At 41.7% G+C, this 115343-nt stretch carries 110 protein-coding genes and 2 pseudogenes (1 of these 112 only partly in view); 65 read left to right on the top strand and 47 right to left on the bottom strand.

Features of this window, described 5'->3' with window-relative positions:
* Together mraY and FTT76_RS08470 are read left to right on the top strand one after the other, a co-directional pair.
* A protein-coding gene (gene mraY, locus FTT76_RS08475) for a phospho-N-acetylmuramoyl-pentapeptide-transferase (RefSeq protein ID WP_078189386.1) crosses the window boundary here: on the top strand, nt 1–123 show its 3' end. Its footprint begins 996 nt before the window's first position; the window shows 123 of its 1119 coding nt (coding positions 997–1119); its start codon lies beyond the left edge, outside the window; it ends in the stop codon at nt 121–123.
* A gap of 76 nt (nt 124–199) precedes the next feature.
* Entirely contained in the window at nt 200–1003 is an 804-nt protein-coding gene (locus tag FTT76_RS08470) for a putative RNA methyltransferase (protein WP_180190398.1), read from the top strand.
* A 53-nt stretch (nt 1004–1056) separates the two neighbouring features.
* Here FTT76_RS08470 and ponA read toward each other — a convergent pair whose 3' ends face one another.
* Nucleotides 1057–3597, bottom strand: a complete 2541-nt coding sequence (gene ponA, locus FTT76_RS08465; protein ID WP_180190397.1) for a penicillin-binding protein PBP1a — start codon at nt 3595–3597, stop codon at nt 1057–1059.
* Nucleotides 3598–3762: 165 nt separating this feature from the next.
* On the opposite strand from ponA, the gene FTT76_RS08460 reads away from it, so the two are divergent.
* From FTT76_RS08460 to FTT76_RS08410, 11 genes are all read left to right on the top strand, one after another.
* A complete protein-coding gene (locus FTT76_RS08460; protein ID WP_078192532.1) occupies nt 3763–4821 on the top strand; it encodes a pilus assembly protein PilM in 1059 nt (352 codons plus the stop codon).
* Entirely contained in the window at nt 4821–5507 is a 687-nt protein-coding gene (locus FTT76_RS08455; RefSeq protein WP_078189382.1) for a PilN domain-containing protein, read from the top strand. Before FTT76_RS08460 ends, FTT76_RS08455 begins: the two co-directional genes overlap by 1 nt.
* Nucleotides 5504–6226: a type 4a pilus biogenesis protein PilO gene (locus FTT76_RS08450; protein ID WP_078189381.1), complete on the top strand. Its 723-nt coding sequence runs from the start codon at nt 5504–5506 to the stop codon at nt 6224–6226. Before FTT76_RS08455 ends, FTT76_RS08450 begins: the two co-directional genes overlap by 4 nt.
* Nucleotides 6223–6750 carry a pilus assembly protein PilP gene (locus FTT76_RS08445; RefSeq protein ID WP_078192530.1) on the top strand — a complete coding sequence of 176 codons (528 nt, stop codon included), beginning with the start codon at nt 6223–6225 and terminating at the stop codon, nt 6748–6750. The genes FTT76_RS08450 and FTT76_RS08445 overlap by 4 nt, the downstream gene beginning before the upstream one ends.
* 16 nt (nt 6751–6766) lie before the next feature.
* Nucleotides 6767–8869: a type IV pilus secretin PilQ gene (pilQ, locus tag FTT76_RS08440; protein ID WP_180077112.1), complete on the top strand. Its 2103-nt coding sequence runs from the start codon at nt 6767–6769 to the stop codon at nt 8867–8869.
* Between the two features lie 36 nt (nt 8870–8905).
* Entirely contained in the window at nt 8906–9451 is a 546-nt protein-coding gene (aroK, locus tag FTT76_RS08435) for a shikimate kinase AroK (RefSeq protein ID WP_078189378.1), read from the top strand.
* 14 nt (nt 9452–9465) lie between these two features.
* Entirely contained in the window at nt 9466–10548 is a 1083-nt protein-coding gene (aroB, locus tag FTT76_RS08430) for a 3-dehydroquinate synthase (RefSeq protein WP_180077111.1), read from the top strand.
* 7 nt (nt 10549–10555) lie between these two features.
* On the top strand, nt 10556–11395 hold the full coding sequence (locus tag FTT76_RS08425) for a hypothetical protein (protein WP_180190396.1): 840 nt from the start codon (nt 10556–10558) through the stop codon (nt 11393–11395).
* Between the two features lie 446 nt (nt 11396–11841).
* Entirely contained in the window at nt 11842–16317 is a 4476-nt protein-coding gene (gltB, locus tag FTT76_RS08420) for a glutamate synthase large subunit (protein ID WP_180190404.1), read from the top strand.
* A 69-nt stretch (nt 16318–16386) separates the two neighbouring features.
* The gene (locus FTT76_RS08415) at nt 16387–17808 is read left to right on the top strand and encodes an FAD-dependent oxidoreductase (protein WP_078189374.1); all 1422 of its coding nucleotides are present in this window, start codon (nt 16387–16389) and stop codon (nt 17806–17808) included.
* A gap of 240 nt (nt 17809–18048) precedes the next feature.
* On the top strand, nt 18049–18933 hold the full coding sequence (locus FTT76_RS08410; protein WP_180008692.1) for a metal-dependent hydrolase: 885 nt from the start codon (nt 18049–18051) through the stop codon (nt 18931–18933).
* Nucleotides 18934–18960: 27 nt separating this feature from the next.
* Here FTT76_RS08410 and FTT76_RS08405 read toward each other — a convergent pair.
* Nucleotides 18961–20051, bottom strand: a protein-coding gene (locus FTT76_RS08405; protein ID WP_180190395.1) for an IS4-like element ISAba33 family transposase whose coding sequence is annotated in 2 segments (ribosomal slippage) — nt 18961–19511 and nt 19511–20051 — 1092 coding nt in all. Because the reading frame shifts where the segments join, the coding sequence is not laid out codon by codon here.
* Between the two features lie 232 nt (nt 20052–20283).
* On the opposite strand from FTT76_RS08405, the gene FTT76_RS08400 reads away from it, so the two are divergent.
* From FTT76_RS08400 to tfpZ, 7 genes are all read left to right on the top strand, one after another.
* Nucleotides 20284–20874: a LemA family protein gene (locus FTT76_RS08400; RefSeq protein ID WP_078189372.1), complete on the top strand. Its 591-nt coding sequence runs from the start codon at nt 20284–20286 to the stop codon at nt 20872–20874.
* A gap of 29 nt (nt 20875–20903) precedes the next feature.
* The gene (locus FTT76_RS08395; RefSeq protein WP_180190394.1) at nt 20904–21971 is read left to right on the top strand and encodes a TPM domain-containing protein; all 1068 of its coding nucleotides are present in this window, start codon (nt 20904–20906) and stop codon (nt 21969–21971) included.
* Nucleotides 21965–22525 (top strand): TPM domain-containing protein, encoded by a 561-nt coding sequence (locus FTT76_RS08390; protein WP_180190393.1) that lies wholly within the window; start codon nt 21965–21967, stop codon nt 22523–22525. Before FTT76_RS08395 ends, FTT76_RS08390 begins: the two co-directional genes overlap by 7 nt.
* A gap of 214 nt (nt 22526–22739) precedes the next feature.
* A complete protein-coding gene (locus FTT76_RS08385; protein WP_373686540.1) occupies nt 22740–23273 on the top strand; it encodes a pilin in 534 nt (177 codons plus the stop codon).
* Between the two features lie 43 nt (nt 23274–23316).
* Nucleotides 23317–24666, top strand: a complete 1350-nt coding sequence (locus FTT76_RS08380) for a sulfatase-like hydrolase/transferase (protein ID WP_180190391.1) — start codon at nt 23317–23319, stop codon at nt 24664–24666.
* Nucleotides 24667–24861: 195 nt separating this feature from the next.
* Nucleotides 24862–25254, top strand: coding sequence for a pilin (locus tag FTT76_RS08375; RefSeq protein WP_218948500.1), 393 nt, complete (start codon nt 24862–24864; stop codon nt 25252–25254).
* A 26-nt stretch (nt 25255–25280) separates the two neighbouring features.
* On the top strand, nt 25281–26003 hold the full coding sequence (tfpZ, locus tag FTT76_RS08370; RefSeq protein ID WP_180008704.1) for a TfpX/TfpZ family type IV pilin accessory protein: 723 nt from the start codon (nt 25281–25283) through the stop codon (nt 26001–26003).
* Between the two features lie 45 nt (nt 26004–26048).
* Here tfpZ and bfr read toward each other — a convergent pair whose 3' ends face one another.
* The 6 genes from bfr to gmk all read right to left on the bottom strand — a co-directional run bounded on the left by bfr (nt 26049) and on the right by gmk (nt 30926).
* The gene (gene bfr, locus FTT76_RS08365; RefSeq protein WP_180190390.1) at nt 26049–26513 is read right to left on the bottom strand and encodes a bacterioferritin; all 465 of its coding nucleotides are present in this window, start codon (nt 26511–26513) and stop codon (nt 26049–26051) included.
* A gap of 256 nt (nt 26514–26769) precedes the next feature.
* On the bottom strand, nt 26770–26964 hold the full coding sequence (locus FTT76_RS08360; protein WP_078192519.1) for a bacterioferritin-associated ferredoxin: 195 nt from the start codon (nt 26962–26964) through the stop codon (nt 26770–26772).
* A 218-nt stretch (nt 26965–27182) separates the two neighbouring features.
* Complete coding sequence (locus FTT76_RS08355) at nt 27183–27566, bottom strand: RidA family protein (RefSeq protein WP_078189365.1); 384 nt, start codon at nt 27564–27566, stop codon at nt 27183–27185.
* A 54-nt stretch (nt 27567–27620) separates the two neighbouring features.
* Nucleotides 27621–29726: a bifunctional (p)ppGpp synthetase/guanosine-3',5'-bis(diphosphate) 3'-pyrophosphohydrolase gene (locus FTT76_RS08350; RefSeq protein ID WP_180190389.1), complete on the bottom strand. Its 2106-nt coding sequence runs from the start codon at nt 29724–29726 to the stop codon at nt 27621–27623.
* Nucleotides 29727–29944: 218 nt separating this feature from the next.
* Complete coding sequence (gene rpoZ / locus FTT76_RS08345) at nt 29945–30226, bottom strand: DNA-directed RNA polymerase subunit omega (RefSeq protein ID WP_067762989.1); 282 nt, start codon at nt 30224–30226, stop codon at nt 29945–29947.
* A 76-nt stretch (nt 30227–30302) separates the two neighbouring features.
* Nucleotides 30303–30926, bottom strand: a complete 624-nt coding sequence (gmk, locus tag FTT76_RS08340) for a guanylate kinase (protein ID WP_078189363.1) — start codon at nt 30924–30926, stop codon at nt 30303–30305.
* A 133-nt stretch (nt 30927–31059) separates the two neighbouring features.
* Here gmk and ispH point away from each other — a divergent pair, with 133 nt between their 5' ends.
* The 12 genes from ispH to rplS all read left to right on the top strand — a co-directional run bounded on the left by ispH (nt 31060) and on the right by rplS (nt 41922).
* Nucleotides 31060–32010: a 4-hydroxy-3-methylbut-2-enyl diphosphate reductase gene (ispH, locus tag FTT76_RS08335; RefSeq protein WP_078189362.1), complete on the top strand. Its 951-nt coding sequence runs from the start codon at nt 31060–31062 to the stop codon at nt 32008–32010.
* Between the two features lie 164 nt (nt 32011–32174).
* The gene (locus tag FTT76_RS08330; RefSeq protein WP_180190388.1) at nt 32175–32633 is read left to right on the top strand and encodes a GspH/FimT family pseudopilin; all 459 of its coding nucleotides are present in this window, start codon (nt 32175–32177) and stop codon (nt 32631–32633) included.
* Nucleotides 32630–33181 (top strand): type IV pilus modification protein PilV, encoded by a 552-nt coding sequence (gene pilV, locus FTT76_RS08325; RefSeq protein WP_180008713.1) that lies wholly within the window; start codon nt 32630–32632, stop codon nt 33179–33181. The genes FTT76_RS08330 and pilV overlap by 4 nt, the downstream gene beginning before the upstream one ends.
* Nucleotides 33181–34083, top strand: a complete 903-nt coding sequence (locus FTT76_RS08320; protein WP_180190387.1) for a PilW family protein — start codon at nt 33181–33183, stop codon at nt 34081–34083. The genes pilV and FTT76_RS08320 overlap by 1 nt, the downstream gene beginning before the upstream one ends.
* Before the next feature lie 26 nt (nt 34084–34109).
* Nucleotides 34110–34805, top strand: a complete 696-nt coding sequence (locus FTT76_RS08315) for a pilus assembly protein PilX (RefSeq protein WP_306670482.1) — start codon at nt 34110–34112, stop codon at nt 34803–34805.
* A gap of 513 nt (nt 34806–35318) precedes the next feature.
* The gene (locus tag FTT76_RS08310; protein ID WP_180190386.1) at nt 35319–38717 is read left to right on the top strand and encodes a pilus assembly protein PilY; all 3399 of its coding nucleotides are present in this window, start codon (nt 35319–35321) and stop codon (nt 38715–38717) included.
* A gap of 58 nt (nt 38718–38775) precedes the next feature.
* Nucleotides 38776–39204, top strand: coding sequence for a type IV pilin protein (locus tag FTT76_RS08305; RefSeq protein WP_373686539.1), 429 nt, complete (start codon nt 38776–38778; stop codon nt 39202–39204).
* Complete coding sequence (locus FTT76_RS08300) at nt 39205–39660, top strand: type IV pilin protein (RefSeq protein ID WP_180190384.1); 456 nt, start codon at nt 39205–39207, stop codon at nt 39658–39660.
* A gap of 144 nt (nt 39661–39804) precedes the next feature.
* Nucleotides 39805–40062: a 30S ribosomal protein S16 gene (gene rpsP / locus FTT76_RS08295; protein WP_078189354.1), complete on the top strand. Its 258-nt coding sequence runs from the start codon at nt 39805–39807 to the stop codon at nt 40060–40062.
* A 17-nt stretch (nt 40063–40079) separates the two neighbouring features.
* The gene (gene rimM, locus FTT76_RS08290; RefSeq protein WP_180049205.1) at nt 40080–40628 is read left to right on the top strand and encodes a ribosome maturation factor RimM; all 549 of its coding nucleotides are present in this window, start codon (nt 40080–40082) and stop codon (nt 40626–40628) included.
* Nucleotides 40629–40670: 42 nt separating this feature from the next.
* Complete coding sequence (gene trmD, locus FTT76_RS08285; protein WP_078189352.1) at nt 40671–41411, top strand: tRNA (guanosine(37)-N1)-methyltransferase TrmD; 741 nt, start codon at nt 40671–40673, stop codon at nt 41409–41411.
* A gap of 139 nt (nt 41412–41550) precedes the next feature.
* Entirely contained in the window at nt 41551–41922 is a 372-nt protein-coding gene (gene rplS, locus FTT76_RS08280) for a 50S ribosomal protein L19 (RefSeq protein WP_078189351.1), read from the top strand.
* 63 nt (nt 41923–41985) lie between these two features.
* Here the strand turns inward: rplS and FTT76_RS08275 are convergent, their stop codons facing one another.
* The 5 genes from FTT76_RS08275 to FTT76_RS08255 all read right to left on the bottom strand — a co-directional run bounded on the left by FTT76_RS08275 (nt 41986) and on the right by FTT76_RS08255 (nt 47754).
* Nucleotides 41986–42906 carry a triacylglycerol lipase gene (locus FTT76_RS08275; RefSeq protein ID WP_180055487.1) on the bottom strand — a complete coding sequence of 307 codons (921 nt, stop codon included), beginning with the start codon at nt 42904–42906 and terminating at the stop codon, nt 41986–41988.
* Between the two features lie 251 nt (nt 42907–43157).
* Nucleotides 43158–44123 carry a triacylglycerol lipase gene (locus FTT76_RS08270; RefSeq protein WP_180190383.1) on the bottom strand — a complete coding sequence of 322 codons (966 nt, stop codon included), beginning with the start codon at nt 44121–44123 and terminating at the stop codon, nt 43158–43160.
* A gap of 201 nt (nt 44124–44324) precedes the next feature.
* Nucleotides 44325–45335: a triacylglycerol lipase gene (locus tag FTT76_RS08265; protein WP_180055419.1), complete on the bottom strand. Its 1011-nt coding sequence runs from the start codon at nt 45333–45335 to the stop codon at nt 44325–44327.
* A 367-nt stretch (nt 45336–45702) separates the two neighbouring features.
* Complete coding sequence (locus FTT76_RS08260; RefSeq protein WP_257222177.1) at nt 45703–46647, bottom strand: triacylglycerol lipase; 945 nt, start codon at nt 46645–46647, stop codon at nt 45703–45705.
* Nucleotides 46648–46725: 78 nt separating this feature from the next.
* Nucleotides 46726–47754, bottom strand: coding sequence for a lipase secretion chaperone (locus FTT76_RS08255; protein ID WP_180190382.1), 1029 nt, complete (start codon nt 47752–47754; stop codon nt 46726–46728).
* A 153-nt stretch (nt 47755–47907) separates the two neighbouring features.
* Between FTT76_RS08255 and truB the strand changes: the two genes are divergently transcribed.
* From truB to FTT76_RS08240, 3 genes are all read left to right on the top strand, one after another.
* The gene (truB, locus tag FTT76_RS08250) at nt 47908–48816 is read left to right on the top strand and encodes a tRNA pseudouridine(55) synthase TruB (RefSeq protein WP_180049217.1); all 909 of its coding nucleotides are present in this window, start codon (nt 47908–47910) and stop codon (nt 48814–48816) included.
* A 24-nt stretch (nt 48817–48840) separates the two neighbouring features.
* Nucleotides 48841–49614: a TSUP family transporter gene (locus tag FTT76_RS08245; RefSeq protein WP_180008735.1), complete on the top strand. Its 774-nt coding sequence runs from the start codon at nt 48841–48843 to the stop codon at nt 49612–49614.
* Nucleotides 49615–49739: 125 nt separating this feature from the next.
* Nucleotides 49740–50201, top strand: coding sequence for a hemerythrin domain-containing protein (locus FTT76_RS08240; protein ID WP_168378156.1), 462 nt, complete (start codon nt 49740–49742; stop codon nt 50199–50201).
* A gap of 143 nt (nt 50202–50344) precedes the next feature.
* On the opposite strand, the gene FTT76_RS08235 is transcribed toward FTT76_RS08240, so the two are convergent.
* The 3 genes from FTT76_RS08235 to serA form a co-directional block, all read right to left on the bottom strand.
* Entirely contained in the window at nt 50345–51214 is an 870-nt protein-coding gene (locus tag FTT76_RS08235; protein ID WP_180008737.1) for a DMT family transporter, read from the bottom strand.
* Nucleotides 51215–51455: 241 nt separating this feature from the next.
* Nucleotides 51456–52325: an EamA family transporter gene (locus FTT76_RS08230; RefSeq protein ID WP_180004763.1), complete on the bottom strand. Its 870-nt coding sequence runs from the start codon at nt 52323–52325 to the stop codon at nt 51456–51458.
* A gap of 117 nt (nt 52326–52442) precedes the next feature.
* Nucleotides 52443–53675 (bottom strand): phosphoglycerate dehydrogenase, encoded by a 1233-nt coding sequence (serA, locus tag FTT76_RS08225; RefSeq protein ID WP_078192852.1) that lies wholly within the window; start codon nt 53673–53675, stop codon nt 52443–52445.
* Nucleotides 53676–54045: 370 nt separating this feature from the next.
* Here serA and FTT76_RS08220 point away from each other — a divergent pair, with 370 nt between their 5' ends.
* The 4 genes from FTT76_RS08220 (at nt 54046) to FTT76_RS08205 (ending at nt 58724) form a co-directional block, all read left to right on the top strand.
* A complete protein-coding gene (locus FTT76_RS08220; protein WP_078189543.1) occupies nt 54046–55455 on the top strand; it encodes an FAD-binding oxidoreductase in 1410 nt (469 codons plus the stop codon).
* A 191-nt stretch (nt 55456–55646) separates the two neighbouring features.
* The gene (locus FTT76_RS08215; protein ID WP_180160126.1) at nt 55647–56018 is read left to right on the top strand and encodes a hypothetical protein; all 372 of its coding nucleotides are present in this window, start codon (nt 55647–55649) and stop codon (nt 56016–56018) included.
* 344 nt (nt 56019–56362) lie between these two features.
* Nucleotides 56363–57244 carry a pirin family protein gene (locus FTT76_RS08210; protein WP_180026125.1) on the top strand — a complete coding sequence of 294 codons (882 nt, stop codon included), beginning with the start codon at nt 56363–56365 and terminating at the stop codon, nt 57242–57244.
* 250 nt (nt 57245–57494) lie between these two features.
* Complete coding sequence (locus FTT76_RS08205; protein WP_180049225.1) at nt 57495–58724, top strand: MFS transporter; 1230 nt, start codon at nt 57495–57497, stop codon at nt 58722–58724.
* A 79-nt stretch (nt 58725–58803) separates the two neighbouring features.
* Here the strand turns inward: FTT76_RS08205 and FTT76_RS08200 are convergent, their stop codons facing one another.
* The 6 genes from FTT76_RS08200 to FTT76_RS08175 all read right to left on the bottom strand — a co-directional run bounded on the left by FTT76_RS08200 (nt 58804) and on the right by FTT76_RS08175 (nt 64687).
* The gene (locus FTT76_RS08200; RefSeq protein ID WP_078189335.1) at nt 58804–59103 is read right to left on the bottom strand and encodes a DUF3817 domain-containing protein; all 300 of its coding nucleotides are present in this window, start codon (nt 59101–59103) and stop codon (nt 58804–58806) included.
* 142 nt (nt 59104–59245) lie between these two features.
* On the bottom strand, nt 59246–59812 hold the full coding sequence (locus FTT76_RS08195) for a hypothetical protein (RefSeq protein ID WP_180049227.1): 567 nt from the start codon (nt 59810–59812) through the stop codon (nt 59246–59248).
* Between the two features lie 18 nt (nt 59813–59830).
* Nucleotides 59831–61981, bottom strand: coding sequence for a YccS family putative transporter (gene yccS / locus FTT76_RS08190; RefSeq protein ID WP_373686538.1), 2151 nt, complete (start codon nt 61979–61981; stop codon nt 59831–59833).
* Nucleotides 61982–62105: 124 nt separating this feature from the next.
* Nucleotides 62106–62654 carry a superoxide dismutase family protein gene (gene sodC / locus FTT76_RS08185; RefSeq protein WP_180026077.1) on the bottom strand — a complete coding sequence of 183 codons (549 nt, stop codon included), beginning with the start codon at nt 62652–62654 and terminating at the stop codon, nt 62106–62108.
* 116 nt (nt 62655–62770) lie between these two features.
* Nucleotides 62771–63892: an AI-2E family transporter gene (locus FTT76_RS08180; RefSeq protein WP_180049315.1), complete on the bottom strand. Its 1122-nt coding sequence runs from the start codon at nt 63890–63892 to the stop codon at nt 62771–62773.
* 150 nt (nt 63893–64042) lie between these two features.
* Nucleotides 64043–64687 carry a ParA family protein gene (locus FTT76_RS08175; RefSeq protein ID WP_180021560.1) on the bottom strand — a complete coding sequence of 215 codons (645 nt, stop codon included), beginning with the start codon at nt 64685–64687 and terminating at the stop codon, nt 64043–64045.
* A gap of 132 nt (nt 64688–64819) precedes the next feature.
* Here FTT76_RS08175 and FTT76_RS08170 point away from each other — a divergent pair, with 132 nt between their 5' ends.
* Both FTT76_RS08170 and FTT76_RS08165 read left to right on the top strand, forming a co-directional pair.
* On the top strand, nt 64820–65290 hold the full coding sequence (locus FTT76_RS08170; RefSeq protein WP_078192492.1) for a Holliday junction resolvase-like protein: 471 nt from the start codon (nt 64820–64822) through the stop codon (nt 65288–65290).
* A 55-nt stretch (nt 65291–65345) separates the two neighbouring features.
* Complete coding sequence (locus tag FTT76_RS08165; RefSeq protein WP_180190381.1) at nt 65346–65939, top strand: hypothetical protein; 594 nt, start codon at nt 65346–65348, stop codon at nt 65937–65939.
* Between the two features lie 47 nt (nt 65940–65986).
* Here the strand turns inward: FTT76_RS08165 and FTT76_RS08160 are convergent, their stop codons facing one another.
* Nucleotides 65987–66613, bottom strand: a complete 627-nt coding sequence (locus tag FTT76_RS08160; RefSeq protein WP_180190380.1) for a class I SAM-dependent methyltransferase — start codon at nt 66611–66613, stop codon at nt 65987–65989.
* A gap of 304 nt (nt 66614–66917) precedes the next feature.
* Between FTT76_RS08160 and FTT76_RS08155 the strand changes: the two genes are divergently transcribed.
* Nucleotides 66918–67478 (top strand): hypothetical protein, encoded by a 561-nt coding sequence (locus FTT76_RS08155; protein ID WP_078189325.1) that lies wholly within the window; start codon nt 66918–66920, stop codon nt 67476–67478.
* A gap of 73 nt (nt 67479–67551) precedes the next feature.
* Nucleotides 67552–67977, top strand: a complete 426-nt coding sequence (locus FTT76_RS08150; protein WP_257225656.1) for a protease inhibitor I42 family protein — start codon at nt 67552–67554, stop codon at nt 67975–67977.
* A gap of 89 nt (nt 67978–68066) precedes the next feature.
* Here FTT76_RS08150 and FTT76_RS08145 read toward each other — a convergent pair whose 3' ends face one another.
* Complete coding sequence (locus FTT76_RS08145) at nt 68067–68399, bottom strand: HopJ type III effector protein (RefSeq protein WP_078189323.1); 333 nt, start codon at nt 68397–68399, stop codon at nt 68067–68069.
* A gap of 168 nt (nt 68400–68567) precedes the next feature.
* Here FTT76_RS08145 and crcB point away from each other — a divergent pair, with 168 nt between their 5' ends.
* Nucleotides 68568–68951, top strand: a complete 384-nt coding sequence (gene crcB, locus FTT76_RS08140; RefSeq protein WP_180190379.1) for a fluoride efflux transporter CrcB — start codon at nt 68568–68570, stop codon at nt 68949–68951.
* A gap of 121 nt (nt 68952–69072) precedes the next feature.
* Here the strand turns inward: crcB and FTT76_RS08135 are convergent, their stop codons facing one another.
* Both FTT76_RS08135 and FTT76_RS08130 read right to left on the bottom strand, forming a co-directional pair.
* Nucleotides 69073–69327 carry a type B 50S ribosomal protein L31 gene (locus FTT76_RS08135; protein WP_078189321.1) on the bottom strand — a complete coding sequence of 85 codons (255 nt, stop codon included), beginning with the start codon at nt 69325–69327 and terminating at the stop codon, nt 69073–69075.
* A 104-nt stretch (nt 69328–69431) separates the two neighbouring features.
* Entirely contained in the window at nt 69432–70730 is a 1299-nt protein-coding gene (locus FTT76_RS08130; RefSeq protein ID WP_111884186.1) for an AarF/ABC1/UbiB kinase family protein, read from the bottom strand.
* Between the two features lie 201 nt (nt 70731–70931).
* Between FTT76_RS08130 and FTT76_RS08125 the strand changes: the two genes are divergently transcribed.
* The gene (locus tag FTT76_RS08125) at nt 70932–71144 is read left to right on the top strand and encodes a DUF1737 domain-containing protein (protein WP_180021568.1); all 213 of its coding nucleotides are present in this window, start codon (nt 70932–70934) and stop codon (nt 71142–71144) included.
* Here the strand turns inward: FTT76_RS08125 and FTT76_RS08120 are convergent.
* The 3 genes from FTT76_RS08120 to FTT76_RS08110 form a co-directional block, all read right to left on the bottom strand.
* Complete coding sequence (locus FTT76_RS08120) at nt 71141–71572, bottom strand: hypothetical protein (protein ID WP_180190378.1); 432 nt, start codon at nt 71570–71572, stop codon at nt 71141–71143. The two genes, FTT76_RS08125 and FTT76_RS08120, sit on opposite strands and share 4 nt — an antisense overlap.
* Nucleotides 71573–71696: 124 nt before the next feature.
* Nucleotides 71697–73055 (bottom strand): MATE family efflux transporter, encoded by a 1359-nt coding sequence (locus FTT76_RS08115; protein ID WP_373686537.1) that lies wholly within the window; start codon nt 73053–73055, stop codon nt 71697–71699.
* 41 nt (nt 73056–73096) lie between these two features.
* Nucleotides 73097–73555 carry a DMT family transporter gene (locus FTT76_RS08110; RefSeq protein ID WP_180059162.1) on the bottom strand — a complete coding sequence of 153 codons (459 nt, stop codon included), beginning with the start codon at nt 73553–73555 and terminating at the stop codon, nt 73097–73099.
* Between the two features lie 125 nt (nt 73556–73680).
* Here FTT76_RS08110 and hemW point away from each other — a divergent pair, with 125 nt between their 5' ends.
* Both hemW and FTT76_RS08100 read left to right on the top strand, forming a co-directional pair.
* Entirely contained in the window at nt 73681–74835 is a 1155-nt protein-coding gene (gene hemW / locus FTT76_RS08105; protein WP_180190377.1) for a radical SAM family heme chaperone HemW, read from the top strand.
* A gap of 135 nt (nt 74836–74970) precedes the next feature.
* A complete protein-coding gene (locus FTT76_RS08100) occupies nt 74971–75378 on the top strand; it encodes a hypothetical protein (RefSeq protein ID WP_180190376.1) in 408 nt (135 codons plus the stop codon).
* A 43-nt stretch (nt 75379–75421) separates the two neighbouring features.
* Here FTT76_RS08100 and FTT76_RS08095 read toward each other — a convergent pair whose 3' ends face one another.
* Nucleotides 75422–75724 (bottom strand): hypothetical protein, encoded by a 303-nt coding sequence (locus FTT76_RS08095; RefSeq protein WP_180039449.1) that lies wholly within the window; start codon nt 75722–75724, stop codon nt 75422–75424.
* A gap of 342 nt (nt 75725–76066) precedes the next feature.
* Nucleotides 76067–77890: an acyl-CoA dehydrogenase C-terminal domain-containing protein gene (locus FTT76_RS08090; protein ID WP_168379095.1), complete on the bottom strand. Its 1824-nt coding sequence runs from the start codon at nt 77888–77890 to the stop codon at nt 76067–76069.
* A 229-nt stretch (nt 77891–78119) separates the two neighbouring features.
* On the opposite strand from FTT76_RS08090, the gene FTT76_RS08085 reads away from it, so the two are divergent.
* Nucleotides 78120–80630, top strand: a complete 2511-nt coding sequence (locus FTT76_RS08085) for a hypothetical protein (RefSeq protein WP_180190375.1) — start codon at nt 78120–78122, stop codon at nt 80628–80630.
* Between the two features lie 86 nt (nt 80631–80716).
* On the opposite strand, the gene aroE is transcribed toward FTT76_RS08085, so the two are convergent.
* The 3 genes from aroE to hemF form a co-directional block, all read right to left on the bottom strand.
* Nucleotides 80717–81505 carry a shikimate dehydrogenase gene (gene aroE, locus FTT76_RS08080; protein ID WP_180073429.1) on the bottom strand — a complete coding sequence of 263 codons (789 nt, stop codon included), beginning with the start codon at nt 81503–81505 and terminating at the stop codon, nt 80717–80719.
* Between the two features lie 102 nt (nt 81506–81607).
* Nucleotides 81608–81829 carry a hypothetical protein gene (locus tag FTT76_RS08075; protein ID WP_078189308.1) on the bottom strand — a complete coding sequence of 74 codons (222 nt, stop codon included), beginning with the start codon at nt 81827–81829 and terminating at the stop codon, nt 81608–81610.
* 231 nt (nt 81830–82060) lie between these two features.
* Nucleotides 82061–83002, bottom strand: coding sequence for an oxygen-dependent coproporphyrinogen oxidase (hemF, locus tag FTT76_RS08070; RefSeq protein ID WP_180190374.1), 942 nt, complete (start codon nt 83000–83002; stop codon nt 82061–82063).
* A 276-nt stretch (nt 83003–83278) separates the two neighbouring features.
* On the opposite strand from hemF, the gene hemN reads away from it, so the two are divergent.
* Nucleotides 83279–84652 (top strand): oxygen-independent coproporphyrinogen III oxidase, encoded by a 1374-nt coding sequence (hemN, locus tag FTT76_RS08065; protein WP_180190373.1) that lies wholly within the window; start codon nt 83279–83281, stop codon nt 84650–84652.
* Between the two features lie 94 nt (nt 84653–84746).
* Here the strand turns inward: hemN and ribA are convergent, their stop codons facing one another.
* The gene (gene ribA, locus FTT76_RS08060; protein ID WP_168379100.1) at nt 84747–85349 is read right to left on the bottom strand and encodes a GTP cyclohydrolase II; all 603 of its coding nucleotides are present in this window, start codon (nt 85347–85349) and stop codon (nt 84747–84749) included.
* A gap of 311 nt (nt 85350–85660) precedes the next feature.
* On the opposite strand from ribA, the gene dxs reads away from it, so the two are divergent.
* From dxs to FTT76_RS08020, 8 genes are all read left to right on the top strand, one after another.
* Nucleotides 85661–87571: a 1-deoxy-D-xylulose-5-phosphate synthase gene (gene dxs, locus FTT76_RS08055; RefSeq protein ID WP_180190372.1), complete on the top strand. Its 1911-nt coding sequence runs from the start codon at nt 85661–85663 to the stop codon at nt 87569–87571.
* A 112-nt stretch (nt 87572–87683) separates the two neighbouring features.
* Nucleotides 87684–88514: an inositol monophosphatase family protein gene (locus FTT76_RS08050; RefSeq protein ID WP_078189303.1), complete on the top strand. Its 831-nt coding sequence runs from the start codon at nt 87684–87686 to the stop codon at nt 88512–88514.
* Between the two features lie 457 nt (nt 88515–88971).
* On the top strand, nt 88972–90783 hold the full coding sequence (locus FTT76_RS08045) for a DEAD/DEAH box helicase (RefSeq protein ID WP_180190371.1): 1812 nt from the start codon (nt 88972–88974) through the stop codon (nt 90781–90783).
* Nucleotides 90784–91190: 407 nt separating this feature from the next.
* The gene (locus tag FTT76_RS08040) at nt 91191–92009 is read left to right on the top strand and encodes an ABC transporter ATP-binding protein (protein ID WP_168379103.1); all 819 of its coding nucleotides are present in this window, start codon (nt 91191–91193) and stop codon (nt 92007–92009) included.
* Nucleotides 92006–92785 (top strand): lipid asymmetry maintenance ABC transporter permease subunit MlaE, encoded by a 780-nt coding sequence (gene mlaE / locus FTT76_RS08035; protein ID WP_078189301.1) that lies wholly within the window; start codon nt 92006–92008, stop codon nt 92783–92785. Before FTT76_RS08040 ends, mlaE begins: the two co-directional genes overlap by 4 nt.
* Entirely contained in the window at nt 92785–93465 is a 681-nt protein-coding gene (locus FTT76_RS08030; RefSeq protein WP_078189300.1) for an outer membrane lipid asymmetry maintenance protein MlaD, read from the top strand. Before mlaE ends, FTT76_RS08030 begins: the two co-directional genes overlap by 1 nt.
* A gap of 17 nt (nt 93466–93482) precedes the next feature.
* A complete protein-coding gene (locus FTT76_RS08025; RefSeq protein ID WP_078189299.1) occupies nt 93483–94118 on the top strand; it encodes a phospholipid-binding protein MlaC in 636 nt (211 codons plus the stop codon).
* 39 nt (nt 94119–94157) lie between these two features.
* The gene (locus FTT76_RS08020) at nt 94158–94418 is read left to right on the top strand and encodes a lipid asymmetry maintenance protein MlaB (RefSeq protein ID WP_218945760.1); all 261 of its coding nucleotides are present in this window, start codon (nt 94158–94160) and stop codon (nt 94416–94418) included.
* A gap of 78 nt (nt 94419–94496) precedes the next feature.
* On the opposite strand, the gene FTT76_RS08015 is transcribed toward FTT76_RS08020, so the two are convergent.
* Nucleotides 94497–95510, bottom strand: a complete 1014-nt coding sequence (locus tag FTT76_RS08015) for a CorA family divalent cation transporter (RefSeq protein ID WP_078189297.1) — start codon at nt 95508–95510, stop codon at nt 94497–94499.
* 155 nt (nt 95511–95665) lie between these two features.
* Between FTT76_RS08015 and FTT76_RS08010 the strand changes: the two genes are divergently transcribed.
* Nucleotides 95666–96271: a TIGR00730 family Rossman fold protein gene (locus tag FTT76_RS08010; RefSeq protein ID WP_180026064.1), complete on the top strand. Its 606-nt coding sequence runs from the start codon at nt 95666–95668 to the stop codon at nt 96269–96271.
* Nucleotides 96271–96678, top strand: coding sequence for an NUDIX domain-containing protein (locus tag FTT76_RS08005; RefSeq protein ID WP_180026063.1), 408 nt, complete (start codon nt 96271–96273; stop codon nt 96676–96678). Before FTT76_RS08010 ends, FTT76_RS08005 begins: the two co-directional genes overlap by 1 nt.
* A 46-nt stretch (nt 96679–96724) precedes the next feature.
* Here FTT76_RS08005 and FTT76_RS08000 read toward each other — a convergent pair whose 3' ends face one another.
* Together FTT76_RS08000 and recG are read right to left on the bottom strand one after the other, a co-directional pair.
* Nucleotides 96725–97357 carry a ComF family protein gene (locus FTT76_RS08000; protein ID WP_180026062.1) on the bottom strand — a complete coding sequence of 211 codons (633 nt, stop codon included), beginning with the start codon at nt 97355–97357 and terminating at the stop codon, nt 96725–96727.
* 146 nt (nt 97358–97503) lie between these two features.
* Entirely contained in the window at nt 97504–99549 is a 2046-nt protein-coding gene (gene recG, locus FTT76_RS07995) for an ATP-dependent DNA helicase RecG (RefSeq protein ID WP_180003443.1), read from the bottom strand.
* Between the two features lie 59 nt (nt 99550–99608).
* On the opposite strand from recG, the gene FTT76_RS07990 reads away from it, so the two are divergent.
* Nucleotides 99609–100388: an NAD-dependent epimerase/dehydratase family protein gene (locus FTT76_RS07990; protein ID WP_180021597.1), complete on the top strand. Its 780-nt coding sequence runs from the start codon at nt 99609–99611 to the stop codon at nt 100386–100388.
* Between the two features lie 198 nt (nt 100389–100586).
* Entirely contained in the window at nt 100587–101135 is a 549-nt protein-coding gene (locus FTT76_RS07985) for a methyltransferase domain-containing protein (protein ID WP_373685436.1), read from the top strand.
* A gap of 87 nt (nt 101136–101222) precedes the next feature.
* Here the strand turns inward: FTT76_RS07985 and plsB are convergent, their stop codons facing one another.
* Nucleotides 101223–103796, bottom strand: a complete 2574-nt coding sequence (gene plsB, locus FTT76_RS07980; RefSeq protein ID WP_180059174.1) for a glycerol-3-phosphate 1-O-acyltransferase PlsB — start codon at nt 103794–103796, stop codon at nt 101223–101225.
* 287 nt (nt 103797–104083) lie between these two features.
* On the opposite strand from plsB, the gene FTT76_RS07975 reads away from it, so the two are divergent.
* Both FTT76_RS07975 and FTT76_RS07970 read left to right on the top strand, forming a co-directional pair.
* A complete protein-coding gene (locus FTT76_RS07975) occupies nt 104084–104956 on the top strand; it encodes an acyl-CoA thioesterase II (RefSeq protein WP_180190370.1) in 873 nt (290 codons plus the stop codon).
* A gap of 248 nt (nt 104957–105204) precedes the next feature.
* Complete coding sequence (locus FTT76_RS07970) at nt 105205–106464, top strand: dicarboxylate/amino acid:cation symporter (protein ID WP_171525930.1); 1260 nt, start codon at nt 105205–105207, stop codon at nt 106462–106464.
* Here FTT76_RS07970 and FTT76_RS07965 read toward each other — a convergent pair.
* From FTT76_RS07965 to FTT76_RS07935, 8 genes and pseudogenes are all read right to left on the bottom strand, one after another.
* Nucleotides 106461–106886, bottom strand: a pseudogene (locus FTT76_RS07965) (VOC family protein). The gene FTT76_RS07970 and the pseudogene FTT76_RS07965 sit on opposite strands and share 4 nt — an antisense overlap.
* A gap of 219 nt (nt 106887–107105) precedes the next feature.
* Nucleotides 107106–108050, bottom strand: coding sequence for a metal-dependent hydrolase (locus FTT76_RS07960; protein WP_180190369.1), 945 nt, complete (start codon nt 108048–108050; stop codon nt 107106–107108).
* A 157-nt stretch (nt 108051–108207) separates the two neighbouring features.
* Nucleotides 108208–109068, bottom strand: coding sequence for a ribosome biogenesis GTP-binding protein YihA/YsxC (gene yihA, locus FTT76_RS07955; protein WP_180010522.1), 861 nt, complete (start codon nt 109066–109068; stop codon nt 108208–108210).
* Nucleotides 109069–109153: 85 nt separating this feature from the next.
* Nucleotides 109154–109597: an Rrf2 family transcriptional regulator gene (locus FTT76_RS07950; protein WP_078192461.1), complete on the bottom strand. Its 444-nt coding sequence runs from the start codon at nt 109595–109597 to the stop codon at nt 109154–109156.
* Nucleotides 109598–109683: 86 nt separating this feature from the next.
* The gene (gene hmpA / locus FTT76_RS07945) at nt 109684–110892 is read right to left on the bottom strand and encodes an NO-inducible flavohemoprotein (RefSeq protein ID WP_078192460.1); all 1209 of its coding nucleotides are present in this window, start codon (nt 110890–110892) and stop codon (nt 109684–109686) included.
* 23 nt (nt 110893–110915) lie between these two features.
* Nucleotides 110916–111002: pseudogene (locus FTT76_RS17645) on the bottom strand (hypothetical protein); the annotation flags it as partial.
* A gap of 40 nt (nt 111003–111042) precedes the next feature.
* The gene (locus FTT76_RS07940) at nt 111043–112626 is read right to left on the bottom strand and encodes a helicase HerA-like domain-containing protein (protein WP_180010523.1); all 1584 of its coding nucleotides are present in this window, start codon (nt 112624–112626) and stop codon (nt 111043–111045) included.
* Between the two features lie 14 nt (nt 112627–112640).
* The gene (locus FTT76_RS07935) at nt 112641–113843 is read right to left on the bottom strand and encodes a PLP-dependent transferase (protein WP_180182989.1); all 1203 of its coding nucleotides are present in this window, start codon (nt 113841–113843) and stop codon (nt 112641–112643) included.
* A gap of 158 nt (nt 113844–114001) precedes the next feature.
* Here FTT76_RS07935 and FTT76_RS07930 point away from each other — a divergent pair, with 158 nt between their 5' ends.
* Together FTT76_RS07930 and rpsJ are read left to right on the top strand one after the other, a co-directional pair.
* Complete coding sequence (locus FTT76_RS07930; protein WP_180190368.1) at nt 114002–114739, top strand: type 1 glutamine amidotransferase; 738 nt, start codon at nt 114002–114004, stop codon at nt 114737–114739.
* 268 nt (nt 114740–115007) lie between these two features.
* Nucleotides 115008–115319 (top strand): 30S ribosomal protein S10, encoded by a 312-nt coding sequence (gene rpsJ, locus FTT76_RS07925; protein WP_000070912.1) that lies wholly within the window; start codon nt 115008–115010, stop codon nt 115317–115319.
* Nucleotides 115320–115343 lie beyond the last annotated feature (24 nt).

Genomic DNA, 115343 nt, shown 5'->3' with positions numbered 1-115343 from the left:
ATGGCACCGCTACACCATCACTATGAAAAAAAGGGATGGCGTGAAACGCAGGTGGTGATTCGTTTCTGGATTATTACAATTATGCTGGTAGTTTTGGGTCTAATGACTTTAAAATTACGTTAAGCAAATAAATAAACGAAACCGGCATTTGCTCCCACAGATGCCGGTTTTTTTATTTCAAAATATAGTGGAGTAAATGATGAACCTGTTGATGTGTCCTGTATGCCGTGAAGCATTAAAACTCACAGAGCGGACATGGCGCTGTGAAAATAATCATAGCTATGATGTTGCAAAACAAGGCTATGTCAATTTACATGTGGTTCAGCATAAACACAGTAAAAACCCAGGCGATACGCCAGAATCTGTACAGGCGCGTCGTGCGTTTTTGAGTGCCGGTCACTATGCACCTCTGCAACAGGAAGTGGTGGCTTTGATTCAAAAATTAAGGGTTGAAAACTTGTTGGATATTGGCTGTGGTGAAGGCTATTACACCGATGTGATGCAAGCTGAAGTACTACAGTGTGTGGGTGTCGATATTGCTAAAAATGCAGTACAAGTGGCCGCTAAACTGAATAAAGAGGTGACTTGGGTGGTTGGGACAGGGGCAACCTTACCTGTATTAGATCATTCGATTGACTTGTGTACGAGTTTATTTAGTCCTATTCCTCAAGAAGAAATCCTTCGTGTGTTAAAGCCTGAAGGGCACTTGATGGTGGTTACACCTGCGCCAGAGCATCTTTATGCAATGCGTGAAGCCCTGTTTGAAGAAGTAAAACTACATGAACCGCATAAATTTGTGGAACAACTGGCGAATGATTTTGAATTGGAAAGTGAGCAAGTGGTACAAGCGAAAATGTCACTTTCTCAGCAGGATCTCAAAAACTTAATTGCAATGACACCTTATGCCTATAAAGTGAAAGCTGAGCGTCGAGAAGCTCTAGAAAAAAATGAACAATTTGAGTTGCAAGCGCAGTATCAAATTTATCTCTTTAAAAAGAAATAATGCATTGGAAGTGATAAAAAAGCCCTCGTTTGAGGGCTTTTTTTATGCAGTATTTACTGAACTTGATCGATGAGATGATCAAGTGCGTCCGTTTTATGCTCTGCACCTTGTGGTTTAGGCTGCATTGGCGGAGGCGCAGTTCGAGTCGGTGCAAGATTGGTTTCAGTAGACCCAGGAAGGTCGTCAAAATCATTTTGCGAAGCCTGAGGCTTCGGTGCAACAGGAGCAGGGCGATACAGCGGTTGAGCCATTGGTGGCGTTGCTGCACGATCTTGTTCAGGTTGACCTTGAGTCGCTTTAGCCGAATTACGGTTGATTGGATTCTTGGCATGGGTGTCTAAACGCACCCAAGCTTCAGGTGTGCCTTTAAGTGATTTCGCCATAAAATCTGACCAAATAGGCAATGCTGCAACACCACCATATTCACGGCGACCTAAAGTAGAGGGTTGGTCAAAACCGACCCAAGCCACAGTGACCAATTTTCCATTAAATCCAGCAAACCACGCGTCTTTTGCATCATTGGTTGTACCGGTTTTACCGCCTAAATCACCGCGACCAATTTTTAAAGCCGCTCGACCTGTACCATGTTGGATCACGTCACGCAAGATGTTCGCCATATCAAAGGCCGAACTCGACTTCAAAATTCGCTGAGCTTGCTTATAGTTTGCTGCTTCAGTATCGGAAATTTGCGATTCAGCAGGTTTATTATCCTGATTAGTGACTTCAATCACTTCATCATCTGGCGTGGTCGGATCTGCTGATTCAACTTCGTCTTTTTGATTGATACATTGAATACATGCATATTCAGGATTGGCTTGATAAATCACTTTGCCATAAGCATCTTCAATACGACTAATAAAGTGCGGTTGAATACGATATCCACCGTTGGCAAATGTCGCATAACCTGTCGCCATTTGAATCGGCAATACCTGTGGGGTACCTAAAGCAATGGTGTAGTTACGTGGAATTTGGTTTTCTTGCAAACCAAAATCCATAAATAATTGGCGAGTACGTTCAATCCCGACGACTTGTAATAAGCGAACTGAAACTGTGTTACGTGATAAATAGAGGGCACGGCGTAGAGGTATCATCCCTAAATAGCGACCGTCAGAGTTTTTAGGCGTCCACTTGCCAATCGTAATTGGATTGTCATTGACCATGGAATACGGAGTCATGCCACGTTCAAGTGCTAAAGCATAAACAAAGGGTTTAATGGTTGAACCCGGCTGACGCCAGCCTTGTAGAGCACGGTTAAATTTAGATTGATAAAAATTATAACCACCCACAATGGCTTCAATACCACCATTATTGGGATTAAGTGCAATTAATTGACCTTGCGCTTTGGGAATTTGCACCAAAGCCCATGAGCTTTTGTCCGCATTCGGACGTAGGCGAATAATATCTTTTACTTTTACAATTTGAGAGGCTTTGCTAGGCGCATTGCCTACACTATTGGCATTGCGATAGGGGCGTGCCCAAGATAAACCTGACCATGGAACTGTCACACTACTGCCGTCTTGCATCAACACTTCGATACTGGTGTTGTTGACTTTGGTTACTTCGGCAGGATAGGTGTTGGCATATGGAATAAAGTTTTTTAAGGGTTCATCATGTGCTTCTGCACCACGCCAACCATGTCGTCTATCGTAAGCTTCGAGACCCTCTTGTACAGCCTGCTCAGCATAGGCTTGGCGTTGGCTGTTGATAGTGGTGTAGACTTTATAGCCAGAATCCGTCGCTTGTTCACCAAGCTTTTCTACGAGCTCAGAGCGAACCATTTCCCCGACGTAGGGGAATTTGTTGCTGACCCCGCGGTCAGGCATATCGAGATTAATCGGTTCAGCAATCGCTTTTTGATATTCAGATTGATTGATATACCCCAATTGCAACATACGGCCTAAAATCCAATTACGACGCTCTAAAGCACGTTTTGGGTTGGCTACAGGATTGTATTTTGAAGGTGCTTTAGGTAAGCCTGAAATCATTGCCATTTGAGCCAAACTTAAATCTTGCAGGCTCTTGTTATAATAAATTTTTGCTGCTGCTGCGATCCCGTAGGCATTTTTTCCTAAAAAGATTTTGTTGACATACAGCGTTAAAATTTCTTCTTTACTTAGATTTTGTTCAATTTTTCGAGCAAGGAAAACTTCGGTCAGTTTACGTTTTAGCGTACGTTCTGGAGTCAGATAATAGTTTTTTGCAACCTGCATGGTAATGGTTGAACCACCGGTTTGCACATCTGAGCCTGTAATACTTTCACTGACAGCACGCCCCAATCCTTTGAAACTAATACCGCTGTGTTCAAAAAATGAAGAATCTTCCGCAGCTAAAAAGCCATGAATGAAATGAGACGGGATTTGGTCGTACTCTACAGGGACCGAAAGTTTGCCACCGTATTCTGCAATCAGCTCATTATCAGCACTATAAACCTGCAATGGTTTTAATAATGGAGCCTTTTTTAAGATGGACATTTCAGGCAAAGACGGGGCAATATAGAGATACATGCCATAGAAACCCATTGGAATTGCGACCAAAATAATAATAATGGCCAAAAAAAATGGATGAACAAGGCCTGAACAAGATAGCTTTTTCATAACAAGTAAGTTTTAATAAGAGCTAATGGCAAACTAATTGGTGGTCAGTATATCCTTTCGATATACGGATTGTTAGATGAGTTATTGTATCTGTATAAAATTATAGACCAATGCTAATTAGTGGGTTAATTTTTTTGGGGATAAAAAAATAATAGGAATTATATTGTGCTCAGGTTATATCGTAAGCCAAATAAGGGGTTAATAGGAGTAGATATTAGTTCGACTTCTGTTAAGGTTTTGGAACTTTCTGTAAAGAGTGGGCGGTATTGGGTAGAAAGCTATGCTTTGGTGCCATTACCAGAAGGAAGTGTTGTTGAAAAGAACATATTGAATCCGGAAGCTGTCGGTGACTGTTTAGAGCGCGCAATTAATTTGGCCAATACGCAGACCACTAATGCAGCTTTGGCGGTTCCAACCTCGATGGTGATTACAAAAATCATCGAAATGGACGCAGATATGAACGATGATGAACGTGAAATTCAGATTCGTGATGATGCTGAGCAATATATTCCGTTCCCACTTGATGAAGCGAGCCTTGATTTTGAGGTCTTGCCAGATCGTCTGTCCAACCCAAATCGTGTCAATGTTTTGCTTGTCGCTACGCGTATTGAAAATGTCGAAGCGCGTGCGGAAGTCATTCAGCTTGCTGGTCTTACACCAAAAATTGGTGATGTAGAAAGCTTTGCAATTGAAAATGCGTTTAAAGTTTTCTCAGATACTTTGCCAATGGGGGTGAATACCGTGGGTATTTTAGATATTGGTCATAGTATGACGACCTTATCTGTCATGCAGAATAACAAAGTGATTTATACCCGTGAGCAAGTATTTGGTGGCAAACAATTGACACAGGAAATTCAAAATCGCTATGCATTGTCTTTCGAAGAAGCTGGTCGTGCGAAAAAAACACGTGCCTTGCCAGATGATTATGATATCGAAGTCTTAGAACCCTTCTTAGAAGCTGTCGTTCAACAAGCAGCACGTTCTTTACAGTTCTTTTTCTCATCTTCACAGTTTAACGAAATTGACCATATTTTATTGGCAGGGGGGAATGCCAATATTCCGGGGCTTGCAAAATTACTTCAACAAAAATTGGGATACCGCGTCACGATTGCCAATCCATTCTTACAAATGGGTTTTTCACCTCAAATTGATATTAAAAAAATTGAAAATGATGCCTCTTCACTCATGGTGGCATGCGGTCTAGCATTGAGGAGTTTTGATTAATGGCAAAAATTAACTTGCTCCCTTGGCGTGATGAGCTAAGAGAGAAACGAAAAAAAGAATTTATTGCACTTTGTATTGGGGCTTTCTTAATTGGGGTAATTGGGGTTGGTTTAACATGGTTGTACTTTGATCACAAATTAAAAGATCAAGAACAAGCGAACCAATTGATTATCAGTCATAACCAAAACTTAGATGTTCAATTAAAGTCTTTGGATGGTTTACAAGAACAGCGTAATGCCATTATTGAACGAATGAAGTTGATTCAAGGCTTACAAGGTCAACGTCCAATCGCTGTACATCTTGTAGATGAATTGGTTCGTGTGACACCTGCCAATATGTACATCACAAAATTTGAACGTAATGGCGACAAATTTATGATCGAAGGGCGTGCGGAAAGTCCAAACACTGTTGCAGATCTACTGCGTAATTTGGAAGCATCACCTTGGTATCGTAATGCCTTCATGAGCTCATTCCTTGTGGCGGAAGAGAAAAAAGACAAAGCGCCGACGTCAGTGGTTCCTCGCGTAGAAGAATCTTATGGTGCATTTACTGTGACTGCTGATTTGGAGCAAATTGCGCAGCCGACCATTAATGATCCAGCAGCAAATGCAGGACAGTCAGCTTCATCGGCGCAAACATCTGACGCACAAACTGCAGCAACACCAACTCCGGAGGCTGCAAAATGAGTCGTGATGAATTTGAACAATTGAATCAAGATGCTGTGGTCATTCCGAAAAAGAAAATGACTTTTGATAAGTTTGTACAGCAGTTCAATACGCTAGATCCGAATAACTATGGTAGTTGGCCAATTTCAGTCAAAATTACATGTTGGATTTTTATCATTATCCTTGTGGCAATTTTGGGCTATTTCTTGGCGATTAAAGGCAAGATTGAAGCTATTTCAAGTGCCAATGCGCAAGAACAAAATTTGTTAAATGAGTTTCGTGAAAAAGATTCAAAACTACGTAATTTGCAACAATATCAATTGCAGTTGCAGGATATGGAAGCACGTTTTAATCAACAGTTAGAACAATTGCCGAAAGAAACTGAAATTCCAGGTTTGGTTGAAGATATCAACTTAACAGGCGTGAATTCTGGATTGAAATTTAAAATTATTCGTCTTGAGCCTGAAGTGAAGCAAGAGTTCTTTACGGAACAGCCGATTCATATTGAGGCAACAGGTGATTACCATGCCTTTGGTTCATTTGTTAGTGGCATTGCCGGGCTTTCACGGATTGTGACTTTGCATAATTTAACGATTACAGCAACTGAAAATAAAGAAAAGAACTCAGATATTCCAAAAATTGATTATGTAATTTCTGCGAAAACATATCGTTACGAAGGAAATACTGAAAGTGCTGCGAAAGCTGCAGATTCAGCAAGTACACAGGAGGCTCCAAAATGAAAATGAATAAATTGGCACTTTCTGTGATGGTTGGATTTGTATTAGCAGGTTGTGAATCACGTATTGATGTGGTCAATCAAGAGATGGCAAATATACGCAATCAAGCGCCACTAGCGATTGAGCCTGCGCCAGATTTTGTGCCTGTCGAGACTTTTAATTATGCAGCGCATTCATTAAAAAGTCCGTTCTTGCCAAGTTCATTGGCAGCAGAACTTAAAATCATGGCGGGTAAGCGTGTTTATCCAAACTTGAGTCGTCAGCCTCAACCTTTGGAAAGTTATGCACTCGAAACCCTGAATATGAAGGGTAGTATGCGTAACCAATCTGGGCAAATTTTAGCCTTGATTCAGACGCCTGATGGTGAAGTTGAACGTATTCAACGTGGAAGTTATATGGGGCTCAATCATGGTCGAGTAGTAAATATTACCCCGACTCAAATTGATTTGATTGAGATTATTCCGGATGGGCGAGAAGGATATGTAGAGCGTCCTAGAAGTCTCATATTAATTGGACCAGCACCTTAAGCTTAAAGGAATAAAAATGAAGAATAGTGTACAAGATTTTATTTTTGGGGATGGCAATACAATGAATCATGTGTTTCGTCAGTTTTCGATGGGGGCTGTTGCAATGGCGATGATGCAAGTTGCCAATGCTCAGGTGAGTGTAACCAATGTGGTACCAATGCAAATTCCAGGTCAAGGGACTGAAATTCGCGTGATGTTTAATGGCTTGCCGCCGCAACCACAAGCTTATCAACTCGATCAACCATCACGACTGGTTTTAGACTTTGATAAAGCACAGCAAAATTTAAAACAAAGTTCAATTCCTGTGGCAACGGCTGAAGCGAGCACTGTGGATGTGAGTTCGGATGCACAACGTGCGCGCTTAACGGTAAATTTAGCCAATGCGGGTGCTTTTACCACACGTGTTGAAGGTAATACCTTCATTCTAAAAATTAACTCTGCACAAGCTACTAGTTATGTACAGCCTGTAGCACAACGTCAGCAACAAGGTATTTCAAATATTGGTTTCCACCGTGGTTCTAATGGTGAAGGTCAAGTTGTTGTTGATTTACTGGGTGGAAATACCCCTGTTGATGTTCAACAACAAGGCAGTAAAGTGGTGATCCGTACTTTAGGTAATAAAGTACCTGCACATTTGACGCGCCGTTTAAATGTCAATGATTTTGCAACACCTGTTGCAACGGTAGACGCACATAATGATGGCGGCAATGGGGTAATTACCATTCAGTCGACGGGTAGCTATGAATATATGGCGTATCAAACTGATAATAAATTAACGGTGAGTTTGAAACGTCCTGAAGATAAAAATCCATTACGTCCTAAAGCCGCAAATCATTATACCGGTAAGAAGATTTCTTTAGACTTCCAAGATATTGAAGTACGTCGTGTGCTGCAACTTTTGGCTGATTTCACTGAAATAAATATGGTTGCTGCTGATACGGTTCAAGGAAATATTACACTTCGCTTAAAAGATGTGCCTTGGGATCAAGCGCTAGATATCGTGTTGAAAACCAAGAATTTAGATAAACGTCGTAATGGTAATGTGATTTGGATCGCACCTGTATCTGAGTTGATTAAAGCGGAAGATGATGAAGCAAAAGCACTTGCACAGCGAATAAAATTAGCGCCGATTCAAACTGAATATATTCAGCTGAGCTATGCGAAATCTTCAGATATTTTAAAATTATTAGAAGATTCCCGAGATGGAAAAGGAGCCGAGTCGAATGGCACAGCAGGAGGTACATCACTTGCATTAGAAAGTATGCTGAGCCCAAGAGGTAGTGTAGTTTCTGATAACCGGACCAATACACTTATTGTTAATGATACATCTGAGAATATTGATAAAGTTCGTAAGATGATTGATCTATTAGATGTTGCTGTCAAACAAGTCATGGTTGAAACAAGAATTGTGACCGCTCAAACAGAATTTTCGAGAGAACTCGGTGTTAACTGGGGTATACAGCGTAATAATCCGAGTTTAAGTGGTGGTGCTAATGGATCAAATGTTTGGGGTGGAGATTATTCTCCAAAGTTAGATTTAGCGGTAGATTTAGGGACGGCATCAGCAGGAAATTTTAGTTTTGGGTTGCTTAAAATTTCAGACTTTATGCTTGATCTACAACTTACAGCTTTACAATCGGATGGTCACGGTGAAGTTTTAGCAGCACCAAAAGTTTTAACGGGTGATAAGCAAAAAGCAACAATCTTAAGAGGCGATCAAATTCCGTATCAAAGTTGGAGTGCTGAAGGTGGTACGACAACTAGTTTTGTTGATGCAAACTTGAAACTGGAAGTGACCCCAAGTATTACGCCAGATGGGAGGGTACAGATGGATTTAAAAGTTAACAAGGATACTGTTGGTCGATTAACCGCGGCTGGTTATTTAATTAATACCAATAAACTTGAGACTAATGTTTTAGTCGGTGATGGTGAAACAGTGGTCCTAGGTGGTATTTTTGATGACATTCAACAAAATCAATATACCAAAGTACCTTTTTTGGGGGATTTGCCGGTTTTCGGAAACTTATTTAAAAATAATGTGAAAACTAGCGCACAGACAGAGCTCCTGATTTTTGTTACTCCGCGAATTGTTAATGACAGTGTTACCAGAAATCATTAATATATTTTCAATTTAACAAAAGAAATAGGTGACTCCTTGCCAAGCAAAGAGTTTGAAACCCTACCAAATATCTATTTGGTAGGGCCAATGGGGGCAGGAAAAACAACCGTAGGGCGACATTTAGCAGAATTGTTAGGACGTGAATTTCTAGACAGTGATCATGAAATTGAACGTAAAACAGGTGCGACCATTCCTTGGATTTTTGAAAAGGAAGGGGAAAAAGGCTTTAGAAGTCGTGAAACGAATGTCATTGATGAGTTAACTGCAAAGAAACAACTGGTCTTAGCGACTGGCGGTGGTGCTGTGACTCAGCCCCCAAATCGTGAATTTTTAAAACAACGTGGTATTGTTGTTTATCTATATACTCCGGTGGAAATTCAGTTACAACGAACCTACCGCGACAAAAATCGCCCACTTCTTCAAGTGGAAAATCCAGAGCAAAAGCTACGAGATTTATTGGCTGCCCGTGATCCTCTTTATCGTGAAGTCGCGCACTATATTATTGAAACCAATCAAGGTGCTGCGAGAGATCTTGCGCAAAAAATTTTTAATTTAATTGTTTCACAAAATATATCTCGTTAGAAAAGGTTAAATTCATGCAAACCTTACATGTTGAACTCGGTGATCGTCGCTACCCTATTTTTATTGGGAGTGACCTCAACCCACAAACTTTACTTGAGCCTTATATTCAGGGTAAACAAGTAATGATTGTCTCTAATACCACAGTTGCCCCGCTCTATTTAAAACATTATGTAGAAGCAATTGGGGCATTAGGGAAAACCGTTGCAACATGTATTTTGCCTGATGGTGAAAAGTATAAAAATTTAGAGCATTTGAATTTAATTTTTGATGCCTTGCTCGAAGCAGGCTTTAACCGCGATTGTACGGTTTTGGCATTAGGTGGGGGTGTCATTGGGGATATGACCGGTTTTGCTTCTGCATGCTATCAACGTGGTGTGTATTTTATTCAAGTGCCGACGACTTTGCTTTCTCAAGTGGATTCAAGTGTCGGTGGAAAAACTGGGATAAACCATCCACTGGGTAAAAACATGATTGGCGCTTTCCAGCAACCCCAAGTGGTCCTTGCGGATATGGCGCAATTAAAAACTTTGCCGGCGCGTGAACTTTCTGCAGGTTTGGCCGAAGTGATCAAATATGCATTGTTAGGTGATGTTGAATTCTTAGCTTGGCTTGAACAGCATATGGATGCTTTAGTTGCAGGTGATGCAACCTTGTTGGCTGAAGCGGTTTATCGTTCATGTGCTCATAAAGCGCGTATTGTGGCCAATGACGAAAAAGAACAAGGCGAACGTGCGTTATTAAACCTGGGTCATACCTTTGGTCATGCGATTGAATCGTACTTGGGATATGGTGAATGGTTACATGGTGAAGCCGTTGCAACAGGGATGGTAATGGCTGCAGATTTGTCCCAGCGTATGGGTTGGATCACTGCTGAAGATTTAGAACGTACAAAAAAAATCATTTTACGTGCACAATTACCGATAGTTTGCCCTAAAATTCCGCTAGAGGATTTTTTGGCGTATATGTCTCATGATAAAAAAGTATTGAATGGGCAATTACGACTTATTTTACTGAAATCATTAGGTCAGGCCATCATCACCAAAGAGTTTGATGTTGAGTTAATGAAACAGGCAATTTTGGCAAATCAGGCAGAGTAGGTACATCATGGCAGCGCGGCAGTCTCAATGGCAAAAAGTTCATCACTACGCATGGTTGGTGGGTGGAGCTGTGTGTCTGTTCGCTGCATTGGTTTTCTGGGCGATTACAGATACCAAAGAATTGGTTGAAGTTGAAAAACAAGCTGAAACTGAAGTGGATTTGCAAATTCAGCCAGAGAAAGTGGCAGCAATGTCCCATCTTGGTGCATTAAATGAAGAAGTACGTCCACTTGATATGACGACCCGTGTGGTTGCTACAGCTCAACATGAGCCAGAATTTCGCGGCACTAAATTTATTAATGACTCTGCCAAGCTTTATGGTGTTGAATTATTTCGGGTTTCTGAAGAAGATATTTTAAAAAGCTTCTTACGCAAGCAGCCTGAGCGTCATAAATTTATTTATCTACGTCTTTCTGGTGAAGACCATCCTGAGCAATACGTCATTTTAACTGGACCATATTCGTCGCAAAATGATGCCAAAGCTGCAATGTCGAGCCTCAACATCGCTTTGCCTGCTTCAATCAAACCTGAAGTTGTGGAATTTAAACAATATCAAGCATATGTGAATGATTTAGGCACGGAAGAAATGTCGTCGAGTCAAAAGTTATATGCTATTAAATTAAAATCTGTGCCTTTACCGAAAATTGATGAAGCTCAAATCGCCGCACGAAAAGCAGCGGCTGCAGCGACGGTAACAACACCAACTAATGCAACGACAAGTACTACGGTGACTCGTCGTGATGCTGAAGGAAATGTGATTGATGTGCAAAAATCACAAAGTAGTGTAGATGCACCACGTCCAAAACCTGCACCGGTAGAGCAAGAAGTAACCGATCCATTTAATTAGTTCTAAAATAGCGCAAGACGTCTTAGGAAAAGCTTAAACTGCACAGAAAAAGTGCATAAAATAAAAAAAGAACAATTTGAATTATTTGTTATAACTAAAAAATGCTTGTAATCAGCCATCTTAGGAGAAAATGCATCAAGTTGGCATATAAATTGCTTAATTGGTGCGTAAATTGAACTTTTCTCCCTGTTTTGGCGCGAAAATGATTCGATAAAAGTGCGAAGTCATTAATCCAGTCGTTATCCCTGATCTGAACTGCAAAAGCAGAAAATTTGACTTTTTATTCATGCATCAAAGGTGAATTCGGTTTATCTTAAGGGTGTGAATAAGAAATAATTTTGCTCGACAGAACAATTCATGTGAGTAAGTTAAGACGAATCGCAACAAGAAATTAGTTTGTTAAGTGCTCGAAAGAGCTGTAAAGAAAAGAAGGGTACGCTATGCACATGCCATCGCCTAATACTGTAGCTCCCGCTCAAGGTTTATACCAACCGGATGAGTTTAAAGATAACTGTGGTTTCGGTTTAATCGCCCATATGCAGGGTGATGCAAGCCATGATCTCGTCAAAACCGCAATGCATAGTTTAAGTTGTATGACCCACCGTGGTGGTATTGCCGCAGATGGCAAAACCGGTGACGGCTGTGGTCTACTCCTTGCTATGCCAAAAGAATTTTTCCGTGAAGAAGCGAAAAAACTCAGTGACATTACATTGAGTGAAATCTTTGCTGTGGGTACGGTATTTCTAAATCTAGACCCTGCATTAGCCGCACATGCAAAACAAATTTTAACCAAAGAAATCGAAGACGAAGGCTGTAAAGTCATCGCTTGGCGTGTTGTGCCAACCAATAATGATGCATTGGGTTCAATCGCGATGCAGTCATTGCCTGCCTTTGAACAAATTATCGTGAATTGCCCAATGGGTGTTTCAGAGGTTGAATTCAACCGTAAGTTGGTGATGGCACGTCGTCGTGCAGAACAACAACTGACTGCTGACCCATACTTCTATGTAACCACTTTATGCTCAACTGTGATCAGCTATAAAGGTTTGATGATGCCAGCAGCGATTGCTGACTTCTATACCGATCTTGCTGATGAGCGTTTAAAGTCACACATCGTGGTATTCCATCAGCGCTTCTCAACCAATACATTGCCGCGTTGGCCTTTGGCACAGCCGTTCCGTTACTTGGCGCACAATGGTGAAATTAATACCATTACCGCAAACCGTAACTGGGCGATGGCGCGTACACCAAAATTTGAAAACCCATTATTGCCAGGTTTAACTGAGCTGAACCCAATTGTAAACCGTACAGGTTCGGATTCTTCAAGCTTAGATAATATGCTGGAAATCCTTGTCGGTGGCGGTATGGACTTGTTCCGTGCGCTACGCATGTTGGTTCCACCAGCGTGGCAAAACGTTGAAACTTTAGATGCAGATTTACGTGCATTCTACGAATTCAACTCAAAACATATGGAAGCTTGGGATGGTCCAGCAGGTCTGGTAATTCAAGATGGTCGTCATGCGATTTGTATGCTTGACCGTAATGGTTTACGTCCAGCACGTTGGGTAATTACTAAAAATGGTTACATCACCTTGGCGTCAGAAATTGGTGTTTGGGGTTATGAACCTGAAGACGTTGTGTCTAAAGGTCGTGTCGGTCCAGGTCAAATTTTGGTGATCGATACCTTTACTGGCAAAATGCTCGATACTCAAGATGTGAGTAATCACCTCAAACGTATGCGTCCGTACCGTCAGTGGTTACGTGAAAACTCAGTACGTGTACAAGGCAGTCCAGAGCTGGAAGAATATTTATGTGATCAAGGCTTAAAAGGCGATGACCTGAAAGCTTCACAAAAAATGTTCATGGTGACATTTGAAGAGCGTGACCAATTGCTTCGTCCAATCGCTGAAAGTGGTCAGGAAGCCGTGGGCTCAATGGGTGACGATACGCCAATGGCAGTATTGTCTTGTCAAGTGCGCCATGTGTCTGACTACTTCCGTCAGCAGTTCGCTCAGGTTACGAATCCGCCAATCGATCCATTACGTGAATCGATCGTAATGTCGTTAGAGACATGTCTCGGCCGTGAACAAAATGTATTTGAACAAGGTCCAGAGCATGCAGATCGTCTGATCATTTCAAGCCCAGTACTGTCAAATTCGAAAATGCATCAAATCCGTACCCTTGGTCGTAAAGGTTACGAGATTGCAGACATTGACCTGAACTATGCAGAAGATGAAGGCTTAGAAGCTGCCATCGCGCGTATTTGTGAAGAATCTGCACAAGCGATTCGAGACGGAAAAACTTTACTTGTATTGTCTGATAAGAAAATCCGTCAAGGCTTCTTACCTGCAAATGCATTAATGGCAACAGGCGCGGTTCACCACTATTTAATCAATGTGGGTCTACGTACAGATGCCAACATCATTGTCGAAACAGGTTTGGCGCGTGATGCGCATCAGTTTGCGGTGATTCTTGGTTTCGGTGCGACTGCGATCTATCCGTACCTAGCTTATGACGTGATCAATGACTTGATCGCGAAAGGCGAGTTATTGGGTGATCCAATTCATGCGCAAGCTAACTTTCGTAAAGGTATTGAGAAAGGCTTATTGAAAGTCCTTTCTAAGATGGGTATTTCTACTGTTGCCTCTTACCGTGGCGGTCAGCTGTTTGAAGCGGTCGGCCTCTCTGATGAAGTGGTTGCAAAATGCTTCACTGGCGTACCGAGCCGTATTAAAGGCGCAACATTCTCTGACCTAGAAAATGACTTGAAAAAATTGGCAGATTTGGCATGGAAATCACGTAAGCCAATCGATCAAGGCGGTATGCTGAAATTTGTATTCGGTAAGGAATATCACGCATTTAATCCAGACGTGATTAATGCACTGCATAAATCTGTGCGTTCTGGTAATTATGCGGACTTTAAAGAATACGCAGAGCTAGTGAATAACCGTCCAATCGCGACGATTCGTGACTTATTCAAGCTGAAAACAGATCAATCGATTGCACTCGATCAAGTTGAATCCGTAGAAGAGATTCTGCCACGTTTTGACTCGGCTGGGATGTCTTTAGGCGCATTATCGCCTGAAGCGCACGAAGCTATTGCAATCGCTATGAATACCATTGGTGGTCGCTCGAACTCAGGTGAGGGCGGTGAAGATCCAGCGCGTTACGGCACTATCCGTAACTCGAAAATCAAACAAATTGCATCTGGCCGTTTTGGTGTGACCCCTGCATATCTAACTTCTGCAGAAGTCCTTCAAATTAAAGTGGCACAAGGTGCAAAACCAGGTGAAGGTGGTCAGTTGCCGGGCGGTAAAGTGAATGGCTTAATTGCACGTTTACGTTACTCAGTACCAGGTGTGACTTTAATTTCTCCACCTCCGCATCACGACATCTACTCAATCGAAGATTTATCACAGTTAATTTTCGATTTAAAACAGGTTAACCCACAGGCGATGGTGTCCGTTAAGCTGGTTTCTGAGCCCGGTGTTGGTACGATTGCGGCAGGTGTGGCAAAAGCATACGCAGACTTCATTACCATTTCTGGTTATGACGGTGGTACAGCGGCTTCTCCACTTTCTTCAATTCACCATGCAGGTTCGCCATGGGAGTTAGGGTTAAGCGAGGCACATCAAGCGCTTCGTGTGAATGATCTACGTGGCAAAGTGCGTGTACAAACTGATGGTGGCTTAAAAACAGGTCTAGATGTTGTAAAAGCAGCAATCTTGGGTGCGGAAAGCTTCGGTTTCGGTTCGACACCAATGATTGCCCTCGGTTGTAAATATCTTCGTATCTGTCACTTAAATAACTGCGCGACCGGTGTTGCAACTCAACAAGACCATTTACGTCAGGAACACTATATCGGTGAGCCTGAAATGCTGATCAACTTCTTCCACTTTATTGCAGAAGAAACGCGTGAATGGCTGGCAGCGCTTGGTGTAGCAAGCTTGAAAGACTTGATTGGCCGTACAGATTTACTGGAAATGCTTCCAGGTGAAACTGAAAAACATGCACACCTTGATTTGAGCGCATTACTTCAATCGCATCCTGCGGCAGAAGGTAAAGCACAGTACTGTGAAGTACAAGGCAATGCACCATTTGATAAAGGTCTCTTGGCTGAAAAAATGGTGGCGGAAATGCTGCCAGCGATTGAAGCAGGTACAGGCGGTGAATATAGCTTCACAATTGGTAACTGTGACCGTTCAATTGGCGCGCGTATTTCGGGTGAGATTGCAAAACGTTATGGCAACCTCAGTATGGAAGCGCATCCTGTTAAAGTTAAATTAACAGGGACTGCAGGTCAGTCATTGGGTGTTTGGAACGCCGGTGGTTTACACATCAGCCTAGAAGGCGATGCGAACGACTACGTGGGTAAAGGTATGGCTGGCGGTCGTATCTCGATCTTCCCACCGAAAGGTTCACCGTTCCAAACGCAAAATACTGCGATTATTGGTAACACCTGTTTGTATGGTGCAACAGGCGGTAAATTGTTTGCTGCAGGTACAGCAGGCGAGCGTTTTGCTGTGCGTAACTCAGGTGCGTTTGCCGTGATTGAAGGTGCAGGCGACCACTGCTGTGAATACATGACGGGTGGTATCGTGACTGTATTGGGTAAAGTGGGTCATAACTTTGGTGCGGGTATGACAGGCGGTTTCGCTTATGTGCTCGACCTCGACAATGACTTTGTTGACCATTACAACCACGAATTAATTGAATTGAACCGTATCTCTACAGAATCGATGGAAGAACACAAAGAGTTCTTGTGCCGTATCTTAGATGAACATATTAAAGAAACAGGTAGTGCTTGGGCGTATAAGATCCGCAACGAGTTTGACTTCTATAGCCGCAAATTCTGGCTTGTGAAACCAAAAGCTGCTAATTTGCAGACTTTGTTGAAAACAACTCAAGCTGATCCACAATAATTCCACTACTGCAGATTTGATAGGCAGGTGTAAGTCCAAACATGCTTACACCTACCCACGGAGAGAGACATGGCAGAGCGCCTAAATAATGACTTTCAGTTCCTGGATGTAGCACGCCAAGATCCAGAGAAAAAAGATCTAGTTGTCCGCAAAGCAGAATTTGTGGAAATCTATAAACCGTTTACAGCTGAAGTTGCAAAAAACCAAACACACCGCTGCTTAGGTTGCGGTAACCCGTATTGTGAATGGAAATGTCCAGTACATAACTACATTCCAAACTGGTTAAAACTAATTGCAGAAGGTCGCATTTTCCAAGCGGCTGAATTGTGTCATCAAACCAACACCTTGCCTGAAGTTTGTGGTCGTGTGTGCCCGCAAGACCGTTTATGTGAAGGCGCGTGTACGCTAAATGACGGCTTTGGTGCAGTCACCATTGGTAATGCTGAAAAATACATTAACGATACGGCTTTTGCATTGGGCTGGCGTCCAGATATGTCACACGTTAAGTGGACAGACAAGAAAGTTGCGATTATTGGTGCTGGTCCTGCTGGCCTTGGCTGTGCAGATATTCTTGTACGTAATGGTGTGAAGCCAGTTGTATTCGACAAACGCCCTGAAATTGGTGGTTTGCTGACATTTGGTATTCCAGAATTCAAAATGGAAAAAGATGTGATGAAACGTCGCCGTGAGATTTTCTCTGGCATGGGCGTTGAATTCCGTCTAAATACTGAAATTGGTACAGATGTGACGATTGATCAGCTTTTGGCTGATTACGACGCTGTATTCATGGGTATGGGAACTTATACCTACATGAAGGGCGGTTTCGCGGGTGAAGACCTTGTTGGTGTGCATGATGCACTGGATTTCTTGATTGCCAATGTCAACCGTACGCAAGGTTGGGAAAAAGATCCATCTGAATACATCAGCATGGAAGGCAAAAAAGTGATTGTTCTGGGTGGTGGTGATACTGCGATGGACTGTAACCGTACCTCGATCCGTCAAGGTGCCGAATCGGTTGTTTGTGCCTACCGTCGTGACGAAGAAAACATGCCGGGTTCGCGTCGTGAAGTGAAAAATGCGCGTGAAGAAGGTGTAGATTTCCAATTTAATCGTCAGCCGATTGAAATTGTGGGTGAAAATGGCAAAGTAACGGGTGTTAAAGTTGTGACTACCCAGCTTGGCGCACCTGATAGTCGCGGTCGTCGTAGCCCTGAACCAGTTCCGGGTTCAGAAGAAATTTTACCAGCAGATGCAGTATTGCTTGCCTTTGGTTTCCGTACCAGCCCTGCAGACTGGTTTACAACATCAAACATCAGTATGGATGGTTCAGGTCGCGTCATTGCTGCTGAACAGCAAGAATTTAAGTTCCAAACATCGAATCCGAAAATTTTTGCCGGCGGTGATATGGTCCGTGGATCGGACCTTGTGGTAACCGCAATCTGGGAAGGTCGCCAAGCTGCAGAAGGTATTCTTGACTACTTAGATGTTTAAGGCATGACATACCAGTATTTGCACTGGATTCATTCAAAAAACTCGCTTCGGCGGGTTTTTTATTTTTTGGAATTTACCTTAAATGACAAGTAAATGGATTTTGCAGATAAATACGCTGAAAAGTTGTCAGACAGCGCTTTAGAATGGTGAATTATGCAAATGTGCTAGCACATTTTGCCATGTGTGAAAGAGCATCGGAATTACATACTGCGATCATGATCTAAATCTTAGGAAGCGACCATGACGCAAGTGACGACACAAAAAACATATCTAAATCGTCCTAAAGCCATTGGCATTACGGTACGTCGAGCACAATTCAATCCTAAAGCGATTCGCCGGCATTATTTTGCCAATTCACCGGTGATGTCGCATTTGTTGACGGCATTGTCATCGACCTTTCCCATTGGTGAGCAATTCTTTGTGCATAGCGTGCGCAATGTACGCGATAAAGTCAGTGATGAAAAATTGCAAGCTGAGATCGCAGCATTCATTGGGCAAGAAGCGATGCATTCCAAAGCCCATGCTGAATTTAATGATGCTTGGCGCAGTGAAACCTATAATTTAGATCGTTTCCAAGCATGGCTGGCACGTAAAGATAGCTATGTAAAAAACTTACATCCAAAGATTCAACTTGCAATCACCTGTGCTTTTGAACATTTTACCGCTTTACTTGGTGGCTATATTTTAAGACATCCAGAAGTGCTCAGTACTTTAGATGATGATGCAGTGAAACTTTGGGTGTGGCATGCGATTGAAGAGATTGAGCATCGTGCGGTAGCATTCGATGTATATCAGCATGTCTATGGAGATGACAAAATACGTCGCATGATTATGCGCAGTGTGACCACGGGTTTTGCAAGTCTTACGTTTTATTCTGCAACGAAGCTATTTATGCAGGATAAGAAAAAAAGTTTACCAAAGCTGGGCGGAAATATTTTCGGGGCGTATTTATTGGCAAAAATGTTTATTCAACTGGCGCCTGAATATTTGTCATATTACAAAGCAGAATTCCATCCGAGCGAAATTGATTACAGTCAGATCGTGAACTATTGGAAAGAACGCCTTGCTGATGAATATCAAATGGAAAGTTTTCAGACTGAAACAACACCGCAATTGTATAGTTAATTCAAAATGCTCTGTACACGACAAATTTCATAGGATCCTTGTCCTATCAGGCTTTTTCTTTCTTAAAATTGCTAGCACTTTCTTAAATTCTTCTTTTTTTCCAAAACCAATCAAACGTAGAATAGCCATTTGAACATAGTCCAAACCGTAGCGAAATAAACTTACTGAAAGTCGCCCATGCTTCTTTATTTTTATCGCTTTTTTTCGATCATGTTGCCATTCACCTGTTAAATAGCACCAACAGAAACCGATAGCTAGCACTGCTATCAATTTCTTGACTCGTCCAGGGTCTGTTAAACGAGTATTTTCAAGATTGAATCCACGTCCTTTGAGACAACTAAATAAGGTTTCGATTTCCCAGCGTAATGCATAATCACGAATAGCAGAAGCATTAAACATAGGAGAAACAACAAGTAAAAGTTCTCCATCTTCTAATCGTAGCGCACTAATATACAGTTTTACTCGACCAACCCAAATACGTCGTTTACGACATTCAGTTTGACCAACTTGAAGATGACGAAATAAATCACTAATTTTATGATTCCTGGCTAAGTGATTGGTCACAATAAAGTTTTTTTAACACGTATACAGAAGTTAATGTCATTTTCAATTAACCATGTAAACCATTTCTCACCGATAAATTCTCTGTCTGCGAACACATTCACAATACGGTCTTTACCAAAAATAGAGATAAAGCGTTGAATCAAAGCAATACGCTCTTTTGTATCTGAATTTCCACGTTTATTGAGCAATGTCCAAACAATAGGTATCGCTATTCCACGATAGACGATGGCTAACATCAAGATATTGATATCTCGTTTTCCCCATTTCCAATTGGTTCTATCTAAAGTCAGTTGCACTTTGTCGAATGAAAATATATTGAAAATTAACTGAGAAATTTGACGATAATCAAAATACTGACCTACAAAGAAGCGTTGTATACGTCGATAAAATGATTGTGGTAAGCACTTGATGGGTAAGGCTTTAGATGCAGAAGAAAGATTACATGTCTGTTTTACAATTAATGCAATCATAATCAGTGTAAAACATTTTACATGTGACTTGTTCCACTTTAGATATTTGTTTAAGATGAGATGTAACTCATTGAAATGTGTCATCATATTCGTCGTCAGAAAACAAGTATTATGCCATTATTTCAATGAGTTATCTTTTTTTGTCGTGTACAAAGTTCAAAATGTTAAAAAAGCCCGAGTTGTGGGCTTTTTTTTATGCTAAATATTTTTCGAGTAGATCAGTTTAATCACAAAGAAAATACATAATTCATTCGAAAAATAAGGTTAGAATGAATTTATTTAAACAATTACAAATAAATACTTGAGGTTAAGGGTGATGAATTCAATGAAAAAAAGCATGCTCGCAATCGCATTAGTCAGTACATTGACCCTCAGTGGTTGTGGCTATAACACATTACAAGTTAAAGACGAAGCCGTTACAGCAGCATGGTCTGAAGTACAAAACCAATATCAACGCCGTGCAGATTTGGTACCTAACCTTGTGAATGTGGTAAAAGGCTACGCGAAACATGAGGAACAAGTACTGACTGAAGTGACTCAAGCACGTGCCAATGTTGCAGGCTTAAAAGTGGATAAGGAAGTTTTGGAAGATCCAGCACTGTTCCAAAAATATCAAGAAGCTCAAGCGCAGATGACCAGCGCACTTTCACGTTTAATTGCTGTTTCGGAAAATTATCCAGACTTAAAAGCCAATGAGCAATTCCGTGATTTACAGGTACAGCTTGAAGGCACTGAAAACCGGATCGCTGTCGCACGTAATCGCTACATTACTACGGTACAAGACTTTAACGGCTATGCACGCCAGTTCCCGCAAGTGATGACAGCTAAAGTCATTGGTATGGATACCAAGCCTAACTTTAGCGCAGAGCAAAGTGCGCAAACTGCACCGAAAGTTGATTTTAATTAATTGGCGTCACTGCATTGTGAGGTGGGCTGATGGTGGATTTTGAGCTAAAACATACAGGTTTGTTGTGGTTGCAGCGCATGGTTTTAGCATGCTTATTGTGTGTGGTGGGTTTCACACATGCAGAAACTGCCACCGCTACAGATATGGATACTGAAACTGTTGCTGTCGGTAAAATATTAAAAGATCAGCAGTCAGCTACGCAAAAAGAAACAACAACACAGCCTGAAATCAAAATTCAGCAGCCGAATATTGCCAATGATATGGCAGATGGCGAGTCGATTCGTGGCTTGCCGATGCTAAATGAACCTGTGGTTGATCAGGCAAATTTACTTTCTGCTGCTGAAAAGCAAGCCATTAGTCAGAAAATTCTACAGTTACACGAACAAGGCAAGGCACAAGTTGGTATCGTGATTGTGCCAACCACAGGTCAAGAAGATATTTTTGATTACGCCATGCGTGTTGCAGAAAAATGGCAACTCGGTTCAGCAAAACGTGACAATGGGATATTGATGGCGATCGCTGTGAATGATCGTCGCATACAAATATTAACGGGTTATGGGTTAGAAGGAATTATGCCCGATATCATCGTTAGTCGCATAATTCGAAATCAAATTACACCTCATTTTAAGCAAGCCCAATATGCTCAAGGCATTGATGCTGGCTTAACGGAAATAACCCAAATTTTAAATCAAGACCCTGAAGTTGCAGCTCAAGCAGCCCAAGAGCTGAAAGAACGTCAGGAACAAGCCTTACACGAGCAACAAGCCAAAGAGAAAACGTTTACAACGGTTCTCATCATTTTGGTGATTGGTATTTTTGCATCCTTTATTGTGGGTAAGCGCTTAAGTGCGTCAACTGCTGCTGTTGCAGGTACCGTTGCTGGTTTGGTCAACGGTGCAGGTCTACTCACCAGTCTGTTGATGGGTGGAGCAATTTTCTTTTTACTGATTACGGCTATTGCTCAAACCATTTTTCAAATGTTTCTTGCCGGTGGTGGGGGCGGTGGAGGCCGTAGTGGAGGTGGGGGCTTTGGTGGTGGAGGCTATAGCGGAGGCGGTGGTGGTTTTGGCGGTGGGGGAGCATCAGGTTCATGGTAACGAAAACAGAAACAACAGAAATTGTCACCTGTCCTAAAACACAGGAAATACAACAACCAAGTTTTAAACGCTGGTTGAAGCACTTCTTTTATATGCCTGCAGCAAACCGGTTTTTTAATAAGCAAGATCAGCAGGCCATTGCGCAAGCAGTCACAGCAGCAGAGCATGGACATGTGGGCGAAATCCAAGTGGTGATCGAAGGGCATATTCCTTCGAACCAAGCCTATTATCAAAATACTCGTGCACGTGCTGAACAGCTCTTTGCGGAACTGGGTGTGTGGGATACGGAATTTAATAGTGGTGTTTTGCTTTATTTAAACTTATGTGAACGTCAGGTTGAAATTGTCATTGATCGCGGGATGAGGCAAGCAACAGATGCACAAGTGTGGCAGGATATTTGCGCGCGAATTATCCAAAACATGCAAAATAAACAATATCGAATAGCTTTGACGGTTGGTGTAAAAGAGATTGGTAAAGTGATGGATCACTTTTACGCAGGGAAGTCTGTAGATAAAGCTAATGAAATCGAAAATGAGCCCATTATTTTGCGCTAAAAAAACGGTGATAAAGTGACACAAATCGTCACTTTTAAACACAAAAAGAGACGTAATGATTACAAAAAATAAAAATATTTTTTTAAAGTGCTGTTTTTTCTGTCATTTTCACTATAATAAATCTTGGCACGCTCTGTGCTATTTATAAAACAAGCTACATAGCTTTATTAAATAATTAAATTAAAAAACATTTGTGGAGAATGTTATGAAATCAATTCAAAAGGGTTTCACCCTGATCGAATTAATGATCGTTGTTGCAATTATCGGTATTCTTGCTGCGATTGCGATTCCTCAGTACCAAAACTATATCGCTAAATCACAAGTTAGCCGCGTGATGTCGGAGTCAGGCAGCCTAAAAACTGTAGTTGAAGCATGTGTAAATGATGGCCGTACAGCTGACTTCCTTTCGAATGTTGCTACGGGCACAACTGTTGATGCAGATGAATGTGAATTAGGCGCTGTTGCTTCTACATTATTGGATGCTACTGCTGGGGCTGTACAAGGTACGACTGGTACAGCCGCTGAAGCAGGAAAAAATGGTTACCCTCAGGTTGCAATCGATGCTACAACAGGTGTAGTTACAATTGAATCTACATTTGGTAGTGGTGCTGCTGCATCAGTTGTAGGTGACACTACAGCACGTAATACTTTGACTTGGAACCGTTCAGCAGAAGGTACATGGACCTGCTTCACAACAGTTGAATCTAAATTCCGTCCAAATGGTTGTACAGCATCTTCTGCTCCATAATAGTGAACTGATTTGATTAAAAAACCCTCTTAGGAGGGTTTTTTTGCGAGGAGCAGGAAACATTAAAACAATAATTTTTGTAACGTTTATCAATTTATTTTATCTGCTTGCAGCATGGTTGCTTGGGCTGAACCGTATTTGGTTGAATATAGATTATATAGCCAGTATTTTTTTATTATCATACGGTTTTAAAAAAACTGGATTATGCCTATTAATATTTGCAATGGTTTCAGATGCATTGTTGTTAATGGGGCAGGTTTTTCCATTTTTCAGACTCGATGAAATTATTTATATACTAAAATTTATTTTTATTTCTTCTTTGTATTATCAATTGGTTTTTGGTGTTGTTTTAATTATTTTTATATTGATATTATTTTATTATGGCCGATTGGCTTGGAATAAAAAAATAGTACAATATTGTTTTTTACTTACGGCATTTTTGTTTTCAATAGAAACGGTATTTTCAGGATTACATGGAATTACTTCTAATGCTTATACTAGAAGTCTATTGCTGAATTTTACTGAAAAACAATTTTTTGGCTTTAATCAAAGTTTATATGCATCTTCACAGCAGCTTAAAAATGAGCCAGTTTCACCGACGGCACAAACGTTATTCAATCAAATTCAGCACAATGAAGTCCTACCGAATAAAATATTATTTATTGTGGCGGAATCTTTGGGTGTACCTAAGCAGCAGGCAGTTTTAGATAATATTTTACGGCCACTTTTGCTGCAGCAAAATAAAGCGATTTCAAAACTTGAAGTTAAACATCTCTCATATTTGATGCCTACGGTTTATGGTGAACTAAGGGAATTATGCCATGCTCAACCACAGAATTTAAATTTAAGAGATTTAGACAAAGGTTTTGAAAATTGTTTACCTAATAAATTGAAAAAATTAAATTTTAAAACAAGTGCATATCATGGTGCGCTTAGTATTATGTATGACCGTAAAGACTGGTATCCAAGAGCGGGTTTTGAAAAAACATTTTTTTATGAATCTAAACCTTGGAAAAGCCGGTGCTATTCTTTTCCTGGAATTTGTGATACTGAAATTTCAGATGCTATAGCAGAGCAATTTAAATCAAATGATAAGCAATTTGTCTATTGGTTAACGTTAAATAGCCATGCACCATATGATCTTAGAGATATTCAATATGATTTATTGAAGTGTGAAGAATATGATATTGATGCAAACTCGATGTCTTGCAGGAATCTCAAGCTGCAAGCGCAATTTTTTTATGTTTTATCTAAAATGATTCAGCAACCACAGTTTTCAAATACACAAGTAATCATAGTCGGCGATCATAGTCCCATTATTTTTGATCAGACCGAAAAAGCAAACGTATTTGATGGAAATAAGGTGTTAATGCTGAAATTTAATGTCAAATAATCGTGTAATTATTTTAAAGCTATTAAGTAATCTGCAGTTAGTAATGCTAATAAACTGACAATAAATGTGTATAGTTGACGAATTTTATTATTATAATTCAACAATTTAATTCTTTGGCATGGTTTTTGATTGACTGAGTTGTGCTAAAGGAGAGTAAATGTGAAATATAGAAAAGGTTTTACATTGATAGAGCTGATGATAACTGTAGCAATTATTGGGGTGTTGGCTGCAATTGCTGTAATGCAGTATCAAACGCATGTTATTCGTTCTCAAATTGTTTCAGCTGTGGCAGAACTGAATGGGGCAAGGCCCCAATATGAACTTATTGTAAATGCAGCTTCATCTTCTGGAAGTGCTGTTTATAGTGTTAGCAATATGTTTTTTTCGGCAACTTCTGAATATTGCACATATCAGGTATATTCACCTGTGCAATTAAACGCTGTGCCTGCTTTGGAGTGTCAGCTTAAAAAGGGGCCTACTTCTTTACTAGGTCAATCAGTATTTCTAAACAGAAGTGCTGATGGTGTATGGAGTTGCAGTACATCATCAGGTATTTCTGACAAATTTAAACCTAGAGATTGTATTTAAAAGAATACACAATTGTTGATGAGAAAATGTCGAAACGGAATAAATTTTTTTTAACTCATTTGGTGATTTCAGTTGCGATTGGTTTGCTGATTTTGAGTTTGGTGCTTTTAGGCTGGTATCCAGCACCGCTGGCAGAGGCATTGGGTGTTTATCATATCTTGTTGATATTACTGCTCATAGATATGATTATAGGACCAATATTAGGTTTTTTCGTATACAAAGAAGGCAAAAAATCACTAAAAATAGATTTAACAGTGATTATTGTTTTGCAGTTGGCAGCGTTGATCTACGGCCTTTTTTATATTTATCAGGGACGGCCTGTAGCATTAGCATTTCAAAATAATCAATTTGAATTGGTGCGTTACAATGATATTGTAGCTGGTGATAAAACGCCGGAAATATCTTGGTTTAATCCTAATCTTGTGGCAGTAGAAATGGGGAAAACTGCGGAGCAAAAAAATCATTATTTCTCTGAAGAGATGCGAACAGGGGTTATGGCGGCATATCGACCAGAACGCTATATAGCGATCGATACAGTTGAAATGCAGCTGCTAAATGAAAAACGTTCTCTGGGCGAACTTGTAAAATATAATATTCAAATTGAAATAGATTCTGTACTTAAAGATTATCCTACTGCTGTAGGCTGGTTGCCGCTTCGTGTGATGAGTGGTCTAGATATGGTTGTATTAATCGATGAAAATGGTGCTGTGGTTAAAGTGGTAGACTTAAGACCTTGGAAATTAGCTTAATAAAAAAACCTGCTTAAGCAGGTTTTTTATATTAATCAATTAATCTTAAATCTGACTCTGAATATAATTTTCAGCGCCTACAGCTTCCACTAAGTCTAACTGTGTAGCAGCCCAGTCCAGCCATTCTTCTTCTTTTTCTAGAATTTCTTGAACCAAGTCGCGTGTTACATAATCCATTTGCGTTTCAGCCAAAGCCACGGCTTGTTGAATCGCTTCAATATTTTCTTTGACTTTACGGATATCGCAATTTAAAACTTCAACAGTATACTGGCCGATATACAATTTTCCTAAATGCTGTAAATTCGGCAGGCCTTCTAAAAACAAAATGCGTTCAATAATTTTATCGGCATGTTTCATTTGGCGGATCGATTCTTTGTATTCCGCAGCGCCTAACTGTTCAATGCCCCAATCGTTAAACATACGTGAATGAAGAAAATATTGGTTAATTGCAGTTAAATGATGATAAAGCACCTGATTTAACTGATTAATTACATCACGATTGCCTTTCATGTCTGACTCCTTAACTGCAATAAAGCTCGAATTAAGCAATATAAATTCGATATTAGAATAGAAATATCTTAAACAACAAAGTGTAATTTAGCGAGTGTTTTATAGAACAGCAAATGAAAATCACAATCAAAACAAGGCACTAATTTTCAGGTTTTAATAAATAAAAACCCGCTTAGAGTCAGAAGCGGGGGAGGAGGAATGGTCTGAGACCATTGGTTTTATAATTATGATTGTTGAGGAAATTTAAAAGCTTGGTTTATGCGGCAATTGCGATACGGGCTGCAATTTGTGCAACTTCATCACTGATGATCATACGTGCTTCAGGAGCACAGCGACCACAACAGGTGCCTAAATCGAGCATATCGCGAACTTCACGATAGCTTTCTGCACCATTGGCAATTGCATCTTTAATGTCTTGATCAGTAATACCACGGCACAAACAAACGTACATGAAATCAAACCAAGTGAATAAATGGGATAAGTAATATTATTGATAATTATTATCGTTTGTCAATAAAAATCATTTAAAAATGCTTTTAAGGTGATTGAGTTTTTGAATAAAAAAATGTACTTAAGCGGAAATCCGAGTGATGCTCAGATTTTCGCTTAAGATTTTTTGATATTTTTGAATGAGATTTTTTGTGAAAGGCTTGGTTGAGATATTACAGGTTATTGATTAATAATCACTACGCCATCCATTTCAACCAAAGCACCTTTTGGTAGGCTAGCTACACCGAGTGCTGCACGTGCTGGGTAGGGTTGAGCAAAGTATTCGCCCATAATTTGGTTGACCAATTGGAAGTTAGAAAGGTCAGTGAGGAAAATATTCAGCTTAGCGATATCTGCTAGCGTACCACCTGCAGCTTCACATACCGCTTTTAAGTTGTCGAATACACGGCGAATTTGAGCTTCAATGCCTTCTACCAGCTCCATGCTATATGGATCTAAGCCAATTTGACCTGATAAATACAAAGTGTCGCCTACTAAAATGGCTTGTGAATAAGTACCAATTGCAGCGGGTGCATTTTCAGTATGGATTACCTGGCGGGACATCTATTTCTCCTATTATCATCACAGACACATCACATATAAATATGCGGTGTCAGGTTAGCTGGCAACTTTCGCAGGCTCAGCAATGGCAACAGGTTGTGCCAAACGACTGATGCGTGGGAAGCCAAAATGCATTCTTAAATTACGGATAATTTCGGCAATTTGTTTACGGTTATGTACAACAATATTCACATAAGTTTTTTCTTCATGTGAACGGACAGTCTCTACACCGACTTTTTCTTTACGGCATAGATAGATCAGCTCTGAAATTTGTTCATCATTTAACAGCATGTTTAAGCATAAATAGGCTGTAAAACTAATGTCTTCACTGTCTTCTGTAGTCCAGTGTAAAGGCATGATATTTTCAGGATGTAAATGTTGTTCATGCAATAAATTATGACAACGTGAACGGTGCACAATCAAACCACGACGTGATAAATGCCCTTGTATTGGATCGCCTAAAACGGGGTTACAGCAGTGCGCATATTTGACGTCGACGCCATCAGTGCCCAAGATTAAGCGTGCAGAGTTTGAATTCTGAATGGTATCTTGAGCATATAAATGATTAGCAACCAATTGCGGTAATAAGTCACCCACGGCAATGTGTTCAAATAATTGTTCTTTATCATTTAAATGACGCCAATTCAGCACATTTTCCCAATCCGCTAATGTCAAATCACTTACAGAACGGTTAAAGAGTTTTAATGCGCGATTTAAAGCTTGCTGACCAACTAAACGTTGTTCATCTTGGTCTTGTTCGCGGAGGATATTTTGTAATGCGCGGCGGGCTTTTTGGGTATTAATAAAGCTTAGCCAGTCAGGGTTTGGTGTTGCAAGAACATCAGTGATAATTTCAATCACTTGACCACTCAGTAATGGTGTTGAAAGGGGCTTGGTTTCCCCATCAATTTTCGCACCAACGGCATGGTTGCCCAAAAATAAGCTTGCTGAATAAGCGAAATCAACAGCTGTGGCACCCTGAGGGAGTTCATGCAAATGACCATGTGGGGTATAAACCCAAATTTTTTCTTGATGTAGATAATCCAGTAATTCACTAAATGTGGTCTTTGCACATGCGCCATCGACTAACACGTTTAAATTTTGCATGGAGGCTTGGATCGCTGAGCGACAAGCTTGTGGTGCATTTTCACCGAGAACCACACCAAAGCGCGCTGCTTTGCGCATCAGCTCTGTTTGGATGGTCAGAGATAAAATGGTCTTTTCACCTTTTAAGCGCATCATCAGTGACTGGTTGCCACCGGGTAACGGGCGGCGAATATGATCGGTGTAATTTAGAACTTTAAAGCTTTCTTTGAGGATATCAGCAAGTCGGTCACAGTCTGCGATGCTTTGTAAAATAATTTCAAAGGCGTGACTATGGGTGAGCTCTTGCAGATCGATATCGTTTTTTACAAAGTGGCGAAGTAATTCAATATTATTATTCTTCTTTTTAATTCGACCTGAAATATGGTGTTGTTCTAGTAAGGCGGTGAGGTTATTTTCCCACTTGGTTTGGTATTCGCAGCGTTTCGGTTTGGTTTGTAATAAAGCTTCTTGAACATTGTTATACATATCTAAATCTAGATTTTGATAACACAAATGTTCAAGGTTGTCGGCCATTTCATTCATACCGACAAGACGTGCCATAGGCACAAAAATTTCAAAGGTTTCTTGGGCAATACGAGCACGTTTGTCAGGGCGTAAAGCACCCAGTGTGGTCATATTGTGATAACGATCTGCCAGTTTAATAATAATGACACGTGGGTCTTGTAGGGTGGCTTGCAGAATTTTACGGAAAGATGCTGCTTTATTATATTCTTTATCACTAGAGTGGCTGAGTTTAGTGACGCCGTCGACGAGTTCAGCAACGGTCAGACCAAATTTTTCAGTAATATCTTGTTTGGTAAATTCGGTATCTTCAATGACATCATGTAGTAAAGCAGCCATTAAAGTTTCCGCATCCAGACGCATATGCGCCAAAATACAGCTCACCGCAATTGGGTGAAGGATGTAGGGTTCGCCACTTTTACGTGTAATGCCATCATGGGCAATATCCGCATAGTCGCAAGCTTCAAGCACGCGTTCGACATCACTTACTGCAAGGTAAGCGTCGATTATCACATTTAACTGTTGCTTGGCTTGGCTGACCATTGGGCCTGGCATAGAACACCCTTTTACTACTGATTTACAAATGAAACGGTTAATACTTTAATGAAATGCATATTGCATGACTTGTCAATTTTTTAGTTTAAAAAAATGAAAATCTTTTTCGCTTGCTTTGCACTTCTTAAGCTTATGTTATAACTGTTCTGAGTAAAATATTAAAGAGAATCCATAAAAAAAGCCTAGTTAAAAACTAGGCTTTTAAGGTCAGGTTTATCTTATTGGAAAGAAAAACCGTCTAAGTTTAGGTTATTTGCAGAAAGTGCAAGGTCTAAACTTGAAGTTTGGTAGTCTTGTTCACGTTGTTTCAAAATGTCTTTAGAAACGTGACCCGCTGCGATTTCACGAAGAGCAACAACGGTTGGTTTGTCATTGTCCCACTCAACAGTAGGTTCGATACCTTGACGTGCCAATTGACGCGCGCGTTTGCTTGCCACTAGTACAAGCTCAAAGCGGTTGTCTACATGGTCTAAACAATCTTCAACGGTTACGCGTGCCATAAGAATTCTCGTTTGAATATAAATTTTTAACAGACTGTGCAGTATAAGGTGCTTTGTCTATAGACTCAAGTTTTAATCACTGTTCTGTAGGGGTGATTAATTTCTCAATCAGTTTTTCATGGCGCATGGCTTGTTGTTTTAAAACAAGACGATTGGCAATAATCACAGACTCTAGGTCATGCAGTGCTTTATTAAAGTCATCATTAATAATGACATAGTCAAAATTAACATATTGCTGCATATCTTCTACGGCACAGCTGAGGCGATGTTCAATCACTTCAACAGAGTCTGTACCACGATTGGATAAGCGTTGACGTAAATCGAACTGACTCGGAGGGAGAATAAAAATTTGTCTAGATTCAGGAAAAAGTTTACGCACCTGTTCAGCACCTTGCCAGTCAATTTCAAGTAAAACGTCATGACCTTTAGCCAATTGTTCTTTTACTGTGCGCTGTGCAGTACCGTAATAATTACCAAAAACTTCTGCATATTCAATGAAGCCGCCTTCATTCACCAAAGATAGAAAATCTTCTTTTTTAGCAAAATGGTAATGTACGCCGTCTAATTCGCCAGGACGCTGACCACGAGTGGTATGAGAAACAGAGACATGTAAATTGTTTACACGTTCAAGCAGGGCTTTAACGAGGGATGTTTTGCCCGTTCCCGAAGCAGCAGAAACGACAAACAAGAGACCCGACATGATATTTTTCCTGATATGATAAAATATCTTCTCTATTTTAGAGCAGACGCGCGCCAAACAAAATAGTCAGACGTCTATTGTTTACATTTATTTCAAGTGATACCCGTAAAATTGAGTGGGCATTGAGGATTCTATGGAAATTGTTTTAGCCAATCCACGCGGTTTCTGTGCAGGTGTTGATCGCGCCATCGCGATTGTGAACCGTGCACTGGAATGCTTTAACCCCCCAATATATGTGCGTCATGAGGTAGTACATAATAAATTTGTGGTGGACGACTTGCGTCAACGCGGTGCGATATTTGTGGATGAACTGGATGAAGTGCCTGATGACAATATCGTGATCTTCAGTGCGCATGGTGTGTCTAAAGCGGTACAACAAGAAGCTGAGCGCCGTGGGCTAAAAGTTTTTGATGCGACCTGCCCTTTGGTGACCAAGGTGCATATAGAAGTGACCAAGTACGCACGTGAAGGTGTGGAAGCGATTTTGATTGGTCATGAAGGTCACCCAGAAGTTGAAGGGACAATGGGCCAATATGACACCAAAAATGGTGGTTCGATTTATTTGGTTGAAGATGAACAAGATGTTGCTGATCTAAAAGTGGTGCATCCTGAAAAAGTAGCGTTTGTAACTCAGACAACGCTTTCTATAGATGACACAGCAAAAGTCATTGATGCTTTACGTCAGAAGTTCCCTGAAATTCAGGGGCCACGCAAAGATGATATTTGTTATGCCACTCAAAACCGCCAAGATGCTGTACGTGATCTGGCTGAACAATGTGATGTTGTATTGGTTGTGGGTTCACCGAACTCTTCGAATTCGAACCGATTACGTGAATTGGCTGAACGGATGGGTAAGCATGCGTATTTGGTGGACAATGCAGATCAGTTGCAGCAAGAATGGTTTAATGAACAGACTAAAATTGGTGTAACTGCAGGAGCATCTGCACCTGAAATTTTAATTAAACAGGTAATTCAGCGACTACAAGATTGGGGGGCAAAAGCGCCGCAAGAACTGGATGGTCGCGAAGAAAATATTACATTTAGTCTGCCAAAAGAGTTACGTATTCCTGTAACTCAGGCATAAAGTGTTAATGACTTAACATTCTGATATTTCTAATCATTTGACAGATCATTGCTTTTTGGCAATTATCTGTTTTTTTATGCCTTTTATCCTTATTTGTGTTTGTTTTGTAATTTAATTAGATATTATTTTTAATAGGGTAAAGTTTGGCGCGCCTTGGGGGGAGTATGCAGAAAAATAAAGGATTTACGTTAATTGAGTTGATGGTGACGATTGCTGTGATGGCGATTATCGCCATGATGGCTGCGCCTTCGTTTGGAGATATGTTACAGCGCCAAAATTTAAATAAAAGTACAAAAGAATTGGTTGCTACTTTAAATCAGGCAAGGGCAAAAGCTGCTTTAGAGCGAAGAGAAATTACAGTTGAATTGTTATCTGCGGATGAAAATACTGACGATACATTAAATTGGATGCCAGTGGGTAAATCTACTCTAAAAAGTGGTCAAGCGACGGAAATTGTTTTTATGCCGACAGGCTTAGTGAAAGATCCAGCAGCAAATCAAATCATTGCCACAAATACGAGTTTTGAAATTTGTGACACATCTTCTGATCCTAAATATTCCAGAATGGTCACAATATCTAAAATGGGGGCGATCCAGCAGATCGTTGAAGGGGATTGTTCATGAAAACTATAAAAAAGCAAGCAGGTGTTGGGTTAGTTGAAGTTTTGGTTGCTTTGCTGATTCTTGCAGTTGGTGTGCTTGGTTTTGTAGCTTTGCAATATCGAGCAATTGAGGCATCGAGTGAGGGCGCTAACCGTGTGCAAGCAATTAATCTGGCACGAGATTTAGCTGAAAAAATTCGTGTTAATCGAGAGAATATTACGGTTTACCAAACGAGTCTTAGCGCTGGGTATGACGAAATTGACGATGTGCCAGCTGTGGAAGAGACTCCAACAAGCCCAGCTAAAGAGGCAATAATAAACGATTGCTTTAAAAATTATTGTACATCTCAAAAAAAAGCGGAATTTGATTCAGCTATATCTGTATTGGCGGCTAGGCGAGTCGGTATGACTATTAATATGATGGTTTGCCCTGGCGTATCAAATGGAAGAACCTGTATTTATGTTGCCTGGGGTGATACCAGTGCTACTAATGCGGATGGCGTAAATAACTGTACAACAAACGGTGCTTATAGAGATGAGTCAACTTGTGTGGTTATGGAGGCGTACTGATGAGAACTGAGCAAGGATTTACGCTTATTGAACTAATGGTTGCATTGGTGCTTGGCCTCATTGTAATTGCATCAGCAACGATGCTTTTTTTAACAGGCTTAAAAAGTAGTCAAGTTCAGCAGGGTATGGCTGATTTGCAAGATAATGCTAATTTTGGTTTGAATTACATAACACAGGATGTCCGGTTGGCAAATTTGAATACGGCTCAGGCGAGTTTAAATGATGCATTGCTTGGTGGTGGTGTAGTTGTTAGTCCTTCCAATTTACCTCTTGCACATTCAGATATAAGTGAAGCGTTAATAAGTCGTAGCAATGGTGATGATGTTGGTAATAATAACCAATGGACTGGAGCATCGAATGTTGAACAAAACAGTGATCAGTTGGTTATACAGTATAAGCCTGTTCAAACGGGCAGTTTTGATTGCGAAGGGCGAAGAATTAATACGTTGGATCGTATGATTATTCAGCGCTATTTTTTGCGAGAAGATGCTAATGCTGGTTCAGGGGAAGGTAATCCTTTGTCATTAGCATGTGATGCTGGAAGCTATAGTGATACTAACTTGGCTGATTATGGCGATGCTGGGGAAATTATCATGAAGCGAGTTGACTATTTTAGAGTGTTGCTAAATGTCAGTAATTCAAGCGGTGCGCACCGTTATATCAGTATTCATGAGTATATGGAATCAGCTGGTGAAAAGCCTCGTATTCTCGGTGTTGTATTGGGTGTATTGGCTCGCTCATCTCAATCAACTGGTCAAGAAGCTGCAACTCAGCAAAACAATGCTTTTACAGTTTTAGATCAAAATGTTGAAATTGGAGAGAATGGTAACCCGAATGGATTTATTCGTCAGGTGGTTACTCAAGAAGTTGCTCTTCGCAATGCATTGGGGGAAAGAGAATGATAAGACATCACCAAAAGGGTTCAACCTTGATCGTTGTTTTATTTATCTTATTGGCGATAACTATTATAGGTACTCTGGCAATTCGTCAAAGTATGGTCTCATTGAATATTGCAACGAATAGCCAAGCTCAGCAACTGATGATGCAAAATTCGGATGCGGCCACATTCAATATCGAAGACACAAGTAACCTAGTGCGGAGTTTAGCACGTGATGGCATGTTTGGTTTTATTAAGGGTGCAGAGAACAAGGGTAAAGAGTTAGTTTTTTGTTTTAGGGGTTCTCGAGCTCAATTTTTTACACTATCGCAAGCTAGTATGATTTATCTGAACAATAGTGACACTATTGTTAATAGTGACCTTGGAGTAAATGGTTTTTGTCGAACAGGGGCGAATACAGCAAACTTTTTTACCAGTGAGCGCAGAGCTGTTATAACCCAAGTATCAGTGAGCTTTACAAATTCGACATCATCTATGCCATTCCAAGATTCAATCCGTGGTACAGATGAAGAGCTATCGAAAATCGAAAAAACAGAAAGAGTAGTCGTAAATACGACCTCACTGATGCCTGCACTTACTTCAGTAGATACTGATGAGATTGATGATTGTTTGGATAGTCATATTAGTAATAGTTCAACGAATGGTGTAGCAAATTGCTTAGCAGGCCTAAATGTCCCTTATGCAACGCACGTAACTGAATACAATTTAGGTCAAGCATTTCTATAAAGGGTGAATGAAATGAAAATTAGAAATATAGAACAACTTATAGCTCATCCTTTAAAGAAAGCATTGGCTATGAGCTTATCAGCTCTTATGACAGGATTTGTGTTTAGTGCAACTGCTTCATATGCGAGTGATATTGAGATTTATCAAGAAGCACGCTCAGGAAATATCTCTTTGATGTTTGTACTTGATATATCGGGGAGTATGGATTATTACGATGCAAATAATATTCAATATACTAGTTGTTCTAACTGGAGGTCGGAAAACTTCAATCAAAATGGAATCTCATATACGCGATGGGGGTGTGAGAGGCAGAGTAGAACGTACTTTTTTAAGCGAGTGAATATCTCAGGTAATTGGCGTTATTTATCTTGTGGAACTCAAGGTTCTGTTAATATTTCAGATTGTACTGCTGAGACTATAAGAACATCTGAGCCATCGGGATATAGTCCCCAAGATATATCGGGAAACCGTTATTATTATTCTAATTCAGGTAATGCTATTTTTTGGAATCGTTTGACGCTGGTCAAGGATGCCATGTATCAATTGTTATATGGTCCGAATGCGATTGGAAAAGACAAGTTTTTTGGCTTAACCACTTATTCAATTAATGGCGATGGTACTCGTGGACAAGTTCGTATTCCTGTTCAAAGGTTAGGTTTAGATACTGAAACAACCTTAGCTTCTGAAACGCATCGTAAAAGCCTAATGACAGAAGTAGCAAACCTTGAGGCAGATGGTGGTACACCAACAGCGAATGCCTATGCAGAAGCGGTTGCTTATATGTTAGGAACTTCGACTGCTGGAGGGAGTTATAAGTTTGCTAAGATTAATAATACTTGGTATGGTTGTTTAGCTTCAAGTACAACGAACAACTGCCAAAGTGATGGCTACTATTATAATACTCCAGTTGGAGCTTTTGGCGGTCATAGTTGTACATATCGGTCTGGTAATAGTAATTATAGTGCTACATGTTATTATGGGGCATATAACAGTGCGTCTGGACAATATGCAGCAGGCAGTGGTGTTTTGCTCAGCGATCGTTCAAAATATAAAATGCCAACCTCCTTGTCTGCACAGTTAGAGCCAGATGCAGATACCAAACAGTGTAGTGGTCAAGGTATTTATGTACTAACCGATGGTGTTCCAAATGGGAATAATTCGGCACAGAGTTTAATGCAAACTGCGTTAGCTGGCAGTAGTGCTTTTACCTGTTCTGATTCAAGTGGTGGGTGGGATTGTGTAGAAAAATTTAGTACGCGTATCTTGAATCAAACAACCAATGCTAGCCCACGTGATTTAAAACTCAAAACAGCTGTTGTCGGGTTCGGTTCAGCTTATAACTCCATCCCATCTTATAATAAAAATTTATCTGAAGAAGAAAATATCGCATTACTAGGCACGGTGAATGATGATAATGACGAAAAACGTGCAGCACGTTGGGGTATTCGGGGTCAAGGTGGTTGGTATGCGGGTACAAGTTCTCAAGACGTTATTGATAGCGTAAACGACTTTATTAATAACTTGTCAACAGAAATTCCAGCTGTAACAACCGGAACATCAACGATCCCAAATGATCAATTAAATCCTGCTGCATTGCAAAATTATGCATATTATCCGCAGTTCCAACCAACCCCTGATAAGAGCTATCAATTATGGGCGGGTAACCTGAAAAAGTATAAAGTTACTAGTACAGGTACGTTGGTCGATAAAAACGATGATATTTTTGTTAATAGCCAAGGTAAAATTGGTGATAACTACGATTTATGGTCTGCCGATGCGGTTGCGGGTGTAAATCAGGATGATGAATCCATTCTTGGTAGTAGTAAAAATAGATTGGTTGGTGGTGTAAAATCACGGTTAAAATTACGTTCAAATACTAATGGCGCAATACAGCGCAAAATATTAACAGACAGACCTGCAACAGCAACAAATAATGAATATTTGGACGCGACTACATTAAGAGCGTTGGATTTAAGTTTGGTCAATAGTACTGATCCAGCTAGAGGATATTTATTGTCATTGCTTGGTTATCGTGTAAATGCCAAACAACCTCAAACCATTACAAATACGTCGATTGCTCAAGCGGAGGAGTTGCGTCAGGTAGGCGCTGTAATGCATTCATCACCATTACTTCTCACAAATCAAGGGAAAGTGACATATGAAAATGGTGTTCTTGGCTCTGAAGAGCGAGATGACTATATTTTATTTGGAACCACGCAAGGAGTTTTGCATATAGTGGATGCAGATTCTGGAGAAGAAAAATTTGCATTTTTACCGAATAGTATGGTGGAAAACCAAAAGGATGCATTGTTAAACTTTGATACCACGATTGGTGGAATGGATAAGTTGTATTATGGGGTTGATGGTCCTTGGACGTCTTATACTGAATATGTGAATGCAGCAGATGATATGTTAACTGTTGGGGCTGGTTTAAATAGTCGAGCGGGTAAACAGATTGTTTATGGTGGTTTACGTATGGGTGGGCGTAATTATTATGCATTGGATCTTGCTGATATTGATAATCCAACACTTAAATTTACCATTACACCGCCTGCATTAAGTCAATGTTCGAGTGCAAATCCGCTTGCGTGTATGGGGCAAAGTTGGTCTAAGCCTACATTGACTTGGATCAATTGGAAAGGAACCAAAAAACTCGTCATGCTAGTTGGTGGTGGTTATGATGCTGAAGGACTACCAACCTCTATTAGTAGTATGCCAGAGACGACAGCAGCTGAACGTGCAGCGAAACAAGCAAAAATCAAATATTACCGTGGTTATGAATATAATGACTATGCTCAAACCAATAAGATTGGTTCTGGTGTGTATATGTTCGATGCGCTTGATGGCAGTTTGCTATGGTGGGCAAGTGCGAATGCAACAGATTATACCCCAACTAATACAGCCCCTGGACCGACTTATGTTCCAGCTACTGGTCCGGCAAGTTCATATGATGTTGATATGAAATACAGTGTTGTGAGTCAAATTAAAGCAGTTGACCGAGATTCTGATGGTCTGTCTGATCATTTATACTTTGGTGATTTAGGCGGGCAAGTTTGGCGTATTGATTTGAATAATAAGGCAGGTTCTAATACATCTTTGTTTGCTAAGCAGCCGACTAGAATTCTAAATTTAAATAACGGAGCATATAGTCCTCGTTTCTATGAGATGCCTGCTTTTTCAACCTATTCAAAAGAGGGGCGTATTTTTGGTGTTGTCTCTATAGGTAGTGGAAATCGTAGTCAACCCTTAGCCGAATATAGTTCAAGTGATACGAATCCTACATATAAAGATGATGGTGTGTACAATTTATATGACAAAGATGTGGCAAGAAGTGATTTATTCGATTTGACAGATGTTAATGCATACATAGTTACTGCAGCTGACCTACTCACTAAGAGTGTTAACTTGCTGGATGAAGCAGGTAGTGTTGGAACGGCTGAAATTAATCAATTAGTTGCTTTGGATAATGCAAATCGGTTTGCTAATACAACGTATAAGGCCTCTTATTCCTTAACGCAAGGCTGGTATTACTTATTTAAATCATCTCATATTCAAAGTGAGAAAGTGATGGCAACACCATTGGTTATTAATAATGATATGTTTGTTACATCATTTGATGGAAGTAAAGATGGTATGTCTGGAGATTGCGGAGCTGGAGTTAAGGGTGAAAGCTTTATGACATTATTCTGTATGCCATACGGTCAATGTAATGGTGGTACGGCTGCATCATATCGATTGAGTATGGGGGCGGGGATTGTAGGCGGTGCTGTAGGTGCAGGAGATGGAAGTGGAATGCAGCGTCTGATTGTTGCAAACGTAGATACATCAGGAATTACAGATAATGCTATTTTGGATAAACGCTACAATACTGGGAATAAGCTGATTCCACAGCGTTGGTACGATCGACGTTAATTAAGGAGGAGCTATGAAAAAAGTAATAAAGTCCTCTGGATTTACTTTGATTGAATTAATGGTTGTTGTAGTAATTGTTGCGATTTTCGCAGCAATTGCTATACCGTCATACCACGAGTATGTACGACGTGCCGTAGCTAGTCAGGCGCAGCAAGAGGTGCAACGAGTAGCTACTTTATTAGATCGGCATAAAGCACGAAATTTTAGTTATCGAGGATTCACGACGACAAGTGTAACATTACCCGTCGACGCAGTGGGTCCTGCGGTTAAATATACATTGACTATCAGGGACGGAAATGATCCAGATTTGGATTTAACAGATGCTGCTGCTGCCGGACAGAATTGGGCAATTCAAGCTGTGAGTTCGGATGATAATAATTATACGATGCTACTTACGAGTACAGGGATGCGTTGTAAGAATAAAACTACAGCAAATGTTGATTTTGTGAGCTGTGGCAGTACCGAGAATGGCAGTGAGGAGTGGTAAATGAATAAAGGATTTACGCTTATTGAACTCATGATTGTGGTTGCAATTATTGGTATCTTAGCTGCTGTCGCATATCCATCTTATCAAGAGCATGTACGAAAAACTAAGCGTGTAGAAGCTCAGGCTGAACTGGTCGCCTTAGCTAACCAAATTCAGCGTTATAAAGTATCCAACTTTAGGTTTTTATTGGCGAATGGCAACCCGATCACATTGGGAACATTAGGTTATACACTCAATGTAAACAATAATCTTGAAATTCCTCAAGGTAGTGATCCATTGTATGAAGTATCTTTAACAAATGTTGCGGCAAATACATGGACATTAATAGCGAATCCTATTAATGGAACCATTCAGGAAAATGATGGGGTTAGTATTTTAAATCACCGTGGGGAAAAATGCTGGACAAAAGGCTCTTCGTGTACTCCATCTGCCACCTCAAACTGGGACGGCAAATAACCTCAAATTCAAAATTGTGGATAAACACTTTTTGATCTTTCATTCAGGGCAAATTTCACGTAAAATATTGCCCTCTATGAAAGGGGTTTGAAATGTATCGATGGTCGGTACAGGGATAATCCGTAAAAACTATAAGGTTCTATCATGGTTGTTATTCGTCTTGCACGCGGTGGTGCTAAAAAACGTCCGTTCTATCAAATCATTGTGACTGATAGCCGTAATGCACGTGACGGTCGTTTCATCGAACGTATCGGTTTCTTCAACCCTACAGCTCAAGGTAAAGCAGAAAAACTTCGTTTAGATGCTGACCGTTTTGCTCACTGGGTTTCACAAGGTGCTCAACCTTCAGAACGTGTTGCTTCTTTAGCTGCTGAAGCTAAGAAAGCTGCAGCTACTGCTTAATTAGTAGTAGGTTGCCCATGACACCAACACAGAATGTACCCGAAGATCGTATTCAGATTGGACAGCTACGTTCAGCATATGGATTAAATGGGTGGCTCTGGGTCTATTCCAATACAGAACCTATGAGCAATATTTTTGACTACCTTCCTTGGTACATTGAGACCAAAGCAGGTTGGCAAACAGTAGATGTAAAACGTTGGAAACCACATGGCAAAGGCTTGGTTGTTTCGCTAAAAGGTGTGAGTGATCGTACCGCGGCAGATAACTTGGTTGGCGCAAATATCTGGATCTCTAAATCGCAACTGCCTCAAGCAGGCGTGGATGAGTACTACTGGTCAGATTTGAAGGGCTTAACAGTGTTAGGTCTTGGAGAAGATGAGCAAGAAGTCAACCTTGGTCAAATCCACGAATTGTTTGAAACAGGTGCTAACGACGTGATGGTAGTTCGCGCTACTGCTGAGAGCGTCGATAGCGAAGAGCGAATGATTCCATGGCATAAAGATGTGGTACAGCGTGTTGATCTCGAAGCTGGTCGTATCTACGTAAATTGGGGCGTAGATTATTAATCCTTTAAGGATTGACGCAGCAGGAAAATAGAGGAGTCTGCGATGTTTTTTGCAGTCATTACGCTTTTTCCTGAAATGTTTGAAGCGATTACAGCCTACGGTATTAGCGGGCGCGCAGCAAAACGTGACATTGTGCAAGTTCATTGTATCAATCCACGCGACTTTGCTGAGGGCAACTACAAAAGAGTGGATGAACGTCCATTTGGCGGTGGTCCAGGTATGGTGATGATGGCTGAGCCATTAGCGAAAGCAATTCATCGTGCCAAAGAGCTTGCCAAGCAAGCGGGTGCTGTTCATGTCCCTGTGGTGTATATGTCGCCGCAAGGAAAGACCTTAAATGAACCTGCGGTACAAGATTTCGTCAAATATGATGGATTGATTGTATTGTGTGGTCGTTATGAAGGTGTAGATGAGCGTTTGATCCAACAATATGTTGATCAGGAATGGTCAATAGGCGATTACGTTTTATCTGGTGGTGAACTTCCTGCGATGGTTTTATTGGATAGTGTGATTCGGAGACTTCCGGGTGCAATGTCTGATGAGCAATCACATGTGCAAGACTCATTTGTGGATGGTCTTTTAGATTGCCCACAATATACCAAGCCAGACCATTTTGAAGGTTTAGATGTTCCTGAAGTATTAAAATCGGGACATCATGCCAATATTGAGAAGTGGCGGTTTTTGCAGCGATATCAACGCACTTTAGAACGCCGACCTGAGTTGGTTGAAAAAGTTGAATTGACCAAGCAGCAAAAGAAATGGCTAAAAGATTCCAAGGTTTAAATTTTTTAAATCTTATATTAGGCTCTTTATGCATTGAAGCGGTCAAGCATAAAGGGAAAGTCAATCGGGTCTATGCGCTTTAGCCTCTAGCCCCAGCGATGATTAGACCTCTTCTAACTCGCATAATCGGAGATACCCCATGAGCGGTAAACATCCTTTAGTACAAGCTGTTGAAAATGCACAGTTGAAACAAGACATCCCTGCTTTTGCTCCTGGTGACACAGTAGTTGTTCAAGTAAAAGTAAAAGAAGGTGAGCGTGAACGTCTTCAGGCATTTGAAGGTGTTGTAATTGCTAAGAAAAACCGTGGTTTGAACTCTGCGTTCACAGTACGTAAAATTTCTAGTGGTTTCGGTGTTGAGCGTGTATTCCAAACTCACTCACCAATCGTTGCTGGTATCGAAGTGAAACGTCGTGGTGACGTTCGTCGTGCTAAACTTTACTACCTACGTGAATTGTCTGGTAAAGCTGCACGTATTCGTGAAAAATTACCAGCTCGTAAAGCAAAATAATTTGTTTTACAACGCTGTAAAAAAATGCGCCTTTAGGCGCATTTTTTTATGCATGAAAGAAAGTTATAAAACTTCAAGTTTCAAACGGTTGGCATGTTGACGGTAGACTGAAACAGGGTCTGGTGCAAATAGTCCTTTCAAGCCCAATACTTGATTGACTTCATCGAAATGGTTCCACTTATAATTATCACGGACGGTTTTACCCAATTTACTGCTACATTGGCTCACTAAGCCGTCGTTCGGTTGTCCGCTAAATGCAATTGGCTCCATTGCAGTAAAGATCGTATCTGGATCAAGTAAGTTGGTGGTGTTAGATATACCTGTCCATGAATAGAAGCTAATGCCATTGGCAACACTTGAGCCATCAGCACATTTGGTTGCAGGCATACCGAGTGGAAATTTTGCGTTAAAGGCTTTCACACCCGGTTGAGACATACTGTAGATCGAAGCTTTAAAATTTGAAGGGAGGTTAGACTGCTGGGCGAAGTTAATCACTGGGGTCATTAAGGCATCCATAACAGTCGCTAATACGCCATTTAAAATCGGGACACTCTGTACTAAATCTGCCACAGGTGAACCGTCATTGGTTCCTGCGACCGTACTGACAGAGGCAACCAAATCAGGTCGTACACCCGCAATATATCGAGCCGTAGGGCCACCATGTGAGTGACCAATTAAATTCACTTTAGGTTTGCCAGTAATCGCAACCACTTGTTCAACTTGGTCTAACAGTTGTTCACCGCGAACTTCAATGGACTCCAACGGGGAGATTTGTGTAGCAAAGGCCGTAGCCTTATGGCTTGCTAAATCAGGGAGAACTTGATACCAATAATCTAGACCAAAAACGGCACCGCCTAAGCGATTAAAACCAAACATCCCGTGTACAAACACTAGGGGGTATTTGGTTTCAGCATAATTGTCGATGACTTTTTTAGTGGTCGCTTGCTGTATACCCAATGCAGCATGCGTTTGGGTCACTGCCATACTTGCAAGGAGCGTGGCACAGAGCAATTTTTCATTCCTTTCTTTTTGTTTTGGTTTTCAAACTTTGATTCAGTTTAGTTTGCAAATAGACAAAATTGCCTATCTGACAATTTTCATTGTCATTAAGGATTATAAAAAAGGAAAGAAAAATGTGAGAACTAATCGATAGAATGAAAGATATTTTGTACATTGATTAATGAAAATATCATTAAACCCTGAATTTACAGGGTTTAATGTATAGCTTTACTAAATTATAAACCTTGAAGTTTTAAACGATTGGCATGTTGACGATAAACATTGACAGGATCTGGTGCGAACAACGCTTTGAGACCAAGCACTTGGTTGACTTCATCTAAATGGTTCCAGTTGTAGTTATCACGAATGGTTTTACCAAATTTGGCACTACAGCGTGATACGAGGCCATCATTGTCTTTTCCGCCATCGATCAGTAATGCGGTCACTTTTAGTGCTGAGTCTAAATCTAAAATATTGGTGATTTGGCCCACACCTGTAAATGAATAGTTATAAATGCCTTTCTCAACGCTATTGCCATCAGCGCAATTGGATTTAGGCAAGCCCAGAGGGAATGCGGAGTTATACTTTGCAGAACCCGCTAGCGTTAAACTTGAACCACCTGCCAATGCGTCATGAGGATAAGTCGTTGGATCTAGACCTTGCGCCCAAACAATGGCTTTAGAGACAAAATTCACAGCTCCGACCAAGGGTGCTTCGACAGCGGTGCCTTCAGCTTTTAAAATTAAGTCTGCAACAGGGGAGCCTTGATGAGGTCCTGCAACACTGGTTAATGAAGCCACGACATCTGGGCGAACACCGGCAACATAACGAATTGTTGGCCCACCATGGCTATGTCCAATCAAATTCACCTTATCCGCACCAGTGAGTGCTCGGATTTCAAGGACTTGTTGTAGAAGCTGTTCGCCACGTACTTCGGTGGAGTTAAACGGCGATACGCGCGTTGCCCAGACATTTGCACCATTGCGGGCAAGATCAGGCAGGATTTGATACCAATAGTCGAGTCCAAATGAGTCCGTACCGACGGTAATGAAACCACCCATACCATGGTTAAATACGATTGGATATTTGGTCTTTGCATAGCTAGAACTAGCTTTGGCGGTGACTTGGGTTGCTTGCGATGCAGATACATTACCGATGAATGTAGCTGCAATTAAACCTGCTAAAAATGGTCCGTATTTCATGAGCGATCCTCAATGTATTATTGTTTTATGACAATATTTATTGTCACTTCTAATAAAGCAATAAAGATCACCTGTTGCAAATTGAAAAAGATTAACTGCGCCGCTAAATGTAACAAAATAAAAGATCAAGAACTTCAGATTGATAAAAGTAAATAAGAGGGCCGAAGCCCCCTTAGTGAATTGAAACGTCAACGATAAAAATTAAAGTCCTTGCAGTTTTAAACGGTTAGCATGTTGACGGTACAGTGCCACAGGATCTTGTGCAAATAGACCCGTTAAGCCGAACATCATATTGGCTAAATCGGTATGGTTAAGTTTGTAGCTGTCGTTAATGACTTTACCGATATAAGCACTACAACGTGCAACCATACCGTCATTGTCTTTATTACCATAAGACAATGGCCCGAGTTGCATCAGGATCGTGTCGATATCAAGTAGGTTCGTGGTTTGCGCAACACCGGTCCATGAATAGTATTGAATGCCTTTGCTGTCGACTTGCTTTAAGTTCTTACTGCAATTTTCTGAAGACGCCAAAACACCGTCAGCTACAGCAGATTTTGCAACCGTACTGTTAAATGTAGCAGAACCTGTTTGTGATAGTGATTTCATTGAAGCATCGAAATCAATTTCAAGCTCTGGTTTTGCCTGACCTAAAGCAATCAGTGGGCCGACAATATAATCACCTAAAATATTGAAGGCAGTACGAGAAAGTGAGTTGCCTTGAATATCATCCGCTACTTTAGAGCCGTGATAGGTCCCTGCAACACCTGTAATAGACGCAATGTACTGTGGTTTTGTTTGAGCCACATACAATACAGTTGGACCACCATGAGAGTGACCGATTAAGTTAAGTTTTGGCTTCCCTGTAATAGCCAAAACATCTTCAACTTGTGCAATTAACTGCTCGCCACGATGTGCTGTGGTGTTTGCAGGAGATAATTGCGCGGCGAATACGGTTGAGCCATTTCGTGCCATATCTGGCAAGATTTGGTACCAATAATCTAGTCCGATGGTGTCAGTGCCGATACGTGACCAACCGAGCCAACCATGCACCATTAAAATTGGATATTTGGTTTTTGCGTAGTCAGATTTTGCCGTTTCCTTCACCTGGAGGGCGCTAGGCGCAGCTTGAGTGCTTGCCGATATACTCATCGCTAAGCCTGCAACTGCAGCTACAGAGGCCATCTTGGCCGTGTTTACTAAAGATCGCATAAATGTTCCTTGATCTGATGTTGTTTTTATTACTTTTTAATAATGAAAATACTCTCTGTTTTTAAGCAACATCTTTGTGATTGGCCAGGCCATATCTTTGATTTTAGAGAGTTTGAATAGACAAAGATGCCTTGCCATTTTTTCATGCTCGGTTTGAAATTCCATGTCATTTTAGGACATGGGCGGCGTTGAGGTGACAAGTATATTTATATACATTCGTCTTTTATTTTTGCTATTTATTTTAGTTGTTATGATTTAATAACTTATTGAATTAGCTTGTTTAATACTTACAAATAAAAACATTGTAAACAAAAAAGGACGCTTAAAGGCATCCTTTTCAGTGCTGAAAGGGAACCAACTTTTGAGGTTACAGACCCTGTAATTTTAAACGATTGGCATGTTGGCGGTAGAGCGCAACTGGGTCAGGTGAAAATAGGCTGCGTAGACCAAAGACCATATTCACTTCATCTAAGTGGTTGTGATTGTAGTCGTCACGGATTACTTGTCCGATGTGAGTACTACAGCGTCCAACCAAACCGTCATTGTCACGATTTCCATAGGCCAAAGGGGCAAGCTGACTAATGACCGTATCTAATACATCTAATACATTCGTGGTTTGCGCTGTACCAGTCCATGAGTAGTAATACACGCCATTGTCGACTTTGGCACCCGATTGATTACAGTTCGCTGCTAGTGCTGCGGTTGGAAATTTTGCATTAAATTCAGCCGAACCTTTTTCACTGATCGCGGTAAGTGATGCATCAACACTGTTAGGTAGACTAGAGTTGCCCTCAGCCCAAGTAATAATAGGTGCTAAAAGTTGATCTCCAAGTATGCCAAAGATTGAGTCTATGGTTTTGTTGGCTTGAATTTTATCTGCGACTAAAGAACCTCGGTATGTTCCTGCAACACCAGTCACTGATGCTACATACTCAGGTTTGATCGCTGCAATATAACGCGTTGTTGGCCCACCATGTGAATGACCAATGAGGTTCACTTTAGGTTGACCCGTCAGGGCAAGGACTTCTTCGACTTGGCTCAGGAGCTGTTCACCACGAACTTCTGTAGACTCTAGCGGAGAAACTTGGGCAGCAAAGGTATTTGCCCCGTTGCGGGCTAAATCTGGCAAAATTTGATAAAAATAATCCATGCCAAAGCTGTCAAAACCAATGCGAGTAAACCCGAACATGCCATGAGTAAATACAATCGGATATTTGGTCTTGGCATAGCTTGCCGAGCTATTGGCGGTGACATGTTGGAGTCCAGCCGCAGCTTGGGACTGTGTATTTGCGATCGCTGCTGATGCAGCCATAATTGCGCATAAAAGAGCTTGTGATTTTTTCATCATTTCATCCTGAAATTGAAGTTATTTTTAAATTGTTATTTGCACTTATTCTGCGAAAGGTAATTTTCCACCCTGATCATGCACAGATTCAAAGGTACTGACGCGGAGCTGATCTTCCTTGGATTTAAAATGTTGATTACGGAGTTGCTGCACTGCTTGTTGTTTGGCGCTGTCACTCATATTGCTTTTCACAATACTGTCACGCTCTGTGAGATATTGATCCACGCTAGATTTCCAAGAGCTGCGCTGGCTGTCTAGATTTTCAAGGCGCTGAGTGGCTTCTGGACCCACTAAATTTAACCGCATTTGATGGATTTCTTCGCTTGAACCACCACGGGCTTTAATGTCCGCTGTGAGTTTGCGTAAATCTTCAAGTTTATTGATTTGTTCCAGATTTTCTTTCCAGTCTTCTGGGAGTTCATCAAACAGGGCTTTTAGTTTTTTGGCTTTTTCCGACTCAGAAAGTTTTTTGTCATTCACCACTTCCATACGTTTCAGCGTGTATTCGTGATAGGTATTTTCCTTGCCAAATAAACCTTCAATTTCATAATCAGAAAAGAACTGTTTTCTTAAATTCTGGGTGCTGCTATAGATCGAGCGATAATATTGAGGTGATTCTTTGTCGTCACTCGGTGGCTGTAAATGACCTAATTGTTCACGATATTTCATATAGCGATCCCACAAATCATAAATTTGGGACAGCGCCGGTTCTTTATGACCTTGTGCAATGTAGGCTTTAAAATCCTTTTTGATTTGATCGATCGACTTTTCACCATATTGAGTGATGAAATATTCAAAACAATTCCGCGTTTGTTCGTTCACGATCAGACGGTTTGAACCATCCATACTGATTTGACAGTTAACTTCCGTGTCTTGTTGACTTGGACTGAGCAGTGAAGAACCGCTTGTAGCTTGTGCTGTAGAGCTTTCGCCCTGAGCTAAAGGCGTATTTTGTTGTTGAATCGATTGATCTGAAGGATCATTTTGTGATGCTTTTGGCGCCAGCCAAAATATAAATGCAGCAACAGCGATAACGACCAAGGCAATGATGAGCCAAAGTTTATTTTTTTGCATATCCCAATGCACCTTTATTCCGTTTTTAATTGTTTTAGAGTTCTAAATGCGAACTCAATATGACATAAAACGCAGATAAAAACATAGAAGAGTTGTAAACGTTAGAGGTGGGTTGTTACCATTGCGCTGTTCCTGTATTAGCCAAATTTTGACATGAAAAAAGCCTCTCCTAAGATCCAACGTCGTCCTGTACATGGTGTATTTCTTTTGAATAAGCCATTAGGTATTAGCTCGAATGCAGCCTTACAGAAGGTTCGTTGGCTATTTCGTGCTCAAAAAGCAGGGCATACCGGTGCGCTTGATCCGCTGGCTTCAGGTTTATTGCCGATTTGTTTGGGTGAAGCGACGAAATTTTCACATTTCTTGCTCGACTCGACCAAGCGTTATCAAACCACGGTCTTTTTAGGACACAGCACCACGACGGGTGATGTGGAAGGTGAGGTACTGATGGAACAAGCCGTACCTGTTTTGACGGAAGCCACGATTCAGCAGGTGTTGGCACAGTTCGTGGGAGATATTCAACAAATTCCACCGATGTATTCTGCGCTGAAAAAAGAAGGTCGCCCGCTGTACGAGTTGGCGCGTAAAGGCATAGAAATAGAGCGTGAAGCACGTCCAATTTCGATTTATGCCATCGAGTTATTATCATTTAATGAGAATAGTATTACACTCGACATCACCTGTTCCAAAGGCACGTATATTCGTGTTTTAGGCGAAGATATTGCCAAAGCATTAGGTACTTTTGGACATTTGACCTATCTACACCGTACGCAAACGGGGCATTTTGACCTTAATCCAACTTACACCATTGAATATTTGGAAAGCTTGACTGAAGTGGAGCGTGAAGCATTATTGCTGCCGGTGTATTCACCCGTCGATCATTTCTGCAAAGTGCAAGCGCCAGAAGGGCGTGCAGAATATTTCAGTCGTGGCATGGAAAGTAATATTGAACATGAGGCAGAAGCGCAGGTCTTGGTATTTGAAGGTGAGCGTTGTTTAGGGCTGGCTGAAATTACAGACCGTAAACGTTTGGTGCCTAAGCGTGTGTTAAATCTAGAGTAGCTGATACAGCATTGAAGAGTTCTTATGGACATTGAAATTATTTTAAGCCTCTTATTTTTTGCATTTTTTGCCGGTGCAATTGATGCAGCAGTGGGGGGCGGAGGATTAATTCAAATTCCAGCCATTATGAATGCCATGCCGCACTTATCTCCGGCGACGGTGTTTGGCACCAATAAGTTGTCTTCGATCTTTGGTACGGCTTCAGCGTCCTATTCCTTTTTACGCCAAGTTAAACTACGTTGGAAATTACTTGCGGTCATTGCAAGTTGTGCATTCGTTGCCTCCTTTGTGGGCGCAGCTTGTGTATCGATGATTCCAAAAGAAGTCTTACGGCCTTTTGTTTTGGTCATGTTGATCGTGATTGCGATCTATACCTTTGCCAAAAAACAATTTGGTCAGGTGCATGTACGCCAAGAACTGACCCCTAAAATTCTCGGTCTTGCCGCTCTTGGTAGTTTGGTGATTGGCTTTTATGACGGCATTTTTGGGCCAGGCACGGGTAGTTTCTTTATCTTCTTTTTTATTCGTTATCTACAAGCAGACTTTTTACATGCCTCTGCTTTGTCTAAAGTGGCTAACTTAACCACCAATTTGGCTGCATTGAGTTTTTTTGCGCCCACAGGCCATGTGTTATTTGCTATAGGCTTAATGATGGCTGTGGCGAATATATTAGGCTCGATCGTTGGTGTACGTGCGGCGATTAAATACGGCAGTGGCTTTATTCGAATTCTATTTTTGATTTTGGTGAGTATTTTGATTGTACGGCTAGGGTATCAAACCTTTACGGGACAAGCTTAAAACAAAACTTAACAGAGCTGCGCTGTATTCTGATGCGGATATGTTTAGTATAAAAATGAAGCACTTTATTTTGCTGAATTAAAAAAATACTCAGCTATCGCTAAGCATCAGAGGGCATCATCAGAATGAATATTTTTGAAGCTTTACGTCAAAGTCATGAACAACAAAGAGCGCTTGCAGAACAATTAGTACAAACTTCTGGTGATAGTCCAGAACGTCGGGATTTGTTTGACCGACTTAAAAATGAATTATTCGCGCATGCTGTCGGGGAAGACCGATATTTTTATATTCCTTTAATGATGACCGATTCGGGGCTGAATATTACCCGTCATGCCTTGGCTGAACATCATGAAATGGACGAACTTTTAGAGCAGTTGACTGAGACTGAATTTAGCAATCCGGGCTGGCTGGCCATTGCCAAAAAACTTTCAGAAACTGTGCATCATCATTTACAGGAAGAGGAACACGGTTTCTTTCAACAAGCCGGTAAAATATTGGATGATAAGCAAAAAGAAGCTTTGGCTAAACAATACTTAGCCGAGTATAAAAAATATAAAAAAGCAGATAAAGACAGCCTGACTGGTTAAGTCCTTTATAGAAGCTAGACTTTTTCGAACCTTGTATTTAAAAGCCTTGTATTTAAAAGCTTAGATGTAGGAGTTCTTAGACAAGGTGTTGAAAAATGGCGGCAATCCCGCCATTTTTATTTAACTATTTTGCCTTTAAAAATTTAGTTGGCTGTTTCCGATTTAGAGGAACGCATCGTCACCCCGACTGAGGCGAGCATAATACACAGCAGTGCGATCCATTGCCACATGCCGATACGTTCTCCCAATAAAACCATACCCGTAATAGCTGCCAAAGCAGGTGAGATACTCGACAATGTGCCATAGCTTAGCTTGCTTAGAATCTTTAAGGCTTTGAGGTCTAGGGCATAGGGAATCGCTGTGGCTAAAATGGCAATCAACAGTGCTTTAGGCCAATATTGTGTGTCCATTAAAGCTGCTGCGTTGTTATAGAGGCCGATAGGTAATAAGGTCAATGCCGATAAACTAATGGCAATGGTCAGTGCATGCATGCCAATATTTTGGTGTACCACTTTTTGCCCGAAATAAATATAAAAGGCCCAACAGAGTCCGGCAGCCAAGGCACACGCCGCACCAATCAGTGAGAAATTGCCGCTTTGAGCCTGTCCCCAAGGCACCATCAACGCAATCCCTAAGATCGCCAAAAATACCCAGATATAGTCGCTACGATTTTTTATCGACAGCAGCGCCAAACCTAGCGGCCCAATAAACTCCAGTCCAACGGCAATGCCTTGAGGGAGTTTGCCCAGTGACATATAGAATAAGACATTCATGAGGCACAGGGCTGCGCTATAGCAGAGTAAATCACGCCATTTTAAAAATGAAAGTCGTTTTAAAATGTGCCAAGAGCGAAACATCAAACAAATAATAATCGAGGCAAAACACAGCCTTAAAATGGTCACGCTCAGTGGGTCTAGTACCAAAAACAGTTGTTTGGCAAAAGAAGCACTGATCTGATAGGAGATCATGGAGAGCACCATGAAAACGACAGCAAGAAGTTGTGAATTTGGCATGTGGCACACAGTTGTTGGGCGGTGTTGAGCCCTATTTTTGAGTCAGTACAGTATAGCGGGTAATGCTGACAATTGAGTGAATTTTAACATTTGATCAAATCATGATGGATTTTGAATTTAAAATTCTATGGCTCGGCTGATGTAAGAGCAGGACTGAGCACGTCATGATTCAATTTGAATTCAAAAAATTGAGTCTGAGATTCATGTAGTTCATCCATTGTCATGGGAACATATTTTGAATTTAAATGGCTTTGGCTTTTTGCGTGGTATAGGTACAGCCAATCGAGGCACAGATAATGACAGCAAGGGCTAACCACTGGGTCCAAAGTAATTGTTCATTTAAAAAGACAAAACCAGAGAGTGCCGCAATTGCAGGTTCTAGGCTCATAAGCGTTCCGAAACTGAGCGCCGTTAAATTGCGGAGTGCAATCATTTCTAAGCTAAAGGGGATGGCACTGGCCAAGGTGGCTAAAGCAAGAAAATAGAGGAGACTCATCGGTTCAAAGGCATGCGCAGGAATCCTTACAAATAATGCAATCGGCATAAGCATACACATGCCGACAAACATACCTAAACAAACTGTATGGTTGCCTGAAACGCCAGAAGGTTTCTGACCTGCCACGATATAGAGTGCCCAGCAGGCACCTGCACCAAGGGCGAGGGCAATGCCAACGGGATCAAGTCTTTGTGCAGCTTGGTCAAAAGGAAAAAGTAGGATAAGGCCTAAAATAGCCAGTCCGACCCAAATAAAGTCAAATTTTCGGCGTGCAGCAAATAGTGCGACACTGAGCGGGCCAATAAATTCAAAAGAGACGGCAATGCCGAGCGGGAGACGATCAATCGACAAGTAAAATAATACATTCATCCCTGCTAAGGCACAGCCATAGCTGAGGATCGACGACCATTTCACTTGTTTAAAATTGATCTGCCAAACTTTAAAAATAATCGCCAAAATCAAAGCGCCTAGCATTAATCGCATGGCCGAAACGGTCAGTATGGGAAATTGACTGAAAAGATATTTGGCAAAGGAACCGCTGCTTTGCATGCTGATCATGGCAATAAGCAAGATCAGCGGTGCTTGGACAGCCGGTGCAACTTTAAAATTTGGCATAAACTAAATTTGTTTCGATGACTCGAAGAGCGGGAGAGTGGCACTAGCCAGATTTTAAAAGTTTATAACAATAAAAAAACCACAGCCCGAAGGCTGTGGCTTCAGTGTCTAATGCGATTAGAACAATACGCGAACTCGGATTGTACCTTCAACTTCGTGAAGTGTATCCAATGCTTCTTTAGATGCAGTTGCATCAACGTCCATCACAAGATAACCCACATCGCCTTTGGTCATTAAAGACTGACCAGAGATGTTGATACCGTGTTCAGCAAACAAGTTGTTGATTTTTGAAAGAACGCCTGGCACGTTTTTGTGGATATGAAGTAAACGGTGTTTGCCTTCAGTCAACGGTAAGGCGATTTCTGGGAAGTTCACTGCAGATAAAGTCATACCTTTATCAGAGTAAGCAACGAATTTTTCAGCAACTTCAAGACCGATGTTTGCTTGCGCTTCCATCGTAGAACCACCTACGTGAGGGGTTAAAATCACGTTGTCTAAGCCACGAAGTGGAGAAACAAATTCTTCACCGTTTGCTTTTGGTTCTTTCGGGAATACGTCAACCGCAGCACCAGCAATGTGACCAGATTTGATTGCATCAGCAAGATCTTCAATGATGACACATGTACCACGTGCAGCATTGAGGAAGATTGCGCCTTCTTTCATTTGAGCAAATTGATCTTTGCCGAAGAAGTTGCGAGTTGATGGAACGTCTGGAACGTGTAGAGATACGACGTCTGCATTGGCAAGAAGTTCACCCATAGAACCGACTTGACGTGCATTACCCATTGGAAGTTTAGTTACGGCATCGTAATAAATTACGTGCATACCTAAACTTTCAGCAAGTACAGAAAGTTGCGAGCCAATCGAACCGTAACCAACAATACCTAAAGTTTTACCACGAGTTTCAAATGAACCAACTGCAGACTTGTTCCAACCACCACGGTGAGTTGAAGCAGATTTTGCAGGAACACCACGAAGTAATAGAATCGCTTCAGCAAGTACTAGTTCAGCAACTGAACGAGTATTTGAGTATGGTGCGTTAAATACTGGAATACCGCGAATCATTGCAGCATTTAAGTTCACTTGGTTTGTACCGATACAGAAACAACCCACAGCAATCAGTTTGTTCGCCGCTTCAAAAACTTCTTCAGTTAATTGAGTACGTGAACGAATACCAATGAAGTGAGCATCTTTAACCGCTTCTTTCAACGCTTCACCCTCAAGCGCAGTTTTACGGTAATCAATGTTGGTGTATCCAGCAGCATTTAGAGTGTCGATTGCGTTTTGGTGAACGCCTTCTAACAACAAGAAACGAATTTTATCTTTAGGTAAAGAAAGATGTTGGCTCATTACGGCTCCGCTACAAAGGCCAAATTTAGTGCGCATATAATAGCATAGGAAGTCGCCTGATATACATTTCCTTTATGACCGACGTCATGGCTATTTTGGCGAATGATGAGTCAATTTTTTTAGATTTGGTCTAATTAACTTGGTCATATTCCTCGTGACATTTTGAAATCACGTTTTTCTTTGGGTTTTGTCAAAAAAAGCCCAGTTATAGCTTATAATGGTGCCGCTCAAAATCATCATGGCCTATTCATGGCCTATTTGATGCACTCAGTTTCAGGCTTTTTCCCTTGAAATATGCGGATGCCGCAATTTTGACTGAATCAGGTCTGGACCTTTAAAACTTGTTTACTTCTTGCAAGGTCTGAAAACGATGAATGCTCCAGTCGCTTTAACCCCAGAGTTATTAACCCAATTGACCGCTATTGTTGGCGAAAGCCGAATTAAAACCGATGCGGATAGTCTCCAAAATTGGGGTCGTGACCATACTAAGCACTTCGATCCAAACCCGTCGGTCGTCGTTTTCCCTTCAAGCACAGAACAAGTTCAACAAATTGTAAAACTTGCGAACCAATTTAATGTTGCGATCACACCAAGTGGCGGTCGTACAGGTTTGTCTGCGGGTGCTGTGGCTGCTAACGGTGAAATCGTGGTGAGCATGGACAAGATGAACCAAATCTTGGAATTCTTCCCAGCTGACCGTATGGTACGCGTACAAGCAGGCGTGGTGACTGAACAACTTCAGAACTATGCTGAAGAACAAGGTATGTACTACCCAGTTGATTTTGCATCTTCAGGTTCATCTCAAATTGGCGGCAACATTGGTACCAACGCTGGTGGTATTAAAGTGATTAAATACGGCATGACTCGTAACTGGGTGTTGGGCATGACTGTGGTCACAGGTAAAGGTGACATCCTGCGCTTGAACAAAGGCATGATCAAAAACGCGACTGGTTATGCGCTTCAACACTTATTTATTGGTGGTGAAGGTACTTTGGGCCTCGTGACTGAAGCTGAAATCAAACTTGAACGCCAACCCCATGACTTACAAGTGTTGGTTCTCGGTGTGCCTGATTTTGATGCGATTATGCCTGTTCTACACGCCTTCCAAAAGAAAATTGACCTGACTGCATTTGAGTTCTTTGGTGAACTTGCGATGCAAAAAGTATTGGACAATGGTCATGTGCAACGTCCGTTTGAAACACCATGTCCGTTCTATGTATTACTTGAGTTTGAAGCACCATTTGAACCGATCATGGATGCGGCAATGGAAATCTTTGAACATTGCATGGAACAAGGTTGGGTACTGGATGGCGTGATGAGCCAAAGCTTAGACCAAGTACATAGCTTATGGCGTTTACGTGAAGACATTTCAGAGTCAATCGCACCATTTACACCATACAAAAATGACATCTCAGTTCTGATTACACATGTGCCTGCATTTATTAAAGAAATTGATGCAATTGTGGAAGCGAACTACCCAGACTTTGAAATTTGCTGGTTCGGTCATATTGGTGACGGTAACTTGCACTTAAATATTTTGAAACCTGCGGATTTAAGTAAAGATGAATTCTTTGCAAAATGCCAAGTGGTAAACAAATACGTATTTGAAACTGTGAAAAAATATGACGGTTCAATTTCTGCAGAACATGGCGTGGGTATGACTAAAAAGCCTTACCTCGATTACACACGTTCAGCAGAAGAAATCGAATATATGAAAGCATTGAAAAAAGTATTCGATCCAAATGCAATTATGAACCCAGGTAAATTGTTCGATCTTTAATTTTTAAAGACGTACTAGAACGCATCTTCAGATGCGTTTTTTTATGGTTATAGCACGACTTTGTAGCCGCCTATGGATGAGAAACAGCACATTGATTTTGTGGAATGGACTACTTCTTTTACATTGCTTAAATAGTGTTTTGGACAAATGTTCGGCATGATAGGTCTGAATAATAAATTTGAGTTGCTTCTATGTATCGTTTAATTGCTGTGTCTGCATTGTGTGTGGGGATGTTGGCGGGTTGTGCGACAACGCAGAAAATTGTGTCTAAAGTCGGTTCTTCTGCTACACCACTCGATCAGGTATTAAAAGAACGTCCTGATTTGCGTAAAGAGTTGTCGACTGTGGAAATTCGTCAGTACTTTAACCGTGTTGAGTCGCCAAATGCGGGGCAGGTGAAAGTGACTGAAACGGGTTTAATGGATGATTCGGTGAAATCAATTCGTACTATTTATAGTTTTAGATTGGTGGATGGTGACTGGCAGCGTCTAAATACGCAAAAGGAATATCAGTGCCAACGTGGTAAAAATACCAAGACTTTCCAATCGGCGAAGTGTCCTTAAATTATAAAAAGTTAAGGTCTAAATTTCTTATTAAATATTCAGCATGACGGGGTCCTTTCATTTTAAATTCGATGATTGGAGCTCGTATCTACTTTTGTTTCGGCAAAAGTAGCAAAACCATCTTTCATCCGCAAAACTCGTCAAATACCATCTTCAATTGTGTAGGTCGCAGAAACTTTACATATTGAATGTGTCCTGACTCGGACAGTTGCGGATGAGTTTCCGCGTATCTTAATTTTCATCCTAAACATAGAATATTCAATCCTAAAAATTTTCTCGTGAGTTCGTATAGTTTTTAATAATATTGAACCGAATTCAAATCATGATCAGATTTCAATTGTATGATGAAAACCCTCGCTTTTATTCACGTCAATGATTCAGGCACACCTGTCGGTGACTTTGCTCCAGTGACTTCAGTTTTTTCCCATTATGAATTGGGCAATACTGTTTCGCCATTTTTATTACTCGACCATTTAGGGCCTGGGGTGCTGAAACCAACCCAACTGAAAAAAGGTGTGCTGGAACACCCACATCGAGGCTTTGAAACCGTCACCTTGGTGTTTAAAGGTGAACTTGAACATCATGATACGACTGGCGGCGGTGGCGTCATTGGTGAGGGCGATGTGCAGTGGATGACTGCTGCTTCAGGAATACAACACGAAGAAGTTTTTAGCCAAGCCTTTGCACAGCGGGGCGGAGCATTTGAAATCTTGCAACTTTGGGTCAATCTGCCTGCCAAAGATAAAATGAATCCTGCACGCTATCAGAGCTTAGCCAAAGCCAGTATTCCTGTAGTGGATTTAGCAGATAATGCAGGTTATGTACGGGTGATTGCCGGGCAATATTTAACAGCCCACGGCCCTGCAGAAACACATACACCTATGCAAGTATTTGATGTCTTTGTCAGAGCAAATCAAAGCATCACACTGCCTGCACAAGAAGGGGATACCACGCTGGTATATTTACGCTCGGGCAAGCTGAAATTTACTGAAACAGATGAACCGTTAAATGCACAGCATATGGCAGTTATGTCGAGCCAAGGTGAAAATGTAGAATTGACGGCAGTCGAAGATAGCCACATGTTGTATTTATCGGCGCAGCCTTTAAATGAGCCCATTTATGGGCGAGGTTATTTTGTGATGAATCATTTTGCAGAAGTCATGCAAGCCTATGAGGACCTAAAACAAGGTCGCTTTATCCAAAAAGCAGACAATGAAAAACCATAAAAGCGGTAGTTTAAAAAGACCAATACAACGCCAGCAAACACTGTTAAAATAGTCGGACTCAAACCGACAGATCGGTTCGTTGAAGTTCATTTTATCTCTATCTAGCGTCTTGTGAATACGACGCACATATGGCGGATACGCCGCAAATTCATTTTTAAAATTAATATTACAGTGCTCGTCATTGGGCTGAAGTGTCTCTCCCTATTTGTCATTTCAAGCTCGACAGCACATATTTGATATGTAGATAACAATGCAAAACGTACAAACCACAAAATTAAGTCGTGCCACCTTCATGTTTCCCTTGGCACTGGTTTTATTTGAATTTTCTGTTTATATCGGCAACGACTTAGTCCAACCCGCCATGCTTGCGATTACACAAGAGTTTGGTGTGAGTAGTGCATGGGCACCCTCGTCGATGTCATTTTACTTATTGGGAGGTGCTTGTGTCGCTGCAATATTAGGGCCATTGTCAGACCGATTAGGCCGTAAAAAAGTCCTATTGGGTGGTGTAGCGTTCTTTAGCTTATGCTGTCTAGCGATATTGCTCACGCATAATATCGAAAGCTTTTTAACGTTGCGTTTTTTACAAGGTTTTGGTTTGTCGGTCATTTCTGCCGTGGGCTATGCTGCTGTTCAGGAAACTTTTGAAGAGCGTGATGCCATCAAAGTCATGGCGATCATGGCCAATATCTCACTACTGGCACCACTGATCGGCCCTGTCCTCGGTGCTTTTATGATTGATCACGTGTCATGGCATTGGGGCTTTATAGGAATCGCATTTCTATCTTTTCTGAGTTGGTTTGGTTTAAAGGCCAAGATGCCGGCTCAGCACATCAGCATCCCCAAGCAACCGGTGGGCTATATCATTGATGACTTTATACAGGTATTAAAAAACAAACGCTTTTTGGCGTTGACACTGGGCCTACCGATGGTGGCAATGCCTTTGATGCTCTGGATTGCGCTATCTCCGGTGATATTGGTGGAGCAGCTAGGACTGAGTAGCATGCAATATGGCATGGCACAGTTTCCTGTTTTGGGCGGTCTGATCCTCGGTAATATTGTCCTGATTAAAATCATTGATAAATTGCCTCTAGGTCAGTCTGTGATGATCGGGCTACCGCTGATGTTACTCGGGACGAGCCTCGTGGTGATTGGGACGATGACTGAAAGTTATTTTCTGACCTTTCTCATTCTTGGTATGAGTTTGGTCAGTTTTGGTGAAGGGATTAGCTTTTCTGTGCTCTATCGTTTTGCCTTAATGTCGTCTGAAATGTCGAAGGGCACAGTGGCTGCGGCAGTGTCTGTAATCATGATGCTGACGTTCTTTGCCGTGATCGAAATCGTGCGCGTGCTGTATGAAAACTTTGGCCTTTGGGCCTATAGTTTGGCGGGATTTACCCTCATTATCTTGTGGTTCAGCCTACCACGCTTGGTGGTGCGAGATATTATGCGGCAGCGCAAATTGACGGGTGAATTTTAAATTCGAGTTCATGCCATCATAGAAAAAGCCCAATGCTGTGTAGAACAATATTGGGCTTTTTTATTTGTTGTAGACCGTCTTAATTTGATGTTGCAGGTTGTTCTGCATTTTTTAATTTGCGATCGAAAATGAACGGGCCAAAAGGCAAAATCGATGCAATTAAGCCCATTAGAAATACACTGAGTGACCATTTTTGTTTTTCACAGACCACAAATAGCACCACCAAGAAGGCAATAAACAAGACGCCATGTCCCATACCGACGTATTTGACCAATATTGGATTATCCATCAGGTACTTCATTGGCATAGCAATGAACAACAATAATAAAAAGGAGATGCCTTCGAGTAGGCCCACAAAGCGTAAAGTCTTGATATTCATGCGAATTCTAAATTCAAAGTGATTTCAGTCTTGAGTGTACCTGAAAGCACAGCAGGAACGAAGCGTTCCTGTTGAAATAATTGATCCGCATATTAAATCTAAGTAAATGTTTTTAAAGTTAATTCTGAGTCGTCTGCTCGGGTTAATCCTCAAGATCCGCTAAGGCATCCTCAATCGAACCCTGATCAAATTCATAGTTACAGCCGAGTAAAATCATCGGGCTTTTTCCGGTCATTTCAGACAGGCTTAGTTTGTGATTGATCGCATGCAGATCATCCGTTTCAGCTTCCGTACGTAGGATTTTTTCACCACGGAAAAACGGCATATTGGCAAACATCGGATGCTGTTCAATGCCATATTTTTGGGCAAGTTTTTTCACATCGGCTTGGCGATAGATCGCGAATACTGCATTTGAAGACAGGCCAATTTCTTGGGTCGGCATGCCAAAAAATTCAACAGCCTGCTTATTTTTATAGATATAAATAAACGGTTGATGTGGGTCATCATGGCGTTTCCAACCCAATTGCCCCAGAGCCTTATCATAGTCGAGCAAAGTATCATGATAAGTGTCGTAATCGGCCTGACATTCCAGAATACGCTTCAAATCTTGTGCTGTCGGTGCTGCAAAAACAGAAGAAGCAGCTAAACATGAGGTCGCCACAATCGTGGTTAATATGAGGCGTTTAAGACCGAAACTAAGCATTTTCATCAAGAGTCCCAAATGATTTTATTTAATTTCCGCCTGAATTAGCTGTGTTCTGAGCTGAATCAGTTCGGCTAATGTTTCTAATAATAAACTGATCTGCTTGAGCACCAGTTGTAGGTGATTAGACCGCATTTCTTCAGTGCTGAGTGTTTGAATTTCGAAAAGTTTTTGCTGAATTTTCTCAGGGTTGAGCGGTTTTTGCTGAATTAAGACCTCGTCTAAGGTGCTTTGACACCATTGCAGCAGTTCAAGGACTTGTTGGTCTTGTACCTGTTCACGGTGGCTCCCCAGAGCAGAAATATAACTGAGCTGACTATGGCTATAGACCAAATAGCGAAAAGCATGTTGAATCAAAGTTTGGTCGGGTTCAGGCTCGGTACTTAAACTTGAAATCATGCTCGATAGTTCAGTCTGAGCATTATGGGCTGAACGACGGGCACGCCGATAATCAATGCTATTGGTTTTCCCATGGAGATATTGCTCAACCACGGCATCAAAATAATGCATGGTCGCAGCAGAGCTTTTTTGAATGGTCTTGGAAATATTGCGAAAGTCCCAATCTGGCCAGATCACATTCACCGCGAACCATGCAATAAAACAGCCGAGTAGGGTATCAACGATACGTGGTAAAATGACCGCATAACCAGCGCCTTTTAAATTAAAAATCAGCAAGACCATTAAGGTTGCCATGAGGGTCGCCATGGCATATTTTTTGGCACTCAGATAGAAAAAGCACACGCCAAAAATAATCGTCAGTAGTAATTGACCTTCGACACTCGGCACAAAATACAAAATAGGAATGCCAAGTAAGACCCCTAATATGGTTCCCAAAGTCCGCATTTTTAAACGACTTTTGGTCGCAAAATAGCGCATCTGACAGACAAATAAACTGGTCAATAATATCCAGTAGCCATTTTTGGCAAAGGGCAAGAGGGAAATGGCATAGCCCATAGCAAAGACAAAGGCGATGCGAACGGCATGGCGAAATAAGGCAGACTCGGGACTCAAATGCTGTTTCAGTTTGAGCCATAAATCATGCCAGCCGTGAATATCGTCATCGAGTAAATTGAGGTTGTCGATATGCTGCTGATAGGCCTGTTGCTGTGAATGATCTAAATCCTGCACATGCGAAAAACGTTCTTGCACACTGTCCAAATTACTCAAGATCAGCTGTAGATTTTTCACTTCTATATTTTGCGGATTATTGGCCATCCACTCCTGCAAAGAGGCATGCAAATGTGCCAGTGCTTGCGCAGTAATCGGATCAGGCTGATAGGGCTGTCGATGCAAAATACAGTAGGCCAACTGTTGGCAAGCCTGCGCTTGTAATCGAATATTTTTTTGAAAACGGAAAATTAAATCAGTACGGCTAAAATTTTGATGAATTTGTTCGTAGTGTAAATAATTCGCACTGGCCTGTTCGTGAATATCTTGTGCCAAGAAATATAAATTCAGCCAGTAGATGGTGTTTTTATTGGCTCTTGATGCTTTTAAACGGGTGAGTAAAGAAGCTTTGGTCGTGTTTAAACTCGGGATGACATCACTGTTTTTGAGTGATAATTCATACAGTAAGTGTTCCACATTGTTGACATTATCTGGGTCAAATAAGCGTGCTTTTGCATTCAGTACTTCGGCGATTTGTAAAAAACAACGCGAGAGATTGTCCTGTACGGGTAGGGTGGGTTTAATCAGGTAAAAAAGAATTGAGGTGAAGCCATACCATAAAGCCCCTAGAACAAAGCAACTGGGTTGAAAATACCAGGTCTCATATTCGCCCAAGCCGAACATGGTATAAATCGATAGTAAAATCGTGCCAAAAGATATCGTGGCATAGCGTTGCCCCAAAGCCCCCAATAAAATAAATCCTGCACTGGACAGTGAAAGATACAAGATAAACAGCAGCTTATTAGGATAGAGAAAATCTAAAATACTACTGACACTAAAGAAGAGTACGCAGACATAGAGCAAATTACGCAGTCGGATGCTGAGCCGGTCATCAAAGTCGGTGAGTGCGGTGGCAATCGCACCTAAGGTGACGGGAACAATAAAACTATGAAAACCGAGAAAATATAATCCGAGCGTGGTGCCACTCAAAACAATACAAATTTGCAGGCAATACATAATGATTGCACTGGATTGAAACTGTTGAAACCAAGAGAGTCGCGTGTTCACAGAGTTCTGTAGTATTCGAATGATTTTGTAAATTAGACTGAGCTTTTTTCTGTGAACTGTCAATTTTTATTCAATAGAAAAGCGGACTTAAAGTCCGCTTATTCAAATCTATGTGCAAGGTCGATTATTGAATCACACCACAGGCAATACGGTCACCGCCACCGCCTAGAGGTTTAGGGTCATCTGAGTAATTATCACCACCAGCATGGACCATGATGGCTAAGCCTTGTACATCCGCCAATTTCAAACGCGGTGCAATTAAATTCACTTTTGCTGTTCCGTCCGTTTGAACTTGAAGGATCGGTAAGTCACCCATGTGACCGGTTAACGGTGTACCGTGGTGAGGTGCCGCTTTAGGGTTAAAGTGCCCACCCGCAGCGAGTGCAGCACCCGCTTTTCCATCTTTTTCAGCTGGGGCACAAGAGCCTTTTTCATGAATATGGAAACCGTGTGGACCCGGAGGAAGCTGGGTTAAATTGGTATGAATAACCAAGCCAGCAGGGCTATCAACCAAGTTAATTTGACCGATGCTTTGACCAATACCTTGAGCAGTCACGGCATTGACCGTCACGGTTTTTGCATTCAGACCTGTTGAAGTCGAGGTACTCGCACAGCCTGTAAACATCAGGGCACTGACCGCAGCAAGCGCACCGAATTTAAATAGTGAAGACATGTTTGGCATCCTGTCTGTTTTTATGGAGTCTCAACCATTGAAACAGATGCGAATACAGGATGACAGATAATTTAAGTATTTGATTGTAATATTTGTTTAATGAATTCAAGCCTGAATTAAGGTTGTTCAGGCTTATCATCTATATTGTCTAAGTTATGTGCCAACGTTGCTTTGGGCATCATGACGGCTTCAATTTGGGTTTCATGCAACCATTCACGCCAAATGGCTAACAATACAGCCAAGATCACTGGCCCGATAAATAAACCAACAAGACCGAAACTGGCGATACCACCTAAAACACCGAACATGATTAATAAGAATGGAATCTGCGTTGCCCCTGAAATTACTAAAGGACGAATCACGTTATCGGCCGTACTCACCACACAAACACCCCAAGCCATGACGCCAATTGCTTCAATGGTTTGACCTTGTGAAAATAACCACAACGACACAGCGGTATATGAAATTGGTGGGCCAAACGGAATCAGTGCCAACATGAAGGTAATGATGGTTAATAACATTGGGTTAGGCACATCGGCGACAAAATAGCTGAGACCGGCAAGTAAAGCTTGGGCAATGGCGGTGAGACCGATGCCATACACTACGGCACGTGTAGTATCCGAAATAGTGGCAAGATAATGATGAATACGTGGCCCAATGACCATTTCGAGGGCTTTACTGACCTGACTTAAAATGGTTTGACCATCACGATAGAAGAAAAATAAAGACATCACGGCAAAACACAGCTTAAAGATATTTTTACTGACTTCGCCGACCAAAACTTTACCGTAGTTCAAATGCCCCTGAATCCAAATTTGTACTGATTGAATAATACTGTTTGGGTCATTGTTCAGCTCATGTAGGGTACGACTGACTTCTTTACCAATAAACGGCAGTTGGCGAATAAAATCAGGCACATTGACATGACCAGAGAAAACTTGCTTTTGTAATTCAAAATACAAGTTACGGCCTTCATGTTGTAGCAAGAAGATCGCAAAAATCACCGGCAGACCCACCACGAGCACCACCAGTAAGATCATCAGCGCCGCACTTAGATTTGCACGATTGCCACAAAAACGATGCACCGATTGATACAGTGGCCAAGTCATATAAGCAATAATCGCTGCCCAAACGACGGGCACAATAAAGTATTTGAGTACGCTAAAGCTCAAAAAAATCAGGATAAAAAATAATCCGAACAATAAGACTTTTTGTAATGTAGGTGCGAACGTTGGCAATGCGTGCTCTGATTTTTTCATCATGTTGTGTTCAATCTTAACCGAAAAAAAAGCTCCCGAAAACGAGAGCTTGTTAACTTATGGTGAATATCTTTCAGGCTAGATCCTTGCAAGATTGACCTTTATATCAGCAAAATGTGGAATGATGGGTTAAAACCACTCGGCTTCGTCTTCAATAATGGCATTGAGCACAGGTTGCCATTGTTGCTGCATGCCGAGGTACATTTTTTGCGTTTTATCAAAAACCGAAAGACCTTGCATGGCAAGTTGACCATAAGCGGTACGTTCAGAAATCCAAGCAACGGGCTGCTGTTCAACTTTATTGAAAAAATCTTGAATTTCTTTGGAATGAGCAGAATTGGGTTTGACACGATTGGCCAACAATAGGATTTGGACTTTACCTTTACGAATCCGTTTAATTTCTTGCAAATGCTTTAAAAAACGACGGGTCGAGTCGATGTCGAAGAAAGATGGTTGTAGCGGGGTAATGATGGCATGAGCTTCACTCACCAACTGATCTGCATGTTCACCCGATAACGCACCCGGTGCATCGATAATTAGATATTCAATCCCTTTCGGCACATCACCAATCGATTTTTCATGACGCCAATCTAGGCTCTGAATTGGGGCTGCAGTCTCTGGGCGCTGTTTGAGCCATTGACGTGCAGACTTTTGATTGTCAGCATCTGCCAAGGCCACTTTATAACCTTTTTGCGCAAGTGCAGAGGCTAAACTGATTGCTGTGATGGTTTTGCCACAACCACCTTTTTGATTGGCAATTAATATCGTTTTCATCGACCTAAATAGATTTTATTCTGCTCATCCCTAGCATATCATTGTTTAATGCGGGGAATATGACAAAGAACCAAAGTCTAAGTTTTTTCTATAGGTTTCGCTGTAATATATTAAAAAGATTAGGAATTTTAAATGTCTGTCTGGATGGCCATGCTCATTGGCGCGTGTATTGGGATTGTACTGACCACCTTAATTTTAAGTGGCAGTCGCAATGGAAGGATAAAGGCAGAATATGAGCAATATATTGCAGAACTAGAATTGGAACATCAGCAGGCATTGGCCCACGCACAAAAACGCAGTGTAAATACCAGTCGTGCTGTTTTAAAAGGCAAAATGGCCGAACAAATGGCGCCGATCATGCCCGAATTTCAATATTTACCTAGCGATGCAAAGTTTCTCGGTGACCCGATCGATTATGTGGTTTTTGATGGCTATACCGACTTTCGTGATGGTGATGGACTCGCTGAAGACATCGAAGTGGTGCTGATTGATATTAAAAGTGGTGGCGCACGTTTGACCAAAGGGCAACAAGCGATTGCTCAAGCCATTGCCGAAGGGCGAGTGCGTTTTGAAACTATCCGAATTGATTTTGAGCATATTTAAGCTCGCGTGACTCAGCCTCAGAACCGTCGAAAAGTAATAAGGACAGAATATCCACATGGAAAAACTCTTAGCGACTGCAGCCGTTTTTGCGCTCATGCTGTGGATATGGTCTGAATATTTTCGTGCCATTCCACATTTAGAGCAGACTGGTGTGCTGAAAAATTTTCAGGTCACAGCGACTCAGGCATTTTCCGGTGAATATTTGCTGTTGGATAAACGCTACTACAGTGCCAGTAGTCGTACATTACATCCGGCAGCACCGACCGTGGTGGGTGGCTTTCAAGACTTGGCCTATGTCAGCAATATTGATCTGCTACTGAGTTCAGGCGCAAATGATATCCAGTCTTTAAAATATCATCTTGAATGGTCGCAGCAGAACCGCTGTTTTAGCGTGCAAGCGAAAGACGTGCCCTCGACACAAATTGAACAGCTCAAGTCCGAATTGCAAAATGTTAGTGTGATAGCTCAATCCGAAGACGTTTCAAATCGTATTCGGCGTTTAAAATCAGGTGATCGCGTGGAGATTTTGGGTGAATGGGTGGATGTGCATTCCACCAAAACTGGGAAGTCGTATAACACCTATAATGTGTTGAATAAAAAGCCCTGTCATATCCTAAAAATTAATGCCATTCGACTAATCAAAGACTAGGTAATTTTATCTAGATTTGATTGTGCTCAAACATGGCCTTGGACGCTTTAACTCAACTTCCGTGCGCGGGCGAGCAACATGCGTTGTCCAATTTTTGGAATGCCTTCAGCATCAAAATACTGCGTTTCAAAACATTCAAACTGGGCATCTTCAAGCAACTTTTGCATATGACGATCCAGATGACAGCCATCCGCGACTTTCTTTTGAATGGGCGTCAGTAGGTGTTGTAACTGCTTAATTTTCCGATTTTCATTGTGTTGTACATGTTCCACTAAATGAAATGTCCCTGTTGGTTTAAGGACACGGTAGATTTCTTCAAGCGCAGTTTCAATATCGGCAATGCTGCATAAGGTCCATGTACTCACGACATGATCTAGACTTTCATCTGCAAAGGGTAATTTTTCAGCACCGGCTAAAATATGCTGTACCTCAAAGGGTGTCGCATGTACACGTTCAGCAGCTAAATGAAAAATATCGGGATTGGGCTCAAGGGCAAAAACCGTATCGACATTTTGATAAAAGGCTAAATTCAAACCTGTACCAAAGCCAATTTCGAGTACCTCACCAGACACGGCTAACAGGAGTTCGCGTCGTTTATCCATCAGGCTCGGCACTTGCATGACTTGATTTAAAAGATGCGGAAAAATGTGTTGTTGATAAAATTTATAAATCATAGCGAGTATTGTTGTTGGCTTTTTTTAAAGTGTAATTCATGTCTTTTTAATTTTAAATCATGTGGTAGGGCATGGATATGGGCCAATTGACTGAATAACAGCATTTTGTTACCAAGTTCATAAGGTTTATGCAGACTGTGTGCGTAATATAGAGTTACAACTAGTGAAAACGACATTCATCATGCTCAACCTACGGGATTTTAAGCTCATGTTCAGGTTGGGGCATTATGTATAGATGAAGTCGGCTCAATTGCAGAATTAAAATTGAGTAATGTGAAGTATTACAGGGTAAGAGGATAACGCGATGATCAAGCGAATTGCATTAAGTACTGTGCTTGCAGGCTTTTTATTGAATGTCGGTGTCCAAGCGTCTTCAGATTATAATATTGCCAAAGGCTTAGCACCTGCTGCCAAAGGCCAGTCGATTTCTACCTTGAAAGAATTTAAAGGTGATTTCCGAATTTTAGGTTCTAAAACCTATCAAACAGATGAACAAGCAAAATTTTCTCCGATCGATTATGCAGTCAGCTGGGGCTTATTTGCAGAGCCAGAAATTGCTCGTACGATTTCAGTCAATCAATATGACCGTTTCTTAAATTGGAAAATGGATCGTGTTCCTGTACCGCAAAAGCAAGCCATGATGATGGTGTCGAATATGCACATCATTCCTGCAAACCCGCAAATTGCGAAACAAATTACTCAAGTAAAACGTGGCGATCTCGTGCGTTTAAAAGGGGATTTGGTTGAGGTGAAAGACAAAGATTTGGTTTGGACTTCATCTTTGACCCCAACAGATACGGGTGATGGGGCTTGTGAGGTTTTTCGTGTCAGTTCGATTCAGTGGATTGAAAAAGTTAAAGGCTAAACTTCGATTGCATCGAGATCGTATTTGAAATCGGTGTGCATTAGATTCAAGGTAAAATAATTTGATGATGAAAATGACGATAAAGAAAAAGTTTATTTTGAGTCTAATGATGGCGAGTGGTTTGGCGCTTGGTGGATGTACCAGTATGAGTTCAACTGTAGATGGGAAAACCCATGTATTTACTGAACAGCAAAGTTGTCCGACTTTGCTTGAGATGGATCGTGGACAGACTTTGGAAGTGCTGTTAAACGAAAATCCAAGTACTGGGTATGTATGGTCTTTGGCTGAGCAACCGAAACTTTTTAAAGTTGAAGAAGTGTTTCAGTCAGCTCAACAGCAAGCTGATGCGGATACGACACCAGTACTAGGCGGAGGCGGTCAAAAAACTTATCGTTTTACCGCAACGACTGCGGGTGAAGAATTACTACATTTGAAGCATGCACGAGCTTGGGAAAAAACCGCGATGGCTGAATGGACTTGCAGAGTTCGAGTGTCCTGATGTGAACAGATGATGAACGATAAAAAAAGCCAGTATTTGTACTGGCTTTTTTATTGCAGACGAACTGATTTAGAACGTCTACCTAGGCATTATTTCGCGCTGAGCGCTTGACCGTCAAATTGAATACCTTCCCAACCATTTTGCATAAATTGGCGAATGTTTTGGTGGTCAGTTGCGTCTGGTGTTGCCAATACAGCAGCATAATGTTCAGCAAAAAGACTTAAGGTTTCAGCTTGGTTTAGACCATTCAATTGGGCAAAAGAAAATACTTTGGCACTGCCTTGGTTTTCAGTTGCTGCATTGGCTTGTTTGCCATTGGTAAAAGCGGTTGCTGTGTGGTTATAACGCGCTTCAATAAATGCAATCACATCTGAAAATTTCGCAGTCCCTGCTTGAAGTTGATCTAATAATTCCTGAGCCATAATGTCCTCTTTCAATAAAAAATACCGCAAAGTGTTGCAGACTATAGCAAGCTTTGGCCCAAACATTTAACACTATTTGCGTAAATTAAATGCGTGTATATTGAAGGGAGACCTTAGGCAGTCTGTTGCCTAAATTGTAGATACCAATGATGTTGAAGTAGGACAACTATGAACTGGCTTTTGGTCGCATGTGGCGGCGCAATTGGGGCAACACTTCGCTATGCAGCAGGACTGTTATTGGCCAAGCCAACCGTGCTCTTTCCGTGGGCAACATGGTGGGTGAATATTTTAGGTTGCTTTTGTGCAGGTGTGTTGTTTGCATTTAGCCAAAAATATCCCGTTCTACAAAATGAAGCACGCTTATTGCTTATGGTCGGGATCTTAGGTGGCTTTACCACATTTTCCAGTTTCGGCTTAGAAACCTTTCAACTGCTTAGACAAGGGCAAAGTGGGCTGGCATTTAGTTATGCCATTTCCAGTGTGGTGATTGGCGTCATCGTATTGGGACTGGGATATTACTTATTTCAGTCGATTTTAAAAATAGATGTTTAAAACAACGCTTGAAATCCACAAAATTTCAGACATAAAAAAAAGAAGCTCAGGCTGGAGGAGGGGAACCCTGAACTTCTTCAATGCTTTAATTTTAAAAGCAAAAACTTAATCGAAACTGAACTTATTGTGAGCGTTTGAAACGCGCAAAGCGTTTATTAAAGTTCGCAATACGTCCTTCATTATTTACTTGACGTTGTTCACCTGTATAAAAAGGGTGTGATGCACTTGAGATATCGAGTGTCACATACGGATAAGTCTTGCCTTCAAACTCTTTGGTTTGATTGGTACTTAAAGTACTGCCAATCACAAAAAAGGCATTGGCATTGGTGTCATGAAAGAGCACTTCACGGTATTCGGGATGGATGTTGGCACGCATTCTTCTGTTCCTTAAATTTATTGATTAAAGAAATGTTATAACATAACAATTAAAAATGCAAATATTGCCCGAAATTCATCAGGCAATCAGCGCTTCATGTTCCCTTAAGCGCTAGGTGGGACCAACTCATCAAAGAGATCATTGAGATTGTCATTCACTTTCAAATGAATCAAATTCCAATAATGCCCTGAAACAGTCCGGTTCACCATCAAGGTATCCGGTGACGGTTTAAACACATCCCAGTATTTAAGAGATGGCTTAATTAATTCTACCCCGTCATGGTGCGCTGAATTTTCAGCAAAGTCGTATTGTGTGGTCAGTGGACGCATCAGTACTTCAAGCCATTGTTCATACAACTCCGCAGGGAATTTACCGAGTTCATTGAGGGAATGTAGGGCATCGAGTTGCTGTTCCATCAGTGGAATATCGTGCTTGCGTGCAGCATTAATCAATTGCTTAAAGTGTGACACGATTTCAGGAGACAGGGTTTTCACACCGCCGTAGTCATACACGATGACTGAACCATCTTCACGAAAGGCGAAGTTGCCCGGATGTGGGTCACAGTGGAAACGTTTAAGGAAGAAAATTTCACGGCCAATGGCACGGAATAACCGTCTTCCCAAGGCATTTCGGGTTTCTTGTGACCATGTGCTGGCAGTTTCTATACTGTCGCCAAGCTCTAGGCTTAAAGTCAATATATGACGTGAAGAATAATCTTTATAGACCTGTGGAATGATGATTTTGTCATCCAGCGCACTATGAAACGCACGGGCCACATCTAAGTTTTGCGCTTCAATTTCATAGTTCAGTTCGTTGTCCAAACTGTCCTGAATTTCACGAAATAGCTTGTCTTGTAACTTCCGATCAATTTTCAATACGCCCATCAGACGAAGTGCAAGCCGAACTTGTTTTAAGTCACTTTCACAGGCTTCTTCGACACCCGGATATTGGACTTTCACTACAACCTGCTGACCATTAGGTAACACGGCTTTATGCACCTGCCCAATGGATGCAGCGGCAAAAGGTTGTTCTTCAAAACTTTTAAAAATTTGCGCGAGGGGTTTGCCGAGTTCTTGTTCTACTTGGGCCTTAATTTCAGCAAAAGGCATGGCTGGCGCTTGGCGTTGTAATTTACTAATGGCTTTTGCGACTTCAGGTGGAAAAATGTCTTTGTACTGCGAGGCAATTTGTCCGACTTTCATCACCGCACCTTTCATTTCACCCAAAGTGTCTGCAATTTGCAGACCGATGTCCTGAAAAAGTTTACTGCGAGATGCATTTTTCTGTTCTTCATCGGCAGTGATATTGCGGATGGAATTGGAAACGGTTTTAGTAGCAATGCTTGCCGTCATACTGGCAAGTTTCATAAAGCGACGACCCGGTGTGCTAGCCGTTTTTGCCATGTGATGTTCCTCAAGATCATCATTTATTATCTATTACCGATCATAGGCGACAAAACACAAACTGCCTACTTTAAATTGTTAAGACTTTATTTCCATTGATAAAACGATGGGCAAAAATGTAAATACTGAAAATAATTCAGGCAAATTTAAGCCACGCGCTGAATGGTTTAAAATATCGCGTCGCTAGAAGAGAACTGAACGATGAAAGTGTATCGCTATTTAACCGGTAAAGATGATGTCAATTTCTGTGCCCGTGTGACCAAAGCTTTAAATGAAGGCTATGAATTGTATGGCTCACCGACCATGAGTTTTAATGGGACAGATGTGATTGTTGGGCAGGCGATCGTGAAAGACGTAGAGGACGACAGCCAAGTGCCACAAAGTTTAAAAAATGCCATCGAGGCGCTTAATTAGTTGGTTTTTGCTGCTTCGCTCGATTCAGTTTTTTCCAGTTCTAAATGTGGACTGAGATATTTACTGCATTGGTTATGGTGTAAATTTTCATTCAAGGTGATGAGGTTTTGCGTCACGATAAAATCCTGATCATCCGCAGAGGCAAACTTTTGATTGGCCTTGATGAAGTCCTGATAGGTATACGTCATACCAGACTGCTGACAACTTAATTTTAAACGTGCGGTATATGAGTCTGCTTGTTGTTCATGATAAAAGCGAAAGGCTGTCCAAAGTGCTTGATTGATGTAATCAAATTCGGGTTGTGATTGGACTTTGATGGGTGCGTGATATAAAGGAAATTCATGTCGGTTGATTGACTGTTCAGCCTGTAGTGACATGGAAAAGCCTAAGCTCAGACAGAGACTGATCGAGCGAAATACATGGGACATGTTTATTTTCCTCTTCTTCGTGCTTTTTATTTATGGCGTTGCTATGCAGGGTGTTAATTTGCATTAATCTTCTGCATAGCGTAGCCGTCTTTTTTAATTAACTTTTTAGATGATTTTTTAGGGCTTATCCTGCATGTGCTAAACGCTTATTCATCATAAATAAACGTGTAAGTAGCAGTATACAGGCGACAGTCAGACCCACAATTAGGCCAATCCAAACGCCTGCAGCACCAGTCGTGGTGAAGCGTGCAAGATAGATCCCGACAGGGAAGGCAATGATCCAATACGCGATCATGGTGATCCACATCGGCCCTTTAGTGTCTTGCATGCCGCGTAAACACCCTGCGGCACTGACTTGCCATGCGTCCATCAACTGATAGGCAATCGCGAACAAGACCAAATATACTGCAAGCTGAGTCACATCATAGTCATTGGTATACAGTGACACAATTTCATTACGTAAAAGCCAAAGCAACAGCATAGTAATCAGGGCAAATACCGTTCCTGTCAACATCCCAACTTTTTGGACTTTTCGCATCGCTAGCCAGTTCTTTTCCCCATAATAGGTACCAACTCGAATGGTCAGCGCAATCGCCAGTGACATGGGAATCATAAACAATTGCGAGGTAATCGAAATGGCGACTTGATGCGCTGCAATGGTAACTTCGCCTAAGGGACTCAAAACAATAGCGGCTGTACTAAAAATACTGACTTCAAAGAAAATGGCTAAGCCAATGGGAAAGCCAAGTTTTAAGATACGTTTGATCCATTCACTGTTCATTTTTTCAAAGGCAGCGAAAGGTTGGGTCTTTTGATAGGCCGATCCTTTGAAAACGTACATCGCCAAAGCAAAGAACATTAACCATTGCAAAATCGCGGTGGCAAATCCACATCCAGCAGAACCCAGTTCAGGGACTGGGCCTAAACCATACATAAAAATAAAGTTCAGTGGAATTAACACCAATAAGGCCAGCAGACTCAGCACAGTGACTGGACGTGGATGCCCCAATGCTTCTGAGTAACCACGTAAAGCTGCGTACATGGTGACAGCAGGCATACCTAAACTAATGGCGTGTAAGAATAAGCTCGCCTTCGGAAGTAATACTTCAGGGACACCCAATAACGGTAAAAGCAGCGGCATAGCTTGTAAGACTAATGCGGCAATGATCCCTAAAAATAATGCGACCCACAAAGACTGACGGGCGATGGTGGCAATTTTTTCAGGCGTCCGAGCACCATTGGCTTCGGCAACCAATGGGGTGGTGGCAATCATAATGCCGCTGAACAGCAGCATGACTGGTATCCATAAGCCGACCCCGACCGCAATGGCTGCAAGGTCATTGGCGGACATGTGTCCAGCCATGATGGTATCAATGAGACCAAATCCCGCTTGCGCAAACTGCGTGATCAATATCGGGATCATTAAATGAAACAGTTGTTTTAATTCATACTTGCTGCTTGTTACAGCCGTGACAATAGACACAGAATGTACTCATTTCTTGTGAGGTGCTTAGGAATGAGGTCTTAGCGTTGGAAAGTGAGAAGCACACCAATAAAAATCACCACGCCACCCAATAAGCGTTGCCAGTTAATCGGGGTTTTTTCAGTGCCGAGCAAGCCAAAATGGTCAATTACCATCGACATTAAGATCTGTCCAAAAATAATCAGACCGGAGAGGGATAAAAAACCCAGTTTCGGTGCGGTATAAATACTGATACTGATGGCATAAACACCCAAACATCCCCCCAGCCATAAATACCAAGGGATTTGAGCAAAACTTGCAAAGTCCGGTTTTTCGACCGATTGAAAAAACACCATAAAGGCGAGGACTATTGTACCAACCAAAAAAGAAAAAAGGGCAGCTTGCAGCGGTGAATATAAATATTCACGCAATTGGCTGTTGATCGCTGTTTGAATGGTCATGGCGATACCAACACCCATCGCGAGCGGCAGTAAGTACAATAAATGGCTGCTTATTTTCATCTTGTTATCAGCAAATTCTTTTTTAATATGATCAGTCTACTGTATTCAATCAGAGTTTTCACAAGCACTCTGATGCAGTCATGTTAAAATACGCAGCATTCTTCAACGCATTTTGAGCAATCTCCTTGGCTGAATTAAATCCTGCAGTTGTTCCGTTATCTTTATACATTCATATGCCGTGGTGTGTGCGCAAATGTCCATACTGTGACTTTAATTCGCATGCGGTGCCGAATGGTGAATTGTCTTTAGACTTAGAGCAAGAATATTTACAGGCGTTGGTTGAAGACTTTAAAACGCAAGTCGATTTTGCTCAGGGTCGCCTTATTCATAGTGTATTTATTGGTGGGGGTACACCATCGCTCATTTCATCCAAAGGCTATCAATGGTTATTTGCTCAACTCAAAGCGTTAGTGCCATTTGAAGCGGACTGTGAAATTACCTTGGAAGCCAATCCGGGCACGGTTGAGCACGATCCTTTTGCCGGTTATTTAGATGCAGGGATTAATCGTCTATCTATCGGTGTGCAAAGTTTTAATACCGACCAGCTGAAAAAGCTGGGGCGGATTCATTCGAATGATGATGCGATTTCTGCCATTCAGCATGCAAAAGAGGCAGGTTTTGAACGGATAAATGTCGACTTGATGCATGGCTTGCCTGAACAAACCATTGAGCAAGCGCTTTTGGATTTGAAATTGGCTGTGGAAAATGGCGCAACGCATGTGTCGTGGTATCAGTTGACGATTGAGCCGAATACGGTCTTTTTCCGCACCCAGCCGATTCTGCCTGTCGATGATGTGCTTGAAGAGATTCAAGCGCAGGGCGAAGCCTATTTAACAGCGCAAGGCTTTATCAATTATGAAGTATCTGCATGGCGTAAAGAAAAGTCGTCGGCACATAATTTAAATTATTGGCAGTTTGGCGATTATTTGGCGATTGGCGCAGGCGCACATGGCAAAGTGACCCTTCCAGATGGAGTGTACCGTTTCCAAAAAACCCGCCTGCCAAAAGACTATTTAGCCAAAGTCCCAGCGGAGAATCTTCAGTTTAAACGCATTGAGTCAGAAGATATGCCTTTTGAATTTATGATGAATGCTTTACGGCTAAATCATGGTGTAGATGCAAGTTTGTATACGCAGAGAACGGGTGAGAGTTTAGCGCCAATCTCTGAATTATTGGCTTCATTACGTCAGCGTCAATTGATGGTGAATGATCCTGCGCGTTTGTCTTGTACTGAACAGGGGCATATCTTTTTAAACTCAGTGTTGGAAGAGTTTTTGTAATGAATGCTATTGAAAAATTGTTTTTTTAATTTAAAAAGCACGTAAATTTTTATATTTCTAATGTAGTTTGCGTCCAATTTGTAAAATTAGACCTGTAATAATCCAATACATATTACAAGAAGGACTATCCTAAAAATGAAATATATTTTAAGTGCTGCAGTATTCAGTTTAGCTTTGATTGGTTGTGCAGATAAAAAGGCTACAGTAGAAAACACGGTATCAACTGAACCAGCGTCAGCAACTACTCCGTCGAATGACATTGCTATTGCTCAGGACGAGCAAGTGATTCACTTTACAGGGCCACAAGATCTAAGCCTTGAGTTAAAAACCAAAGATAATTTTGAAACCGCACAATTGACGGATAATTCTGATCGGGTTTATGAGTTGAAACGAGCGGTTTCTGGAAGTGGTGTACGACTTGCCAATGAACAAGGCGTTTCTATTCATTTTAAAAACTTTAATGGTGTGAATGAAGGGACAGTTGAGTTGGTGAAAGATAAACCCATAGAGATCAAAGAATTTATTGCTGATAAAGCAAAGTAAAGATTAAAAAAGACCGCATTCGCGGTCTTTTTTTGAGTTTAACTTAACGATGTTTCGGTGGCATAGGGGGTAATTTATGCTGCGGTACAGGTTTGTGTTGATTGGCTTTAAATGCTGTGGCCTTATGGTTTTGTTTGGCAAATTTCGCATGAGCTTGTTGATGTTCTTTGTTCACCATGTGGGGCCCAGCAGATTTGTGATGTGTTGCTTTAGGTGGCACAGGTTTTTTATCAAAGTGTGCAGCAGGTGGTGGATTTTTATGATCGAATGCAGGCGCTGCCATTGCAGACATTGTCGCAGTTGTTGCAATCAGACCAATCATCAATGAAGACATCAATTTTTTCATGGTTACGCTCTCTATGAATTAATGAAGTCATCATAGGGGGAGGCTATGCAGAAGATATGAAGTTGTATGAGATACAAATGTAAAGCTAAAATTATGGAGTTAAATTTACTTTAAGTATTTAATATTTATTAAATAAAATTATGTTTTAGCGATAAGGTGTTCTATTTTTGTTGAAAAATACAACAAAATTTCTCCATATAAAGTTCATCTTTATACATTGTTATTACCTCATGAAGAAATTAAGAATACTACTCGTAATTCCTATAGATCAAAATTAAAAGAGAAGACAAAAAAGACCGCCGAAGCGGTCTTTTTATAGAGTCATTTAACTCGGTTTAAAGCTTAGTAGTCAAAGCTAAAGTGTTCAGGAGCCAAAGAAGTCATGGTCTTCGATGGGTTAACCATTGCTTCAGCGTGACCTTGTGAGCGTGGTAATAGACGTTCAAAGTAGAAGTCAGCCACTTTGATTTTTGCTTTATAGAACTCAGGAACTTCTGCACCATTGCCTTCTGCTAATTTTTCAGAAGCTACGGCAGCTTGTTGTGCCCAGAAATAAGCCATCATCACGTAGCCAGAGAACATTAAGAAATCTACAGATGCAGAAGATACGATGTCACGGTCTTTACGTGCTGCAAGCATGATACGAACCGTTAATGCATTCCACTGTGCGCAAAGCTTCGTTAAGTCCCACGCAAAACGACGCATGTATTTGTTACGTGCATGTTGACCACAGAACTTCAAGATTTCAGCTGTGTAGTCACGAATCACTTTACCTTTAGAGGTCAGCAGAACTTTACGACCAATCAAGTCTAGTGCTTGAACACCGGTTGTGCCTTCGTAGAGAGTAGAGATACGTGAGTCACGAACAATTTGTTCCATGCCCCATTCTTTAATATAACCATGACCTCCGTATACTTGCATACCATGGTTTGCAGCTTCATAACCCATTTCGGTTAAGAAACCTTTGAGAATCGGGGTGTAGAAGCCTAAGTGGTCATCATGTGCTTCAAACGCTGCTGTATCACCGCGGGTTAAAGCATCAGTCATTTTGTCCGCAATTTGAGCTGCATAGTAAATCATTGAACGGCCGCCTTCAGCGATCGCTTTTTGAGTTAAAAGCATACGACGTACGTCTGCATGGTGAATAATCGCATCGGCTACTTTTTCAGGATCTTTTTTACCTGAAAGTGCGCGCATAGACATACGTTCTTTGGCATATGGAAGAGCGCCTTGGAATGCCAATTCAGCATGTGCAATGCCTTGGATCGCTGTACCAATACGTGCAGTGTTCATAAAGGTGAACATTGCGTGTAGGCCTTTGTGTTTTTCACCGATCAAGTAACCAATCGCATTGTCAAAGTTCAACACAGCTGTTGCTGAAGCACGGATCCCCATTTTGTGTTCAATCGAACCACAAGTCACAGGGTTGCGTTCGCCCACTGAACCGTCTGCATTCACAAGGAATTTTGGAACGATGAACAATGAAATCCCTTTAGTACCTGCAGGAGCATCTGGAAGACGAGCAAGTACGATATGCACGATGTTATCTGTTAAATCATGCTCACCCGCAGAGATGAAGATTTTTGTACCAGAAATTGCATAGCTGCCGTCAGCTTGAGGTTCCGCTTTGGTTTTTACCTGACCTAAGTCGGTACCGCATTGAGGTTCAGTTAAGCACATGGTGCCTGACCAAGTTCCAGCAACAAGGTTCGGTAAATATTGGTTTTTCTGTTCTTCTGAACCAAATTGTAGAATGGTGTTGATACAACCTACGCTGAGGCCTGGATACATTTGGAATGACCAGTTTGCTGTACCCATCATTTCAGATTTGATGAGATTCAACGACTGTGGCAAGTTTTGACCGCCAAATTCTTCAGGGAAAGACAGACCTTGCCAGCCACCCTGTACAAATTGGTCATAGGCTTCTTTAAAACCTTTTGGTGTTTTTACATCGCCATTTTCAAAATGACAGCCTTCTTCATCACCCGTTTGGTTTAAAGGCGAAAGGATGTTTTCACAAAAATCCGCTGCACCTTCTAAAATCATGTCGACAGTGTCTGCATCAGCAGCTTCACCATTAGACAAAGTTTTGTAATGTGCTGGGTAATCGAGTACTTCATTCATTAAGAAACGAATATCGTGTAAAGGCGCTTTATATGCAGGCATAATCTTAATCCTAATATCTAAATTTTTTGGATTATCTGTATTGATGATTTGATTATTCATAATTTCATCTAAAAAACATTGATGAATACGCCCTTAAAAAATGTCAGAAAGGCGAATTGTAATATTTAACCAACATGTGAAAAATAAACTTCTGATAGACTTGATGTTGATCTTTTGATCATTTTTTTCTTTTAATAAATCATAAAGAACTTAGGTCTTTCGTACAATTATGCGATTAAAATATATAACACTTTGTTTACTGGGTTTGAGTATTACTGGGTGTGCTCAACATGTCATAAAAACCAATTCAACGGATCAGTCTCTCGGGCAACAAGCCACTCAAGGCTTAAACGCAATGTTTGAAAATGCCAGTTATGACATGAAAGGGCAATTTTCAATTCAGACCGATATTCAGTTCGATGAAAAAAAGCCTGAAACCAAGTCAAAACCTGCAACTAGTACACAGCCAGAGCTGGATCCTAAACTTAAAAAACAACTGGATCAGTTGATTAAAACCCAAAATATTCCATTTAGCCAAAAAGAAAAGAAACAGCTCTATCAAGCCATTGCCAATGAATCAATCCCTCCATCAGCGCGCTATAGCGATGAAGAGGATGGCGTTTCTCCGCAATCCAAAATTGCACAATCACTACTGAATGTGTTGAATGATTTACAGTTTAGCTATAGCGGTTCAGTACATTTTAGAGAAAAACTTGCTGCCTTAACCTTACAACTGAGTTATCAAAAACCGACCTTGCAGGTCAATGCACAATTGCCGATGATCATTGATTTTAAGCAACATAAATTTTATACCAACTACTTTGCGTTCATGCCGTTTATGGTGAATCGTGAAAGCCAAAGCAGCTTGGCTTATGTGGATTTTTCAAAACATAAAGACACGATTGCTCAGTACGATTTGAAAAAATTTGCTGACTATTTAAAACAAATGAATGCTTTGCCCTATGTCTTGGCAGAGCCGAATCAAGTGCAAAATATTGCTTTAACACGTGATGAAAAAAATGCAGGGCTGACTAAAAAAATCCGCTATGTGGGTGATCTCGATGCGCTATACACCCAGCTTGAACTTTTTGATTTTGTGAACGCCAACTATTACACCACGCAAATCAAAGGTCAGCGCAATAGTGACGCTGAGCAAGATGAATCTGTGGACGCTGCTGTGCATCACAGTGCTTCCGAAGAGGCGATGGCTGCGGCTGAAGCGGCGGGAGGGACTGCAGTAGCGGCAGCAGCTGAGGATGAAGACTATGATGCGGCTTATGTATCTGTAGAACGTGTGAATGAGCTGCTCAATGCGAAAATGCATGGCCTGATGTATCACCAAGATGAAACGGAAGAAGAACAAACGTCTTCTGCAGCTGAATCTGCTGAATACGCGATCGATACTGCAAGTGCATATGCGGAGGCGACCGCGGCTGATGACGAAGAAGTCTATAGTGCGGATACAGAAGAAACCGAAGCTTATGCGGCTTCCGAAGATGATGATGAAACAGCGAACTTATCTGAGGAAGTCTGTCAGGCCTTGATGAACACCAAACAGGTGCCGATTGGTAAAGTCACGCTGTGTCAGGATTATCAAGATGTTCGGGTAATACCGTTGCAAGAAGATGCTGTACCATCGGCCTCTGCTGCGGACGCATCCAATACAGATTCAGAGATTTCGGACGCCGTTGAGCAGTTAAAACCAGTATTCCAGCAATATCAAAGTGAACAACTTGTCGATGTCCAACAATTCCAGCAATTATGGCAAAAGCATCAAGTTGAAATTGCGCAGGTGCTGAATGCACAGGATAAATCATCTTCGAATGTCGTGATGGATGTAGGCTTAGATCACAAAGGCCGAGTCCAAGCAATGGACTATCAATTGGCTTTTAATGAGCCACGTCTTGGTCAATTAAAGCTAAAAAGTAGCAACCAAATTTTGAATTATGGCAATGCGACTAAAATTGATCGTCAAGCCATGAAACAGGCAAAATCCATTGAGGAAGTCAGTAAAGATTCACTCTTTGAAAATATGTTGAAAGGTCTGCTTGCGCCAATCACGGGAAATGATCCTTTGCTTGTTGAAGCAGAAACTGCATCGGTTGATGATGTCCGTGCTACAAATGAAGAAATCGAACTTCCTGAATATCTCAGTACTGTGGCTTTGCAAAGTTATAAGCGCCATCAATCTGAAGTGAAAGCCTATCAAGCGGCATTTGTCGTGGCATTTGCTAACTATCGCGCTCAATATGTGCGTTATTACTCAGCCAATGATTTGAATGAAATTGCGGAAGTCTATGCGTATCGATTTGTTGATGGCTTAAAAGAGCCAACAGGCAATGCGCTGAAACGTTTAAATCAATTACGTGATAAGCATGCTTTGCATCGCTATCAAGACTTTGATGACTTAGGTTCTTCGGTCAACCATTATGTACAGTCAGGAATTGGCGAGTACAAAGCTCAGGTTGAATGGAAACAATTGCAAAAAACTTATAAGACTGATCAGGCGATTTTTGCACATTTATATCAACAAAACTTTTTAGCCAGTTATGAACTGGAAGGAACTGAAAAAGCGCATTTGGTGAAAGCATCAAAAATCTATGCGCAAGCCTTTGCTGATGATATCAAAGGAAAATTATCAGAAGCGTCATTGCAAGGCCTAGCAGCAGAACACGAAGAGTTGTTCAGCCAATCGGCTTATTATGAGACCTATAAGGCGATACAAAAACACAAGAACTAAGTTGGATCAAAAAAAGAACCTCAATTGAGGTTCTTTTTTTAGGTGTTTCGACTGCTCAGAAAGTGAATTGAGCAAATCATTTTGAATTATAGAAAGTCTTTTAGATCAGGTTTGACGCCATTCCAAATGGAAAAAGATTCAATCGCTTGACCAACCAACATGCCAAAACCTTCTGAGGTTGGAACATGGCGTGCTTTGGCTTGATCCAAAAATGTCGACGGTTTGCCATAGGCCATTTCATAAGCATGTGTAAATTGTAAAGCTTCAGGCAAAATCAGTGCATCACCCGTTAAACTGGCCGATGTTGCGTTAATCACCAGATCAAATTGACCTGCTAAGTCGGCGAGGGCAATGGCTGCAAGTTCAGCATTGGGTACAGCAGTTTTTAAGTCAGCGACCAATTGTTCAGCACGCGCTAAAGTACGGTTGGCAATGACGATTTTTTTGGCCCCAGCTTGTACCAGCGGATAAATCACGCCACGTGTTGCACCACCTGCACCAATGATCAATATATCGCTCTGTTCTAAATTCCAATCTAAGGCACGGATGGCATCGACTAGGCCTTGTCCATCGGTATTATCGCCATGGAGTGTGCCATCTTGCATCCATAGTGTATTGACCGCACCTGCAATTTTGGCACGTTCAGTAAGGACGGCACATTGTGCATAGGCTTGTTCTTTAAACGGAACAGTGACATTCATACCGATGCCACCTTCGGCAAAGAAGGATTCGACACTGTGCTGAAAACCATCAAGTGGCGCAAGTCGTTTGCTGTACTGAATGTCGAGGCCTGTTTTTTCAGCGAAGGCATGATGAAGTTCAGGTGAGCGTGATTGTTCAATCGGGTTGCCAATCACGGCAAATTGTTTGCTCATTGCACAGCGTCCATGTAGATGTGAAAGAGCAGACAATATACGCCAAATCTGATGATGGCTAAAGTTCGGGCAGTCTTAAAATCGTGAAATAAAGGGGGAAAATTAAGGATTACAAATATCTAAGACGCTTTGAATCAAGATGCTGGCAGCACTAATGACTAAACCAATCAAGGCAACCACCATGAAGCCAATGGCCAAATTATCATTCAAAGACGTTTCGGAAAAAATATTAGTACTGATAGCGCTGATCAGCACAACAGCAAAGCTCCAAAACACCAAGGCAGTAAGACTGACTGCTTTTTTATTGAGTGTTTGATGTGTCATGTGCGTTGTACTCCGTACAAGAAAGTTACAGCCATGAGTTTATTGACACATTGTGCAATGACATAGCTTAAAGCTGTTTAAAAGATGTGTCATTGTTGAGCAATATGATTACAAAGTAAATGCTTAAAAAATTTATTTATGCATCAAGATATTACCTAGAAATACAAATACTTTAATTAAAAGGCAATGAAAAGCCCCTGATGGACAGAGGCAAATACACGTTTATCCGTTTTATTTCAGCGTATTCAGCCAATCTTGCGGTTTTAAATAAAAGTCAGTCAGTCTTTTTTCAGCAGAATTTTCTTCCCATTCAGGACGATATGACCAGCCCGCCAAAGGTGGCATACTTACTAAAATGGATTCAATACGCCCACCAGTTTGTAAACCAAATAAGGTGCCACGGTCATAGACCAGGTTATATTCAACGTAACGACCACGACGGTAAAGTTGGAAGTCTCGTTGTGCTTCGGTATAGGCTTTGTCTTGGTTTCTTTGGAAGATCGGTAAAATTGCCTCTAAATAACCATTACCGACGGCCTGCATATATTTGAAACAGGTTTCAAAGTCCCATTGGTTGAGATCATCAAAGAATAAACCACCCACACCACGTTGTTCATCACGGTGTTTGAGATAGAAATAGTCATCACACCATTTCTTATGTTCATCATAGAGCGTATCGCTAAATGGGGCACAAAGATCATGGGCAGTTTGATGCCAAGACAAGACATCTTCATCATTTGGATAAAATGGAGTGAGGTCAAAACCACCGCCAAACCACCAAATCGGATCTTGTCCTTCTTTTTCCGCGACAAATAAACGCACATTGGCATGTGAGGTTGGGACGTTGGGGTTTTTCGGGTGAATTACCAATGACACGCCCATGGCTTGCGCTTTTGCACCTGCAATAGCGGGATGGCGTTCAGTCGCTGAGGCAGGTAATTTTGAAATGTTGATGTGCGAGAACATCACACCACCTTTTTCAATCACCGTCCCATTTTGTAGAACACGTGAGCGACCACCACCACCTTCAGGGCGCTCCCAGTCATCGATCGCAAATTCGGCACTTCCGCCACCAGCACGTTCTTGCTGTTCCAATGCGGCACAAATCCGTGCCTGTAAATCGCGAAGGAATTCATCTACACGTTGAATATCGGCTGAAGTTGGATTCTGCATGGTGACCTTTATTAAAATAATTTAAAGATAAGTGTCATCAAAGCATAAATTACGTGAAAACTTAAGGCATTTTTCCCGATACTCAGCATCGGCTCTTTGCTTTAAATCTAGAAATCTAGTGATTAAACCAAAAGTTCCTGCGTAGTGAGCAGAAGTACTCAGGCCAAAATTGGGGCTATTCCGACAAATTTGCTAGGTTGAATTCACTTCTGAAGCTCAGCACAATAATCATAAGGTAGATTTAAATTGAATCTCATTGATTGAAATGGTGCATCGATGTCTCAGCAGGCGAGTTCTTTAATTCAAAAATATAATGTACCAGGTCCACGCTATACCAGTTATCCAACCGTGCCGTATTGGGAGGAAGCTGAGTTTTCATTGCAACAGTGGACACAGGGCTTGAAGCGTTCATTTGATGAGAGCAATCACCTCGAAGGCATCAGTCTGTACATTCATCTGCCATTTTGTGAAAGCTTATGTACGTTTTGTGGTTGCCATAAAAAAGTTACGAAAAAACATGAGATGGAGCTGCCTTATATTCAGGCGGTGCTGAAAGAATGGGACTTATATTGTCAGCTCTTGGTCGACCGGCCAATAATTAAAGAAATTCATTTGGGCGGGGGAACGCCTACTTTCTTTTCTCCTGAGCATCTCACCCAGTTGATTCAAGGGATTTTAGCGCAGGCAGATATTGCTGATGCACATGAATTTAGTTTTGAAGGGCATCCGAACAATACCACACGTGAGCATTTACAAGCCTTGTACGAAGTTGGGTTTCGACGCGTGAGCTATGGGGTGCAGGATTATAATGAAAAAGTGCAAAAAGCCATCCACCGTATTCAGCCCTTTGCACATGTTGAACAAGTAACACAGTGGGCACGTGATATTGGCTATACCTCTATTTCACATGATTTGGTTTTTGGTCTGCCATTTCAGGATTTAAACGATGTGTTGCATACCATTGAACAGACCACTCGTTTGATGCCAGATCGTCTAGCCTTTTATAGCTATGCACATGTGCCGTGGATTAAGGGCAATGGTCAGCGTGGTTTTAAAGATGCTGATGTCCCGAAAGATGATTTAAAGCGCCAATGCTATGAAGAGGGTAAAAAAAAGTTACTAGCGCATGGCTATCATGAAATTGGGATGGATCATTTTGCATTAACCCAAGATCCGATGTATCAAGCTTTTCAGCAGGGCAGTTTGCACCGTAATTTTATGGGCTATACCGCATCGAAAACCCAAGTAATGATTGGTCTCGGCTTATCCTCGATCAGTGACAGTTGGTACAGCTTTGCACAAAATGAAAAGAAAATTGAAGACTATTATGCACGTTTAGAAGCGAATGAAATTCCAGTCTATCGGGGGCATGTGCTGACAGATGAGGACTTAATCATTCGTAAACATATTCTTAATTTGATGTGTAGTTTCCAAACTTCTTGGGCAGGTCCAGAAATGCAATTTCCTGAGCTTGATGACGTATTAGCGCAATTGGCTGAAATGCAAGAAGATGGTTTGCTGGAGATTTTTGATCAGCACATTCAGGTGCGTGATGCGGGCAAACCTTTTGTCCGCAATATTTGCATGGCTTTTGATTTACGATTAAAACGACGTGTTCCAGAAAATCGTATTTTTTCGATGACGATTTGAATCTCCCTTAACCCCTCTTTAATAAAGAGGGGAAAGCCTCCCTTTTGTAAAGGGAGGTTTGGAGGGATTAATTTATGGAGAATTTAAAGGATTTTTAAAAATCGTCCTTTTGATACATATGCGACATACGATCATGTTTGGTTTTTAAATATTGTTCGTTGAATGGATTTAAACCCACAGTAAGCGGAACACGATCAACGACATTCACCCCTTGCTCTTGGAGCGCTTCAATTTTTAATGGGTTATTGGTAATTAGACGCACTGCAGTAATGTTGAGATGATTCAACATGATAGGACACATATCATAACGACGTGCATCGGCAGGAAGATCCAATAATAAATTGGCATCCACTGTGTCATGGCCTTGGTCTTGTAGGGCATAGGCACGGATTTTATTGGTTAAACCAATACCGCGACCTTCTTGGCGTAAATATAAAATCACCCCTTGACCCGCTTCATTAATTAATTTTTGGGTGGCTTGAAGTTGTGGGCCACAGTCACATTTGAGTGAAGCGAAGGCATCACCAGTCAGGCATTCGGAGTGGATACGTACTAAAACAGGTTCAGTAGGAGCTTGTTCTAGTCCTTTAGAGAGTGCGACATGTTCTTCACCGGTTTCAGGATCCTGAAAAACCGTAATATTGAATTCACCAAAAGCGGTCGGTAATCTTGACGTTGCGACAAATTCTATAGGCACTGCTTAACCCGTTTATTCGATTATAAATTGGCTAAAGTATAGCGTAATGCTTGGACATTGGTAGAATTGCAACGACGAATTTATGCAGAACATTTTCTTTTTTGTATAAAGCGAACGATAATAGTTGATAAATAGGAAGATTATTCAGGATAATCTGACTCATTCAAAATCTCCCCAACGAGATCATTGCTAAAAATTACATCGCTACAAGTTTGGCTGATTGTAAGGTGATACAATTCGACGATATGATCGAGTTACCCATTTAGACCGAGCTTAGGAATTTGCCAGGCTTTAGAAGGCTTTGCCACATTATGCTGTATAAAGAAATACCATCTCAACGCCCTGTAACACCGTTGCTGGATACGATTAACCATCCTCAACAACTTCGTTTACTCGAGCGCAGCCAATTAGAGCAAGTGGCGGATGAGTTACGTCAATTTATTTTGTATGCGGCCGGACAAAGTGGTGGGCATTTTGGTGCCAATCTTGGGGTGATCGAATTAACCGTGGCATTACATTACTGTTTTGAAACGCCACGTGATCGTCTGATTTGGGATGTGGGTCATCAAGCCTATCCGCATAAAGCCTTGACCGGTCGTCGTGAACAATTAGTGACGATTCGTGCCAAAGATGGTTTGGCTGCGTTTCCTGCCCGTGAAGAATCTGAATTTGACACCTTTGGCGTAGGCCATTCATCAACAGCGATTTCTGCTGGTCTTGGGATGTCATTGGCACGTCGCTTCAAGCAAGATCCCTGTCATGTGGTTGCAATCGTGGGTGATGGCGCGATGACAGCGGGCATGGCTTTTGAAGCCATGAACGATGCGGTGGCACACAATGCTGACCTCATGGTGGTATTGAACGACAACGATATGTCGATCTCATGCAGTACTGGTGGTTTTGCTAAGCATTTGGCTGCGATTTGGGAAAGTGGTCAATCGGTGAATATTTCTGAAAATGGCGAAGCCTATATTCAACCGCATCCTGAATGGGCGTATAACTCACGCCTACATTGTGCTGCGACCGATGCTGCAGATAACTTATTTAAAGCCATTGGCTTTAACTACTTTGGTCCTTTTGATGGGCACGATGTTGAACAATTAACACATGTGTTTGAAGCCTTAAAAAAACGCACAGGCCCACGTTTAGTGCATGTCTATACCAAAAAAGGTAAAGGCTTTGCACCTGCCGAAGCAGATCAAATCAAATACCATGCCATCAGTAAAGTGAATGCACCCGTTGCAGTGGCAACTGCACCGAAATATTCAGATGTTTTTGGTCAGTGGTTATGTGATGAAGCTGCACAGGATGATCGTTTATTGGCGATTACTCCAGCGATGTGTGAAGGCTCAGGCATGGTGCAATTTGCCAAGCAGTTCCCTGAGCGCTTCTTTGATGTTGCCATTGCAGAACAACATGCGGTGACTTTGGCTGCGGGTATGGCCTGTGAAGGGGTAAAACCGGTTGTTGCAATCTATTCAACCTTCTTACAACGTGGTTATGACCAGCTGATTCATGACGTCGCTTTGCAAAATCTTGATGTGACATTTGGTATCGACCGTGCAGGTTTGGTTGGTGAAGATGGCCCAACGCATGCCGGTGCATATGATTATGCCTTTATGCGTACCGTGCCAAACATGGTGATCATGGCGCCGAAAGACGAAAATGAATGTCGTCAAATGTTGCATACGGCTTATTTGTATAAAGGCCCAGCGGCGGTACGTTACCCACGTGGTAATGGACTGGGTGTTGAGATTCAGCAAGAGATGATTGAGCTTGAAATTGGCCGTGGTGAAATTGTTGCAAACTTCAATGATCAGCAAGATGACACCATTTCTATACTGACTTTTGGTAGTCGTGTTCAAGCGGCACTAGAGGCAGGGCAGGCTTTAGCGACAAAGCTAGATGTGGCTGTACGTGTGATTAATATGCGCTTCGTGAAGCCATTAGATACACAGTTGATCGATCAAATCGCAGCAAGTACGCAACTATTTGTGACAGTTGAAGAGCATGCAGTCATGGCGGGTGCGGGCAGTGCAGTAAATGAATATTTAGCCCAAGCAGGCGTGGTTAAGCCTGTGCTGAATTTAGGTTTGGCTGACGAGTTCATGCATCAAGCAACACATGCTCAAATGTTGCATCAGGCTGGACTGGATGCTGAAGGCATTGGCGCTTCAGTGACACAGAGCTGGCTAAAACATAAGCAAACAGTGGTTTGTTGAATTTCTAATTTTTAGAAACATTTTTTCCCTAAAAGCCCTTATATTTGATAAGATATAAGGGCTTTTATGCATTATTCTTTATCAGTATCTTCAAATTTGTAGTGGGTGTTCAATGGAACCTATGGTGGTTATGGCTGCGCGTGCGGCTCAATTAGTTGGTCAAGAGCTTTTAAAAGCGCATCAAAATCGTCATAAACTCGATCTACAAGTCGAAGAAAAAGGAATTGATGGTCCAGTAACGCGTGTAGACCGTTATTTGGAACAATTGACTATCGATACCCTACGTAAAAGCTATAAAAATCACAGTTTCCTAGGCGAAGAGTTTGGTCTTCAAGAAGGCAAAGGTCACGACGCTGATTGGTGTTGGATCATCGACCCACTTGATGGCACATTAAACTTTGTCAATGGTGTTCCACATTTCTGTATCTCTATTGCAGTTCAACATAAAGGTGTAACTCAACACGGTGTTATTTATGACCCTGTGAAAGATGAGTTGTTCTCTGCAAGCCGTGGTCGCGGTGCGATGATGAATCAACGCCGTATTCGTGTAAATGTAAAAGACAGCTTAGAAAACACTTTCCTTTCAGTGGGTCATGCGTATCGTAAAATTCGTAATGGCGAAGTGGTTTCTTATGCGAAAAACCATTTCAACTCATTGTTAAATGTGACTGAAGCCGGTGCTCAATACCGTCGTTCAGGTTCTGCTGCTCTTGATCTAGCATATGTTGCTGCCGGTCGTTTCGATGGTTATTTCGAACTTGGTTTGAAACCTTGGGACATCGCTGCGGGTGAACTTATTGTGAAAGAAGCGGGTGGTACTGTGGTTGATGCTCGTGGTGGTAACGACTCAATGGACAATGGTCAAGTACTTGCATGTTCTATGAAAATGCTTAAACCGCTTATGCAAGCTGTTGTTCCAGCTTGGGGTGAAGCTGCTAAATAATAGAACGCTTAGTTCGAGTTTATTGACAGAATAATGAAATAAAGCCCTCTTTATGAGGGCTTTATTTTTGTCTAATCGGTCAAAAATAATGGCTTAAACACCTATAATTTAAAGCTTCTTACAAAAAATATTCTGAAGTTGACTAAAACAGGTGACATTTAAAAACTTTCTGCTATAATCCCCGCACGCACTAAATTTCGTTCATTACCTGAACATTCTCTTCTATCATTGTGTATGCGCGTTCCGGTCCAAAGAGAGGACGATATTTCGCGCCCCACCCAATCGCTAAGCGATTCCTTCAGGTTGCGGCTGTAATCATGTGTGCGTTATACGCATCGTCGTTCTCGGATCGCCGCTGATTCTATATTTTCAGCGTCTTTTGCTGTGCCGCTTTTTGCCGATGTCCATCTGAATTTATATTTTTAATGGAGCACCCATTTTTGGGGTGAAATACTCTATGAGCAAAACTTTTGCTGATTTTCCTTTACATGAGTCGTTACAACTAGCATTACAAGGTCTAGGTTTTACTACTCCGACTCCAGTGCAAGAACAATCAATTCCAGCTGCATTAGAAGGTAAAGACCTTCTTGTATCAAGCCAAACTGGTTCTGGTAAAACTGCTGCATTCTTACTCCCAACTGTGAATGCTTTGGCTGGTCAAGACACATTGATGTCTTTCAAAGAGCGCATGAAAGCGGTAACTGCACCGTCTATTCTTGTACTTTGCCCTACACGTGAATTGGCTCAACAGGTTAGCCAAGACGCAATTGCTTTAGTACGTCACATGAAAGGTGTTCGTATTGCTGCAATTATGGGTGGTATGCCTTTCGGTAAACAAATCCAACAGCTTAAAGGTGCACAAGTTGTCGTAGCGACTCCAGGTCGTTTACTTGACTTGGTTAACCGTCGTCAAATTAAATTAGACAACGTTGATGCGTTAATTGTTGACGAAGCTGACCGTATGCTTGACTTAGGTTTCTCTGAAGACCTAGAAGCGATCAGCGACTTGGCTGCTAACCGTAAACAAACATTAATGTTCTCTGCAACATTTGCGCTGCGTATCATTACACTTGCAGAACGCATGATGAATGATCCACAGCGTATTGCGATTGAAACTGGTCATTCTACAAATACTGACATTACTCAGACACTTCACTGGACTGACGGTTTCGAACACAAGAAAAAACTTTTGACTCACTGGTTATCTGATGAGTCTGTAGACCAAGCAGTTGTATTCGCATCTACTCAAGAAGATACAGATATGTTGGCTGAAGAACTTGCAGAAGCAGGTCACTCAGTTGTCGCTCTTCACGGTGCAATGCCACAAACTGTACGTAACCGTCGTTTACGTAGCATTCGTGAAGGTCGTGCAAAAATCTTAGTTGCGACTGACGTTGCTGCACGTGGTCTAGACGTACCAACTATTTCTCACGTAATTAACTTCGGTCTTCCAATGAAGAACGAAGACTATGTACACCGTATCGGTCGTACAGGTCGTGCGGGCCGTACTGGTAACGCGATTACTTTAGCGACTTACCGTGAACGCGGTAAAATCCGTGCTTTAGAAGACTTCTTAGATGCACGTTTAAATGTATCTGAAATTGAAGGTCTTGAGCCATCTCCACCTCCTGCACGTGGTAGCCGTGATGGCGGTCGTGGTCGTCGTGATGGCGGTCGCAGTGGTCGTGGTGGTTTCGGTGGCGGTCGTCGTTTTGAAGGTGAATCAAACTTCAAACGTCGTGAAGGCAACCGTGATGGCGAACGTCGTTCATTCGGTGGCGAAGATCGTCCACGTCGCGAATACAACAACGATCGTCCACGTCGTGAAGGTGGTTTCGAAGATCGTCCACGTCGCGAATTTAACAACGATCGTCCACGTCGTGAAGGCGGTTTCGAAGATCGTCCACGTCGCGAATTTAACAACGATCGTCCACGTCGTGAAGGCGGTTTTGAAGATCGTCCACGTCGCGAATTTAACAGCGATCGTCCACGTCGTGAAGGTGGTTTTGACCGTCGTTCTAACGATGACAACCGTGGTAACCGTGTAGATTATAAACCAGCTCGTGAAGGTTATGGCGATCGTCCAAAACGTTCATTTGGTGAAGATCGTCCACGTCGTGAATTCAACGGTGACCGTCCTCAACGTTCATTTGGTGAAGATCGTCCAAAACGTTTCGGCGATGACCGTCCAAAACGTTTTGGTGATGATAAACCACGTGGCGAACGCACTTTCGGTGAAGACCGTCCACGTCGTAAATTCAATGACTAATTGAATTTCGAAAGAAATATCGAAAAAACCGGTGGAAACACCGGTTTTTTTTATGGATTTAAATTAGCTTTTTAATCAGAAAAATGTATACTTGATCAAACTTTATGTGTTTAATGATAATTAATATGAACGGAAACGCGTTGGCAAATATGCGTACAGTGATGATCGAGGTACTTATGCCTTATATCGGTTTGACACTCTTATTGTGTAATATCGTTTACTATATATACAATTATTTTAACTAAATTCTTCTTTTGGGTTGAAAACACCCTCTATAAAATCGCATTAATAATAAAAAACAATTTACCTGATGGAATGCAGGGATATGCGCTCATGCAATGGTAACATTTTAAACTTCAATCCTTTATAGTATGCATGCTGAAAAAAATGCAGGAAAATCCTCAGCTATGAATAATCAAACGTCTTCTCAGACTCAGGCACTGATCGAAGTGAAAAACCTGAGTTTTAAGCGAGGAGAGCGCGTCATTTATGACAATGTCAGTTTAAAAATTCGTCGTGGTCAGATCACTGCAATTATGGGTCCATCTGGTACAGGTAAAACGACTTTACTCCGTTTAATTGGTGGTCAATTGACTCCCGATAATGGAGAAGTGTTGCTTGATGGGCAAAACATTGCACAGATGTCACGTCAGGAGCTCTTCGCTGCGCGTGCGCGTATGGGGATGTTGTTTCAGAGCGGCGCATTATTTACCGATATGTCGGTATATGAAAACGTAGCCTTTCCAATTCGTGCGCATACCAAGTTGCCAGAGCATTTGATCGCTGAAATTGTTGCGTTGAAATTAGAGTCGGTTGGTTTACGTGGTGCAGAACAAATGATGCCCTCTGAACTTTCAGGTGGTATGAATCGTCGTGTGGCTTTGGCCCGTGCAATTGCACTCGATCCTGAGCTGATCATGTATGACGAACCCTTTGCAGGGCAAGACCCGATTGTGATGGGGGTATTAACTCGCTTGATTCGTTCGCTACGTGAAGCTTTAGATCTAACCACGATTATTGTTTCGCATGATGTGGCTGAAACATTATCAATTGCAGATTACATCTACGTGGTAGCTGAAGGGAAAGTGCAGGGCGAGGGAACACCTGAGCAGTTAAAAGCACATGCTTCGCCTTTTGTGAAGCAGTTCTTGACGGGTTCGGTAGAAGGTCCGGTCGATTATCAATTCAGTCATCAGCCCTATTTAAATCATGAGGTTCGTTCATGAATGCTATTGCCGCATTAGGTAGACGCGTCATTGAACGTGTTCGAGGAATCGGCGTAGCAACCATTATGTTGCTGCAGATTCTTTTTTCCATGCCGACTTTACTTGGCGTGAAATTGTTTATTTATCAGATGTACCGTGTTGGTGTGCTTTCATTACTGATTATTGTGGTATCTGGCTTATTTATTGGCTCAGTACTGGGTTTGCAGATGTATAGCATTCTGTCGACCTTTGGTAGTGAAGCGATGCTCGGCACCGCAGTTGCACTGACTTTATTGCGTGAACTTGCACCTGTGGTTGCGGCTTTACTCTTTGCAGGTCGTGCAGGTTCAGCTTTAACGGCTGAAATTGGTTTGATGAAAGCCACTGAGCAGTTGTCGAGTATGGAAATGATCGGGGTCGATCCATTAAAACGAGTGATCTCGCCTCGACTTTGGGCTGGTATTTTTAGCTTGCCAATGTTGTCGGTGATTTTCGCTGCGGTCGGCATCATGGGTGGTAAATTGGTGGGTGTTGATTTTCTGGGTGCAGATGAAGGCTCTTATTGGAGTGGCATCGAGAACAGTGTGCAATTCTTTAAAGACGTCTTTAATGGCACCATCATCAAAAGTTTTGTTTTTGCATTAATTTGTACTTGGATTGCGGTCTATCAGGGTTATGCCTGTGTCCCAACTTCAGAAGGTATTGCAACGTCGACCACACGTACTGTCGTGTATTCTTCGTTGTGTGTTTTAGGATCAGATTTCGTGTTGACTGCGGTCATGTTCGGAGGTATTTAATGAAATCACGTACGAGTGAACTGGCCGTCGGTTTTTTTGTCATTCTTTTTGCTATCGCTATTTTCTTCTTGGCGATGCGTGTGAGTGGTTTGGTCGGCAATAACATCGAAGACAGTTATGAATTGACCGCGACATTTGAAAATGTAAACGGGATTAAACCCCGCGCCAAAGTCACCTTAAGTGGCGTTAAAGTTGGTCAAGTGGAATCATTGAAACTCGATCCTGTGACGCGTTTAGTGACAGCACATCTGATTATGGATGGCTCATTAACCTCTTATAACGCAGAACAATTAAAAGAAGTGCAAAAGAATGCACTCGAAGAGCTGCGTTACACATCAGACTATGAAGCAGCAACACCTGCGAAACAAAAAGAAATGGAACAGCAACTGATTGCTAACATGAAATCCATCACCAATATCGATGAAGATGCTTACATTATGGTTGCAACCAATGGTTTATTGGGCGAGAAATATTTGAAAATTGTACCGGGTGGTGGTGTCAACTTCTTAAAACGTGGTGACCAAATTGGTAATACCCAAGGTACGATGGAAATCGAAGATTTGGTGTCTAAATTTGTGACCGGTGGTGCAGGGAACAAATCTGACAGCACAGCAGAAGCTGAACAAAAAACAGAAGCTGCTGACACAACAACGGCAGAAGAACCTGCATTTGTTGAATAATTTTTAGGAGAAATTAAGTGAACACATTGTTAAAACATACGCTTACAGCAAGTATCTTATCAACTATGATGGCAGGTACAGCTTTTGCTGCTCCAAGCGAAGCACCACCTGCATTTGTAAAAAAAGTGGCTGATGGCCTCATTACACGTTTAAAAGCAGACCACGCAAAACTACAAAATAACCCTGCGGCTGTGAAAACGATTGTTCGTCAAAACTTGGACCCGTATATTGATTCACAAGCATTCACACGTATCGTGATGGGTACGTATGCAACGAATCAATACAGCTCAGCGGCTCAACGTGCGCAGTTTGAACGTAACTTCCGTGCAACACTGATCGAAAACTATGGTTCAGCTTTTGCCAAGTTTAGTAACCAAACGTATAGCATGCGTCCATATAAAGCGTCGAACAGTAAGAACCCTGTTGTAACGATTGATTTCCATAACAACGGTGAAAAAATTCCAGTCTCTTTCCAGTTGGCGGATAAAGGTTCACAATGGAAAATCCGTAATATCAACGTTTCGGGTATCGACCTAGGCTTGCAATTCCGTAATCAGTTTGCGGCGACTGTAAAACGTAATGGCGGTAACATTGATAAAGCAATTGCGAACTTCAAACCTGATGCTGATGCAGCATTAGACAAGAAAAAATAAGATAGGTGATGTGTGATTAAACTTCATCAACAAGAATTGATGGTTTCAGGCAAAATCGATTACAACAATGCCGAATTGTATTATCAAGACGGCTTGAAGTTGATTCAACAACAGCAAGCTTTTCCCTTAGTGGTCAATCTTGCTGAGCTTGAGCATGGCAGTACTTTGGCTTTAGCTGTTTTGGTCCGTTGGTTACGTCAAACGCCAAAAGCGCAAGGTTTGCAGTTTAAAGCAGTCCCTGAAAAAATGATGAAGATTATTCAAGCCTGTCATCTTGAGCATGACTTGCAATTGATCTAAATAAAAAAAGCACCGTAAGGTGCTTTTTTTATTGCAGTGCGATAAGAAGTTCTCGCAAGTCTACGCAATAGGAACGGATTAAATCCATTTCTTCCAGCGGAAGTACATCAATGGGCCAATAAAGAATGCCACGATGATTAAGCTGACCACGATAAAACTGGTTGTACCATGTGCGAAGGGCAGTACATCGGTGTTCATCCCATAGACGCTAGCCACTAACATCGGTGGCGCAAGCATACTTGGTAAAATCGAGAATCGACGAATCGTATCATTCTGTTCGGTGTTAATGAACCCAGAGGTGGTATCCAGTAAGAATCGAACCTTTTGGAACAAGAAAGCATCATGCTCAACAAGAGAGCGCACGTCTTCACTGAGTTCTCGGATGTCGGCATCATAAATATGACTGCCCAAGGCCCGAGGACGTGACAGGAAGGTGAGAACACGACGTAAGTCGATCAGACACAGCTGAGCTTTCCCGAGCATATCTTCTAAATGCGCAAGTCGGGTAATCATGTCATCTAAGTCTAAAATCATCTCACGATGACGGTTATTCAGCACTTCTGTGGAATACTTTTCTAAGTCCTTGTGGATATCTTCCAAGATATCCGCAAGCTCATCGAGTTTGGCTTCTAAAAGACCCAATAAAATCCAAGTTGGATCTTTATAGTCAATTTCATAGTCATTACGACGCGCACGGGCACGAAAGGCACGGAAAGCCACCAGCTTTTCACCCCGTAAAGTGAATAAGCGCTCTTTATGCAAAATAAAGGCAACTGTCTGCACGGTAGCTAAGGTGCTGGCATTTTCTTCGGGTTCGCCATCGACCTGAAAATTTTTATTTTTCGTTAAAAAATAGGTGCTGATGTGCAAAATACCATCGTCATCACGGTAGAATCGTGCACTCGACGAAATATCTTCTAATGATTTTAATGTAGGTAAATTCTGATCATAGGCATCCATAATCCATTGCTGCTCTTCCTGAGACGGGGCAATGAGATCGAGCCAGACTAAATCCTGATGTAAATCGAAGTCACCATTGATGGTGACATCTTCCAGGCTACCGCGCTCTGTGGCGTAAAAGGCTTCAAGCATGTTGTCTTTTCCCCTTACGCAGTAAGTTAAAAATGAATGGGTGTATTTTAGACAAGGATTTGCTGAAAAACACTGTTCTAATGCTTATTTTATGAAAAAATCTGTTTAAAGTTGATTTTTCCAGCATAGCGTTCCTGATCTGATGGTGATTATAAATGAAATCTATCGCAATTTTCTGTGGTTCCGCCCTTGGTAACAATCCTGCCTATTTACAGGTGGCTGAAAATGTCGGTCGTCATTTGGCGGCACAAGGCATCACACTGGTCTATGGTGGTGGTCGTTCAGGTTTGATGGGGGTTGTGGCAGATAGTGCTTTGCGTGCAGGCGGGCAAGTCATTGGGGTGATTCCAAAAGTCCTGGTCGATAAAGAATTGGCACATCCAGATTTAACCGAATTGCATGTGGTAGAAAATATGCAACAACGGAAAACCAAAATGTCTGAACTCTCGGATGGATTTGTAGCGATTCCAGGTGGAGCAGGGACTTTAGAGGAAATTTTTGAGCAGTGGACGTGGGCTCAATTGGGCATTCATTTAAAGCCATGTGCCTTTCTCAATGTAGATGGTTTTTATGACGATTTATTGAATTTTCTAAAAACAACTGCAGAAAAAGGCTTTACCCATCCGCGTTTTATCGAAGGCTTAATTGCAGAAGATAATATTGAAACGATTGTTGAGAAATTTCAACATTTCACTGCGCCAGAGCCGAAATGGGGCATGGTTGAACGTACAGCCTTTATCGCGGATTTGGAACAAGATTGATGAAAACCATAACCGTTGCCGCAGCCATTATTTTAAATGAACAGCATGAACTCTTAGTGGTTCGTAAAAAGCACACGGCATTCTTTATGCAAGTGGGTGGTAAATTAGAACCCAATGAAGCCCCTGAAATTACCATGCTACGTGAAATTCAGGAAGAAATAGGCTGCGCTGCACAGATTGAGCAATTCATTGGTCGTTTTGAAACGGCAGCTGCCAACGAAGCCGATCATCTATTGGTGAGTTATGTCTATCTTGTTCAGTTGCAAGGCGAACCGAAAATTGATGCGGAAATTGCAGCGATGCAATGGGTCAGCTTAGATGATAAACAAACAAAACTCGCACCTTTAACACGTGAGGTGGTGATTCCTTGGGTGAAGCAGCAGGCGCGATCTCTTGCTGAAAGCTAAACCGCTTAGCTTGCTCAGTTTCTTTATTAGTGGTTGATGTTAGAAACTAAGGCTGTGCCGCAGCAATGCATGCGACATATACCTGCGTGCAATGTAGCTGATGTAACAGCGTACTTAATGCATGGATTGAACTCCCCGTGGTCACCACATCATCAATGATGAGGACTTTACGGAAACGGCGTTTTTCGGTTGGGTTGATAATAAATTGTTGTTCGATATTTTCTAGGCGTTCTAGCCGACTTAAACCTTTTTGAGCGTGCTGTGCTTGACGAATCACCGGTTGCCAAACAGGGATGCGCAATTTCTTTGCCATCATCTGTGCAACGAGCAGCATTTGGTTATACCCACGGTCTTTAAGGCGTTCTACTGAAATAGGCATGGGGACGATGGCTTGAACCCTAGCTAAGCGCAAGCTTAAAAGGCTCTGTGCCAGTAAATTTTGATAGTGCAATTGTTGCTCATACTTATAGCTTTGAATGATGCGATCTATAGGGAAATCATAGTAAAAGGCACAAGAGATGCTGTGTTCATGGCGATCAACCGCTTGTTTAAACCAAGGCAGTTGTGCCCAGCAGTCGGTACAAAGCGAATGATGTTGTTGTCGATCGATACCGCAGAGCAGGCAAGGGGAAACGCTCTGTATTCCTTTTTGGATGAAGTGTTGGATAGATTGGAGCATGTTTTTATTCTAATCATTCTTTTTTGAGTATTTTGCACAGTTCGTGGTGAAGTGCAATCACAACACCACAGCAACCTGTTCGACAAGCTTATTGGTTCAAGCCAATCTGTATAATTAGGATGATCGATCTGTCATCCTAATAATTATTATACATAGGCGTATCGAGGAGCTTCCGGCAGCCATCGTTTTAAAAGCGCTTGAGCCTGTGCAGGATAGTCATTCAGGACTTGTTGAGCCACATAGTGAGCCTGATTGAGTAAATGGTCATCTCGCTCTAATTTTGCTACACGAAAGCCCATATCGCCCGTTTGTTTAGTGCCGAGGAGCTCACCGGGGCCGCGAATTTCCAAATCTTTTTCAGCAATAATAAAGCCGTCATTGGTCTCGCGCATAATGCGTAAACGCTCTTGCCCATTTTGCGACAAGGGATTTTTATACAGCAAGGCACAGAAACTGGCTTTGGCACCACGCCCTACACGACCACGTAGCTGATGTAGTTGTGAAAGCCCTAGGCGTTCTGCATTTTCAATCACCATGATTGAGGCGTTCGGGACGTCAACACCGACTTCAATGACGGTGGTTGCAATTAGTAATTGCAATTCATTATTTTTAAATTGCTGCATCACTGCTTGCTTTTCATCGGCCTTCATTTTGCCGTGAACCAGACCAATATTGAGGTCTGGGAAGCGTTCTTTAATTTCATTAAAAGTTGCTTCAGCGGCTTGAGCATCTAAGGTTTCGGATTGTTCCACTAGGGTACAGACCCAATAGGCTTGTTTGCCTTCAGCACAATTGCTGGCAATCCGCTGTAGCACTTCTTCACGACGATCCAGTGGAATGGTGACCGTTTGAATCGGTGTACGACCGGGTGGTAGTTCATCAATGACAGAGGTGTCTAAGTCGCCATAAGCCGACATCGCCAAGGTACGAGGAATAGGGGTTGCTGTCATCACCAGTTGATGTGGTGTCATGCCATTGAGACCTTTGTTCCGAAGTGCCAAACGCTGATCGACACCAAAACGGTGTTGCTCATCAATAATCACTAAACCCAATTTGGCAAATTGAACATTGTCTTGAAATAAAGCATGTGTGCCGACCACTAAATTAGCAGAACCATCTTGAATACTTTGTTCTGCTGCAGCTCGAGCTTTACCTTTTTGCTTGCCTGAAAGCCAGGACACGGTCAGTCCCATAGGCTCAAACCATTTTTTGAAATTTAGATAATGTTGTTCGGCCAAAATTTCTGTTGGCGCCATCATGGCCACTTGCCAACCTTCCTCAAGCGCATGACAGGCTGCAACGCCTGCAACCAAGGTTTTACCTGCACCTACATCGCCTTGTACGAGTCGCAGCATAGGTTTGTTCTTTTTCAGATCGACCGCAATTTCTTTGGACACGCGTTTTTGTGCGCCGGTCATTTCAAACGGTAGTGTACTTAAAAGCTGTTTGGTGAAGTTCTTACTTGCAGAGAATGACGGTGCTTCGATTTGTTGAATATAAGCACGGCGGCTGAGCAAACTGACCTGATGGGCAACCAATTCTTCGAAAATTAAACGTTGCTGTGCAGGATGAGAACCTTGGCTGAGTTGCAACATATTGGCATCGACAGGGGGGTGATGAATATAGTCCAGTGCTTGTTTTAGGGCATAGCCATTGGTGAATTTTTCTGGCAATAATTCAGGTAAGTCATCACTATATAACTGTAGTGCTTGTTTGACGTATTCACGCAGTTTGGGCTGTGTTAAGCCTTCAGTTGCAGGGTAAATCGCAGTGAGTTGGGTTTGAGGTAAAGGCGTGTGTTCAGTAATCACCTGTAGTTCAGGATGATACATTTCTAAGCCACGAGCACCAACACGGACTTCACCAAAAATCCGTAAACGATTTCCCGGTTTTACCCGATCAGTAATGCCTTTGTAGATATGGTAAAAACGTAAAGTGACTTTGCCACAATCGTCATCCAAAAGGGCGGCCATCGATTTACGCTTACCGGGTGGGAAGTCGATATTTTTGACCGTGCCTTCTAGTAAATAACTGCGGCCCACGGTTAATTGGTTCATGGGGATGATCGTGCTACGATCTTCATAGTCGCGTGGCAGATGAAACAAAAGATCATCTGTCGTGAAAATATTTAGTTTTTCAAGTAAAGCAGCGGCGGCATTGCCAACCCCTTGCAATTGATGGACGGCAGCCATGTCCCCTCAACTTCGGTTTATATGATCTAAATGGATCAGTTCTGAGAATAGGTCGTTTGATGCATATTCTATTTATCGGTTATGGTAAAACATCGCAACGTGTTGCTAAACAATTATTTCAGCAAGGTCACCAAATTACCACAGTGAGTCGTAGTGCGAAAGAGGATGATTTTGCAGAACATTTAATCCAAGATGTTCACCAACTGGATTTGTCGCAGGTTCAACCGATTGATGTAGTCTATGTTCTTTTGGCTCCTGCACGTCATGCTCAACTCAATGCTGTGGATGCTTACCGACACACTTATGTCGATTCTGTACAGCCGATTGTTCAAGCATTAGCACATCATCCAATACAACGTTTAATCGTGGTGTCTTCCACTCGTGTCTATGGTGAACATGCGGGGGAGCGGATTGATGATGACACTGTGCCACATCCGATCGATGAGCAGGGCATGTTGTTACTGGAAATGGAGCATCGCTACACACAAGCATTTCCTAACGAATGCGTGATCGTACGTCCCTCTGGGATTTATGGCACATCGACAACACGAATGCAGAAACTGGCAGAAACGACTCATCGCTATCCCAATATTCATTGGTCAAATCGAATACATATCGATGATTTGGCAAAATTTCTGTGTCATCTACTTCACGTGGAACATCCTGAAAAATCATATATTTGTACTAATAACCAACCTCAACCTTTGCATGAGCGAATCTTGGAATTGCAAAGAGCTATGCATTTACCCGAATTGGTTTTAGAGAGTGAAGTAGAAACAGGTAAAAAGATTTATGCAACGCGGATGATGGAGAGTGGTTTTAAGTTAGCGCACGATTGATTGTGATGTGTATGTAAAATTGGCGTGACGTATAAAATTCAGAGCAGCTTTGTGAGTATTAAAAGAAATTTTATAAATGAATAAGATAGGTCTTTTACAACATGTATTGTTCAAATTTTCGGATGGATCTCAAAGGATAAAAATTAAATAATGACAAAATCATTTGCTGAACTTACTTAGAATCTACCCCATAGACCGATTCTGGAAAAAGCTTTGAGTTATTTTGAAAATTTACCAAAGATCTCGATTGATTGTGGTTGTGGTGCAGGAAATGAATCATCATTTCTACTCCGTCATAATTTTAAAGTATATGCATTTGATCCAACTGTTGAAGCTAAAAATATCTGTCTAAGTAAATTTAAAGACAATAAGAATTTTTTATTTTCTAATCAGGCCTTTGAAGACTATAGCTTTCCTAAAGCTAGTTTAATTATTGCTTTATTCAGTTTATTTTTTTGTTCTACGGATTCGCTTGAAAGTGTTTTAAAGAAAATGCAGGAATCCTTAAGTGAGCAAGGCATTTTACTCATACAACTATTAGGGAAAGATGATGATTGGGTAAATAATTTTTCTGAAAAATTTATAGGTTTTGAACAGGAAGAGCTTAAACAATTGTTTGATGCGGACTTTGATATTATTTATATCGATGAATTTAAAGGCAATAAACCGCTAGCCAATGGAAATCCAAAATTTTGGAATGTACATACCTTAATTTTAAAAAAGAAAATATTAAATACTTTTGTATAGTCCAAAAAATAGAGACAAGCTTTTTACAACTTGTCCCTAATTTTGCTCAAATTCTTTTGCTTTTATAGTGAAAAAAATCAGAACCGTTTATTTTTTCTTACGTTTCAAGCGCTTTTTAGCTTGTTCCGCAGCAACTTTATCTAGTGCTTCTTTTAACTCTTCATCACTAAAGGTTGTAATGTGCTGCAACATTTGCAGGGTCACATCATCCAAAACGAGGTTGGCATACTGCGCAACATTTTGGAAATTTTCATCAAACACAATGGCGTTGTTTTCATTGGTGCTGATATAACCTTGTTGGGTTAAGACTTTAATAAAGCTTTGGAATAAGGCCTTATCAAAGAACTCAGGCGAGTTAAATTCATACAACACAGATAGACGTTGACCAACCAAGTGACTGAGTTCTTCAACCTGACGCGTAGAGATATTGCCCGAACCACGTTGTGTGATTAAGGCCAAAGTCATGTAGTAACGCTCAAGACTTTGCATCACGGGTGCAGCTAAGACCACTAACTGATTGTGCTGCTCTGAGTTAGGCGCAGGGGAGATCAGGTTGCCTTCTGCATCTTCAGAAATTAGCTTGGCTTTGATCAGTACTTCTGCATACGCACAGATCTGATCTTTAAGTTCTTCATCATTCCATTTAAGGAACAACTCAGCTTTTAAGAACGGATACAGTGTACGAATGACATTAATTAAATCACCACGGCGAATAGAACCATTATGTTCAACCAAAGCGGCAATGAGTGATGGCAAAATAAATGCGTGCAGGATGTTGTTGCGGAAGTAGGTTAACAGCACCGCTTGATTATCAGCAATGGCAATAATATCGCCAAGGACATGATGAACACGTTTAATCAGCTTGAGTTTTAAACCATAAGCAATGATTTCTTTACCTGACAGCGGTGTTACTTGCATGCGCTCATCGTAAGGTAAGGCAGTTAAAAGATCACGATAGGTATCTAACTGCTTAATGCAAATCTCTTCATCTAAAGTATGTTTAGATGTTGCCAATAAAATCAGTGAAAGCAATGAAACTGGGTTCACCACTGCTGCACGGTTAATATTTTCTAAAATCACGTGTGCAGAACTGTTAATGGCATCCGAAACTTCTGGCGGAATTGGGTCGTCATTTTTCTCGATTTTGATGTTGCTTGCATTATGCTGTTTCAACATATCATCAAGGAAAACCGGCTCACCAAAGTTCAAATGCACTTTACCGAAAATACGTTCGATCTTACGCAGAGTTTTCATAATCCCGATGATCGATTCGCCCTCTTTCGGCTTACCATTCATTTCGCCAACGTAGGTCGCACCTTCCATTAAACGCTCATAACCAATATAGGTCGGTAAGAACACGATCGGTTTGGCTGGATTACGTAAATGACCATGGACAGTCATGGCGAGCATGCCGGTCTTCGGTGGTAATAAACGACCAGTACGTGAACGCCCACCTTCGATGAAGTATTCAAGCGGCGTATTACGCGCCAAAATACTGTAGAGGTATTCTTTAAATACGGTGGTGTAGAGACCATTGCCACGGAATGAACGACGAATAAAGAACGCGCCGCCGCCACGTAAAATTTGCCCGACAAATGGCATGTTTAAGTTATCGCCCGCAGCAATGTACGGCACCATCAAGCCACGTTTATAGATCACATAAGACAATAATAAATAGTCGATATGGCTACGATGACATGGGGTGTAAATGATCTCGTAGTCTTTGGCTAGTTCACGAACGGTACTGAAGTTATGTACTTCGACGCCATCATAAAGCTGTGTCCACAGACGAGTCAGGGCTAAGTCAGCAAAACGAACCGTTGAGGCTGAATAGTCAGAAATGATTTCATTTAAATAACCAATCGCACGACGTTCAGCTTCAACCATACTGATTTTACTGCGAATGCTTTCACGACGAATCGCATCTTGCACATCCGTAGATTTGATCAGGCCGTGCATCACATTACGACGGTCAGATAAATCCGGCCCCAAAACTACTTCACGCTGTGCATCTAAATAATCATTCAGTGTGCTGACAATATAAGTCGCAGGTGACAAGTTTGGATGTGTAGTTTTGGCATATTCAACCAAACGACGCAAAGACTGTGGTTCATGGAATTCAAGGTACGATTGACGACCGTGCAAACCAATATTGACCAACTGCTTCACTTTGCTTGGTGTAGACCATGTATCGGTAAATAATAATTTAAACCAAGAATCTTCTTTATCGGGTTCACGACCCCACAGCACGGTTACAGGAACGAGCTCAACATCCGCATCAGGATTTTTTTCCAAAACCTCAATTAAACGCAATAAACGAGGTGGAAAGGCATGTGGCGGTGGATTGAGTAAGTTGTCTTCATCATGATGTTGTAAAAACACCACAGAGGCTTTTTCTGTTTGCGTACCCACAGTCATTGGGTCGAGTGCAGGGTGTAGCTTTAAACGACGGGTTTCACCATCGACAATTAAAGCATTACTCCGTGAATGATTTTGCAGAACGTAGCAGGTAATTTTCGTTGTCTGTACGCCGGTATCTGTATCGGTTTCAGTCACTACAGGTTCTACAGGGACTTCACCTAAAACATGCGGTGTTACCACAAGGTCAAGCAGTTTACTCGAAAGCTTTCGATACATCTGACCAAAGCCGCTCTTGGACATACAAACTCCTACTTTTCATGACCAAACCACAGAGATTCTGAGGGGAATCTATTCTGCGTAATTGTACTTAAAAACTGTATGTCATTTTCTGACAAATTGCATAGATATTGTAAGATTTTATCGTTAAAAAACGTATTTTTAGCAGTTATATTGCATCAGCAAGGTGACAGATCAGTCAGCGAATCTTTAGGGTTTTAGTCTGGATTTATGGCAAAATGGAAAATATATTTAAACATCTGTTGATGTTGCCTGCGTTAGCTTAATCCCGAATGATAGATAGGTTTGTTATGAATGCCTTAACACAAGAGTTGGTTGATTTACTCAGTCTTGAAAAATTAGAAGAAAATATTTTTCGTGGGCAAAGCCGAAATTTGGTCGGGAAGCGTGTCTTTGGTGGACAGGTTTTAGGTCAGGCGCTCCGTGCGGCATCTTATACAACAGATCGACCTGCTCATTCCTTACATGCCTATTTCTTATTTGGTGGTGATATCAATGCACCGATCATTTTTGAAGTAGATCGTATTCGCGATGGACGCAGTTTTGTGAGTCGTCAGGTTCGTGCGATTCAACATGGTAAAACCATTTTCATGTGTATGGTGTCATTTGCAGAGCAAGAAGAAGGTTTGAATTACCAAGTTGCAGAGCCAGAATATCCAGCCGTGGAAGATTTAAAATCTGAAGCTGAGCTGAAACGAATGATGGTGGAATTTGTCCCTGAAAACGTCCGTGCATCTTTTATGCGCGACCGTCATGTGGAAATTCGCCCGATTGATCCGCAAAACCCGTACCAACCGCAGCCTGCTGCGCCGTCGTATGCACACTATATTCGTACCCATGACAAAATTGCTGCTGACGTTGATGACATCTCTTTACATCAGGCTATTGCAGCATTCTATTCAGACTTTACGCTGATGACGACTGCACTACGCCCACATGGTTTAAGTTATTTATCACCAAGTTTGCAGTGTGCGAGTATTGACCATGCCATGTATTTCCATAAGCCATTCCGTGTGGATGAATGGATGCTTTATGACATGGATGCCACGGTCAGTGCTAGTTCACGTGGTCTAAATTTCGGTCGCATGTGGCAAAACGGTGAGTTGGTCTGTAGTACGACACAAGAAGGCTTGATCCGTTTACGCGAAATTGAAACCCAATAAGCTTTAAGCACTATGTGTTAAGTCGTAAAAGCTGAATACTGAAAAAACCGAATCTTCTGATTCGGTTTTTTATCTCCGTCAATTTGGGGTTATGCAACTACTCACGGAATCGAGTTATCTAATTAGGGTGCAGTACAAATTGAATTGGGTTGAATACATGCTTTGCAGAATTGTAGCAGTATATGTGACAAAAAATTCCTCGATTCCCAGTGGGGCGCATGGCATAGTGCCTGAATAAAGGATGATAAATGCAAGGCACAATGAGCTTAAATACGCAGATTTTAATTGCCGCAATATTGGGTGTGGCATTTGGGTTTTTATTAATTCAGTTTCCAGAGACGCAGTTTTTATCCGCCAGCCTGTATGGCCTGGGGATTGCCAGTAGTATTTTTATTGGCTTGCTGAAAATGATCTTGGTTCCGCTGATCTTTAGTTCGATTGTGGTGGGGGTATCGAATTTACAAGCGGGTGGTCAGCTGAGTCGTACGTGGAAAATTACCTTAGCGTGCTGTGTCACCACCACGACTTTGGCACTGATCTTGGGTCTAGCATGTGCGCATATTTTTAAAGTTGGGCAGGGCGTGGACATCGTCATGTTCCAAGATGCAATGCAACAACATCAGAGTCCTGACACCCTCACAGCAGGTTCATTCTTTACCAATTTTATTCAAAATACACTGATCAATCCGTTTAAAGCCTTTAGTGATGGCAATGTACTCGCTGTCGTGGTGTTTTCACTATTTTTAGGTGTGGCCTTGGTCAAAGGCGGTGAAAAATTTCGAAGTGTGAGAAAGCTCAGTCAGCAATTTTTTGACATCATGATGATGATTATCGGCTGGGTGATGAAGCTTGCACCGATTGGCATTTTTGCATTATTGGCTAAATTGATTGCTACCGAAGATATTTCGGTGTTGAGTCGCCTCGCGGAGTTTGCTGCCGTAGTCACAGGGACCACGATTTTCCATGGGGCAGTGGTGTTACCTCTGTTGCTTTGGATTTTTGGGAAAATGAGTCCACTGACATTTTTTAGAGGAACACGAGCTGCCTTAATCACTGCTTTTGCAACCAGTTCAAGTTCAGCAACGATGCCACTGTCGATGAAATGTGCGCAGGAAAATTTAGGCGTACGTCCTCAAACAGCAGGTTTTGTGATTCCATTGGGCACACAGTTAAATATGGATGGTACAGCGTTGTATGAAGCTGCTGCTGCGTTATTTATTGCTAACTTGATGGGCTTAGATTTAACCTTGGGTCAGCAGTTAATTGTCTGTGCAACCGCCATGATTGCGTCACTCGGCGCACCGGGCATTCCAAGTGCTGGAATGGTGACAATGATTATGGTTTTACAATCGGTTGGGCTTCCTGCGGAAGCGATTGCGATATTGCTGCCGATCGATCGTCTATTGGATACGGTACGGACTGTGGTGAACGTACAGGGTGATATGATGATTAGTGTGGTGGTGGATCGTCATACGCGAGATGTAGATGAACCAGCGTTGTCGAATTAAGCAGATAAAGAGCTAAAATGTGGGTTGTAGACGATCTCCCACAGATGCCCATCTAAGTCTTGAAAATAGCCTGCATAACCACCTTAAAACGTGGGCTGTGCGGGCTTAATTGGTTTTGCACCAGCGCGTTGGGCTTGTTGCATAATTTGATCGACGGCTGCGGTACTGTTGACGTTATGTCCGAGAGACATTTGAGTTGGTCAAAACGCAGATGTACTGATTCCAGTGTCATGACTCAGGCTATCTTGCGGCCAGAGTGCGAGCTTTAAACCGTGTTGTAAATCAAAAAATGCCACAGCGCCATGTTCAAATTCAGTCCCAATAATCCCTGTGCTATTTAGACCTAAACCCTCCTGATAAAACGCGAATGCAGCATGTAAATCTTTCACATCCAGTGTAATAACGGAGATGTGAGCGTGCATGGAGATGCTCCTGAACGGTGTATTTTTATTTTAGGATGAGACTTAGTATAAATGCATTTTAAAGAGAATAGGGAACTCGGAATAACTGTACTTTAAACCTCGAACTTATGAGCCTATCCATCTTGAGTTTGTTGATTGCTCAATAAAAAATGGAGCGTAATGGATGTGAGCACAAAAAAAGCAGGGCGAACCCTGCTTAATACAGATTTTAAATGGTGTTTAAGCAACTTTCAGTGCGGCACGTTTTGCAGCAGGAGAGTTGTCGAGATAGGCAATCGCATCTTCAGTTTTTGCTTCATGTACAGGATCGTACCAAGGCATTAAATACCCCAATTGCTGCGACACCAACCAAAGCGGATGTGGCAATAAGCGATTGTCTTTTTGCGCGATACGCGCCCATTCACGCCAAATCCACGGTTTATATACGGCAGGTTTAATCGATGCATAGCGCGAGTCTTGCTGCATGATATGTGCTGCACCATCGACCCATAGACCAAGTACGGCAGCAATCACGATCACACTTTGATAATAGCGAGAAATATAGCCGCCACCGAGATGATGATACAAATCAAAAGCCACGGTACGATGTTCTATTTCCTCTGCACCATGCCATTTTACTAGATCGAGCATATTCGGATCAGCGCCTAGTCGTTCCCACTCTTTGTTGTATAAAGCATATTTGCCTAGTACACAGGTCATGTGTTCAACAGTTGCAATCACCCCTAAACGAAAGAGATCCCATTGATGATCTAAAGCTTTGGGTACGTTGAGCCCTAAAGGTTGGTCCGCAAGCAGTTTGCCAAAGAGAAAATCCATGATTTCAAGGTTGCGTTGAATACTGATATTGCGCTGAGACAGATATTCTTTATTGGCAGAGTTATGCGCCTGAGCATGCATAGCTTCTTGGCGGATAAATGCTTTAACGTCCTCGGCTAGTTTTTCATCTCTAATTTGTGGTAATACTTTGTTATACAGACGGCAAAACCAAAACTCACCAGCCGGTAAGATCATATTAATTTCATTAATAAAATAGCTGACAAAAGCTTGGTTGGGCACCCAGTCAACTTGGGTATCTTGCCACTCAAATTTCACTTTACGTGGTTTAATTTTATATTCGATTGATGATCCAAGTTTTGTGTTTCTCAAGCGGGAGAGTAATTTCATGACCTATCCTTGTTTTTATGTGATCGAGTACACATCTGATGTATTCAGTATCCAAAAAAAATCCTGCATTGTGATTAGCAATACAGGACATTTCATTATCTTCAGATGATACTTTTTGTCAGACAATCATCCTTGCGCTGACTTTAAAATTACTGGATTAGTGGTCTGAATTTTTGCCTTCAGCTTGGGGTAAATCTTCAGATGTAGTGTCGACGTCATCGAATGCTTCCGCATCTGCATCGATTTCAATATCATCTTCCGATGCTTCAGGAATGCTATCAAGATCAAACTCTGTCGATTGTTCTAGAGTGAAGTTAAGACGACCCGCCATGACACTCGCTAACTCTTCTAAACCTTGTTTATTCAATGATGAGAACAATTGGATAGAGAAGTTCAGCTTCATTTTTTTCAATGCTGCTTTCACTTCTTGTAGTGCTTTAGAGGCTGGGCCACGGTTTAATTTATCTGATTTGGTGAGCAGTACGTGCACGAACAATTTACGTGAATGTGCCCATTCCAACATCATGACGTCAAAATGTTGTAGTGGATGACGGATATCCATCAACAGCACAAGACCTTGTAAACTTTCACGGTGTATCAGATAGTTTTCTAACTCTTTTTGCCACACGATTTTCATCGCTTCAGGTACAGCGGCATAGCCATAACCCGGTAAGTCGACCAAACGTTGATCAGGATTTCCTAGACTGAAAAAGTTGATCATTTGGGTACGACCCGGTTTTTTCGACGCACGAGCCAATTGCTTTTGGTTGGTGAGCGCATTAATGGCACTCGACTTACCCGCATTTGAGCGGCCAGCAAAGGCAATTTCATAGCCGGTATCTTCAACGCAGAGGTTGAGTTTAGGCGCACTCATTAAGAACTCAGCTTTGCGTAGCCAGTTGAGCGAGCGCACAGCATATTCAGTAATCGCAGAGTCTACTTTTTTCTCATAAGTAATCTTTTGCTTCGGCGCATTGGCCGCCTTACTGTTTCGTGATTTTCCTCTGTGCTGATGCATAACCCAACTTCAATAACTGATTTAACAACACGCATTATAAAGGAAGTCGGGCAGGCAAGCGAATTTTGTCGCAGGCAAAGTGAAATTAGAGATTGATCATTTGAATTGGAGATTGTGTTGTAAATTTAGATGCGCTGCTTGGTTGCAAGACATCGGCAAGTTTGTACTGATCGAGACTTTGATAAAACTGTTCTAAAGCTTGGTCTAAAATGCTTTTTAAACCACACTGACTGCGCAGTACGCAGGGTGGGTCATTGCATTCAACAATCTGGTGATTACCTTGCAAAATCCGTACGATTTGACCGAGCTGAGCCTCAAGTGCTTCAGGGTTAAGGCGGATGCCGCCACCTTTGCCGCGGCTGGTGATTAACCAGTTTTGCTTTGCCATAAAATGCACAATTTTCACCAAGTGATTACGCGAAACGTGCAGGTCTTCTGCAATTTCAGCAATGTTATAAGGCACATCACGAGGACGTGCGATATAGAGCAAAATGCGTAATGCATAATCGGTGAATTTATTGAGTTGCATGATAATACTGTGAGTCTGAGAGAAATAAATAAGGGCTAGTCTAGCATAACTAAACTAACCCTTTGTATTTCAGGTGAATAGCTTAGTTAGTGTTTTACACCACCAGTGCCGAAAGCTTCGCTGTGAATATTGCTAGCAGGAATACCACGAGCAATTAAAGCTTTCTGTTGTTCAGCCATAAATGGCATTGGACCGCAAAGGTAATAATCCGCATTGATCGGTAACAGTGCAGTATCCATGCTGCCTAAGTCTAGACGACCAGCAGCATCATAATCTTCACCTAATTTATCATTAGCATGAGGGAACTCATACGCTGTAAAAGTGCTAAGACGTGGGTATTTTGCTTCCAAATCCTGAATGTGTTTATGCATTGCATGCACTTGTTTGCTACGGCAGGCATGGATAAAGGTTACAGGTTGTGGCATGTCTAAAGTCACCAACTGATTCAGCATCGCAATCATTGGTGTTAGACCTACACCACCACTGATAAAGACATTGCGTTTTTGTGAATCAATCAGGAAGAAATTACCTGTTGGTGCAGACACTTCGATTTCTGAACCGATCTCCAAGCCATGCAGTGTATTTGATACCCAACCTGGAACCAAGTCACCTTTCTGATCTTCACGTTTTACAGAGATACGTAAGTAGTTGTCTTGTGGGCTGGTAGACAGTGTATATTGACGTGGTTGTTTTAGACCCAGCTCATCGACCAATACACGTACAGAGATGTACTGACCTGCTTCATATTTTGGTAAATCACCACCATCAGAAGGCTCAAGGTAGAATGAGGTGATTTCATCACTTTCAGCCACTTTTTTCGCGATTTTGAAATTACGCCAACCTAACCAACTGCCTTTAGTTTGCTGATGTTGCTCATAAATCGCTTTTTCAGTGCTGATAAACAAGTCTGCCAATTGTCCATATGCTGCTGCCCAAGCTGCAATCAGTGGATCTTCCATTGAAATGCTTAATACTTCACTGATCGAGTGCAGCAAATTTTCGCCGACAATATTATAGTCTGGCGCTTGAATGTTAAGACTCACATGTTTATGCGCAATTAATTCTACAACTGGTAAAAGTACAGATGGGTCCTCAATATTTTCAGCATAAGCCAATACAGCACCCGCCAAGGCTTGTGCCTGAGCACCGCTGCGCTGATGTCCCATGTTAAAGGTTTCTTTGAGGTCAGGGTTATTGCCCAACATACGGTTATAGAAGTAACCAGTCAGCGCGACACCATTTTCACGTAGAACAGGAACAGTAGCTTTTACTAGGTCAATTTGCTGCGGAGTCATAGCTGATCTCTCATGGCTGTTATTTATAAGATGTATTTAAAATACATTTTTAAATACATCCGCGCAATACATTTTTTAGTAAAAACCATAAAAAAATTATGGAATATAAAAAGATTCCATAAATTTGTACTTTTTAATTGGGCTTTTAGATTATTTCTTGCCGAAGATAGAACCTAAGAGGCCACGGATAATTTTCTGACCTGTCGACCCGCCCAAGCTGCGTGCAGCACTTTTTGCAAAAGTTCCTACCGTGTCTTGAATCAGTTTTTCACGTTGTTTGGCTGAACGCTCTGCTTCTTTTTGTTGTTCGCGCGCAAGGCGTTCTTGTTCACGTGCTTGCTGTTTGGCGAGTGCATCTGCTTCTTTGGCTTGTTGTTTGGCCAACGCTTCTTGTTCTTTGGCTTCTATTTTATCTTGTTCCGCTTGGACGGCTTGTTGTTGGCGCTCCGCCACTTTATTTTGCAAAAGTTCATAGGCACTTTCACGGTCTGCTTCGGTGTCATACACACCTGCAACAACGCTATTTGCCATGAGTGCTTTGCGTTCTTCTACAGCAATTGGACTAAATGAAGAATAGGGTGGCATCACCCAAGCACGCTCAACGATTTGGGGTGTGCCTTGTTCATCTAGACAACTAATCAGTGCTTCACCGACAGCCAGTTCCGTAATCACTTGATCGACTTTAAACGCAGGATTGGCTCGAAAAGTATCTGCTGCCGTCTTAACAGCTTTCTGATCTTTCGGGGTAAATGCACGTAGCGCATGCTGAACGCGGTTACCCAGTTGTCCTAAAACACTCTCAGGTAGGTCAAGTGGATTTTGCGTTACAAAGTAAATACCGACCCCTTTAGAGCGAATCAGACGTACCACTTGTTCAATTTTTTCTTGTAAAGCAGGGCTGGCATTATCAAACAATAAATGCGCTTCATCAAAGAAGAACACCAGTTTGGGTTTATCCATATCTCCAACTTCGGGTAATTGTTCAAACAGTTCTGACAGCATCCAAAGTAAGAAAGTCGCATAGAGCTTAGGGGTATTCATTAACTTGTCGGCGGCGAGCAGGTTGATGTTGCCACGACCTTGTGCATCCGTTTGAATGAAATCCATGATATTGAGCGCAGGCTCACCAAAAAACTTGTCACCACCTTGATCGGCCAATGCGAGCAAATTACGTTGAATTGCACCTAAGCTTGCAGGTGATAAATTGCCATATTCATTTTTAAATTCTGCTGCATGTTCACTGACGTAGCTGATCATGGCTTTTAAGTCTTTAAAGTCGATGAGCAATAAGCCCTGATCATCAGCAATACGAAAGACCGCAGATAACACGCCTTCTTGCGTGTCGTTTAAATTCAGAATTCGGGCAAGGAGAAGTGGACCAATTTCAGAAATGGTGGTGCGAATGGGATGTCCTTGTTCACCAAACAAATCCCAAAACACCACAGGGGAGGCAGCAAAAGGAATGCTCTCGATATTTAAACTTTTAATTCGTTCGTCAAACTTAGGATTGCTTTCACCTGCTTTGGCAAGGCTAGAAACATCCCCTTTGGCATCGGCTAAAAATACAGGTACACCCAGCCGAGAAAAACTTTCTGCCAACACCTTCAACGTCACTGTCTTACCAGTACCTGTGGCGCCAGCAATCAAACCATGGCGGTTTGCAAATTGTGAATGAAGCACCACATCTTGTGTGGTGTCTTGTGTTTTTTTGCCAATAATAATTGGTGTACCCATAGATGCTCCTGTATTTATTCGAGTTGCTGTTTATTTAAATGTTGTAGTGCGTTTTCTATATCTTGTATTAAATCTGCAGGATGTTCTAGTCCTATACAGAAGCGAACCAGTAAGCCGGCTTGAATATGTGAATGTTCGAGTACACGCATATCTTTTAAGTTATATAGCATGACTAAACTGACTGGGCCACCCCAGCTAAAACCGAGCTTAAATAGTTTAAGTGCATCACAAAAGCGGCGTACATCTTGCAGGCTATATTTTTCATTAAATACCACGCTGACCAAGCCGGCACTGTGTTGTTCTGTACAAATTTCTTTCCAATACTGATGTCCTGCGGAAGCTTCATCAGCAGGATGTAAAACCTGTACAAAGGCTGGTTGCTGTTTTAGCCAATTTAATAAAGTTAAAGCACTTTGTGACTGGTGTTCATAGCGAAGGCGCATAGAAGCCAGACTGCGTTGTACTTGCGCGGCGTCATCACCAGAGATACTAATGCCTTGAATGGCGTGCGCACGAAACAGTTTGTGATGAAGCTTTTTATCTCGTGTAATTACCGAACCCATCAAAATATCCCCGCCGCCACTTGGGTATTTGGTCAAGGCATGTACACTGATATCGACACTCAGATGCTCAGCACTGAAATCAAAAGCATTAAAGGCAAGTCCTGCTCCCCAAGTATTGTCCAGTGCAGTGAGAATGTTGTGGGCTTGGGCTTTTTTGACCAAGCCGACTAAATCTGGAAACTCTAAAGTGACAGATCCAGCAGCTTCTAACCAAATAAGCTTGGCTTGCGCTGAAGGTGTGAATGAGTTGACATCAATCGGGTTATAAACCTTGACCACGATACTGTAGCGGGTTTCTAGGTTGCGTAGATGTTCCATATTTGGGCCATAGATATTATCTGCGACCCACACTTCATCCCCTTGACTTAAAAAACATGAATTGACCAAATTAATTGCAGATAAACCGCTTGGTGTGAGTAAGTGATACAAGCCACCTTCAATCTGAGCAATCTGATCGCCTAGGGTAAATGTCGTGGGGGTACCATGCGTGCCATAGCTATAGTCATAATCATCGGTCCAATGGCGATTAAATAGCGCATCTGTATTTTCGAAAATTATAGTGGATGCACGAAACAGGGGAGGTTGAACACTATTGATGTATTGCGGTGCCTTTCTTGGTGCATGAATGAGTTCGGTTTGAGGATTCTTTTTCACGTGGCGCTCTGAAATGATCAAAATAATAATGAATGTTCAAAAGAATACGACTAAAACGCATGGATTTACGATGCTTTTGTATAGAAAATTAAGTGAAAAGCAAAGTTGGCTTCATTCTTGCAAAACCGATATCAGAGCAACAACAATAGGTTTAGCGCATGAAGTCGCATTTAAAAGTACATTATTTTCAGCATATTGCTGGCGAAGGGTTCGGCAGTTGTTATGAATTTTTAAAACAGCATCAGGCCAAAATTACGGCCACAGAATTCTTTGCATTACCGGTCGATCAAGCCTTGGATCTCGAGGCTTTGCCGCATGTTGAAGATGTCGATTTACTTATCATTATGGGTGGGACCATGAGTGTAAATGATGAGGCAAATTTCCCATGGTTAAAAATAGAAAAACGGTGGCTGCGACGCTATTTAGCACTCGGTAAACCCGCAATTGGGCTTTGTTTAGGTGGGCAATTGATTGCCAATGCCTTGGGTGGTGCGGTGAGTCGAAATGCACAACAAGAATTGGGTTGGACGACCATCCGTAAGGTCGCTAACGTACCGCATGACTGTTTCAAACTACCTGAAGAGTTTAAAGTCATGCAGTGGCACAGTGAAACATTTGAAATTCCGAAAGGAGCGGTATTACTGGCAGAAAATGATGCATGTCGTAATCAAATGTATCAAATCGGGCAAAATGTTTTGGGCTTCCAATTTCATCCTGAAATTACCCCTGAAGTACTCGATTTATTTTTGGAAAATGATGAAGATGTGGCATTTTTTTCAGGAACACATGTACAGCCAGTACATGATCTGCGGAAAAGCGCAAAAAACAAATTTATTGAGGGAAATCAAATACTAAACCAAGCAATAGAGTATGTATTAAGAAAAAATGCCTATTGATTAAAAGTTAAGCAATTGATCTTGCATAAAAAATGAAAAATATAAGAAAAACAGCAAAAGGGATTTGCTTATGCATTAAACAATAGCTATAATGGGCGACCCTTTGATGAAGGGGGTTAGCTACGAATAAAGTAGTTAACATCGTGACAGTCACGGCATCGATCGTGACCTTAGTGATATTTCACTGCTCTTGACACTTGCCTCTTTTAAAGTGGGGTGAGATGCGTCAAGGGTGATTCTTTATATATTTGGCTTGGAGTTAACTGGTATGTCTAACCAGAGAATTCGTATCCGTCTTAAGTCTTTTGATCACCGTCTAATTGATCAATCAGCTCAAGAAATCGTAGAAACAGCAAAACGTACTGGTGCACAAGTTTGTGGTCCAATCCCGATGCCTACACGTATCGAACGTTTTAACGTTTTAACATCACCACACGTTAACAAAGATGCGCGTGACCAATACGAGATCCGCACTTACAAACGTTTGATCGACATCGTTCAACCTACAGATAAAACTGTTGATGCATTGATGAAGTTAGATCTTGCAGCTGGTGTTGATGTTCAGATCGCTTTGGGTTAAGGCTTTCGGTTAATTAACGCTCTA

Origin of the sequence: Acinetobacter sp. YH01009 (assembly GCF_013420765.1) — a bacterium.
GTDB classification, from domain to species: domain Bacteria; phylum Pseudomonadota; class Gammaproteobacteria; order Pseudomonadales; family Moraxellaceae; genus Acinetobacter; species Acinetobacter amyesii.
Note: the sequence above shows the minus strand (reverse complement) of the source record. Positions and strands in the feature narration are given on the sequence as shown.

What these genes read in the sequence shown, in the direction of transcription:
- FTT76_RS08445 (WP_078192530.1), top strand. Translation starts at nt 6,223, where the DNA reads ATGAAAATGAATAAATTGGCACTTTCTGTGATGGTTGGATTTGTATTA.
- rpsP (WP_078189354.1), top strand. Translation starts at nt 39,805, where the DNA reads ATGGTTGTTATTCGTCTTGCACGCGGTGGTGCTAAAAAACGTCCGTTC.
- FTT76_RS08155 (WP_078189325.1), top strand. Translation starts at nt 66,918, where the DNA reads ATGATCAAGCGAATTGCATTAAGTACTGTGCTTGCAGGCTTTTTATTG.
- hmpA (WP_078192460.1), bottom strand. Translation starts at nt 110,892, where the DNA reads ATGACTCCGCAGCAAATTGACCTAGTAAAAGCTACTGTTCCTGTTCTA.
- FTT76_RS08120 (WP_180190378.1), bottom strand. Translation starts at nt 71,572, where the DNA reads ATGTCCCATGTATTTCGCTCGATCAGTCTCTGTCTGAGCTTAGGCTTT.
- FTT76_RS08130 (WP_111884186.1), bottom strand. Translation starts at nt 70,730, where the DNA reads ATGGCAAAAACGGCTAGCACACCGGGTCGTCGCTTTATGAAACTTGCC.
- FTT76_RS08300 (WP_180190384.1), top strand. Translation starts at nt 39,205, where the DNA reads ATGAATAAAGGATTTACGCTTATTGAACTCATGATTGTGGTTGCAATT.
- FTT76_RS07960 (WP_180190369.1), bottom strand. Translation starts at nt 108,050, where the DNA reads ATGAAATTACTCTCCCGCTTGAGAAACACAAAACTTGGATCATCAATC.
- FTT76_RS08400 (WP_078189372.1), top strand. Translation starts at nt 20,284, where the DNA reads ATGAATTCAATGAAAAAAAGCATGCTCGCAATCGCATTAGTCAGTACA.
- pilV (WP_180008713.1), top strand. Translation starts at nt 32,630, where the DNA reads ATGAAAACTATAAAAAAGCAAGCAGGTGTTGGGTTAGTTGAAGTTTTG.
- FTT76_RS08050 (WP_078189303.1), top strand. Translation starts at nt 87,684, where the DNA reads ATGGAACCTATGGTGGTTATGGCTGCGCGTGCGGCTCAATTAGTTGGT.
- FTT76_RS08360 (WP_078192519.1), bottom strand. Translation starts at nt 26,964, where the DNA reads ATGTACGTTTGTTTGTGCCGTGGTATTACTGATCAAGACATTAAAGAT.
- rimM (WP_180049205.1), top strand. Translation starts at nt 40,080, where the DNA reads ATGACACCAACACAGAATGTACCCGAAGATCGTATTCAGATTGGACAG.
- FTT76_RS08095 (WP_180039449.1), bottom strand. Translation starts at nt 75,724, where the DNA reads ATGAAAAAATTGATGTCTTCATTGATGATTGGTCTGATTGCAACAACT.
- FTT76_RS08020 (WP_218945760.1), top strand. Translation starts at nt 94,158, where the DNA reads ATGGTTTCAGGCAAAATCGATTACAACAATGCCGAATTGTATTATCAA.
- FTT76_RS08005 (WP_180026063.1), top strand. Translation starts at nt 96,271, where the DNA reads ATGAAAACCATAACCGTTGCCGCAGCCATTATTTTAAATGAACAGCAT.
- truB (WP_180049217.1), top strand. Translation starts at nt 47,908, where the DNA reads ATGAAAAAAGCCTCTCCTAAGATCCAACGTCGTCCTGTACATGGTGTA.
- crcB (WP_180190379.1), top strand. Translation starts at nt 68,568, where the DNA reads ATGAACTGGCTTTTGGTCGCATGTGGCGGCGCAATTGGGGCAACACTT.
- FTT76_RS08195 (WP_180049227.1), bottom strand. Translation starts at nt 59,812, where the DNA reads ATGAAAATGCTTAGTTTCGGTCTTAAACGCCTCATATTAACCACGATT.
- FTT76_RS08375 (WP_218948500.1), top strand. Translation starts at nt 24,862, where the DNA reads ATGATAACTGTAGCAATTATTGGGGTGTTGGCTGCAATTGCTGTAATG.
- FTT76_RS08305 (WP_373686539.1), top strand. Translation starts at nt 38,776, where the DNA reads ATGGTTGTTGTAGTAATTGTTGCGATTTTCGCAGCAATTGCTATACCG.
- FTT76_RS07975 (WP_180190370.1), top strand. Translation starts at nt 104,084, where the DNA reads ATGAATGCCTTAACACAAGAGTTGGTTGATTTACTCAGTCTTGAAAAA.
- FTT76_RS08165 (WP_180190381.1), top strand. Translation starts at nt 65,346, where the DNA reads ATGGAAAAACTCTTAGCGACTGCAGCCGTTTTTGCGCTCATGCTGTGG.
- FTT76_RS08270 (WP_180190383.1), bottom strand. Translation starts at nt 44,123, where the DNA reads ATGAAATACGGACCATTTTTAGCAGGTTTAATTGCAGCTACATTCATC.
- serA (WP_078192852.1), bottom strand. Translation starts at nt 53,675, where the DNA reads ATGAGCCAACATCTTTCTTTACCTAAAGATAAAATTCGTTTCTTGTTG.
- trmD (WP_078189352.1), top strand. Translation starts at nt 40,671, where the DNA reads ATGTTTTTTGCAGTCATTACGCTTTTTCCTGAAATGTTTGAAGCGATT.
- FTT76_RS08215 (WP_180160126.1), top strand. Translation starts at nt 55,647, where the DNA reads ATGTATCGTTTAATTGCTGTGTCTGCATTGTGTGTGGGGATGTTGGCG.
- FTT76_RS08395 (WP_180190394.1), top strand. Translation starts at nt 20,904, where the DNA reads ATGGTGGATTTTGAGCTAAAACATACAGGTTTGTTGTGGTTGCAGCGC.
- FTT76_RS08350 (WP_180190389.1), bottom strand. Translation starts at nt 29,726, where the DNA reads ATGCCAGGCCCAATGGTCAGCCAAGCCAAGCAACAGTTAAATGTGATA.
- FTT76_RS08425 (WP_180190396.1), top strand. Translation starts at nt 10,556, where the DNA reads ATGGCAGCGCGGCAGTCTCAATGGCAAAAAGTTCATCACTACGCATGG.
- FTT76_RS08260 (WP_257222177.1), bottom strand. Translation starts at nt 46,647, where the DNA reads ATGGCTGCATCAGCAGCGATCGCAAATACACAGTCCCAAGCTGCGGCT.
- FTT76_RS08450 (WP_078189381.1), top strand. Translation starts at nt 5,504, where the DNA reads ATGAGTCGTGATGAATTTGAACAATTGAATCAAGATGCTGTGGTCATT.
- FTT76_RS08175 (WP_180021560.1), bottom strand. Translation starts at nt 64,687, where the DNA reads ATGAAAACGATATTAATTGCCAATCAAAAAGGTGGTTGTGGCAAAACC.
- FTT76_RS08210 (WP_180026125.1), top strand. Translation starts at nt 56,363, where the DNA reads ATGAAAACCCTCGCTTTTATTCACGTCAATGATTCAGGCACACCTGTC.
- ispH (WP_078189362.1), top strand. Translation starts at nt 31,060, where the DNA reads ATGGAAATTGTTTTAGCCAATCCACGCGGTTTCTGTGCAGGTGTTGAT.
- FTT76_RS07990 (WP_180021597.1), top strand. Translation starts at nt 99,609, where the DNA reads ATGCATATTCTATTTATCGGTTATGGTAAAACATCGCAACGTGTTGCT.
- FTT76_RS08085 (WP_180190375.1), top strand. Translation starts at nt 78,120, where the DNA reads ATGCGATTAAAATATATAACACTTTGTTTACTGGGTTTGAGTATTACT.
- FTT76_RS08275 (WP_180055487.1), bottom strand. Translation starts at nt 42,906, where the DNA reads ATGGCAGTGACCCAAACGCATGCTGCATTGGGTATACAGCAAGCGACC.
- mlaE (WP_078189301.1), top strand. Translation starts at nt 92,006, where the DNA reads ATGAATGCTATTGCCGCATTAGGTAGACGCGTCATTGAACGTGTTCGA.
- FTT76_RS08265 (WP_180055419.1), bottom strand. Translation starts at nt 45,335, where the DNA reads ATGCGATCTTTAGTAAACACGGCCAAGATGGCCTCTGTAGCTGCAGTT.
- FTT76_RS08235 (WP_180008737.1), bottom strand. Translation starts at nt 51,214, where the DNA reads ATGCCAAATTCACAACTTCTTGCTGTCGTTTTCATGGTGCTCTCCATG.
- FTT76_RS08160 (WP_180190380.1), bottom strand. Translation starts at nt 66,613, where the DNA reads ATGATTTATAAATTTTATCAACAACACATTTTTCCGCATCTTTTAAAT.
- FTT76_RS07950 (WP_078192461.1), bottom strand. Translation starts at nt 109,597, where the DNA reads ATGCAACTCAATAAATTCACCGATTATGCATTACGCATTTTGCTCTAT.
- FTT76_RS08390 (WP_180190393.1), top strand. Translation starts at nt 21,965, where the DNA reads ATGGTAACGAAAACAGAAACAACAGAAATTGTCACCTGTCCTAAAACA.
- FTT76_RS08000 (WP_180026062.1), bottom strand. Translation starts at nt 97,357, where the DNA reads ATGCTCCAATCTATCCAACACTTCATCCAAAAAGGAATACAGAGCGTT.
- FTT76_RS08145 (WP_078189323.1), bottom strand. Translation starts at nt 68,399, where the DNA reads ATGGCTCAGGAATTATTAGATCAACTTCAAGCAGGGACTGCGAAATTT.
- FTT76_RS07930 (WP_180190368.1), top strand. Translation starts at nt 114,002, where the DNA reads ATGAAGTCGCATTTAAAAGTACATTATTTTCAGCATATTGCTGGCGAA.
- FTT76_RS08220 (WP_078189543.1), top strand. Translation starts at nt 54,046, where the DNA reads ATGAATGCTCCAGTCGCTTTAACCCCAGAGTTATTAACCCAATTGACC.
- rpoZ (WP_067762989.1), bottom strand. Translation starts at nt 30,226, where the DNA reads ATGGCACGCGTAACCGTTGAAGATTGTTTAGACCATGTAGACAACCGC.
- aroB (WP_180077111.1), top strand. Translation starts at nt 9,466, where the DNA reads ATGCAAACCTTACATGTTGAACTCGGTGATCGTCGCTACCCTATTTTT.
- FTT76_RS08015 (WP_078189297.1), bottom strand. Translation starts at nt 95,510, where the DNA reads ATGCTTGAAGCCTTTTACGCCACAGAGCGCGGTAGCCTGGAAGATGTC.
- FTT76_RS08030 (WP_078189300.1), top strand. Translation starts at nt 92,785, where the DNA reads ATGAAATCACGTACGAGTGAACTGGCCGTCGGTTTTTTTGTCATTCTT.
- FTT76_RS08320 (WP_180190387.1), top strand. Translation starts at nt 33,181, where the DNA reads ATGAGAACTGAGCAAGGATTTACGCTTATTGAACTAATGGTTGCATTG.
- yihA (WP_180010522.1), bottom strand. Translation starts at nt 109,068, where the DNA reads ATGCATCAGCACAGAGGAAAATCACGAAACAGTAAGGCGGCCAATGCG.
- FTT76_RS08010 (WP_180026064.1), top strand. Translation starts at nt 95,666, where the DNA reads ATGAAATCTATCGCAATTTTCTGTGGTTCCGCCCTTGGTAACAATCCT.
- gltB (WP_180190404.1), top strand. Translation starts at nt 11,842, where the DNA reads ATGCCATCGCCTAATACTGTAGCTCCCGCTCAAGGTTTATACCAACCG.
- FTT76_RS08150 (WP_257225656.1), top strand. Translation starts at nt 67,552, where the DNA reads ATGACGATAAAGAAAAAGTTTATTTTGAGTCTAATGATGGCGAGTGGT.
- plsB (WP_180059174.1), bottom strand. Translation starts at nt 103,796, where the DNA reads ATGTCCAAGAGCGGCTTTGGTCAGATGTATCGAAAGCTTTCGAGTAAA.
- ponA (WP_180190397.1), bottom strand. Translation starts at nt 3,597, where the DNA reads ATGAAAAAGCTATCTTGTTCAGGCCTTGTTCATCCATTTTTTTTGGCC.
- FTT76_RS08040 (WP_168379103.1), top strand. Translation starts at nt 91,191, where the DNA reads ATGAATAATCAAACGTCTTCTCAGACTCAGGCACTGATCGAAGTGAAA.
- FTT76_RS08255 (WP_180190382.1), bottom strand. Translation starts at nt 47,754, where the DNA reads ATGCAAAAAAATAAACTTTGGCTCATCATTGCCTTGGTCGTTATCGCT.
- aroE (WP_180073429.1), bottom strand. Translation starts at nt 81,505, where the DNA reads ATGAGCAAACAATTTGCCGTGATTGGCAACCCGATTGAACAATCACGC.
- bfr (WP_180190390.1), bottom strand. Translation starts at nt 26,513, where the DNA reads ATGAAAGGCAATCGTGATGTAATTAATCAGTTAAATCAGGTGCTTTAT.
- FTT76_RS08125 (WP_180021568.1), top strand. Translation starts at nt 70,932, where the DNA reads ATGAAAGTGTATCGCTATTTAACCGGTAAAGATGATGTCAATTTCTGT.
- tfpZ (WP_180008704.1), top strand. Translation starts at nt 25,281, where the DNA reads ATGTCGAAACGGAATAAATTTTTTTTAACTCATTTGGTGATTTCAGTT.
- FTT76_RS08245 (WP_180008735.1), top strand. Translation starts at nt 48,841, where the DNA reads ATGGACATTGAAATTATTTTAAGCCTCTTATTTTTTGCATTTTTTGCC.
- FTT76_RS08455 (WP_078189382.1), top strand. Translation starts at nt 4,821, where the DNA reads ATGGCAAAAATTAACTTGCTCCCTTGGCGTGATGAGCTAAGAGAGAAA.
- FTT76_RS08205 (WP_180049225.1), top strand. Translation starts at nt 57,495, where the DNA reads ATGCAAAACGTACAAACCACAAAATTAAGTCGTGCCACCTTCATGTTT.
- FTT76_RS08135 (WP_078189321.1), bottom strand. Translation starts at nt 69,327, where the DNA reads ATGCGTGCCAACATCCATCCCGAATACCGTGAAGTGCTCTTTCATGAC.
- FTT76_RS08090 (WP_168379095.1), bottom strand. Translation starts at nt 77,890, where the DNA reads ATGCCTGCATATAAAGCGCCTTTACACGATATTCGTTTCTTAATGAAT.
- FTT76_RS08170 (WP_078192492.1), top strand. Translation starts at nt 64,820, where the DNA reads ATGTCTGTCTGGATGGCCATGCTCATTGGCGCGTGTATTGGGATTGTA.
- pilQ (WP_180077112.1), top strand. Translation starts at nt 6,767, where the DNA reads ATGAAGAATAGTGTACAAGATTTTATTTTTGGGGATGGCAATACAATG.
- FTT76_RS08415 (WP_078189374.1), top strand. Translation starts at nt 16,387, where the DNA reads ATGGCAGAGCGCCTAAATAATGACTTTCAGTTCCTGGATGTAGCACGC.
- recG (WP_180003443.1), bottom strand. Translation starts at nt 99,549, where the DNA reads ATGGCTGCCGTCCATCAATTGCAAGGGGTTGGCAATGCCGCCGCTGCT.
- FTT76_RS07970 (WP_171525930.1), top strand. Translation starts at nt 105,205, where the DNA reads ATGCAAGGCACAATGAGCTTAAATACGCAGATTTTAATTGCCGCAATA.
- gmk (WP_078189363.1), bottom strand. Translation starts at nt 30,926, where the DNA reads ATGTCGGGTCTCTTGTTTGTCGTTTCTGCTGCTTCGGGAACGGGCAAA.
- FTT76_RS08100 (WP_180190376.1), top strand. Translation starts at nt 74,971, where the DNA reads ATGAAATATATTTTAAGTGCTGCAGTATTCAGTTTAGCTTTGATTGGT.
- FTT76_RS08470 (WP_180190398.1), top strand. Translation starts at nt 200, where the DNA reads ATGAACCTGTTGATGTGTCCTGTATGCCGTGAAGCATTAAAACTCACA.
- hemF (WP_180190374.1), bottom strand. Translation starts at nt 83,002, where the DNA reads ATGCAGAATCCAACTTCAGCCGATATTCAACGTGTAGATGAATTCCTT.
- FTT76_RS08410 (WP_180008692.1), top strand. Translation starts at nt 18,049, where the DNA reads ATGACGCAAGTGACGACACAAAAAACATATCTAAATCGTCCTAAAGCC.
- sodC (WP_180026077.1), bottom strand. Translation starts at nt 62,654, where the DNA reads ATGTCTTCACTATTTAAATTCGGTGCGCTTGCTGCGGTCAGTGCCCTG.
- FTT76_RS08230 (WP_180004763.1), bottom strand. Translation starts at nt 52,325, where the DNA reads ATGCCAAATTTTAAAGTTGCACCGGCTGTCCAAGCACCGCTGATCTTG.
- hemN (WP_180190373.1), top strand. Translation starts at nt 83,279, where the DNA reads ATGTCTCAGCAGGCGAGTTCTTTAATTCAAAAATATAATGTACCAGGT.
- rplS (WP_078189351.1), top strand. Translation starts at nt 41,551, where the DNA reads ATGAGCGGTAAACATCCTTTAGTACAAGCTGTTGAAAATGCACAGTTG.
- rpsJ (WP_000070912.1), top strand. Translation starts at nt 115,008, where the DNA reads ATGTCTAACCAGAGAATTCGTATCCGTCTTAAGTCTTTTGATCACCGT.
- FTT76_RS08200 (WP_078189335.1), bottom strand. Translation starts at nt 59,103, where the DNA reads ATGAATATCAAGACTTTACGCTTTGTGGGCCTACTCGAAGGCATCTCC.
- FTT76_RS08075 (WP_078189308.1), bottom strand. Translation starts at nt 81,829, where the DNA reads ATGACACATCAAACACTCAATAAAAAAGCAGTCAGTCTTACTGCCTTG.
- FTT76_RS08330 (WP_180190388.1), top strand. Translation starts at nt 32,175, where the DNA reads ATGCAGAAAAATAAAGGATTTACGTTAATTGAGTTGATGGTGACGATT.
- FTT76_RS08355 (WP_078189365.1), bottom strand. Translation starts at nt 27,566, where the DNA reads ATGTCCCGCCAGGTAATCCATACTGAAAATGCACCCGCTGCAATTGGT.
- FTT76_RS07940 (WP_180010523.1), bottom strand. Translation starts at nt 112,626, where the DNA reads ATGGGTACACCAATTATTATTGGCAAAAAAACACAAGACACCACACAA.
- dxs (WP_180190372.1), top strand. Translation starts at nt 85,661, where the DNA reads ATGCTGTATAAAGAAATACCATCTCAACGCCCTGTAACACCGTTGCTG.
- FTT76_RS08045 (WP_180190371.1), top strand. Translation starts at nt 88,972, where the DNA reads ATGAGCAAAACTTTTGCTGATTTTCCTTTACATGAGTCGTTACAACTA.
- FTT76_RS08240 (WP_168378156.1), top strand. Translation starts at nt 49,740, where the DNA reads ATGAATATTTTTGAAGCTTTACGTCAAAGTCATGAACAACAAAGAGCG.
- FTT76_RS08110 (WP_180059162.1), bottom strand. Translation starts at nt 73,555, where the DNA reads ATGAAAATAAGCAGCCATTTATTGTACTTACTGCCGCTCGCGATGGGT.